This is a genomic window from Pseudocitrobacter faecalis (assembly GCF_965231525.1).
In the GTDB taxonomy this organism is placed as follows: domain Bacteria; phylum Pseudomonadota; class Gammaproteobacteria; order Enterobacterales; family Enterobacteriaceae; genus Pseudocitrobacter; species Pseudocitrobacter faecalis.
Genome location: NZ_CBDDNJ010000002.1, coordinates 4,313,388 through 4,428,730, shown reverse-complemented (window position 1 = coordinate 4,428,730; position 115,343 = coordinate 4,313,388). Strand labels below are relative to the sequence as shown.

Below are 115,343 nucleotides of genomic sequence, written 5' to 3'. Positions count from 1 at the left end.
GGCAAAGAAGACCACTTCCACTACGAAGGCGGCATCAAGGCGTTTGTTGAGTACCTCAACAAAAACAAAACGCCTATTCACCCGAATATCTTCTATTTCTCCACTGAAAAAGACGGTATCGGTGTTGAAGTTGCGCTGCAGTGGAACGATGGCTTCCAGGAAAACATCTACTGCTTTACCAACAACATTCCGCAGCGTGACGGCGGTACGCACCTGGCAGGTTTCCGTGCGGCGATGACTCGTACCCTGAACGCCTACATGGACAAAGAAGGCTACAGCAAAAAAGCCAAAGTCAGCGCGACCGGCGACGATGCGCGCGAAGGCCTGATTGCGGTGGTTTCCGTAAAAGTACCGGATCCGAAATTCTCCTCTCAGACCAAAGACAAACTGGTTTCTTCTGAGGTGAAATCGGCGGTTGAACAGCAGATGAACGAACTGCTGAGCGAATACCTGCTGGAAAACCCGTCTGACGCGAAAATCGTGGTTGGCAAAATTATCGATGCCGCGCGTGCGCGTGAAGCGGCGCGTCGTGCCCGTGAAATGACGCGTCGTAAAGGTGCGCTTGATTTAGCTGGTCTGCCGGGCAAACTGGCCGACTGCCAGGAGCGCGACCCGGCGCACTCCGAACTGTACCTGGTGGAAGGGGACTCCGCGGGCGGCTCTGCAAAACAGGGGCGTAACCGTAAGAATCAGGCGATCCTGCCGCTGAAAGGTAAAATCCTCAACGTTGAGAAGGCGCGCTTCGATAAAATGCTCTCTTCTCAGGAAGTTGCCACGCTTATCACCGCGCTCGGCTGCGGCATTGGTCGTGACGAATACAACCCGGATAAACTGCGCTATCACAGCATCATCATCATGACCGATGCGGATGTCGATGGTTCGCACATCCGTACGCTGCTGCTGACCTTCTTCTACCGTCAGATGCCAGAAATTGTTGAACGTGGCCACGTCTATATCGCGCAGCCGCCGCTCTACAAAGTGAAGAAAGGCAAGCAGGAACAGTACATCAAAGACGATGAAGCGATGGATCAGTATCAGATTTCCATCGCCCTGGACGGCGCGACGCTGCACACCAACGCGCACGCACCGGCACTGGCTGGCGAAGCGCTGGAAAAACTGGTTTCTGAATACAACGCCACGCAGAAAATGATTGGCCGCATGGAGCGTCGTTTCCCGAAAGCGATGTTAAAAGAGCTGGTTTATCAACCGACGCTGAACGAAGGCGATCTCTCTAACGAACAGACTGTGACCCGTTGGGTGAATGCGCTGATTACCGAGCTGAACGAAAACGAACAGCACGGCAGCCTGTGGAAGTTTGATGTGCGCCATAACAGCGAACTGAACCACTTTGAGCCGATTGTCCGCGTTCGCACGCACGGCGTTGATACCGATTATCCGCTGGATCACGAGTTCGTGGTTGGGCCGGAATACCGCCGTATCTGCACGCTGGGTGAGAAACTGCGCGGTCTGGTGGAAGAAGATGCGTTTATTGAACGTGGCGAACGCCGTCAGCCAGTTGCCAGCTTCGAGCAGGCGCTGGAATGGCTGGTGAAAGAGTCTCGTCGAGGACTTGCGATTCAGCGCTATAAAGGTTTGGGCGAGATGAACCCGGAACAGCTGTGGGAAACCACCATGGATCCGGAAAGCCGTCGCATGCTGCGCGTCACCGTGAAAGATGCGATCGCCGCTGACCAGCTGTTCACCACCCTGATGGGTGATGCCGTTGAACCGCGTCGCGCGTTTATCGAAGAGAACGCCCTGAAAGCGGCAAATATCGATATCTAAGCCGTTGGCAATCGCTTGGTGGCGCTGCGCTTACCGGGCCTACAGATAACATTGGTAGGCCGGATAAGGCGATAGCCGCATCCGGCAAACAATGCCGACACGAAACGCCTGAATTTATTCAGGCGTTTTTTTTGCTGCGAAAACCACCCCCTGCTTTTTCATCTGCTGGTGGAGTCCCTCAATCGAAATATCCGCCACCGCGCATTCCGCGTCCACCGCCAGTGAAGCCGCAATACCTGCAGCCTGACCCAGTGCAAAACAGGTCGGCATCACACGCGCGGAAGAGAGTGCGACATGGCTTGCCGATAGCGAACGTCCGGCAACTAACAGACCTTTGATGTTTTGTGGCACCAGACAGCGATAGGGAATGTCGTAACTATCAATCTTTCGCTCATGGCAGGCTTTTTCGCCCAGAGGGCTATGAATATCAATTTCATAATTCGTTTGCGCGATGACATCTTCAAAGCGACGCGCGTTGAGCAGATCGTCTTCTGTGAGCGTGTACCTTCCACAGATACGATGACTTTCGCGAACGCCCGTTTCGGCGGCGATATGCGACAAAATATAGTTTTCAAAGCCATTACGTTGCAAATAGTAGGCAACGGAAAATACCTGCTTTAGCCCCTCAACTTCCGCGTGGCTGCTGTCGGCAATCAACGCGCCGTTGCCTTTTACGCGCGTCATATTGACGATAAGCGTACCGTCAGGCTTTAACTCCCATAACAAGCGACGGCCCTGGGGAAGATCGGCCACGGTTTCATAGTGATAACATCCGTCAGGCAATTCTGCCTGTACCGGGCTACCGGTATTCTGCATCTGGAACATCAGGGTCATCGGCTGTGTTAAACCATCTTCATCGCGGCCGGTTTTATAAGGCGCGCCGGCGGCAATGGCGACTTCCGCATTCCCGGTGCAATCAATCACTACGCGGCCTTTTAGCGTTTTCAAGCCTTCCCGTGTTTTCACCACCACCCCTGTTACCGCACAGCCCACCATTAGCGGGGTGATGAAATCGGTGTGATAAAGCAACTGAATATTTTCCCGCTCGATCATCCTGTTCAAATGGTAGCGTAACAGCAAAGGATTGAACTGAATTTTGAGGTTTTCAGGCTGTGCATTTTGCAGTAAAAAATCGGGACGAATAGCGGCAATAATTTCGCGATAAATTCCGGTCAGATTACCAATCGTCATAAATATACTGACTGTACCGAGGGTCGCCATTCCGCCCGGTTGCCCGGAACGTTCAACCAGAATGACACTCGCGCCGCTACGGGCCGCAGAAATCGCTGCGGCGACGCCTGCGGGGCCGGCGCCGACGACGATAACGTCAGCCTGGGCATAATAAGGTGCCTCAAGCATAATGTGCGTTGTTTCTGACATCTTTTATCCTTACGCCGTCTCAACGACGCTATCAAAGGCATCGCGATACTCGCTTACGCGCATGCCAAAAATAATATGGAATTCATCGGGAGCGGGATGTGTCACGCCCAGCGCATCAGTGATGGTTTTCATTCCGCTCATATCAACCAACAGCGGGTCGTTAATTTTGATACGCAACCGTGAAATACAGTTGTTAATCTCCTTAATATTTACCTTACCGCCCAGTTTTCTCAGAATCTCTTTAGCAACCTCCTCGGTAGACGTATTTTGGCGCAAGAGTGTTGATGCACGAATTTCAAGCTCTTTTATCGCATCGGTATCGTCAGTCCCTTCGCGGCCCGGTGTGGGAATATTGAATTTCTCGATATACCATTTAAAGGTAAAGAGGTAGATAAAGAACAGTGCAATGCCGAGAAGAACAATCGGTATCCAGGTCGATTTGTGTCCCTGTAATATGCCGTTGAAGAGAATTTCGATTAATGTACTGCCGCCAAGATAAGAGGTATGTGTTACATCGAGAATTGCAAAAGAGAGCCCTTGCAAAGTACAGTCGATTAAAAATAATGGCGGTGCGAGAAACATATACATAAACGTAAATGGCTCGACGACGCCCGCAAATATTGCAGCGACGGCAGCGGAAATTGCGACTGTTTTTACGCGCTGGCGATCTTTTGCCGCCAGCCAGATACCGATTAGCGCGCCGGGAATACCAAATACTTTACCCGGTGTATCTCCCTGACCGAGCCATAGCCGGGTTATCTGATGGATATTCTCGTTAAAATCCGCAGTCGCCAGCGCTGCAACGGTGATGGCTTTTGTGCCAACGTACGTCTGTCCACCAATCTCAAGCGTTCCGCCGACCGGCGTGTAGTGCACCAGCGAATACCAGACATGCTGTAACCCGGTTGGCAACAGCAGTTTTTCAATAAAACCGAATACAAATGAACCGACCACTCCGGCTTTCGCCAGTGCTGAAGCCGCGTAATATAAACCATCACCAACCCACGGCCAGACAAAGGGAATAAGTAAACCAATGACTAATCCGCTCAGGCCGGAAAGTATAGGCGGAAGGTGCCGACCCTGATAAAACCCAAAGATTAACGGCAGCTTACGTGTACTGTTGTGATTCGTTATCGCCGCAGACAGCGCGCCGATCATAATACCGCCCAGCACACCGGTATCCACGGTTTGGATGCCCAGTACGACGTTTTGCATTGCCTGGCGCATCGCCATAGTTTGAGAAATTGCCAGCACATTATTTTGTGCATTTACGGCCACATCCGGTTTCAACAGCATTCCGGCTGCATTAAGCATTAATCCGGAAAAAACCAGCATAAAGATGTAGCCAATAAGTGCTGAAAGTGCGGCGGTTTCTTTCTTGCCTTTTTCCGCCATACCAATCGCGATAGAAAGGCAAAATATCAGCGGCATATAAGCAATAATCACCATCCCGGTTTGGGTCAGAAGGTTAGCGATAAATATAATGCCCGATGATTGTAGTAAGGGGAGATCGGCAGCGAAGTGGGGGTTTTTGAGTACCGCGCCTATTGATAATAATAATGCAAAGCAGCTCATTACTGCGACGGCAGGAATAAATGAGCGACCGAGCGCAGAGAAATAGTCCTGTAATTTCGCTCTCATGGGGTGATCCATTATTTGAGTGGTTAATATATGGCTGGCTATCTCATTTCTTATCTAAATAATATTTTTAAAATGGATGTCTTTCGCGTGCTAATATTTATTAGTCAAGAGTATCAACGCTGTCATTTATCGTAAAAGGGAACGTTCCCTTATTTCGTGGACGATCACAAAATTCGCATCAGACCGATTATCGACAATTGCCCGGCACAGTGCGCTCGCTGACCTATACTTCCTTCATCACATATTCACCACTAAAAGGAGTGGAAAATGGGGCTTTTTGATGAAGTCGTCGGCTCGTTTCTTAACGGCGACGCCGGGAAGTATCAGGCTATCCTGAACTGGGTGAACGAGCAGGGCGGAATTCAGGCGCTGCTGCAAAAACTGCAAAACGGTGGGCTGGGAGACATTCTGTCGTCGTGGATCAGCAATCAGCACAGCAACCAGCCGGTGAGTGGTGATCAGCTTGAATCAGCTCTGGGCACGCCAGCGGTTTCCGATCTCGGCCAAAAACTGGGCATCGATACCGGTTCCGCGTCGACTATGCTGGCAGAATATCTGCCGAAAATCATTGATGCGCTCTCGCCGCAGGGGGAAGTTGACCCGAAGGCGCATAACGATTTACTCAGCGCAGGAATGGATCTGCTGAAAAGTGGCAAACTTTTCGGCTAATCTCGCAACAAAAGGGGAGCTCGCCGGGTGCGTTGCATCCCCGTTTTAACCCGTCACGGCTGCTGTTTTTTGAGCGGAATCGCGTTAGCATGAGGAAGGACTCATCTAACCTGGGGTATTCATGGCTATCAAACTTATTGCAATCGACATGGACGGAACCTTGCTGTTGCCGGACCATACCATCTCTCCAGCGGTCAAAAAAGCGATCGCCGACGCCCGTGCGCGTGGCGTTAATGTGGTGCTGACCACGGGCCGTCCATACGCAGGCGTGCACAGCTACCTGAAAGAGCTGCACATGGAACAGCCGGGCGATTACTGCATCACCTACAACGGTGCGCTGGTGCAGAAAGCGGGCGATGGCAGTACTGTCGCGCAAACCGCGCTGGGCTATGATGACTACCGCTACCTGGAGCAACTCGCGCGTGACGTGGGCTCGCATTTCCACGCCCTCGATCGCAATACGCTTTATACTGCCAACCGCGACATCAGCTATTACACGGTGCATGAATCCTACGTTGCCACTATTCCGCTGGTCTTCTGTGAAGCCGAAAAAATGGATCCGGCGACGCAGTTCCTGAAAGTGATGATGATTGATGAGCCTGCCATCCTGGATAAAGCTATTGCTAAAATTCCGGCGGAAGTGAAAGAGAAGTACACCGTGCTGAAAAGTGCGCCGTACTTCCTCGAAATCCTCGATAAACGCGTCAATAAAGGCACTGGCGTGAAATCGCTGGCCGACGCGCTGGGTATCAAACCCGAAGAGATCATGGCGATTGGCGATCAGGAAAACGACATCGCAATGATTGAATTCGCAGGCGTTGGCGTGGCGATGGATAACGCCATTCCGTCAGTGAAGGAAGCAGCGAATTTTGTCACCAAATCTAACCTTGAAGATGGCGTGGCGTATGCCATTGAGAAGTTTGCGCTGAATTAATTTCGTACGCGAATATCGCTGATACGGCTGCGCATAATGGCCTTTCGCAAGCGCGGCTGTGTCAGAATTCTGGCTTTGATGATTTTTCCCAGCAGTTTCAGGCGCAGGCTGAACGTCGCGCGCGTATAGGCGCGGTTGGCGTCTTCACGTTGCCCCTGTAGAACCTGACTGAGCAACTCCGCACTATCCAGCGCATAACTGATCCCCTCCAGCGAACTGGCGCTGATAAATCCCGCCGCTTCGCCAATCAGAAATGCATTCTCGTTGCCGCACACAAAATCTCCCCAGCGCGAGGGAAACAGCACCGTACATTTCTCGCTTTTCACGGGTTCGCCGAAATGAAAGGCAAAATCTGTCATCTTCGCTTTCAGCGCCTCAAAGCGTGCCTGACCGTCTTTCATCGGATAAGCACCGCCAAAGATAAAATAGCCGTCTTTACTGATGCTCCACGAATAGCAATCCGTCACCGTGTTATCAAAAATGCAGGCGTAAAACGGCACGGCGTGCGCTTCAACGAACCACTGCTGGATGGCCACGTATTTGCGGATCTGGTGTTCGGGGTAAAGATGGCGGCGCACCAGAGAATTGGCCCCGTCAGCACCGACCAGATAGCGGGCGGTAATGTGCTGTTCCAGGCCGTCAGCCTGAAACGAAATGTGCCACTCGTCATCTTCGCGCCATACCTTTCGGCACAGTGTGTCGTGATGAACGGTCACCACGTCGGGAATTAACGATTTCATCCATAAATCAAACGCATGGCGATTAATATTGATATAGCTGCGCGGGTAATTGCGGGTGAGTCCGGCGGCCACATCGACGGTTTTAACGCTGAAAATCTGTGGGTTGGCGATCACCTTAACGGGAAGGGTAATACCGTCGCGAATAAACGCCCGTTGTGCATCCGGTGCCAGCAGGCCGCCGCAAGGTTTGGTGAAACCTTCGCTGCCGCACTGACGTTTTTTATCCAGCGCAATCACGCGCATTTTGCCTGCTAACTGGCGCGCCAGCGCCGAACCTGCGGGGCCTAAGCCGATAATCGCCACGTCGAAATGTGCCATTTTGCTGCTCGCCGTTGTTGAGATGGCGTTACGCTAAAGCCTGAAAGTGAAGTCCTTGTGAAGTATGATGACACAAATTGTCTCGTATCAGGACTGCGTAATGAAACAGGTCACCTTTGCCCCGCGACATCATCAACTTACCAACATCAATACCTGGACCCCGGACAGCCAGTGGCTGGTCTTTGATGTTCGCCCTTCCGGCGCGTCGTTTACCGGCGAGACGATTGAGCGCGTAAACATCCGTACCGGCGAGCTCGACGTGATTTACCGCGCCACGCAGGGCGCGCACGTTGGCGTGGTGACTGTTCATCCTCAGCGCGAGAAATATGTGTTTATCCATGGCCCGGAGAACCCGGATGCCGGCTGGCAGTACGATTTTCACCATCGCCGTGGTGTGATCGCTGAAAACGGTACGACCACCAATCTGGATGCAATGGATATCACCGCGCCTTATACGCCTGGCGCGCTGCGTGGCGGGAGTCACGTGCATGTGTTTAGCCCTAACGGTGAGAATGTCAGCTTTACCTATAACGACCACGTGATGCACGAATACAACCCGGCGCATGACCTGCGCAACGTTGGCGTTGCCGTACCATTTGGCCCGGTCAACGTTACTGCTCAGCATCCGCGTGAATACAGCGGTAGCCACTGGTGCGTGCTGGTGAGTAAAACCACGCCTGCGCCAAAGCCGGGGAGTGACGAGATCAATCGCGCCTATGAAGAGGGCTGGGTGGGGAATGAGACGCTGGCGTTTATTGGCGATACGCTGTCGGTGAAGGGCGAGAAAGTGCCTGAGCTGTTTATTGTCGCGCTGCCTAAAACCGCCCAGGGCTGGAAGCTGGCGGGTGATGCGCCGCTGGCTGGAACGGAAACCACGCTACCCGCACCGCCCGCAGGCGTGGTGCAGCGTCGTTTAACCTTCACGCATCAACGGGCGTACCCGGGGCTTGTGAATGTGCCGCGTCACTGGGTGCGCTGCAACCCACAGGGCACGGAAATCGCGGTGCTGATGCGCGATACAAACGGTGTGGTTCAGCTGTGGCTGGTATCGCCAGAAGGCGGAGAGCCGCGCCAGCTTACCCATGTAGAAAGTGACATTCAGTCGGCGTTTAACTGGCATCCGTCGGGAAATGCGCTGGGCTTTGTGCTGGAAAATAGAATCGCGATAGCCGATGCGGCGAGCGGGAGCGTGCGCTTTTTGACAACCGATCACGGTAACCCGCCGTCTGCCGATGCCGTCGTTTTCTCACCCGATGGCCATTACATAGCCTGGATGGAAGAGACGGCGGGCTTCCGTCAGCTGTGGATAACCGAAACCGGCCTCTGAATTACGGCGAAGGCATCGGCGCTGGCGGAATAACCGAGTTCGTCGCCAGCGTCTCCTGCTCGCTCTTTTCAACACGTGAACGCACGGAGTTATCGGTGCGGAACATGTCCCACGGCAGCAGCAGGGTATCCATCACCGCTGTGAATGGCATATCAAGCGCCACCAGCGATTTGGTTCCCCAGTTGTTGTCCTCATCGCCGAGCATGGTCGCGCTTGCTCGCGTGCCCGGATACGTACCCTCTTTGCCACCCGTATGCGACATCACGCTTGAGCAGCCGCCTACTAACATCATCCCACTGAACAGAGCCAGCTTAAGCAGATTATTTTTTATCATGATTTAATCATCGTATCGGAGCCGGGAGGGCTCATCTGTACGGGTTATAGCCACCCGTCGCGAAAATGGATAGTCCTGGCTTCCCGCTCTGTGGCGGCTGTCGCACTTTAACCAATAGTGCTCTACCCCAGTCTATGCCTTCAGCACGAAAGTGCAAAAAAAGTAAGACCCGCGCCCTTGAAAATCGTTCCTCAGAACACATTTTAAGAGTGTAGCCCAATGAGGAGCACGCCTGATGGGTGCTTCGGGTATCACCGCCTGTCCATGATGGAAGGCCGTAAAATTCTCGCTGATTTCAGGAGCTATTGATTATGCGTAACTTTGATTTATCCCCGCTATACCGTTCTGCTATTGGTTTTGACCGTCTGTTCAATCTGTTAGAAAACAATCAAACCCAGAGTAACGGCGGCTACCCTCCGTACAACGTTGAGCTGGTAGACGAAAACCATTACCGCATTGCCATTGCCGTTGCCGGTTTTGCTGAAAGTGAACTGGAAATTACCGCCCAGGACAACATGCTGGTGGTGAAAGGCGCTCATGCGGCCGAGCAGAAAGAGCGTACCTACCTCTATCAGGGGATCGCCGAGCGCAACTTTGAACGCAAGTTCCAGTTAGCGGAAAACATCCACGTGCGTGGCGCAAACCTGGTGAATGGCCTGCTCTATATCGAGCTGGAGCGCGTAATTCCTGAAGCGAATAAACCGCGCCGCATCGAAATCAACTAATTCCATGAGCCGCTACGGCGGCTCTGATTACCCAGGCTTGCCGTCAGGGAGCCTTATGCGAATCTTCATGATCCGCAGGACTTTACTCGCTTCTTAGAAGGAGAATGTATTATGCGTAACTACGATTTATCCCCACTGCTGCGTCAATGGATCGGTTTTGACAAAATGGCTAACGCGTTGCAAAACGCCGGTGAAAGCCAGAGCTTCCCGCCCTATAACATCGAAAAAAGCGACGATAACCACTATCGCATTACCCTTGCGCTGGCCGGTTTCCGTCAGGAAGATCTGGATATTCAACTGGAAGGCACGCGCCTGACCGTGAAAGGCACGCCGCAACCGCAGGAAAAAGAGACCAAATGGCTACACCAGGGGCTGGTCACCCAGGCGTTCAGCCTGAGTTTCACGCTGGCTGAAAATATGGAAGTGGCTGGCGCAACCTTCACTAACGGCTTGTTGCATATCGATTTGACCCGCAACGTGCCGGAAGATGTTGCCCCGCAGCGGATCGCCATCAGCGAGCGCCCGGCGTTGAATAGCTAGCAATGGATTGAATAGGCGTGATTTTGTAGGCCGGATCAGGCGTTCACGCCGCATCCGGCAACCACAACGCGCACGTTGCCCGCAATCTAAAGCCTCGTCTACATGACGGGGCTTTTTTACGTCTGCTAAAAATCCAAAGTAATTGTGCGCAAATCCCCATACAACCCTCTGCATTTCTGCGAGAATCCCCACTACAGGTAATGTTATTCACAGGGAAAATTGTATGAGTGATATAGCAATGACCGTCAGTGTGCTTGCTCTGGTTGCCGTCGTCGGCCTCTGGATAGGCAACGTCAAGATCCGCGGGATTGGCCTCGGTATTGGTGGCGTGCTGTTTGGCGGGATAATCGTAGGACACTTTGTCGAAATGGCAGGCGTCGAGCTTAGCGGCCCGATGCTGCATTTTATTCAGGAATTCGGCCTGATCCTCTTTGTCTACACCATCGGGATTCAGGTGGGGCCGGGCTTCTTTGCTTCATTACGCGTCTCCGGGCTTCGACTTAATCTCTTCGCCATTTTGATTGTGCTGCTGGGCGGCGTGGTCACCACGCTGTTGCATAAAATCTTCGATATCCCGCTGCCTGTCGTATTGGGGATATTCTCCGGCGCGGTCACCAACACGCCAGCGCTGGGCGCAGGTCAGCAAATTTTGCGCGATCTTGGCGTACCCTTTGATGTGGTCGATCAAATGGGTATGAGCTACGCGATGGCTTATCCTTTCGGCATCTGCGGTATTCTCCTTACCATGTGGCTGCTGCGTCTGTTCTTCCGCATTAACGTTGAGAAAGAAGCCCGACGCTTTGATAAACAAGCGGGGAACAGTCACGAAAATCTGCAAACCATCAACATCTGCGTCGAAAACCCAAACCTGCACAGCATGGCGATTCAGGATGTCCCCATTCTCAACAGTGATAAAATTATCTGCTCGCGTCTGAAACGGGGCGACGTCCTGATGGTGCCGTCGCCCGCCACGCTCATTGAGCAGGGTGATTTGCTCCATCTGGTGGGGCGACGGGCCGACCTGCACGATGCACAACTGGTGATCGGTAAAGAGGTTGAAACCTCTCTCTCCACGCGCGGTACGGACATGAAAGTCGAGCGCATCGTGGTCACCAACGAGAAGGTGCTCGGCAAGCGAATCCGCGATTTGCACTACAAACAGCGCTATGACGTGGTTATCTCGCGCCTCAACCGCGCGGGCGTGGAACTGGTCGCCAGCAGCCACGCGACGCTGCAATTTGGTGACATCCTCAATCTGGTGGGGCGTCCGGCGGCGATTGACGCCGTGGCGGCTGAGCTGGGCAACGCGCAGCAAAAACTGCAACAGGTACAGATGCTACCGGTCTTTATCGGTATCGGCCTGGGTGTGTTGTTGGGCTCCGTGCCGCTGTTCATCCCCGGTTTCCCGGTGGCGTTAAAACTGGGCCTGGCCGGCGGGCCGCTGATTATGGCGCTGATCCTCGGACGTATCGGCAGCATCGGGAAGCTCTACTGGTTTATGCCGCCGAGCGCCAACCTGGCGCTGCGTGAACTGGGGATCGTGCTGTTTTTATCGGTGGTTGGCCTGAAATCGGGTGGTGATTTTGTCGATACGCTGGTACACGGCGACGGGCTGAGCTGGATTGGCTACGGCATTTTCATTACCGCAATACCGCTTATTACCGTGGGTATTCTGGCGCGTATCTTTGCGCGCATGAACTACCTGACCCTGTGCGGCATGCTGGCTGGCTCGATGACCGATCCACCCGCGCTGGCTTTCGCCAACAACCTGCACGCCACCAGCGGCGCGGCTGCACTCTCTTACGCTACCGTGTATCCGCTGGTCATGTTCCTGCGCATCATCACCCCGCAGCTACTGGCGGTACTATTCTGGGGAATGGGTTAACGGGCTATTATCGGTGTGGACGCGCCGCAAATGGTAGTCCACCTGATATTCACTGGCATTACGGAACATCACCGAATAATTGAGAAACTCGCCGCTGTCGCTGTAGGAAAGAGAAGTAATACGCAGCAGCGGCGTCTGTTCCGGCACATTCATCGACTGCGCCAGTTGCCTGTCTGCCAGCACGGGTGACAGGCTTTCATAATTCCCACTGATGGTGATGCCGCACTCCTTCTCGATGTAATCAAACTTTGACCCCTCCAGGTGCCCCAGCGAAAGCGTACGAAACAATTTTACCGGCATGTAGCTGTCTTCCAGCATTAACGGTTTTCCATCTACATACCGCACGCGGCGTGAAAAGTAGATCCGCTCATTAATCTGGATGCGCAACTGGCTGGCGATGGCCGGTGGGGCTGGCATCACTTCAAATACCAGTACCTTGCTTATCACCTCTTTCCCCTGCTGGCGCAGCACTTCCGCCAGCCCGGTGAGGTTGGTGGTCTCATGATGAACATCTTTGCGCGCCACATAGGTTCCGCTGCCGTGGCGGCGGATAACCAATCCCCATGCAATCAACATATCCACCGCTTTGCGAATGGTCATTCGCGCAACGCCAAATTCCTGGGCGAGAATCTTCTCAGCCGGAAGCGGGCTTCCCACGTTGTAATCGGAAGAGTTGAGCCGTAAACGCAGTTTGTCAGCGATAGATTTGTAGATCACCAGTAGACCTCTGTTTTAGGGTAAGCGGTTAGAATCGAACCTCTGTTTCTAATTATTAATTCATATATATCAATAAGATAAAGCATATTCTCTCCGTGAATCTCAGCATGAAAATTCATGTTGTCTATTTTTCTATGAAAAAGTAGACAACATCGGCGCAATTAAAACCATGAAAGGGATCACGAATCGAACCGGCGCGGCATGTTGTCTGTCCGGCAAATTCCTATTCTCGAAGCAGGCTGATAGAGAAGATAAATAAAGCCACTCACCCTACAAGTTGTTAAATGAGGATTACCAAATGCTCAGTCAAATACAACGCTTTGGCGGCGCCATGTTTACCCCGGTATTGCTGTTTCCTTTTGCCGGGATCGTGGTGGGTATCGCCATTATGTTACGTAACCCGATGTTTGTCGGCGAAGCACTTACGGCTCCCGATAATTTATTTGCTCAGATTGTTCATATTCTTGAAGAAGGCGGCTGGACCGTATTTCGTAACATGCCGCTTATTTTCGCCGTTGGCTTACCGATTGGCCTGGCAAAACAGGCGCAGGGCCGAGCCTGTCTGGCGGTGCTGGTGAGTTTCCTCACCTGGAACTACTTTATTAACGCGATGGGAATGACCTGGGGCCACTTTTTTGGCGTCGATTTTTCCGTCGATCCTACCGCCGGAAGTGGCCTGACAATGATCGCCGGAATAAAAACGCTCGACACCAGTATTATTGGCGCGATCGTTATTTCCGGTATCGTTACTGCGCTGCATAACCGTTATTTTGATAAACCGCTGCCAGTATTTCTCGGTATTTTCCAGGGATCATCATTTGTTGTCATTGTCGCTTTCCTGGCGATGATCCCCTGCGCCTGGTTAACGCTACTTGGCTGGCCCAAAGTGCAATTAGGCATTGAATCACTGCAGGCATTTTTACGCTCTGCCGGGGCGCTGGGGGTATGGATTTATATTTTCCTGGAACGTATTTTGATTCCGACCGGTTTACATCACTTCGTTTATGGCCCGTTCATCTTTGGCCCGGCGGTGGTGGAAAGCGGCATTCAGGTTTACTGGGCGCAGCATTTACAGGAGTTCAGCCAAAGCACTGAACCGCTGAAAGCGCTGTTCCCGGAAGGGGGGTTCGCCCTGCACGGTAACTCGAAAGTCTTTGGCTCCGTGGGCATTGCGCTGGCTCTCTACTTCACCGCCGCGCCGGAAAACCGCGTCAAAGTCGCCGGTTTGCTGATTCCCGCCACGCTAACAGCGATGCTGGTGGGTATCACTGAACCGCTGGAGTTCACCTTCCTGTTTATCTCGCCGCTGCTGTTCGCCGTACACGCCGTGCTGGCCGCGACGATGGCAACGGTGATGTATATGTGCGGTGTCGTTGGCAACTTCGGCGGTGGCCTTTTGGATCAGTTCCTGCCGCAAAACTGGATACCCATGTTTCACAACCATGCGTCGATGATGTTTATCCAGATTGGCGTTGGTGTGTGCTTTACCGCGCTCTACTTCGTCATCTTCCGTACTCTGATCCTGCGCTTTAACCTGAAAACGCCGGGTCGTGAAGAAAGCGAAATCAAACTCTACAGCAAAGCCGATTACCAGGCCGCACGCGGCAAAACCAGCGCCGCTGGCGCACCGGATACCAAACTGGGCCAGGCTGCCGGATTCCTGCAAGCATTGGGCGGCGCGGCAAACATTGAAAGTATCAATAACTGCGCCACCCGACTGCGCATAGCCCTGAAAGACATGGCGCATACGCAGAGTGACGAGATCTTTAAAGCGCTGGGCGCTCACGGCGTCGTGCGCCGTGGCAACGGAATTCAGGTGATTGTTGGCCTGCATGTTCCTCAGGTTCGCGACCAGCTTGAAACCCTAATGAAAGAATCTTTCCCGACCGAACAATCCACCATGACGGAGGCAGTATCATGAAAAAATTCTCAGTTGTTATCGCAGGCGGCGGCAGCACATTTACTCCCGGTATCGTCCTGATGTTGCTGGCAAACCAGGATCGTTTCCCACTGCGTTCACTGAAATTTTACGACAACGACGGGGCGCGTCAGGAAGTGATCGCTGAGGCCTGCAAAATCGTCCTCAAAGAGCAGGCACCGGATATCGAGTTCAGCTACACCACCGATCCGGAAACGGCTTTTACCGATGTCGATTTTGTGATGGCGCACATCCGTGTCGGTAAATACCCAATGCGTGAAAAAGATGAAAAAATTCCGCTACGCCACGGTGTGCTCGGCCAGGAAACCTGCGGGCCCGGTGGGATTGCCTACGGCATGCGCTCCATCGGCGGTGTGCTGGAACTGGTGGATTACATGGAGAAATACTCGCCGAACGCCTGGATGCTGAACTACTCCAACCCGGCGGCAATTGTAGCGGAAGCGACCCGCCGTTTGCGCCCGAATGCCAAAATCCTCAACATTTGCGATATGCCGATCGGTATTGAAGGGCGCATGGCGCAAATTGTGGGTCTGCAGGATCGCAAACAGATGCGCGTACGTTATTACGGCCTGAACCACTTCGGTTGGTGGACTTCTATCGAGGATCTGCAAGGTAACGATCTGATGCCGAAATTACGCGAATATGTGGCAAAACACGGCTATGTACCGCCTTCTAACGACCCGCATACGGAAGCCAGCTGGAACGATACCTTTGCCAAGGCGAAAGATGTGCAGGCCCTCGACCCGCAAACCCTGCCCAACACGTACCTGAAGTATTACCTGTTTCCGGACTATGTGGTGGCCCACTCCAATCCGGAACGTACGCGCGCCAATGAGGTGATGGATCACCGCGAGAAACACGTCTTCAGCGCCTGCCGGGCGATTATCGAAGCGGGTAACGCCTCTGCGGGCGAACTGGAAATCGATGAACATGCCTCTTACATCGTCGATCTGGCGGCGGCGATTGCCTTCAACACCCAGGAGCGCATGCTATTGATTGTGCCGAACAATGGTGCCATTCCTAACTTTGATGCCGACGCGATGGTCGAAATTCCGTGCCTGGTGGGCCACAACGGGCCAGAGCCGCTGACCGTAGGTGAAATCCCGCACTTCCAGAAAGGGATGATGGGCCAGCAGGTGATGGTCGAAAAACTGGTGGTAGACGCCTGGGAAGAGCGTTCATATCAGAAACTGTGGCAGGCGATTACGCTGTCGAAAACCGTGCCGAGCGCGTCGGTGGCGAAGGCGATTCTCGATGATTTGGTAGAAGCGAATAAAGAGTACTGGCCGGAACTGAATTAACCGTCAGGGTCGGCGTCCTGTGGGCGCTGACCCTGATGTTTTAACACCGCCGATGGCGCGTAGCCAAACTTCTGTTTAAATGCCTTGCTGAAATGAAAGGCATCAAAAAAATTCAGCATATCTGCCACATTGCCCACCGAATTTCCCTCCTGCTTTAACAATGACAGCGCGAGATCTAACCGGGCGTCCAGATAATACTCATTGGGCGTTTTACCGGTGTAACGAAGGAAAAGACGGCGTAGCCAGGCCTCGCTGCAGGGGATAAATTGTGCCATTTCGTAAACTGACCAGCGCTTTTGTGGGCTGGCATGCAAAGCCGTAATTAACTTTTCCACCTGATTTCTCTGCGGATCCTTTTTCTCATTTTGGGAAATAAGATAAATCCATTGATATATGATTTTTGTGAGATACGCAACGGCGAGATTATGTTGCATTACATTATTACTGGTAATTAAATCTGACACCTCATTTAATTCAGCGTTAAAGATTTCTCCGTTATAAATAATGCCTTTTTGTAATATCGGAATTTCCATTACGCTGGTGGGGATAAACTCCATCCAGTACTGTTCCCAGAGTAAACCGTCGCAATGGTAAGACTGGATGTCGGTTGGCTTTAAAAAGATAATGCAGTTACCATTAAGTGTGATCAGGTTATTGTTTTTGAGGACTATTTTACCGCACCCCTGCACCGTGTAGACGGCTACCCATGAGTTCGCGATGAGCGGTTTTTTCTTATCCCGAGGCCAGAATACCTGATAACGCTCATCGGCAAAGGTATGCCAAAGAGAGAGTAAAGAAATTCCGCTGGAGATCACATTTTCGTTAATCAGTAGCGGGATATTAAAAGGGGTTTCGTTTTTTACATGCGCAACGCTCTTTTTTCCATTCATTTTAATCACTCGCCGGGGAATTATGCTCACAACCTGGTGTGAACGTTATCAGAAAACGTTAAGGCCAGGGAAGCGATGTATTTATTTTTAAAAATCTATGCCTGTAGACCAGCGATATTTCGTCACTAATCCGCTGGGGTTAGATTATCATTCAGGGCAAAAAAATGAATATTCAGCAAATTGTGAGTTTTATCGGATTTACACTGCTGGTGGCCGTGATCACATGGTGGAAAGTCCGCAAGACGGACACGGGCTCTCAGCAGGGTTATTTTTTGGCTGGTCGCTCGCTCAAAGCACCGGTGATTGCAGCGTCGCTGATGCTCACCAATCTGTCGACTGAGCAACTGGTTGGGCTTTCCGGCCAGGCCTACAAAAGTGGAATGTCGGTGATGGGGTGGGAAGTCACCTCGGCGGTGACATTAATCTTCCTCGCGCTTATTTTCCTGCCGCGTTATCTGCAACGCGGCATTGCGACGATCCCGGATTTTCTTGAAGAACGTTACGACAAAACGACCCGTATTATTATCGATTTTTGTTTTCTCATTGCGACAGGGATCTGCTTCTTACCCATCATTCTGTACTCGGGAGCATTAGCGTTTAATAGCATGTTCCATGTCAGCGAAACGTTCGGTATTTCACATAGCGCCGCCATCTGGATATTGGTTACGGTACTGGGATTATCCGGCATTTTGTATGCGGTTGTGGGTGGAATGCGCGCGATCGCCGTCGCAGATGTGATTAACGGCATCGGTTTGGTTATCGGCGGCCTGCTGGTTCCCTTTTTTGGTCTGATGGTGATGGGGGAGGGGAGCTTTACTGCGGGTCTTAGTAAACTGACAACCGATCATAGCGAAATGCTTAACTCTGTCGGCAGTAACACGGATCCTCTCCCTATTGGCGCGGCATTCACTGGCCTTATTCTGGTGAATACCTTCTACTGGTGCACGAATCAGGGCATCGTTCAACGCACGCTGGCGTCCAAAAGTTTGGCGGAAGGGCAAAAGGGCGCGCTCCTGACGGCGGTACTGAAAATGCTTGATCCATTGATTCTGGTGCTGCCTGGCGTGATTGCATTTCACCTCTTCCAGGATTTGCCAAAAGCCGATATGGCTTATCCGGCTCTGGTTAACAGGGTTATGCCGCTACCGCTGATTGGCTTCTTTAGTGCGGTGTTATTTGGCGCCATTATCAGCGCGTTTTGTGGCTTTCTGAATAGCGCTTCAACGCTCTTTAGTATGGGGATCTATCGTCGAATTATTAATGAGCACGCGACGCCAGACAGGCTGGTCGTGGTTGGGCGTCGTTTCGGTTTTATTGTGGCCGTGGTCTCTATTTTGGTTGCGCCGTGGATAGCGAATGCACCGCAGGGTCTATACAGCTGGATGAAGCAGCTCAACGGAATTTATAACGTTCCATTAGTCACCATCATCATCATGGGTTTTTTCTTCCCCCGCATCCCTGCGCTGGCAGCGAAGGTCGCGATGGGGTTGGGTATCGTCAGCTATATCACCATCAATTACCTGGTGAAATTCGATTTCCACTTTCTCTATGTGCTGGCCTGCACCTTCTGTATCAACGTTGTCGTCATGCTGATTATTGGCGCCATTAAGCCTCGGGCAACGCCGTTTAAGTTTCACGACGCTTTTGCGGTGGACATGAAACCGTGGAAAAACGCGAAGATTGCCTCGGTGGGGGTTTTGTTCGCGATGATAGGTGTCTATACCGGCCTCGCTCAATTTGGCGGATACCCTACTCGCTGGATTGCCATCATGAGCTATTGCATCACTGCACTGGTCGTTATCTACCTGATTTTTGACAGCTTACGCAGCCGTAAAACGTCCACTTACGCAAAGGACTCCCTATGAAACGCCCCAATTTTCTCTTCATCATGACGGATACCCAGGCCACCAACATGGTGGGCTGCTATAGCGGAAAGGCGCTCAACACCCAGCATATCGACCAGCTTGCCAGCGAAGGGCTACGTTTCAACTCAGCCTATACCTGCTCGCCTGTATGTACGCCGGCGCGTGCCGGGCTGTTTACCGGAATTTATGCGAATCAGTCTGGCCCGTGGACGAACAACGTCGCGCCGGGGAAAAATATCTCCACCATGGGGCGTTATTTTCAGGATGCCGGCTATCACACCTGCTATATCGGCAAGTGGCATCTTGATGGACACGACTATTTCGGTACCGGCGTATGCCCGCCAGAGTGGGATCCGCAATACTGGTATGACGGCGCTAACTACCTTGCGGAACTGACCGATGAGGAAATTGGTCTGTGGCGAAATGGCCTGAATAGCGTTGAAGATTTACAGAATCACCAGATTGACGAAACCTTCACCTGGGCCCATCGCATCAGCAACCGGGCGGTGGATTTTCTGCAACAACCGCAACGGGACGATGAACCGTTTCTGATGGTGGTCTCCTATGATGAACCTCATCACCCTTTCACCTGCCCCGTTGAGTATCTGGAGAAGTATCAGGATTTTTATTACGACCTTGGGCTGAAAGCGCATGATGATCTCGCCAATAAACCTGAACACCATCGCCTGTGGGCGCAGGCCATGCCTTCTCCAGTAGATAACAGCGGGTTGTACCATCATCCGATGTACTTTGCCTGCAATGATTTTGTCGATGATCAGATTGGGCGCGTTATTAACGCATTAACCCCTGAGCAGCGTGAAAATACGTGGATTATCTACACTTCCGATCACGGTGAAATGATGGGCGCACATAAACTGATCAGTAAAGGGGCGGCGATGTACGATGATATCACGCGTATTCCGCTGATTATTCGTGCCCCCCAGGGCCGCGCTGCGCAAGTCGATATGCCGGTCAGCCATATTGACCTGTTGCCCACGATGATGGCGTTGGCAGGCATCGAGAAGCCCGATATTTTGCCGGGAGAAAATATACTTAAGGTCACATCGCCACGCGGCGTGATGGTCGAATTCAACCGCTACGAAATTGAACACGACAGTTTCGGCGGATTTATTCCGGTGCGCTGCTGGGTGACAGAGCGCTTTAAACTGGTGCTTAATCTCTTTACCAGCGACGAATTGTACGATCGCGTGAACGATCCGGATGAGCTTAACAACTTGATCAATCGCGCGGAATTTGCCGATATAAGAGATAAACTTCACGACGACTTGCTGGATTATATGGATAAAATCCGCGATCCGTTCCGTACTTATCAGTGGAGCCTGCGCCCCTGGCGCAACGATGCGACGCCGCGCTGGATGGGGGCATTCCGCCCGCGCCCGGAAGACGGCTATTCACCGGTAGTACGAGATTACGACACCGGGTTGCCTACTCAGGGCGTTAAAGTGGAAGAGAAAAAGCAGAAGTTTTGATGACCGATTAAGCCCAACGACAAGGAGCCGCAATGAAAATTTCCCGCCTCGGAGAAGCCCCGGATTACCGTTTCTCACTGGCGAATGAACGTACTTTTCTGGCGTGGATTCGTACATCGCTGGGCTTTCTGGCGGCAGGCGTCGGCCTTGATCAGTTGGCGCCTGATTTCGCGACGCCTATCATCCGCGAGCTGTTGGCTCTGCTGTTATGTCTTTTCGCCGGTGGGTTGGCGATTTATGGCTACCTGCGTTGGCTGCGTAACGAAAAAGCGATGCGGCTGAAAGAGGATCTGCCTTATACCCCTAGCCTGTTGATCATCAGCGTCATTTTACTCATTGTCGCCGTCATTGTGATGGGGCTGGTTCTGTATGCCGGCTAATCGAAAAGCACGCCGGGAACGTGACCCCGGCCTGCAGCCTGAACGTACCTCGCTCGCCTGGTTCCGCACCCTGTTAGGCTATGCCGCGCTGATGCTGCTGGCGATTAAGCATAACTGGCATCAGGCCGGGAGTTTGTTCTGGATCTCACTTGGCATACTGGCAATAGCGGCGTTAGTTCTTTGGCGATATACTCGAAACCGCATTTTAATGGACGTTGCGCAAAATGATTTTGCGCAACCCCGCGTGGTGCGCGACAAATTTTTCATCGCGCTTGCGGTTCTCTCACTGGCGTTGCTGTTTGCTGCCACGCATCTGCGTCAGGTGGGGTTATTGATAAAGGATTATCTATGACAGGCTGCCAGGTCATGGTCAAACCGGCCAGTTCTCGCTGTAATCTGCGCTGCAGATACTGCTTCTATATTGAAAAACCGCAACAGAGCGTAATGGATGACGAAACGCTTGAGGCGTTTATTCGTCAACATATCGACGCGCAACCGGGTGATGAGGTGCTGTTTGCCTGGCAGGGCGGCGAACCTACGCTCTGTGGTATTGATTACTTTGAACGCGTTGTCGCGCTGCAGCAGCGCTATGGGAATGGCAAGCGAATCGCTAACGCCTTCCAGACCAACGGGATTCTCCTTAACGATGCGTGGTGCCAGTTTTTCCGCGAACATAACTGGCTGGTAGGCATCTCTATCGATGGCCCCGCACCGTTGCATGATGCCTTCCGCGTGAGCAATAGCGGCAAGCCGACCCATCATAAAGTTGTCGATGCTATCCAGCTTTTAACCGCCCATCGCGTTGAGTTCAACCTGCTGGTGGTCGTCAACAGTCTCAACAGCCAGCATCCGCAGGCGCTTTATCACTACTTACGTACACTCGGCACGCCGTTTATCCAGTTCATCCCTCTGGTTGAGCAGGATGAAAACGGTGATTTAAGCGCAGAATCGGTGAGCGCAGAACGCTGGGGCGAGTTTCTGACGCGCGTCTTTTCCGTCTGGGTAAGAGAAGATATTGGCCGCGTTTACGTACAACTCTTTGATTCCACGCTGGGTGTCTGGTGTGGCTATCCCGCACAGATGTGCGCGCAAAGTGAGCGGTGTGGTCACGCCTTCGCGCTGGAGTCTAATGGCGATTTATATCAGTGCGATCACTATGTTTATCCGGCGTATCGGCTGGGAAATATTCACGAGCAACCGCTTAAGGTACTTAACGCACAGCCAGAGGTCGCCGCGTTTGGCGCGAACAAACAGCGTGCGCTTAACGATGCTTGCCGACAATGCCCGGTGCTGCGCCTGTGTCAGGGCGATTGCCCAAAACATCGTCTGCATGCAGGCAAAAGCGCGTTATGCGCAGGCTATCGCCATTTCTTCACGCATACCGCGCCACACATGAAAATTATGCGCGATCTGCTGAAGCACCACCGCTCGCCCGTTGAACTGATGGTGATGCTTCAACATAGCTAAGGTTTAATGCCCTTTCGCCAGATACTGCGCCATCTCTGCTTCCGGCACCATGCCGCCGCCCGTCGCCCATACCAGATGGGTGGCGTGCTTCAGTTGTTCGGCGCTGAAACCGTGCATTTGCTGATACGCGGTGGACGCGCAAACGCGCTGCGGCCCGGCCATGCCCGCCAGCGCCGAGGGCTCCAGGCGGATATTCTCTTCCTGCGCCAGCCAGCCCAGCATGTCGTACATCGTTTGATCGTCGAGCGTATAAAGCCCGTCGAGCAAGCGTTCCATCGCGCGGCCTACGAAACCGGATGCGCGGCCAACCGCCAGCCCGTCTGCCGCCGTCAGGTTATCAATGCCAATGTCCTGAACGGAAATCGCATCGTGCAGGCCGGTGTGCACGCCCAGCAGCATGCACGGCGAGTGCGTGGGCTCAGCAAAGAAGCAGTGCACGTTATCGCCGAAAGCCAGCTTCAGACCAAAGGCCACGCCGCCAGGGCCGCCGCCCACGCCGCAAGGCAGATAGACAAACAGCGGATGCTCGGCATCGACAACGCGCCCCTGCTGAGTAAACTGCGCTTTCAGGCGCTGCCCGGCGACGGCATAGCCGAGGAACAGCGTGCGTGAGTTTTCATCGTCGATAAAGAAGCAGTTCGGGTCTGACTCCGCCGCTTTGCGCCCCTGTTCAACCGCCACGCCATAATCTTCTTCGTACTCGACCACCGTTACGCCATGGCTACGCAGCTTCGCTTTTTTCCAGGCGCGGGCGTCGGCGGACATATGCACGGTAACCTTAAAACCGATGCGGGCGCTCATGATACCGATCGACAACCCCAGATTGCCGGTTGAGCCCACCGCAATGCTGTACTGGCTGAAGAACTGTTTGAACTCCGGTGAGAGTAAAACGCTGTAGTCGTCTTCGGTGCTCAGCAGGCCGGCTTCCAGCGCCAGTTTTTCCGCATGCGTCAGCACTTCATAGATGCCACCACGGGCTTTAATCGAACCAGAAATCGGCAAATGGCTGTCTTTTTTGAGCAGGAGTTCACCGCTCATTTTCTGGCCAAATTGCTGTTCCAGACGCTGTTGCATGGCGGGGATCGCCACCACGTCAGATTCAATAATCCCGCCGGTTGCGGCCGTTTCCGGAAACGCTTTTGCCAGATAGGGTGCGAAACGTGTCAGACGGTCGTGAGCGGCCTTAACGTCTTGTTCCGTCAGGCCAACATAGGGTAAACCTTCCGCAAGAGACGTGGTGCCGGGGTTAAACCAGGTGGTCTCTTTGAGCGCGACCAGGTCGTCCACTAAAGGATATTGAGCGATGAGTTTTTGAATGTTTTCCATAGTACGTCTCTTTGCGCTTAGATGATAAAGGAAAGCAGGAATGTGCATGCCAGTGCAACGACGGAGGCAATAAATGTCGCCGTTGTATAGTATTTGAACGTTTCGTTAAGGGTCGCGCCGCAATACTGTTTCACCAGCCAGAAGAGGGAATCGGTGACGATCGTGCAGCCAATTGCGCCAGAACCAATAGCAATGGCGATGATCTCCGGGCTCACGTTCGGGTAAAGCGGCAGCATCGGGGCGACAATCGCCGTTGCGCCCATCATCGCCACCGTGGCGGAACCGACCGCCGCATGCAGAATCAACGCCACCAGCCACGCCAGCAGAATCGGGTGCATATGCATGTTGGAGAGGATAAGCGCCAGCGTATCGGCCAGGCCGCTGCTTTTGAGGATAGCGTTGAACGCCCCGCCCGCACCGATAATCAGCAGAATGTTGGCGATAGAACCGAAACCGTTCTCCGTGTGGGTCAGCAGGGTGCTCATGCCGATATGTTGACGCAGGCCAAGGATGTAATAGGCTACAAACACGGCGATGAACATGGCGGTAATCGGGTTGCCGATAAATTCCAGCAGCGTGTAAAGCGTACTGCCTTTTTCCATGTTTAACTCAGCGACGGTTTTTACCAGCATCAGGCCAATTGGCAGCAGAACGGTAAACAGCGTTGCGCCAAGTGACGGCAGTGTTTTTTCGTCGCGGACTTCAAGGTCGGAAAACTCGGCCGGTACGGCCTTAAAGGGCAGACGATTACCGAGGAATTTCAGGTACAGCGGGCCGCCGATAAGCGAGGCCATCAGCCCAACCAGCAGGCCGTAGACGATAACTGTACCCAGATCCGCGCCCAATTTATTCGCCACAAACAGCGCAGCCGGGTGCGGCGGCACTACGCAGTGAACGGCCATCAATGCGGTACACAGCGGAATCGCCAGCTTTAACAGCGACGTATTGGTTTTTTTGGCGATGGAAAACGCCAGTGGGATCAGCAGCACGACACCCACTTCCACGAACAGCGTAATCCCGCAAATCAGCCCCACCAGCACCATAATGACGTCAGCAGAGAGCCAGCGGCAGCGCTGAAGCGTCAGCCCAATGCGTTCTGCCGCACCAGAGACTTCCATCATTTTGCCCAGAATGGTGCCCAGGCCGATAACGGCGGCCAGGAAGCCCAGCGTGCCGCCAATCCCGCTTTCCACGGCATTCACCATATCCAGCGGGCCCATGCCCATCATCGCGCCCACGAAGAAGCTGGCTAACAGCAGCGCCAGAAACGGGTGGAATTTAAACTTCACGATGGTCAAAACGATCAACACGATGCTTATCAGCAGCGTGCTCACAACCCATATTTGAGAGTGCATATCTCACCTTGCCCTGTGATTAACCTGCCCCTATTGGACAGAAAATGGACATGGCCTGACAAACGATGTATTTGGCCTTTCACATGAGCCAGATTGAATCAAGGTGGTGATTTATGTCGAATAATGAGGCTAAATTGCGAGATGGTTCACTTTGGTTCACCCTTGCGCTGATTTTTGCAGCCTGTTTTTTTACACTGATAAGCATTGTTTGGGTTTAATGAGGTGGTTATGGATCCCTTGCGCGATGTGCGAAACCGGCTGCTGAACGGCTGGCAGTTATCGAAGCTTTACACTTTTGAGGTTGCGGCGAGGCATCAGTCTTTTGCGCTGGCGGCAGATGAGCTGTCGCTGAGTCCCAGCGCCGTCAGTCACCGCATTAACCAACTGGAAGAGGAACTGGGCATTCAGTTGTTTGTCCGTTCGCACCGTAAGGTTGAATTGACGCATGAAGGTAAACGGGTGTTCTGGGCGCTGAAATCGTCGCTGGATACGCTGAATCAGGAGATTCTGGACATCAAAAACCAGGAGCTCTCCGGCACGCTGACGGTTTATTCGCGTCCGTCCATTGCACAGTGCTGGCTGGTACCTGCGTTGGGGGATTTCACTCGCCGTTATCCATCGATTTCGCTGACTATGCTCACCGGGAATGACAACGTTAATTTACAGCGGGCGGGCATCGACCTGGCGATTTACTTCGATGATGCGCCGTCGACGCAGCTCACGCATCATTTTTTGATGGATGAAGAAATTTTGCCGGTGTGTAGCCCCGACTACGCACGGCGTTTTGATCTGAATGGACGGCTGATAAATCTGCCGCATTGCACATTGCTGCACGACAGGCAGGCGTGGAGCAACGACTCGGGCACCGATGAATGGCACAGCTGGGCGCAGCATTTTGCAGTGAATCTGCCGACATCATCGGGCATTGGCTTCGATCGTTCCGATTTAGCGGTGATTGCTGCCATGAATCATATTGGCGTGGCGATGGGGCGCAAAAGGCTGGTACAAAAACGCCTCGACAGCGGGGAGCTAGTGGCTCCCTTCGGCGACATGACGCTGAAATGTCATCAGCACTATTATGTCACCACGCTGCCTGGCCGTCAGTGGCCGAAAATCGAGGCGTTTATTGGCTGGTTGCAGGAGCAGGCGGCCTACACCGGCTGCTGATGTTGATGAAAGCGTGAAGCCAGCGGTAGCCAACAGAGGAAAATCAGCAGGCCCATCAGCGTCATTAACAGACCGAGGCTGGCCTGACCGGTTTGCGGCATCATCGCGGAAAGCCACGCTAACACGCCGGAACCAATGTTCTGCAAGCCGCCGACCAGCGCACCCGCAGTACCGGCGAGGAACGGGAAGGGCTCCATTGCACCGCTGGTCGCCAGCGGGAAAAGCATCCCCGCGCCGAAGAAGAAGAGAGCGGCAGGCACCAGCAGCGTCCAGACGGTCATTACGCCGAACAGGCCCGGTATCCACATCATCAGCCCCGCGACCAGGCAACTCATCACCGACTGCCACATCAGCGTTGAAAAACGTTTATTCGGACGCCCGGCAAACCAGGCGCCAAAGAATGCCGCCGGGATCGGCAGAATAAACAGAATACTCACCACCATGCTGTTCAGGCCAAGCACCGCGCCCATCAGCACGCCAGAGCAGGCTTCAAACACCGCAATGCCCGCCAGCCCGCCAATCAGCATCAGCAGATAGCAGTTGAACGCGCCGCTGCCAAAAAGCGTTTTATAGTTGCTGATAAGCCGCGTTTTCGGTGCACCAGCAGGGCGCGTTTCTGGCATCCAGCGCGCCATGCTGAAGGTGACAATCACGCACAGGGTCAGCAGGAAGCCGTAGCACGCACGCCAGTTCCAGGCCGTATCAAGCAGCCCGCCAATCAGTGGCGCGAGCAGAGGGCTCACCAGAATCCCCATATTCAACAGGCTGTTAGCGTGGCGAAGCTGGCTGCCTTCGTACAGGTCACGCGGCAGAGTACGCGCCATTACGCCGCCCACGCCGGTGCCCATTCCCTGTAACGCGCTGGCGGCAATCAGCACCGTCAGATCGCTGGTGGACATGGCGACAACCGTCGCCAGCATAAAAATCGACATCCCAACCAGGATCACCGGACGACGCCCGACGCGGTCAGATAGTGGGCCATAGAAGAGCTGCGAAACGCCATAGGTCAGCAGATAGGCTGCCATGACGCTTTGCACCGCGCCCTCGCGAACGTTGAGATCGCGTGCCATATCAGCAATTGCAGGAATATATATGGTTTGCGCCATCTGTCCGACGGCAACCAGCAACACCAGCATCAGTAAGATAGTGACGTTTCTTTGGCTTTTCATTTCTCTGATATTTTATAAAAAAAGAAAATATAAGAATAAGCTGCTGCTTATTACCCTAAATGCGGGTGGAATCTACCATATCAAGATGACAATTTAACCATCATATATGTGAATGATTTGTAGCGGCCAGGCAGGATTTATAGACGCTGACGGCAACTAATCTTGCCAGTCTCTACATGGCTCTGGAGTGTGATCGCGCAGACATTTTTACGCAGATGAATTTTTTTCCGTTGCCAGCATCCAAAACCTGTGTTTGTATAAATTCACTTGATGAATTGATAAACAGGCCCCTAATGACTCCTTCCATGATGACGTCGACCCTACTAAAAACCGCGCTACCAGCCGCGGTGGTCGTCGTGCGTGTGGTGGTGGTCGTCGGCAATGCGCCGTAGGGTCCGGATCAACACACGATTCCAAAACCCCGCCGGCGCAAACCGGGCGGGGTTTTTCGTTTAATGACCCTCCCCGGAAAGTCGGCTCAGAATAAAAGGACTGGAGCATGGCAAGTTCGGGCACAACATCACAGACCAGACGCTTTACCGGCGCAGAACTGATCGTCCATCTGCTGGAACGTCAGGGGATCACCATGGTGACCGGCATTCCCGGCGGCACCGTGCTGCCGCTGTATGATGCATTAAGCCAAAGTAAGCAGATACGCCATATACTCGCGCGTCACGAGCAGGGCGCGGGATTTATTGCGCAGGGCATGGCGCGCACGGCGGGGAAACCGGCGGTGTGCATGGCCTGTAGCGGGCCGGGTGCCACCAACCTGGTGACCGCCATCGCCGACGCGCGTCTCGACTCGATTCCGTTAGTGTGTATCACAGGCCAGGTGGCCTCCTCATTAATCGGCACCGATGCGTTCCAGGAAGTCGATACCTACGGCATTTCTATCCCCATCACCAAACACAACTATTTAGTTCGCAACATCACGGAATTACCGCAGGTTATCGCGGATGCCTTCCGCATTGCGCAGTCTGGCCGCCCAGGCCCGGTGTGGATAGACATTCCTAAGGATGTGCAGACCGCTGAAATCGAACTGAGTGAACTGCCAGAGCCCGGCGACCGTGCGCCAACGCCTGAATTCAGCGCCGAGAGCGTGCGTGAAGCCGCCGCAATGATCAATGCCGCGCAGCGTCCGGTACTGTATCTGGGGGGCGGGGTAATCAATGCGCCTGAACGCGTACGCGAGCTGGCTGAGAAAGCGAATTTGCCGACCACCATGACCCTGATGGCGTTGGGCATGCTGCCAAAAGCGCACCCGCTGTCATTAGGTATGCTGGGGATGCACGGTGCGCGCAGCACCAACTTTATTCTGCAACAGTCTGATTTATTGATTGTTTTAGGTGCACGTTTTGATGACCGGGCAACGGGGAAAGTGGCTGAGTTCTGCCCGAACGCGAAGATTATTCATGTTGATATCGATCGCGCCGAGCTGGGGAAAATCAAGCAAGCCCACGTAGCCATTCAGGCCGATGTTGATGATGTTCTGGCGCAACTGTTACCGCAGATTGACGCACAGCCGCGTAACGAATGGCGCGGGAAAGTCGCTGAACTACAACAGGAATTCCCGTGTGCCATCCCACAAGCGACCGATCCGTTAAGCCATTATGGCCTGATCAACGCCGTTGCCGCCTGCGTGAACGACGACGCGATTATCGCCACCGACGTAGGCCAGCACCAGATGTGGACTGCCCAGGCGTACCCGCTCAATCGCCCGCGTCAGTGGCTGACTTCCGGCGGCCTGGGCACAATGGGCTTCGGCTTGCCTGCGGCGGTTGGTGCAGCGCTGGCGAATCCGGATCGCAAAGTACTGTGCTTTTCTGGCGATGGCAGTTTGATGATGAACATTCAGGAGATGGCGACGGCGGCGGAAAATCAGCTGGATGTGAAAATCATTCTGATGAATAACGAAGCGCTGGGCCTTGTTCATCAACAGCAGAGCCTGTTCTACAAACAGGGCGTGTTCGCGGCGACCTATCCGGGGATGATCAACTTTATGCAAATTGCCGCTGGTTTCGGCCTGGCAACCTGCGACTTAAACAGCGAAACCGATCCGCAGGGCGCGCTGCAGGCAATTATTAACCGACCGGGCCCGGCGCTGATCCACGTGCGTATCGACCCGCAGGAAAAAGTGTATCCAATGGTACCGCCGGGCGCGGCGAATACTGAAATGGTGGGGGAATAAGCCATGCAAAACACAGCACACGATAACGTCATTCTTGAACTCACCGTTCGCAACCACCCGGGCGTCATGACCCACGTCTGCGGCCTGTTTGCCCGTCGCGCGTTTAACGTCGAAGGCATCCTTTGCCTACCGATTCAGGACAGCGATCAAAGCCATATCTGGCTACTGGTCAACGATGACCAGCGGCTTGAGCAGATGATGAGTCAGATAGACAAGCTGGAGGACGTGGTGAAAGTGCAGCGTAACCAGTCTGACCCGACGATGTTTAATAAGATTGCGGTGTTTTTTCAGTAACTCATCTGACAGTCGACAGCGCTGAAATACGCTTTATGATGTCGGGGTTGAACGACATTGTGAGGGCACATGATCTGGATAATGCTGGCGACGCTGGTGGTCGTGTTTGTGGTGGGTTTTCGGGTGATGACATCCGGCCCACGCCGGGCGATTCGTCGTTTGAGTGAACGCATGGGCATTACGCCGATGCCGATAGAATCGATGATCGATCAACTGGGGAAGGTGCCCGGTAACGAGTATCTGCACTATCTTGAGCGCCCGAACGAAGCGCATTTGCAGAATGCCGCGCAGATGCTGCTGATTTGGCAGGTGTTTATTGTCGACAGCAGTGACGAGAGCATGCATCGCTGGCATCGCCTGCTGCAAAAATCGCGTCTGGCGGCGCCGATTACCGATGCACAGGTTCGGCTGGCGTTAGGGTTTATGCGTGAGCTGGAACCCAATGCCGGGGAACTGAACGCGTTTCAGATTCGTTACAACGCGTTATTCCACGATGAAGATGGGGTTCGGTGGCTGCATTGATGCGCCGCGAGAGATGAAATCCGTGCGGTTTTCTCCCTCTCCCTGTGGGAGAGGGCCGGGGTGAGGGCATCAGCGCGCACAATTCCTCACAATCCCCCATACTCCCCCCAAATAGTTGTCAAAACGTTAAATACGTCACACTCAGGATGTTACACTGCGCAACTTTCCCGCACGATAACCAATGCCTGGTGACTTAATGACTGAACCGTACACTTCCTCACAACCGAAAGACGCTGTCGTGCGACCGAACTGGTCGGCGGTTTTTGCGGTGGCTTTTTGCGTGGCCTGCCTGATAACCGTTGAGTTTTTGCCCGTCAGCTTGCTGACGCCCATGGCGCAGGATCTGGGCATCTCTGAGGGCCTGGCGGGGCAGTCGGTCACCATGACCGCGTTTGTGGCGATGTTCTCCAGCCTGTTTATCACTCACATCATTGGTCGCACCGATCGCCGCTACGTGGTGATGATGTTTGCGGTACTGCTGACACTCTCCTGCCTGCTGGTGTCGTTTGCCAATAGTTTTGCTCTGTTGCTGCTGGGGCGCGCCTGCCTGGGTCTGGCGCTGGGCGGTTTCTGGGCGATGTCGGCGTCATTGACGATTCGCCTGGTGCCAATGCGCGTGGTGCCAAAAGCGCTGTCGGTGATTTTTGGCGCAGTGTCGATAGCCCTGGTGATCGCCGCTCCGCTCGGCAGTTTCCTCGGCGGAATAATTGGCTGGCGAAATGTGTTTAACGGCGCGGCGTTAATGGGCGCGCTGTGCATAGTGTGGGTGATTAAAGCGCTGCCCTCGCTGCCTGGCGAAGCGGCGCATCAGCAGCAAAACATGTTCAGCCTGATGAAGCGCCCCGGCGTGCTGGCGGGCATGAGCGCCATTTTTTTGGTGTTCGTCGCCCAGTTCTCTTTCTTCACCTATATACGCCCGGTCTATACCACGCTGGCAGGCTTTAGCGTGGATGGCCTGACGCTGGTGCTGTTGAGCTTTGGCATTGCCAGCTTTGTCGGTACCTCGCTCTCTTCTGCCGTTCTGAAACGCTCGGTAAAAGGCACGCTGGCCTGCGCGCCCTTTGTCCTGATGCTCAGCGCGCTGGCGCTGATTTTCTGGGGGAATTCGCCGGTTGTCGCGTCTGCGGTAGCGATTATTTGGGGCTTCGCCTTCGCGATGGTGCCGGTCGGTTGGTCAACGTGGATCACCCGCTCGCTCTCCGATCAGGCAGAAAAAGCGGGATCTATTCAGGTGGCGGTGATCCAGTTCGCTAACACCTGCGGGGCGGCGCTGGGCGGCGTCGCGCTGGACCATTTCGGCGTGCTGTCACCGCTGGCGATTTCCGCCTGCCTGATGCTGCTGACGGCCACGCTGGTGGCGACGAAGGTGAAAGTGAATTAAGGAGAATGGCCGGAGGGTGGTGCGCGTATCCGGCCTTCATTATCGGGAAATCACTCCGCTTTTGGACACTGTACCTGCTTCACGGCGGCGGCGTAGCGCTCGGCATCATTACGTTCCAGCGCCAGCGTCGCTTCCCGCACGCGCAGACGATTCTCTTCCGTCGCCAGCACCAGATTCGCAAATTGATCGTCCGACACCGCGCCCGCCGGGGCACAGTTCTTCTTCACGTCCTCAATCACTTGCCGCTTTTGCTGCTCAAACTTAAGCCCTTCCATCGGCGAGTCGGCATATGCCGCGCCGGAGGCAGCCAGACAGGCCGCCAGAGAAAATAGCACCGGTATCATTTTCATGCTCATATCCTTATCGGGAATTCATTCCCCTTAACTATATGTGTTGCTGGCGAATAGGGACAATTTAGTGACGCTCAACCGGCGTACTGCGACGGCGAGAATCCAGCGAAATCAGGACAACCGAGGAGAGGATCAGCAACGTGCCCAGCCAGTCCGGCAGGGTGAAGGTGATGCCCAGCAGAAGCAGCGACAGGAATGCGCTACTCAGTGGTTCGGCACAACTCAGAATGCTGGCTCGCGGACCGCCAATCATCTGCGCGCCTTTCAGATAGAGGCTAAAGGTCAGCGAGGTGCCAATCACCACCAGATAGAAGAATGCCAGCACCACGTTGCCGGAAAGCGTAAAGCTCTCGCCCTGGCCTGCGTAGAACGGCAGCAGCACCGCGCCGCCGATGAGCATGCTCCAGCCGACAATCGGTAGCGTGCCATAACGCGCAATCAGCTGTGACGGGTACGTGGTGTAGAACGCCGCCGTAAAGGCAGAGACAATCCCCCAGAACAGCGCGCCGCCGGAGATAGACAGTGATGTCGGGTTTCCGTGGGTGACCAGCAAAAACGTACCGATTAATGAGGTGCCGATAGCGGCAAACACCAGCATGCCGGGGCGGGATTTACGCACCAGCGAGAACCACGCCACGATGATCGTCGGGGCCAGGAATTGCAGCACTGTCGCGGTGGCGGCGTTGGATTTTTCGATGGTCATCAGAAATGACAGTTGCACCGTCAGGGCGCCTACCAGGGTGAAGAACAGCAGGCTAAGCGCGTCTTTACGGTTTTTCATAATGCGGAAGATGCGGTCGCCATGTACGAAAGAGAGTGTCAGCAGAATCAGTCCCGCGAATAGCAGGCGCGTCATAGTTAAAAACTGCGAGGACATCTGGCTTTGTTCCATGATGTACTGCGCGCATACCCCTGAACTGCCCCACAGCACGGCGGCGATAAGGACGTTCATCATCCCTCTTCTGGTGGATCCCATGTTGTTGTTCTCGTCTTTATTTTTATCAGACGAGAATCATAGCATGCGGAAATAGAAGCCCCCAGCGCTGGCCGGGGGCGGGAGGATTAACTGAGGTCGACGTTTTTACTGCCGAACAGCCAGGTGAGCAGGAAGCCGAAGAAGTACGCCACGGCAAGACCCGCCGCATACACCGCCATTCCGGCGTAGATACCGCTGTTGGAGGTCATCAGCGGCAACGCTACCAGCCCCGACGGGCCAAATACGGTGTTCAAACCGACGGGCAGGCCCATCCACGCCACCAGGCCGATGAAGAAGCCGCCGCACGCGCCGCCAAAACAGGCGGTGATGAAGGGCTTCATGCGTGGCAGCGTGACGCCGTAGATCAACGGTTCGCCGACACCCAGCAGACCGGGAATTATCGCCCCTTTAATCTGGGTACGCAGCAGTGCGCCCTGCTTCGCGCGGAAGTAAAGCGCCAGCGCCGCGCCGACCTGACCTGCGCCCGCCATCGACAAAATGGTGAACAACGAGTTGAAGCCCTGGGCATCCATCAGCGCGAAGTACACCGGCACGAAACCCTGATGCACGCCAAACATGACCGCCAGCAGGAACAACCCGGCCAGCACCGCAGAGCCGAACGGGTTGCCGTTGAGATGCAGGAACAGCCAGGACATACCGGTGAACAGGTAACCGCCGAGCGGCATAATCACCACAAAGGTGACCGCGCCCATAATCAGCAGCGTAATCGCGGAGGTGAGGATCATATCAAGGTTGGCGGGCATGATGCTGCGTACCCGCCGTTCCACCCATGCGCCCAGAATCGCCGCGATCAGCACGCCAATAATGTTGCCGCGCGGGTCGATATCGTGACCGAAGAACTGCGTGATGCCGGAATAAAACCCAACTGTCGCTTCCGGGTTATAGCCCAGCACAAACAGCGAGGCGATAATCGCGCCGTTTACGCCCGAACCGCCGAACGCTTTTTGCGTGTTGTAGCCAATGAGGATACTCAGGAAGGTGAACATTCCCTTGCTAAAAATCTTCATATAGCCGATCACTTCCACCAGCGTGGCGTTCGGATGGGCGCTTTTCAACACGAACATCTGTTCCGCCAGCGTGGCAAAGCCAAGCAGCAGGCCCACGGCAATAAACCCAGGGATTAACGGGGTGAAAATGGTGGCGAACTTCGCCAAAAACTTCTGAATTCCGCTGGTTTGCTTCTCTTTTAGCGCTTTTTTCTTTTCGCTGGCAACGTCAGCCAATGACGGTTCCGCCGTGGGCGAATCTTCCAGCAGCGCATTCATCATCTCGGCAGCGGTTTGTGCTCTGCCGGGGCCGAGGATTATCTGGAACTGCTCTTCGCTGACCACTACGCCCAGCACACCGTCCACCAGACGAATGTTGCCAATATCAGCCAGTTCTTCATTGCGTAGCGTTAAGCGCAGTCGGGTCATACAGTTCCCGGCCTGAACGACGTTTCCGGCTCCCCCCACCAGGGAGAGGAGACGGGCTATCATCTCTTTATTTATTTTCGCCATTCAATCTGTTCTCCAGGCCGTTTAGCCTTGCTGTAACGCCTTGCGGATATAGCCGTTGTTATCGGCCAGCAGCGTAGTGGCCTCGTCAGCGCTGAGGTTTGCCAGCACCATCACGATGGCGGTTTTGCAGTGGCGATGGCAGGCGTTTAGCGCATTGACGGCGGTTTCGCGGTCACACTCGGTTGCTTCCATCACGATGGACACCTGGCGCTCAATCAGCTTGGCGTTAGTGGCTTCCACATCGACCATCAGGTTGCTGTAGACCTTGCCGCTGCGAATCATCGCGCCGGTGGTAATCATGTTCAGCACCAGTTTCTGCGCGGTACCTGCTTTCAGGCGGGTTGAGCCGGTCACCACTTCCGGGCCGACAACCGGGGTAATGGCGATATCGGCCAGCTGCGCCATGTCACCGTGCGGGTTGCAGGTAATGGTTGCGACCAGAGCGCCCACGCTTTTGGCGTAGTTCATCGCGCCAATGACGTACGGCGTGCGGCCGCTGGCGGCGATTCCGACCAGCACATCATTGGCCGTAAAGTTCAGTGCTTTCAGATCTTCCGCACCCTGAGCAACGTTATCTTCTGAGTTCTCAACGGCGCTGAGAATCGCTTTATGGCCGCCAGCAATCAGGCCAACGACCTGTTCCGGGCGGGTGCCAAATGTCGGTGGGCATTCGCTGGCATCAAGAATACCGAGACGGCCAGAGGTGCCTGCACCGCTGTAAATCAGGCGACCACCTTTCTGGAAGGCCGCCGCGACGGCGTCAACCAGTTGGGCAATCTGCGGCAGATAAGGTGTGATTGCGTGAGCAACCAGCTGATCTTCGCGGTTGATTACCGCCAGCATCTCTTCGGTGGAGAGGGTGTCAATATTGGTACTGTTGGCGTTGCGGCGCTCGGTCAGCAGTTTGCTCAGGTCGATACTCATAGTGGCCTCGTCTTCGTCAGTGGCGGTCAGTATAAGGAATTTTTTATTCCTTTCGTGTGAAGGGTATCACGATTAAAGCCTGGCGAATAAGAGGGGGTGCAGATGGGTAGTGACTTACTGCGGTAATAAATTTGGAATATTTTATTACCGCAGTGAATTTTACCGGACTTTGCAGAGAGAAAAGAAGAGCGCGATGGCGTAGGAAATTGCCATGGCGAGAGTCATTTTGAGCATGGTTTCGCCACCCAGACCGGCAAGCGGAGCAGCAATGCCGCCGCAGACAAACATCAGCGTGCCCATCAACGCCGAGGCTGTGCCCGATTGTTCGCTGCTGACCGCGCTCATCGCTTCAGAACCGGATACCGTACTGATCCCACTCATAAACGAGACGGTAAAGAACAGGCCAACCAGCGCAGGAATAGCAAGATGCAGCCAGGCCAGTAGCAGCGTAATGCCTGCGCAGGCGACCGCCAGCAGCAATCCACGACGTAACAGCACTTCGGCAGCCACGCGGTGAGAAAGCTTCGAGAAAATCAGCGCGGCGATAATCAGGCCAATGCCGTTCAGGCCGAACAGCAGGCTAAACTGCATGGCGCTCATGCTGTACTCGCTCTGAATCACGAACGATGAGGAGCCGATGTATGAAAACAGCCCGGCCATCATAAAGGCCTGAATCAGGCAGTAGCGCAGGAAGCGGCGGTTTTTCAGCAGCGGCGTGTTGCGCGTTTCCTGGCTGACGGTGGTACTTTTGGCCGGTAACGTTTCGTGCAGTACCCACTGGCTTAACAGCAGCAGAACAACGCCGATGCCGGCCATACACCAGAAGAGAATACGCCAGTTAAATGCGGTGATGATGTAGCCGCCGATCACTGGCGAAATCACCGGCGCAATACCGTTGACGGTCATCAGCAGGGCGAAAAATTGCGTCAGCATCGCACCCTGATAACGGTCACGGGCGATGGAGCGCGACAATACAGAACCGCCCGCTCCGGCGAAGCCTTGCAAGAAGCGCCAGCCAATCAGCAGGTGAATATCTAGGGTCATCGCACACATCGCGGAAGAGAAGATAAACAGCAGCAGTGAGAGTGCCAGTGGCTTTTTGCGGCCAATACGGTCGCTTAACGGGCCGAAGAACAACTGGCCGAGACCGAGACCGATTAGCGCAGCAGTCAGTGAAAGCTGCGTTTGTGTGCCGGTTGCGCGAAGCTGGTCGGTGATTTCCGGCAATGCGGGCAGGTAAAAGTCAGTACAGAGTGGGCCGATGGCGGTCAGCAGGCCCAGCGTCAGCACCCATGAGGGGGCGATGCGCGACATAGAAGCTCCTTTTTATGATTGTGGGGGGCTGTTTACCCCCTCACCCTAACCCTCTCTCTCAGGGAGAGGGGACCGATTGTGCACGGTGTTACTTTTCTCCCTCTCCCTCAGGGAGAGGGCGGGGTGAGGGTGGCCCCACCCCCCAGCGACTGCCACAACGTAATGCGGTTATCCAGCTCGGTCTGTTGCAGCGCAATCAACGACTGCTGCGCCGACCACAATGTACGTTGGGCGGTCAGCACCGTCAGGTAATCGCTGCTTCCCGCCTGGTAACGTTTCATCGCGATATCCAGCGTCTGCTGTTCGGCGGCAACATACTGGCGCTGGGCGTCCAGCTCTTCACTCAACGTCTGGCGACGCGCAAGCACATCGGCGACATCTTTAAACGCGCTCTGAATCGTTTTCTCATAGGTCGCAATTAACCCTTTTTTCTCCGCTTCCGCATAGCGAAGCTGCGCCATGTTGCTGCCGCCGGTAAACAGTGGCAGGGTGATGGACGGCGCAAACGACCACACTTTCATGCCATGACTGAACAGTGAAGAGAGCGAATCGCTGCCTACGCCCGCGCTTGCGGTCAGTGAAATTGTCGGGAAGAAATTCGCCCGCGCCGCACCGATATTGGCATTAGCGCTCAGCAGGTTATGTTCAGCTTCCTGAATATCCGGGCGGTTGAGTAGCAAGGAGGAGGAAACGCCCGCCGGTACCAGCGTAATCGTGTTATCGCCTAAACTCTCCAGCGTGCCCGGCAGCAGGGCATCCGGCACCGTTTGCCCGGCCAGCAGGTTGATGGCATTTTTATCCTGCATCACCAGCGTCTGATAACTGGCAACGCTGGCGCGCGCCTGCTGATACACGCTCATCGCGGAACTGACATCCGTCGCGGCGGCAGTGCCGACGTCCATCTGGCGTTTCACTATCTTCAGCGAATCTGCCGCGCTGTTCATCGTCTGCTGCGCCAGCGCCAGATTACTGTTATCGGCGGCCAGCGTTACCCACGCGGTGGTGAGTTCGGAAATCATGGTAAGACGCGTGTTCTGTGCGGTGTATTCGCTGGCAAGCCAGGTTTCCCGCGCGGCGCGGGAAAGACTCTGGTTGCGACCAAAAAGATCCAGCTCAAAGCTGGATACCGCGCCATCGGCCTGTGTCGAGGTCGCCACGCCGTTCGCCAGCGTACGGCTACGGCTGCCGCTTAATTCCGCATCCACCGTCGGGAACAGCGAGGCGCGGGTTTCGCCATACTGAGCCCGCGCGGCATCGATATCAGCAATCGCTTTTTGTACATCGCGGTTGCTGTTCAGTGCCATGCTCACCACTTTGTTCAGGCGGGCATCTTTCACTACCTGCTGCCAGTTACCGATCACTGCCGTCGCCTGGCCCTGCGTGCCTGGCAGCGTTGCCGGGACGGGCGCGTCGGGGCGTTGATAGTTTGGATCGAGTGACACACAGCCGACGCTCAGGAAGGCAATAAATAAAACAGAGAGACGAAACATAACTTACCCCTGACGGCGTTTACCGGCGAACAGGCGTTTCACCAGCACAAAGAATAATGGAACAAAGAAAATCGCCAGCAGCGTTGCGGTCAACGTACCGCCGATAATCCCGGTGCCGATGGCAATACGGCTGTTCGCGCCAGCCCCGGTGGCAATGGCCAGCGGCGTTACCCCGGCGACGAACGCCAGCGAGGTCATGATGATCGGGCGCAAACGCGTTTGTGCCGCTCGCAGCGCGGCACGCGAAAGGGAATAGCCCTCGTTAACTGCCGCTTCGGCAAACTCGACAATCAAAATGGCGTTCTTCGATGACAGCCCGATAGTGGTCAGCAGTGCCACCTGGAAGTAAACGTCGTTACTTAAGCCGCGCATCCATGCCGCCAGCGCTGCACCCAGCAGGCCGAGTGGGATAACCATGATGACCGAAATCGGCACCGACCAGCTCTCATACAATGCAGCCAGGCACAGGAATACCACCAGAATGGAGATGGCATACAGACTCAGCGCCTGACCACTCGCCAGTTTTTCCTGCAATGACAACCCGCTCCAGGCCCAGGTGGAACCCGCAGGCAGATTGTTGGCCAGCGTTTCCATGGTGGTCATCGCTGTACCGGAACTGGAACCAGTGGCATTTTCGCCCTGAATTTCATAGGCGGCGGCACCGTTGTAACGCACCAGGCTTTCCGGGCCGTATTCCCAGCGTGTGGTGGCGAAAGCGGAGAACGGCGTCATGCTGTCATCGCTGCCGCGCACGAACCATTTACCCAGATCGGATGGCGCCGAGCGGGAATCACTCTCGCCCTGGATATAGACTTTTTTCACGCGACCGCGGTCGATAAAGTCATTCACATACGTGCCGCCCCAGGCGCTGGAAAGCGTCGAGGTGACATCGCTTAAAGACAGGCCCAGCGATACCGCTTTGTTGTTGTCGATATCAACCTGCAACTGTGGCGTTTGTGGCATATCGTTAGCGCGAACGGCGTGCAGCGTAGCGTCCTGATTGGCTTTGCCGATCAGTTCCTCACGCATCTTCAGCAGTTCCGCGCGATCGGTGCCGCCGCTCGCCATCAGTTCGAAGGTAAAACCGTTACTCTGGCCCAGACCATCCACCGACGGCGGTGTCATGGCGAAAAGCGTTGCATCACGTATCGTCCCCAGTTGCTGAGTGGCGCGCAGAGCAATGGCCTGGGCGGTGTTTTCCGCACCCTTACGTTCGGACCAGTTTTTCAGCGAGACGAAGGCCATCCCGGCGTTCTGCCCGCTGCCGCTGAAGCTGAAACCATTAATGGTGAAGATAACGTTGGTGTTGTCTTTCTCGTTATTGAGGAACCAGTCGGAGACCTGCTTACTCACTTCAGCGGTGCGTGAATTGGTTGCGCCCGCAGGCAGCGTGTACTGCACCATGACTTCGCCCTGATCCTCGGTAGGCAGGAAGCTGCCAGGCAGTTTCCACATCGCCAGCGCCATGCCGCCACAAATCACCAGGTACACCACCATCACCCGCCCGGAGCGGCCTAGCGTGTTGAGCACTTTGTGTTTGTATTTGCGTTCGGTCGAACCATAGAAGCGGTTAAATGCCCCGAAGAAGCCTTTTTTATGTGGCGGAGTGTGACGCAAAATCGAGCCGCAAAGCGCAGGCGTTAGGGTCAACGCCACCACCACCGAGAGCATCATCGCCGAAATAATGGTGACCGAGAACTGACGATAAATTACCCCGGTTGAACCGCCAAAGAAGGCCATTGGCAGGAATACCGCCGAGAGCACCAGCGCGATGGCAACCAGCGCCCCGGAGATTTCACCCATCGATTTTTCCGTGGCTTCGCGGGCGGGGAGCCCTTCGTCGCGCATTATTCGCTCGACGTTTTCCACCACCACGATGGCGTCATCCACCAGAAGCCCGATGGCGAGCACCATCGCAAACAGCGTCAGGGTGTTGATGGAGTAACCGAACAGCGCCAGCACGCCAAAGGTACCGAGCAGAACGACGGGCACTGCCAGCGCCGGAATCAGCGTCGCGCGGATGTTTTGCAGGAACAGATACATCACGCAGACCACGAGGATAATGGCTTCGAACAGCGTTTGTACCACGTCCTCGACGGAGATTTTAATAAACTCGGTGCTGTCTTTCGGGTACGCAACGTCATAGCCCTGCGGCATATTGCGCTTGTACTCGTTGATTTTCTCTTTCACCAGCGTGGCGGTACTCAGGGCGTTTGCGCCCGGCGCCAGCATCACCGCCATCCCGGCTGCCGGGTGACCGTTCAGTTTGGCAACGGCGGTGTAGTCCTCACTGCCCATTTCCACGCGCGCCACGTCGCCGATGCGCACCACTGCGCCGTTAGACTGGCTTTTGACGATAATATTTTTGAACTGATCGACCGTTTGCAGGCGCGACTGTGCGCGCACGGTGGCGGTCAGTTGCTGCGTATCCGGTGACGGTAATGCACCGATTTTACCGGCGGAAACCTGCACGTTCTGCGCTTCAATCGCCGTCTGCACATCCGATGGCATCAGGGAGTAGGACGCTAGTTTCGCCGGGTCCATCCAGATGCGCATCGCGTATTCCGCACCGAACACCTGCAGGCTACCCACGCCGTTGAGACGGGCCATCGGGTCCTGCATATTGCTCACCAGCCAGTCGGCGATATCCGAGCTGCTGGCTTTATCGGTTTTATCGTAAACACCCATAATGAGCAGGAAGTTGCTCTGGGATTTCACCACCGTTACGCCCGCCTGCTGAACCTCGCTTGGCAGGCGTGATTCCGCCTGCTGCACTTTGTTCTGTACCTGAACTTGTGCGGTATCCGGGTCGGTTCCCTGCTCGAAAGTCACGTTAATGCTTACCGAGCCATCGGAACTGCTGGTGGAGGTGAAATAAAGCAGGTTATCCAGCCCGGTAAGTTGCTGTTCGATAACCTGGGTCACGCTGTTCTCCAGCGTTTGTGCCGATGCACCGGTATAGGTGGCAGAGATTTTAATCGACGGCGGCGCAACGTCCGGGTACTGCGCGACCGGCAGCGTTTTGATAGCCAGCATCCCCGCCAGCATAATCAGAATAGCGATAACCCAGGCAAAGACCGGGCGACGCACGAAGAAGCTGGAAAACATCAGGCGTTTCCTCCGTTAGTTTTCACTTCAACGGGTTTTACCTGTTGTCCGGACGTCACTTTTGCGGAGCCTTCGACAATCAATTTATCGCCCGCTTTCAGGCCGTCTAGCACCAGCCATTTATCGCCATAGGTGTCGCCGGTTTCCAGCTCACGTTGTTCCACTTTGTTATCCGCGCTGACCACAAGAGCTGTGGCTACGCCCTTCGCATCGCGGGTAACGCCCTGCTGCGGAGCGAGGATCGCATCGTTCATGATGCCTTCATCCACTTTGGCGCGGACAAACATCCCGGGCAGAAGCTGCTGTTTCGGGTTCGGGAATACAGCGCGCAGAGTGACAGAACCGGTCGACTCATCGACTGCCACTTCGGTCAGCGCCAGACGGCCTTTCTCACTGTAGGTTGAGCCATCTTCCAGAATCAGCGCCACATTCATGGTGTCGCTGTTGGTGGCAAGTGATTGTTTGCGCAGGCGCAGAAGATCGACGCTTGAGCGGGTGAGGTCAACGTACATGGTATCGAGGCCGCGAATGGTCGCCAGTGCGGTGGTTTGCTCGGCAGAGACCAGCGCGCCCGGCGTCACGGAAGAAATACCAATACGCCCGGCAATCGGCGCGGTAATGGTGGTCCAGTTCAGATTGATACGTGCACTCTCCAGCGCCGCTTTTTTCGACTCAACGCTGGCTTTGTCCTGCGCGCAGGTTGATGCCGCGTCGTCCGCATCCTGGCGCGACACACCGTTCTCTTTCACCAGTTGCGCATAACGTTGCGCTTTTGAGCAATCCGCGGTCACCAGCGCCTGCGCCTGTTTCAGCGCGGCGGCGGCTTCGTTGTACGCGGCGCGGAAACTGTCGGGCTCAATCTGATACAGCGCCTGCCCGGCTTTAACGTTATCGCCTTCATTAAAAAGCCGTTTCTGGATGATGCCGGTGACCTGCGGACGCACTTCGGCGCTCATTGCAGCGGCAGTACGCCCGGTCAGCTCGCTGACCACGGAAACGGGTTGGCTTTTTAATGTGACGACACCGACTTCCTGCTCCGGACGCTGAGGCGCTGATGTTTGCGCATTATCGCATCCGCTCAGGAGAAATAATGCGGCAAGTGTGGTTGTGATGTATTTCATCTTTTTTCTCAAGGTGAATGACGTCCTCCTCGCAAATAGATTGCGAGGATTTAAGGGTGAACGAATCCGCATCGCCGGTTACCCGGAAATGATAAAAAAGGGGAAGTTAATTTCCCCGCTAATTACAGGATTAAATTACTTAGCAGTGATAAGCATATTTATAATTTCCTGATAGATTTTTTCTAACGGTTTCGGGTCAACTTTTTGTGGCGTTAACCGACGATAAATTGAGCCTTCCATCATCACAGCAATCAATTCAACACAGCAGCGCACACGCTCGGCACTGAGATGAGGATGCTGTTTTTGCAGATTGGCGCAGGCATTGTTGAACATGCGTTCGTCCGCTTCGGCAAGCCAGACGGCGACCTGCGGATTGCGCGTGGCTTCAGCAGACATTTCCAGCATTAACGCATCGTCATCTTCGCTCAGCGTGACGCGGTAGGCGAGCAGATGCGGGATCAGGGTGGTGTGCGTTTTCCCTTCCATCTCGGCAATGCGGTAGTCGATGATGCGGCGGATAAGTTCTTCAATAATGGCGTCTTTATTGGCGAAGTAGCGGTAGATTTGCCCGACACTGAGCTTCGCTTCCGTGGCGATTTGCGACATGCTGGCCGCGTGGAAACCACTGTTGCGAAAGCAGCGGCGTGCGGCGGCAATGATGTCGTCTTGCCGTGCTTTCTGTCGGGCTTCCAGTTTGCTGGTCATGCATTTCTCCACGTTTTGAAACAATGAGAACGATCGTTCTCATTTTGGCTCATTATACGTCGATAATGACCAATGGAAAGTATTTTCTGGCACTGTTTTTTTTCTGTCTGTTTCGTACAAAAAATAATGGAGGAAAAAAGAAGATTTTGTGAATTTAACGGGGGTAAGAATAAAAATAATGGAGGAAATAGGGTTTATGTAATTAAAAAAGTTATTACATAGATAGGGCATCATAAGAATATTAATTGGGTGCGGGAGTTGCCCTCACCCTAACCCTCTCCCACAGGAGAGGGAACCGATCGCATGCGTGTTAATGTTCTGTGCTGGTTTTCTCCCTCTCCCTGTGGGAGAGGGCCGGGATGAGGGCGCACACTACTCATGCCGTGTTTTCAACGGCGCTTCCTTCAGTAACCACGACAGCACAAACGCCAGCACCATAATGCACGCTGCCATAATAAATGCCGCGTGGATGGCCGAGCCAAAGGCATCCAGATAATCCGTGCGCACCGCATCGGGAAGATGATGGATGGTGGCCGGGTTCATATTGCGCGGCACTTCCGCACCTTCCGGCAGCAGACGCGTCAGGTTTGACTGCAATACGGAGGTAAACACCGCGCCAAACAGCGCCACGCCAATGGAGCCGCCAATCGAGCGGAACAGCGTCACGCCGGAAGTGGCTACGCCGTATAGATTCGGCGCGACGGTGTTCTGTACCGCCAGCACCAGCACCTGCATCACCAGCCCTAACCCCATCCCCAGCACGCCGGTAAAAAGATAAAGATGCCAGGTCGGGGAGGTAATGGTAATGCGCGTCAGCAATACCATGCCCAACGTGCCCAGCAGCGTGCCGAGGATCGGGAACAGGCGATACTTCCCGGTGCGGCTGATAATGCGCCCGCTAATGATGGAGGTCAGCAGCAGCCCGCCCATCAGCGGAATCAACTGCAAGCCCGCCTGCGTCGGCGTCGCCTCTTTGACCACCTGTAAATAGAGCGGCAGGAACGTCACCGAGCCAAACAGCGACATGCCGATGATAAAGCCAATCAAGCTGCACAGCAGGAAGCTGCGGTTGCGGAACAGCGAAAGGGGAATAATCGGCTCCCACGCCAGCCGCTCTTCATAGATAAACCCGGCAATGCCCACCAGGCCAAAGGCGAGAATGCACCACAGCTGCGGGTCGCTCCACGGGCGAACTGTGCCGCCTTCGGTGGTGAATAAAATGATGCATACCAGCGCCATGGTCAGATAAATCGCGCCCAGCCAGTCAATCTCATGCTGGTTACGCTTGGTGTTGGCGTGGAAGACCGCGCCGATCACCAAAAGGGCGAACAGCCCCAGCGGGATGTTGATGTAGAAAATCCAGCGCCATGACGCGTGCTGAACGATAAAGCCGCCAATTAGCGGGCCAATAACTGTCGCCAGGCCGAACACGCCGCCAAATAAACCCTGATAACGTCCGCGTTCGGCGGGGGGAATGACATCCGCTACCGCTGCCATGCTGATCACCATCAGCCCGCCGCCGCCAAGCCCCTGAAGGGCGCGCATCAGAACCAGTTGCGTCATATTCTGCGCTAAACCACACAGTGCGGAACCGACCAGAAACAGCACGATAGCAACCTGGAGAACCCGCTTACGGCCAAACAGATCGCCAAATTTTCCGTACAATGGCACCACAATTGTGGAGGTCAGAATGTACGCCGTGACGACCCAGGAGAGTTTATCCAGCCCGCCCAGCTCGCCAACAATGGTTGGCAGCGCGGTCGAGACAATCGTCTGATCGAGCGCGGAGAGCAGCATCACCAGCAGCAATGCGCTGAACAGCAGGCGGATAGAAGGCGCGCCCGCTTGTGATGATGACGTTTGTTGAGTCACGGTATCGGACTCCATAGTGTGCTCATTTGAAATTAATTAACTGTATAATTAATATTTATGGAAGATGCTCCACCGGTCAAGAGATCACCTATTTATGACGGCACAAAAAGACAACGGAAAAAGCCTAAAAGTACGTAAGCCGGGCCGCCCGCGCGGCAGTAAACCGAGCGGCGATAACCGCGAGCATCTGCTTGATATTGCGCTGCGGCTCTTTTCGCAGCAGGGCATCGGCCATACATCATTGAATGCGATCGCCCGCGAGGCTGGCGTGACGCCCGCCATGCTGCATTACTATTTCAATTCGCGAGAACAATTGCTGGATGTGGTGATTGAAGAGCGTTTCTTGCCGCTGTGTAGTGAGATCACGGCGATTTTTGCCGCGCATCCTGATGATCCGGTTACCGCGTTGACTGAAATGGTTAAGACCCTCGCGGAGCTTGCCGCACGCTACGAATGGTTTGCGCCATTGTGGATGCAGGAGGTGATTGGTGAAATGCCGGTGCTGCGCCAGCATCTTAACGCGCGTTTTGGCGAGGAGCGTTATCAGCAGACGCTGGCCTCCGTGAAACGCTGGCAGCAGGAAGGGAAAATAAACCCACATCTGACAGCGGAATTACTGTTTACGTCTTTATTAAGTTTGGTGTTAGTGCCTTTTTCACGCATGCGTAACGATGAACGCCTCGCTCTGCTGACGACGGACATCATCGTGAATAATGCCCTGGCCGTGATGCAGCAAGGGATTGGCCCGGACCGCAAGGGCTGATGTTGCCGCGAATTTTTGTTCTCTGTGGGGCAATTTCTGGCGTTTATGAACAAAAACGCAATAGTCATTTGCCCTAATCACCGTTTATCCCGCTTTCACACCGCCGTATTCTTGTCGCTATCGAGTTGCCGAACGCAACGTTATATGCCGAACACAGGATACCTATTATGAAAACCCTCACTCAGATTGCAGCTGCTTCTCTCCTCTCCGTTATGGCCTTTGGCGCATCCGCACAAAGCGTCACGGCAACCGCTTCGACCCTCGACTCTGCGGAAGCGGCGATTGCGCAGAAAGCGAAAGAGATGAATGCCTCTCAGTACAAAATCACCAGCGCCCACATGGGCAACCGCGTCACCATGAGCGCTGAACTCTACAAATAAGCGTGCGGCAAGACGGTTTTCCAAAAAAACATGAGAACCGCCTGTTTATTACCCTCACCAGGAGATGATGATGTTATTTGAAAACTATGCACTGAATGCCGTCGCGCTGAAAAACCGAATTGTTATGCCACCGATGACCCGCTCACGTGCCGGGGCGGGCGATGTCGCCACTGATATGATGGCGGAATATTACGCTCAGCGCGCCAGCGCCGGGCTGATCATTAGCGAAGGCACGCAGATAAGCCAGCAGGGCCAGGGTTATGCCTGGACGCCGGGAATGTACACTGAATCACAGATTGCAGGCTGGAAAAAAGTCACTGATGCCGTACATCAGGCAGGCGGCAAAATTTTCGCGCAGCTGTGGCACGTTGGCCGTGTGTCGCATACCACGCTTCAGCCGGGCCACGGCGCACCGGTTTCCTCTTCAGCTATTCAGGCGGAAGGCGTGAAGGTGTTTGTGGATGTGAAAGGCGGCGGCCCGGAGAGTGGCGTAGGCGAGATGCTGCAACATACGATGCCGCGTGCTCTGACTCTTGAAGAGATCCCCGCTATCGTCAATGACTATGCACAGGCCGCGCGTAACGCGATTGCCGCAGGTTTTGACGGTATCGAACTGCATGGCGCGAACGGTTATCTTATTAACCAGTTTATTGATTCGCAGGCTAACCTGCGCGATGACGAATACGGCGGTACGCTGCAAAATCGTCTGCGCTTTATGAAAGAGGTGGTCACCGCCGTGTCGAACGCGATTGGTAAAGAGCGCGTCGGTATTCGTCTGGCGCCATTGACCACCCTGATGGGTTCTCGCGACGATACGCCGGAAGCGACCTATCTGGCGGCGGCCAGCGTGCTGAACGATCTCGGCATTGCCTATATTCATATTGCCGAAGCAGACTGGGAAGATGCGCCGGTGATGCCTGCGGCTTTTAAAGAGGCGTTGCGTTTGATTTTCCGCGGTACGCTGATTTACTCCGGTAAATACACCAAAGCGCGTGCGGAAGAGGCGCTGCAAAACGGCTGGGCGGATTTGATCGGCTTTGGTCGTCCGTTTATCGCTAATCCAGACTTGCCGTATCGTTTACAGAACGATCTGCTCCTGAACCAGCCAGTGAAAGAGCAGTTCTTTGGCGGCGGAAAAGCGGGATATATCGATTATCCGCAAGCGAAGTAAAACAGGCTGCCGGGTCTCGCATCATGCGGGCCCGGCACTGCGCGTTACCAGAACTTAACGGCCAGGCTTAGAATAAAGACAAAGCCGACAATGGCAACCGTCCAGCAAAATGCCAACATATGGGCTTCATGTTTTTGTTGTTTTAATACTGCTTCGTTTTCCATTTTCTTTTCCTTGCTCACATCGTGTAGGGGCAGAGGCGCCCCATATTACCGTGGGACGTTCATTCCTCCCGGTACTCCGTGCGTCAGAACCACCTGCCAGAGCTGAATATTTCTGGCCCTGAAAGCACCGGCGCAGGCTTTCAGATAGTAGGTGAACATCCGTTTAAAACGTGCTGAATAGACATCGTCTAATTGGCCCCATGAATCCTGGAATCGCTGTTCCCAGGCCATCAGGGTTTTATCGTAGTCAGAGCCAAAATTGTGCAGGTCTTCAATCACAAAGAAGGGCTCACAGGCGGAAGAAAGTTGTGAAACCGACGGCAGGCAACCGTTCGGGAAGATGTATTTATCGATCCACGGGTCGACGTTCAGGTCGCTTTGATTGGAACCGATGGTGTGGAGCAGGAAGATGCCGTCTTCCGCCAGATTTTTATTGGCCACGGTGAAGTAGGTTTTATAGTTTTTCGGCCCGACGTGCTCAAACATCCCCACCGAGACAATGCGGTCAAATTTGCTGTCGAGGTCGCGATAGTCCTGCAACAGGATCTCCACGTCCAGCCCTTCACAGCGCTGCTGGGCAAGTTTCTGTTGCTCAGCGGAGATGGTGACGCCTGTGACTTTCACGCCGTAGTTTTCCGCCGCATAAGCCGCCAGCCCGCCCCAGCCGCAGCCGATATCCAGCAGGGTCATGCCTTTTTGCAGATTGAGTTTGCGGCAGATAAGCTCCAGCTTGTTTTGCTGTGCTTCAAGCAGATTGCTGGCGTCACGCCAGTAGCCGCAGGAGTATTGCATGTACGGGTCGAGCATCAGGGTGAAGAGGTCGTTGCCGAGGTCGTAATGTTCTTTCCCGACAATCCACGCCCGTTTTTTCGATTGCAGGTTGATGATCTTCGCGCTCACCACGTGCATCAAATCTTTCAGGTTGTGTTTAATCTGCGACTCAATATCAATTTTCAGCAGGCGGGAGATAAACTCATCGAGCTGTTCACACTCCCACCAGCCATCCATATAGCTCTCGCCCAGGCCGAGTGAGCCCTGCTGAAGAACGCGTTTGTAGAAGTGTTTGTTTTTGACCTGAATGTCGAAAGGACGTTTGCCGTTGATTTCAATATCTGCGCGTTGCAGTAAGTCACGGCAGATGCGATACCACTGATTGCCGCCATCGGGCATGATTAGTTTTTTGTTCATCGTTTGTGCGCCTGAGCGAGAATCTATTTGTCATACAAATGTGCTAAGGGCAGGTTATACCCTTGATGAATATTCGTAAAGTGAATCTCGTCAATGGTAGGGATGCGTAAAAGGAATGGGAGGGTGGTGCGCACTGATGCCCTCACCCCGGCCCTCTCCCACAGGGAGAGGGAGAAAACCGCAGACACCTAACCTTTGGCACCATCGGTTCCCTCTCCCTTGAGGGAGAGGGTTAGGGTGAGGGAGGGAGGTGAGCACTGATGCCCTCACCCCGGCCCTCTCCCACAGGGAGAGGGAGAAAAAACGCAGACACCTAACCTTTGGCACCATCGGTTCCCTCTCCCACAGGGAGAGGGAGAAAACCGCAGACACTTAACCTTTGGCACCATCGATTCCCTCTCCCTTGAGGGAGAGGGTTAGGGTGAGGGGGAGAGGTGCGCACTGATGCCTTCACTCCGGCCCTCTCCCACAGGGAGAGGGAGAAAACCGCAGACACTTAACCTTTGGCACCATCGGTTCCCTCTCCCTTGAGGGAGAGGGTTAGGGTGAGGGGGAAAAGTCGGGTAGGCCGGATAAGCGAAGCGCATCCGGCGTAATATCAGAAGTCGTACTGCAACGTCAGACGGTTCTGCCAGAAGTCTTTCTCATACAGCGGAGAAGTCTGCACGCCGACAAAATCGCTCAGGCTCAGACCTTTCAGCGCACCCTGGAAGTTCCAGATGAAGTAAACCAGATACTCGGACTGGCGCAGGCTGCCGGTATTCACCGTCGGCGTCAAATCCATCCACGAATAGCGTGCGCCCAGCGTCAGGTTCTCGTTCGCATTCCAGTTTACGTTAGTGGCATACGCATCGCCGCTGCCCAGATCCTGGGTGCTGGTGAAGTACGGTTGCGCGAAATACGGGCCCGATGAACTGTTATGCGCATACGGCGTTACCAGTGAACCATAGCCGTAGCTGTTGCCGCTGGAGGCGATATGGTCGTAACCCGCCGCCCATGAGAGCGCTGGCGTGAAGTTCAGCGACAGTTGCGCGCCGTAAGAACGGTTATCCACCTCGCCCGCCAGCGCTTTGCCTTCGCTGGTGCCACGAATGTATTGCAGCGCCACATCCGGCGTGAACAGCGCCTGCTGCCACTGGAGATGACCTTCGGTGTAGAAGATGTTGGAGAAATCGGCGTAGCTTTCGTACCACATCTGGCCGGTCAGCTTTTTGTCATCCCACATCATGTGGCGACCCGCGCCAACAGCCCACATGCCATCGGTCTCTTCGGTGACTTCGGTGTACGCGGTGGTGCGTTTGACCTGATCGCTGCCCCAGCCCTTATAACGCCAGATTTTGGTCGCGCGCAGGAAGTCGTCGCCGCTGCCGTACTGCATATCCAGCGCCTGATAAAGAATCGGGGTAATACGCCAGTCATAGTCGCCGACAAACGGCAGATCCAGACGCTGGTTGCCGCCGGTGATGCGGAAATCGCCATAGCGCCAGTTGAGATACGCTTCGCCAATATTGGTCTGGTTTTCACCGATGTCGCTAATCACGCGTTCTTCCGGCGGATGGTTAATGCCGCGCAGGAACAGACCGCTGACCCCCACGTTGAAGCCGTACATTGGCGCGGTTTCGTACTTCAGGAAGCCGCCGTAGCTGATGGTGTCCTGGTTAAAACCTTTGGCGAAATAGGCGTTGTGGGTGGTGTAGTAAAGAGACCGTACGCTGCCGCTAACTTTACCGCAGCTGAATACATCGCTCAGGCTGCTGACGTTACCGTCGGCGTCGAAACACTCGCTGTCGGACTTAAAGGAGAGAGCCGCTTCCGCGCTGGCGGGAAGCGCCAGGGCTGCAAGCGTGACCAGGGCGGTGAGACCACCGGTTAATCGTGATGGTTTAACTGCACCTGCTGCCCGACACATCTTCATGCTAATACCTTGTAAACAGAGATAAAAAAAGAAAAGTGTGCGAGTATCGCCCCCCGTAGTTCGCCACACTCGCGGGTGGAGAGACCCCGGATAGACGTACTAAACGTATGGGCGGTTTCGCACAGGGCTGCGATTATCATCATCGAAAGGGGTGTGATCCAGATCTAAACGCAAACGTTTGCTTTCTTTTTGTGGGCATTAATGCTGAACCAGTGATTCAAGTTGAATTATTTATGATGCTAATTATTAAACGGCAGGTATTTCATCTACATATTGATTTGGTGAATGGTCGATAGTACTTATTTTACCGTTTGGCTTAAACCGCACCGATTGGATAGTTTTCAGGCGCTTCCCGCGCGTAAACGCGCGGGAAGTCGGTCATCAAAAATAATAGCCGATGTTGACGTTGGTGCGGAAATACCATTTTCCACTGCCTTCCGACTGCGTGCTGGTCCAGCCCGTGGCGTTAAGCGCGCCGCCCCACGGGTTAACATTTTTCGCCCAGCTCAGGTCGACCCAGAACATCACCGGTAGCGCGAAGACCTGCACCCCGACGGTGTTCATCTGGGAATCGCGCCAGTCACTTTTGTCTTTCCATAACACGCTGTAATCGTTATAGAACCGTAGTTTCGATACCGCGCCCCATTTGACGTCCACATCGCGTGCCACGTTAAGCGACGCGGTGGTGGCTTTTGCCGGAATTAAATACGACGGTGTCAGGCCGTTGCCCCCCATCAGAATCGTATCATCGCTTACGCCCGCCGGATTTTTCGGATCGTATTGGTAACGGATCACCTGCGAGGAGAGCTGCCAGGGCCCGTTCTGCACAGTTCCGTGCAGGCCTGCAGCCCAGAAAGTGCCATCATCATCGGTCTCGCGATTGTGTAATCGCGCCAGCGCCAGCGAACCCCCCAGCTCATTGTTCCAGTCGCCGCCGTGGAATGTTCGCGCCAGCCGCACGTTCACCTGATCGCGTTTTTCATTACGCTGCTGATGCTGGCTGGGATAATTAGTATTTTTTAAGCGATCATAATCCCCGACATCTGGCGCATAGCGCAGGTTCTCAGGCTCCATCCACGGGAAATAAGCCACATCCAGCGACCAGTTATTATCGTGATATTGGTAATTAACCCCGCTACCCGCATTGACGCCAAAACCTAAATAAAAGGGAATGCCGTATGACCAGCCAAATTGTGGATAGGGCTCCAGGCCAAAAGGCTTGCCGGGAATGCCAAGCTGTACGCTATTATTCTGATCAAATCGATACCCCACATAGGCGCGGTCAACCGCATATTTATGGTGATCCTGGAACCAGAATCCGGCATCAAAGAAATAGTTATTATAAAAACCGCTGCTGTCGATACGGAATGTATCAAAACGCAGATGCGGCGGGTCACGATAATTACTGCCTTTCCAGTCTTCATAGCGATAATTAGCCCGCAACGCCCCGCCAATATCCAGCCCGGCGCTGCTGTCCGCGCTGCGCCAGCCTATATGCGGGAAGGGCTTGCCGCCTTCCGCCCGCGCGGACGCAGCGGTACATGCGCCCAGCAGCAGCGCGAAAAATTGTTTACGCATAGCTCACCTCTCATGTCATATTCAATAAGCAATAGATCGCCGCCGCGGATAAAAATCAGCGAAAATTAATTGATGGCGTTTCGCCAGTGAAACGGAAATTAATATTTATGGTTTTGTTTCAAATATGAAACTCAGTTTATTATTTGATATAAGGAAAATCGCACGCGAAGGGAGGATCGTCAAGGTATAAAACTTGAGCTATAACGCAATATTATTAAATGGTTCGATGAGTATTGAAGTTAGTTAGTATTAATAGGGCGTTTATCTCATATATGAGACAGAATGAGTTATGCAACGAGGTTTTTGTTTTTGGAAATAATAAAGGGGAAATATATCCCCTTTATTTTGTATGAATTATTTACTCGATATCCAGCGGATCTTCAGAAAGGATAATGCCGGTGTTATCAGCATAGAGATGGTCGCCGGAGAAGAACGTCACGCCGCCGAAATTGACGCGCACATCGCTTTCGCCAATGCCTTCGCCAGCGGCGCCAACCGGAATGGCGGCAATGGCCTGAATGCCGATATCCAGCTCTTCAAGGTCATCGACCTGACGCACGGCTCCATAAACCACAATGCCTTCCCATTCGTTCTGGGTGGCGATACGCGCCAGTTCCGCATCGATCAGCGCGCGACGTACAGAGCCGCCGCCGTCAATCAGCAGAATGCGGCCACGGCCATTCTGTTCGAGCAGATCATACAGCAACCCGTTATCCTCGAAACATTTCACGGTGGTGATTTGCCCACCAAACGACAACCGCCCGCCAAAGTTGGAGAACAGGGGTTCCACGACGTTGACATCTTCCTGATAGATGTCGCAAAGCTCGGAAGTATCGTATTTCATAGGATTAACACTCAGTTGCTGCGAGTGTTTTCAGTATATCGCGCTCTGTGCACTGTTGGCAAAATCATCAATTGTTAATTGATATTTGTCAGTTAAGCCAGCGCCTTACTCAGGATAATCCCAACGATAAACAGGACGTTAGTGAGCAGCGCGCCTTTGACCGTACGTTCAAGCATCGGCCGCATCGCGACAGGTTCACGCTGCGTCATCACGTAGCGCGCCTGTTTGAACAGCAACGGCGTGGCGAGAATAAACAGCCAGCCCCACACGCTTTGCAGCGAAATCAGGTTAAACAGCGCCAGGCACACCAGCGTGCCGCCAAGCAGGCAGGCGTGATAGCGACGCGCGCCAACCGGGCCTAAACGTACCGCAAGGGTGTTTTTGCCGTTTTCACGATCGCTGTCGATATCGCGCAGATTATTGATATTCAATACTGCCGTTGCCAGCAGCCCGCACGCCGTAGCAGGAAGGATGAGCGTGATGCTCAGCATATGCGCCTGTAAATACCAACTGCCGATAACGCTCAGCCAGCCGAAGAAAATAAGAACAGAAATATCACCCAAACCGATATATCCGTACGGACGAGTGCCTACGGTATAAGTGATTGCGGCGACAATGGAGAGCAACCCCAGCACCAGAAAACCGATAAAGTCGCCGATGTTTTGGTACGCCGCAAACAGCAGCCCCAGACCAGAAAGACAAATGAGCGCGACGGTAATCATCAGCGCGCGTTTCATTTGCGGCTGGGTGATGGCACCTTTTTGCATGCCGCGCAGCGGCCCAATGCGATCGGGTTTATCGCTGCCCTTCACCGCATCGCCATAGTCGTTCGCGAGGTTGGAGAGGATTTGCAGCAGGCCCGCAGTAACCAGCGACAGCACCGCCACAGTTGCATCGAAGTGCCCTTGCCACCAGGCGAGCGTAATGCCCACAAGAATAGAGGCGAAGGCCAGAGGTAACGTTTTAGGGCGCAGGCTTTCAAGCCAGGCCTGGGTGCGGCTGATTTCAGTCATAGTGATTTTTTGCCAATAAAAATGGGGCTTTTCAGCCCCATCAACAGTGATGAAAATGCATTGAACGCGATTATAGGATAAAACGGCTCAGATCTTCATCTGCAACCAGCGCATCCAGGTGTTTGCTCACGTATTCCGCATCAATTGTGATGCTTTGACCATTTAAATCACTGGCGTCATAGGAAATATCTTCCATTAAACGCTCCAGAACCGTGTGCAGACGACGCGCACCGATGTTCTCGGTGGTTTCGTTGACCTGCCACGCGGCTTCGGCAATTCGCTTAATACCGGATTCGGTAAACTCAATGTTCACGCCTTCGGTCGCCATCAGCGCTTTATACTGAACGGTAACGGACGCATTCGGTTCGGTCAGAATGCGTTCGAAGTCGCTGGTGGTCAGCGCCTGCAGCTCAACGCGAATCGGCAGACGACCCTGCAGTTCCGGGATCAGGTCAGACGGTTTTGCCACCTGGAATGCACCAGAGGCGATAAACAGAATGTGATCGGTTTTCACCATACCGTGCTTGGTGGACACGGTGCAGCCTTCAACCAGCGGCAGCAGGTCACGCTGTACGCCTTCACGGGAAACGTCCGGGCCGGAGGATTCGCCGCGCTTACAGATTTTGTCGATTTCGTCGATGAACACGATACCGTGCTGCTCAACCGCATCAATGGCATCCTGTTTCAGCTCTTCCGGGTTCACCAGTTTTGCCGCTTCTTCTTCAATCAACAGCTTCATCGCATCTTTGATTTTCAGCTTACGCGGTTTCTGCTTCTGCCCGCCCAGGTTCTGGAACATGGACTGCAACTGGCTGGTCATCTCTTCCATTCCCGGAGGCGCCATGATTTCAACGCCCATCGGTGCGGCAGCGAGATCGATCTCAATCTCTTTGTCGTCCAGTTGGCCTTCACGCAGTTTCTTGCGGAATGCCTGACGCGCGGCAGACGGTTCAGCCTGCTGCTCCGCCTGGCCCCAGTTATTTTTGGCCGGTGGGATCAGCACGTCGAGGATACGCTCTTCCGCCATCTCTTCCGCGCGGTAGCGGTTTTTCTCGATGGACTGCACGCGCACCATTTTGATGGCGGAATCGGTCAGATCGCGGATGATGGAATCCACTTCTTTACCGACATAGCCCACTTCGGTGAACTTGGTCGCTTCAACTTTGATGAACGGCGCGTTAGCCAGCTTGGCCAGGCGACGGGCGATTTCGGTTTTACCGACACCGGTCGGGCCGATCATCAGAATGTTTTTTGGGGTCACTTCGTGACGCAGCTCTTCATCAAGCTGCATACGACGCCAGCGGTTACGTAAGGCGATCGCAACGGAGCGTTTGGCCGCGTCCTGACCAATAATGTGTTTGTTCAGTTCGCTGACAATTTCGCGTGGGGTCATTTCAGACATGGTCAATCCTTACGCTTTAGACGGTAATTCTTCAATGGTGTGGAAGTGGTTGGTGTAGATGCAGATATCACCTGCAATATCCAACGCTTTCTCAGCAATGTCGCGCGCGCCCAGTTCGGTGTTTTCCAGTAGGGCACGGGCTGCGGCCTGGGCGTATGGGCCGCCAGAACCGATAGCAATCAGGTCATTTTCCGGCTGAACGACGTCGCCGTTCCCGGTAATGATGAGGGATGCGGTTTCATCCGCGACGGCAAGCAGGGCTTCCAGCTTGCGCAGCATACGGTCGGTACGCCAGTCTTTCGCCAGCTCAACGGCGGCTTTCACCAGGTGGCCCTGGTGCATCTCAAGCTTACGTTCGAACAGCTCGAACAGGGTGAAGGCATCAGCGGTGCCGCCAGCAAAACCGGCAATCACTTTGTCGTTGTACAGGCGACGGACTTTCTTCACGTTGCCTTTCATCACGGTATTGCCAAGCGTAGCCTGTCCATCACCGGCGATTACGACGTGGCCGTTACGGCGAACACTTACTATTGTTGTCACGAGCAGACCCCTTGTTGCAAATACGGAATAGGGGCCCCGCAAGCTTTGCGGGGCAGAATGTCATTATAGATGGGGGGTATTTCGGGGGTTTCAACCCCCGGAAGCGAGTCTTATGCAGTTTCCGTGACCGGCCATTTTCAGGCGGTTGAGGGTGCCGTCGGCATTATCTTTACCTTTGATAGGCCCGATGACGACGCGGTTCCAGCCGTTGTTGGTGGTGATGCGTGAATCAAACCCTTCAAATGCCAGCTGTGCACGCACGGTTTCGGCCTGCTCTGCACCTTTAAACGAACCACACTGTACCATCCAGCGGCGCTCGTCTTTTTTCTCGGTTGCCTTAGGTGGCGTGGTTTCACGCGTTACCGGCGCAGCGGCCTGCTGTTTAGGCGCTGACGTCGTGGTGTGCGCAGGCGTTTGTAGCAGATCCTGATACGGCTGCTGATTAGTGGCGGCCGCTTTCGGCTGCTGCGTCTGACGCGGCGGCTGCTGTGTGGTTTGTGCCTGGCGCGCAGGTTGTTGTGTTTGTTGCTGCGCACGCGGCTGCTGCACAGGCTGCGTTTGTGCCCATTGCTGCTGCTGTTGCGCTTGCTGTGCCTGCTGCGCTAAACGCTGACGTTGTAGCGTTTGTTGACGTTGTTCCGGCGTTTGCTCGTTCCACGGCACTTCCGTCAGTTGCGTCGGCTGCTGGCGCATATCTGCCTGCATTTGCGCAAGCAACTGGCGCTGTTCGTCGGTCAACTGATTCGGATTCATGACTTCCCCGCCTGCAGACGGTTCCGTTGGCGCACGCACGCCTGGCTGGCGGCTTTCCAGTTCTTTAATGTAGCGCCAGCGCTCTTCCGGTTTCGGCGGTAGACCATTCCCTGTCATCTGACGGCTTTGCAGCGTTTCAGAATCTTCTTTTTTATGATGGGTAATAAAGTACAAACCACCGATAAAGGCGACCACCACCGCGGCGGCAATGGCCACCATCGCCGGTGATACCGCCGGGAAGCTACTTTGATTTTTCCGCGAACTCCGTGAGGTGCTCTTTTTGCGCCGCGAAGGAGCCTGTTGGCTGCGGCGTACATAATCTCGTTGTGCCACTATCGTTTCGCTGTATTTATTCGTTCGTGAACCCGACATGTTACTTAAGCGACGAGGCTTTGACCAGACAAGCAAGTCCTAAAGCCCCACACTTTTATGTCATATTTTTTGAGTGCTGCCGCGAATCACCAGTTCACAGTCCAGCAAACGCGAACCGCTGTCGACATATTGTCCACTGAGCTGATTCAGTAACAGCAGCATCGCTTCGCGGCCAATGTCGAAACGTGGCTGAGAAACGGTGGTGAGCGGCGGGTCGCAGAACTCCGCGAGCGAGATATTATCAAAGCCGATAATCGACAGGTCGTCCGGAATTTTCAGACCGTGACGTTTGGCGCAGGAGAGCGCGCCAAGTGCCATAATGTCGCTATGGCAGAAGACCGCGGTCGGCGGTTGCGGCAACGCCAGAAGCTGCTCAAGCGCTTTCGCGCCTGCTTCGTAGGTAAAATTGCCGCGCGTGATATACGCTGGATCGACGGTGATACCGCTGCGGCGCAGTGCCTGTACGTACCCTTGTAAGCGGTAGTGGCACAGCGGCATCTCTTCCGGCCCGGCGATACACGCAATGCGCTTATGCCCCAGTTCGTGCAGGTAGTTTACGGCATCAAACGCGGCGGTGAGGTTGTCAATATGTACCGTCGGCAGCCCCAGCTCCGGGGCGAATTCGTTGGCCATCACCATCGGCGGCAGATTCCGCTGCTCTTCAATGCTGGCATCAAACGGTAACTGTGAACCCAGCAGCAACATTCCGTCGATCTGCTTGGTAATGATTAAATCGATGAAGGTTTTTTCCTGCTGATTCTGATGCGCGCAGTCGCCTATCAGCACCAGATAACCCTGCGAGGCGGCGGTGACTTCGATACCGCGGATCACTTCGCTAAAGAACGGGTCGCAGATATCCGGCACGATGACCAGAATGGTGCGGGATTCATTACGTTTCATGTTACGCCCCTGCACCTGCGGGAGGTAACCGACTTCCAGTGCGGCCTGCTCAACGCGAGCTCTCGTTGCCTGCGAGACCTTCTCGGGATTCATTAATGCGCGTGATACGGTTGCCGTAGAGACTTTCGCCTGTAAAGCAACGTCTTTCATGGTTGCGGCCACAACCGGTTTTTTAGCCTTCACCTGATTTCTCCTCGCTGACTGGCGCAGACACGTCCCCTGTGTCTGACATCAGACACACTTTTATCAGATAGTTAATCCGATCTGTTACAGAATTTTCATAAAAAGTGTGACGATTGTTAGATTCCTCGATCTTGCTCGCAACCTGAGACTTAACCTTCTATCGGGTCAACGTCCAGAACCCACTTCACTTTGCGTGCTTCCGGTAGCGTATTGATGAGGGCCAGCGCGCCGTTGACGATATGTTGCAGGCGTACACGGGAAGGGTGTTGCAGCAAAATTTGCCAGCGATAACGCCCGCCGCGTTTCGGTGCGAGGGCGGGAACCGGGCCGAGAACCCACAGTTTGTCATCCGCCAGCGGGCTGGCCTGCAACAGATTGCGCAGTTGTTGCAGGAAGACCGGCGCCTGCTGGTTATTGTGATCTTCTGCGCGAATCAGCACGTGACTGGTCCACGGTGGAAGCTGCATGGTCTGACGTTCAGCCAGCGCCTGCTCGGCAAAGGCGTCGTAGCCTTTATAGAGCAGCGTTTGCAACAGGGGGTGATCCGGATGGTGCGTTTGTAAAACCACTTCCCCCTGTTTCCCGGCACGGCCAGCTCGCCCGGAAACCTGGGTGTAAAGTTGGGCAAAACGTTCCGCTGAGCGGAAATCTGCCGAGAAAAGCGCGCCATCGACATCAAGCAGGGCAACCAGCGTAACGTCCGGGAAGTGGTGGCCTTTTGCCAGCATCTGGGTGCCAATCAGAATACGCGCGCCGCCGCGATGCACTTCCGCCAGATATTGCTCCAGCGCGCCTTTGCGGCTGGTTGTGTCGCGGTCAATACGGGATAGCGGTACGCCGGGAAAGAGCGGAGCCAGCACCTGCTCCAGTTGCTCTGTTCCCAGCCCGACCGGTACCAGGTGTGTTGAGCCGCAGGAAGGACACTGACGCGGGATCGGACGCTGGCTGTCGCAATGGTGGCAGCGTAAATGATGTTGCGATTGGTGAAGCGTATAGTAGCTGTCGCAGCGCGGACATTCGGCTATCCAGCCGCAGTCGTGGCATAACAATGTAGGCGCAAAACCACGACGGTTGAGGAACAGGATCACCTGATTATCCGCCTGCAAATGCTGACGCATGCGGTTGATGAGCGCCGGAGACAGGCCCGCCTGCAACTGCTGACCTTTTAAATCAAGCACGTGCTGCATAGCTGGCCGCGCATTCCCGGCGCGGCGCGTCAGGCGCAGCATATGATATTTATGCTGGCGCACGTTGAGCAGCGTTTCCAGCGCGGGCGTTGCCGAGCCGAGAATGATCGGGATTTGCTCGCTGTGCGCGCGCCAGACAGCCAGGTCGCGGGCATGATAGCGCCAGCCTTCCTGCTGCTTATAAGAGCTGTCGTGCTCTTCATCGATAACAATCACGCCGAGGTTTTTAAACGGCGTGAACAGTGATGAGCGTGTGCCGATAACGATCGCCGCTTCGCCGCTTTTGGCTTTCAGCCAGGCGTTCAGACGCTCGCTGTCGTTAAGCCCGGAGTGCAGCACTTCTACGGGCGCGTTAAAACGTTCACGAAAGCGGGCGATAGTCTGCGGCGTCAGGCCGATTTCCGGCACCATCACCAGCGCCTGTTTACCCTGCGCCAGCACGTTTTCCAGCACGCTGAGGTACACTTCCGTTTTACCGGAACCCGTCACGCCTGCCAGCAACCATGCTGAAAAACGATCGGATGCGCTATGGATCGCGCCCACGGCGGTAGCCTGTTCGGTATTCAGACGCAGTCGTTCGCCAATGGCGGAGTAGCCTTCGCGCCAGTCGTTCAGCGCGGGCGCTTCGCTCGCCAGCTCACTTAAACCTTTGCTGCGCAGCGACTGCAACGCCGCTTCGGTAAATTCCAGTTCAGTGACCTGATGACGCCAGATTTTTCCCTGACGCAGCGCGGCCAGCGCCTGTTGCTGTTTTGGCGAGCGCTTCAGGCTGTTGATATCCACCGCCTGACCCTGTTCCGTTGCAAACCAGTACCACAGTGGCGCGTGGCTGGCCGGTTTCCCCTGGCGCAGCAGAATCGGCAGCGCATGGAACAACACATCGCCAATCGGGTGATGATAGTAATCCGCTGCCCACAGCAGCAATCGCCATACCGAAGTGGTAAATACCGGTTCGCTGTCGAGCACTTCGACGATCGGCTTCAGTTCATCCAACGGCAGTTCGCTTTTTTCGCTGACCGACACCACCATGCCAACACGCTCCTGTTTGCCGAACGGCACGCGCACGCGACATCCCGCTTTGGCGCTCAGGCCTTCAGGCAGCAGATAGTCAAACGTACGCGGTAGCGGAACGGGCAGGGCGACGTGGGCAACAGGCATTTTTTCTTCCTGGACTTGAAAAGGAGCGGGTTAGTATACACATTGTACTCAGGTGAAGAACGGATCAGTTTGCATACCCTGTTCAGATTCTGTATGATCCGCCGCCTTTGATGCAGAAAAAATGCGTCGAAAGCCGAGAAGTTTACTATCAACATCGCGTGGTGTCTGGCGTTAGGGCTGGAAGAGCGACGCGGCCTTAACTGAGGTTTCCCATGAAAAAAGGTATTCACCCGAATTACGTAGAAATTACTGCAACTTGTTCTTGCGGTAATGTTATCAAGACTCACTCCACTGCGGGTCATGATCTGAACCTGGACGTTTGTGGCGCATGCCACCCGTTCTACACTGGTAAGCAGCGTGACGTTGCTACCGGTGGCCGTGTTGACCGCTTCAACAAGCGTTTCAGCATCCCGGGCAGCAAATAAGTTTTGCTTCTCAGAAAAAGGCGCCGAAAGGTGCCTTTTTTGTGTCTGAAATTCTTTAACGCACCACATTCATTACGCTTCCCACCGTCAATTTTAAAGTCGGTTCAATTTCTTTCCCCGCACTTTGTAATCCTTTTTCTGTCCACTTATTACAGTATTTAAAATCCAATAGCGTCCATTCGTGGCATAAAAGGGAACTGATGAGCAGTGGAACGAGAATTGACGTTAAGAGATTATGGTAAGCCAAGATAAGCAAAAAGAACATTATTAGATCCTTTCGCTTATGATAGTATTGGGTGTTTATATGGCTTTGAATTACGTTTATGACGAATATCAATCACCATCAGTTATTTGATTTTTCCGGCAGACCTATTTCGACTGTTTCAAGAGACCTGAGCATATAGGGGGTAAAATCAATTTCCTTTCCGTTTCCTTCGTCAATCATTGATCCTGAGCCACAGAATGCTGAATAGCTCTCGTTTTGTATCAGGCAGAACGAGAGATTTTTTTTCACCCCTTTCTTTTTTTCCTGTAGGGGAATATTACGGTCGATAACTGCATAACCATGACCATTCACTGACTGAATATTATGCAGAACTATAGGCTGTAATTCGCTCAGGCTTTTAATGCCATAAACCTCCAGAGAACGCAGAGTTTCTTCTCTATTACGATTATATTTTTTCTTCTTCCACAGACCTGATTTTTTATCAAAATAGATCTTTTCAGAAAGCGATCTTCCTGGACCATATCCGTCTCTTATGACGTCAACAGGAAATAGGCAAAGCCATGGCCCTGATGGTGGATATCTTTTATGCTCAGGTGGGTAGAATAATTTTAATGAAATAGTTCCACAGCTAGCCGTGTCCGCCAGATAGTTACCTCGATGTAATGTTAGCTGGTCAAAAGGCTGCTCATTGAGTTTGTCTGGAGTGGCTATCTCCTGCGTTATTTTTCCAATGGAAAAAAACGGGATTGCCACTAACAGTAATAATGTTTTCATCACTCTCTCCTTAGCTGGTCTGATTCGGGTTTTTCGTCGACAGGGATGTTATTGCTATCCGGAAATAACTGCTCGGTGAGGATGGCTATTGCGCTACCGTATACGCAGCAGCGCTCATCAAAACCATTCAGTCCCTGATATTGTTCGTTATCGATCTGACTGGGTAAATTAACGGCGGCGCTGGCCTGCCAGAAAGCCTGGCTACGATAGTAAATCTTTATTCCGCCACCCCGTGTATTGACGCTGCATCGCTCCAGTACATGTTCGTTATCGGCGTAGGGTGACATACCTCTTTCCAACCAGTAAAAACCAGCGCTACTGGCGGCCTCATGACTGTTATTGCTGACATTATTTCTCCACCGGATAATATTTTCAGGGACGTTGTTTTCAATATCAGATAGGTGATTGTCGGTATAACGAATGTGCCGGCGTGAATACAGGCGATTATATTCATTTATCAGGGCGTTCTTGATATTTTCAGGGCAGGTTCGTCCCCTGAAGCTGAAATAATCGAAATAATTTACAGGACTGGTAAGCTGTAACAGGCCGCGCCCGTACCACGGGTAATACCAGATGTTGTAGCGTCGAATGACCTGACGTGTGCGAGGGTCTGTTTCCGTATAACGGTATCCTTCCTCCATCGTTCCGAGCCAGCCCGTTTCCTGAATACCATTCCCCAAGAAACAGGCAATGCGCAGTGGGGTGGTTATCAGGTGTTTCTGCAGTGTCCTATTTATGTGCGTACGGATGTTTTCCGCGACACTGCCGGTGCCGTCCTGGTAGGTGATGGCCTCCCAACGGTAATCATTCCGACCGGCCATTCTTAACGCGTTCTGGGGAACAAGCTGCTTCAGCTCTGACTTGCTGAGCCAGTTGCATTTGCGGAAATGGGTGATGAAGGCCACCGGGTGGAAATGCCATAATCGGCCGATGCCCTGTTCACCTGTGGCAAAACACAGCGCTGACGCATGACTTTTCAGTCGTTCATAGCCCTCTTCAGACATGGCTGGGGCATCATCAGAGCCTGTTTTGAGCCAGGCATAACGCTGGTCAAAGGTAGCAGCATTCCACTCCAGCGTGAAATGACACACCAGACGGCTGCCCAGGTCGTTGAGACTCCCGCTTTTCTTTATCCCGGCGATAAGAGGGGAATTACACTGGCTGTTATTGTCCGTGTCATCGTCCACCATATGCCAGCCCGTCCAGTGCGGGAAGTCGGCATCGCTGAATTTTTTGACGTCTGAAGAAGCCAGGTTGACCATACCCGTTCCGCCAGGGAAGTTGACGGTACGCCACAGCGGGGCATCAGCAGGCGTCAGGGTTTCATGTTCAGAACTAATGACCCGGCCGAAGCGGAGTAGTTCGAGCCCAGCCGACGGATTCTGCGGGTACAGTCGACGGGCGGTCCGAGACAGATTGTATTCATACTTTCCTGATGAATTCCGGTTGTTATCAAGAGGGTTAGCATCAGAATTGATCAGCGGCTCCCCCACCGTGTCGAAAAGTGCTTCCGCGGTGGTATTTTGTCTGCGGGTGACCATCATACAGTCGCCTTTTTCGAAGGTCATGCTGACGAAGAGTGGTTCGGCACTGATATGAACGGCATTCAGAGGGTTCGTGTCCGGTGAGGCCGCGTCAGGCACTGATGCGTAAAAGTGTGTTCCGGGAGGTATATAAAAATGGATATCGCCGTAAAGGGTATCGGTTCTGCCATCATGAGTGATATCTAGTTCGGGGGTAGTGCGTCCGGTCAGTTTCAGCATGTTTTCGTTGTCACAGAACACCTGAAAATGAAAGGCATTAGTTTCGCTAACCATACCACACTGCCCGATGCGGTCCTTGCGCCAGACTCTTGCTCCATCCTTAATTGCCGGGTCCAGCCGGTCCATGAGATGCATGTACAGGGAGTAATACACGACACTGCAGTTTTCACCAATTTCGGTCTGATGCTTCAGCAGCACATACCCGTCATCGGTTTTGCCATCATAATTCAGCGGGAAAGTATCGCGTTTGTCTGTGGAGGATGGAGAACGAAAAGAAACAACTTCCCCATCTGCAATCGCGCGGACATACTCAATGCGGTCGGTGTGGAGAACATGCACCCCTCCGTGCCATGATGCGCGCCGATTGAGCGGGAAATCTCGGTTTATATCCACGGGCATCATTCTGTTGACCCATGACGGGTCATCTTCTCCTGCGTTCCGGGGACGGACAAACGGCGGACTGATTATCATGCTGACTCCCTGTCTGATTTGTAGAATTAATAATAAAAGTGCAGTATTGTTTTCATCATCAATTAGCTTGAAAACAGCGGCCGCTCTTTGGCTACTGTGGTGAGTTGTGGCGCATCGAAAATGGCCTGAGGTGAAACCACCGTTTCCTCAAGCGGAATGTTTTTCCCGTAACGTTCTTTGAGTTTCTCCTGAACTAGCGGGTTATTAAGATCGAACTCTTTCAGTTTTTACTGTTCACCCACGCGCATTCCTGGTGCGTTCTGATAAACCTTCCACACCACTTCAGAGCAGTACTGGCGGTCATCGCTCCAGGAAAAGGCCAGATCGTAAGGTTTACCGAGATACCGCTTTGCGGTTTGTGCCAGATTTTGTTTTTGCTGTGTAGACAGCCTGCCATCCACGCCACGCACGATATATTTCCCGTCTTTTCAGTGCCTTATACTTTTTTGCAGCGGCGTATAGATAACCGGACCAACGGCCTCGAAGACATACGGTTTTGTCTCGCGGATAACAATCATGCCGGTGTGGTTATAGCCAGAATGGGTGGCCAACTGAATGGCTTTACTTGGAGAAGATTGAGACATTTGAAAGATGATGTCGCCGGTTTGCGGCTCCCAGGCATAAGCCGGATAAGCCAGAACCAGGTCTGGTGCCAGTAAACAGAGTTTCATGGCACAACCTCCGTGTTATCACATTAAAAAGCGCGGCTCGTACTCCGTGAGCCGCGCTCCCTGAATCAGTACTCCCACGTCTCCGGGTCAATCCCCAGTTCACGCATGATCACCTTGGCCTCTTCCGGGATTTCATCGCTGCGCTCTTTACGCAGGTCTTCATCGTTAGGCAGCGGCTGCCCGGTGAATGCATGCAGGAACGCTTCACACAGCAGTTCGCTGTTGGTGGCGTGACGCAGGTTGTTCACCTGACGACGCGTGCGTTCATCGGTGAGGATCTTTAACACCTTCAGAGGAATGGAAACCGTAATTTTTTTTACTTGCTCACTCTTCTTACCGTGCTCAGCGTATGGGCTGATATATTCGCCGCTCCATTCAGCCATGAGATACCTTAATCCTCTTCGTCATTAATAAAAGGCCGGACTATAGCCTGACCATAATCGCGCATAGTTTACCGTAGTGACGCGTCCCTGACACGATATGAGCCGTCGCAGTTGTGCGCTAATGCATATAATTTTAACGGCTATTCGTCTTTTGCTCAATCTATACGCAAAGAAGTTTAGATGTCCAGATGTATTGACGTCTATTATAACTATGTTTACTCTGGTGCCTGACATTTCACCGACTAAGTCAGGAACGAATCATAATGACCCGTAAACAAGCCACCATCGCAGTGCGCAGCGGTTTAAATGACGACGAACAGTATGGCTGCGTAGTCCCGCCGATTCATCTTTCCAGTACCTATAATTTCACCGGTTTTAATGAGCCGCGCGCTCATGACTATTCTCGTCGCGGCAACCCAACGCGTGATGTGGTGCAGCGAGCGCTGGCCGAGCTGGAAGGTGGCGCGGGTGCGGTGATGACCAATACGGGCATGTCGGCGATTCATCTGGTGACAACCGTATTCCTGAAGCCGGGCGACCTGCTGGTGGCGCCGCACGATTGCTATGGCGGCAGCTATCGTCTGTTCGACAGCCTGGCAAAACGCGGCTGTTATCGCGTGAAGTTTGTCGATCAGGGCAACGAGCAGGCGCTGCGTGCGGCGCTGGAAGAAAAACCGAAACTGGTGCTGGTCGAAAGTCCGAGTAATCCGCTGTTACGCGTGGTGGATATCGCGAAAATATGTGGCCTGGCGCGCGAAGTCGGCGCGGTCAGCGTGGTGGATAACACCTTCTTAAGCCCGGCGCTGCAAAATCCGCTGGCATTGGGCGCGGATCTGGTGTTGCATTCATGTACTAAATATTTGAACGGCCACTCTGATGTGGTTGCCGGCGTTGTGATTGCGAAAGATCCGGAGACGGTGACGGAGCTGGCATGGTGGGCGAACAATATCGGTGTGACCGGTAGCGCCTTCGACAGCTACTTACTGCTGCGCGGTTTGCGCACGCTGTCGCCGCGCATGGAAGTCGCGCAACGCAATGCGTACGCGATTGTCGATTTCCTGAAAAATCAGCCGCTGGTGAAAAAACTGTATCATCCTTCTTTGCCGGAAAATCAGGGCCACGAAATTGCCGCCCGCCAGCAGAAAGGATTTGGCGCGATGCTCAGCTTTGAACTGGACGGCGACGAGCAAACGCTGCGCCGCTTCCTGAGCGGATTGTCGTTGTTTACGCTGGCGGAATCGCTGGGCGGGGTTGAGAGTTTAATCTCCCACGCCGCTACGATGACCCACGCGGGCATGGCGCCGGAAGCGCGCGCCGCCGCCGGGATTTCTGAGACGCTGTTGCGTATCTCAACCGGTATTGAAGATAGTGAAGACTTAATTGCCGATCTGGAAAATGGCTTCCGGGTTGCAGCCGAGGGATAAAAATGAGTGTGATTGCGCAGGCAGGGACGAACGAACGTCAACTGCATAAATTTGGTGGGAGTAGTCTGGCGGATGTGAAGTGTTACCTGCGTGTTGCCGGGATTATGGCGGAGTATTCTCAGCCAGGCGATATGATGGTCGTTTCCGCAGCCGGTAGCACCACTAACCAGTTGATTAGCTGGCTGAAGCTCAGCCAGAGCGATCGTCTTTCTGCGCATCAGGTTCAACAGACGCTGCGTCGTTATCAGTCAGAGTTGATTAGCGGCCTGCTGCCCGCTGAGATTGCCGACGGCTTGATTAGCGCATTCATTCATGACCTCGAACGTTTAGCCGTATTGCTGGATAGCGGCGTCACCGATGCTGTGTATGCGGAAGTCGTGGGCCACGGTGAAGTGTGGTCTGCTCGACTGATGGCGGCCGTGCTGCAACAGCAGGGGCTGGATGCGGCGTGGCTCGACGCGCGTGAATTCCTGCGTGCTGAGCGTTCCGCCCAACCGCAGGTTGATGAAGGCCTTTCTTATCCGTTACTGCAACAGCTCATGGCGCAGCATCCGGGAAAACGCCTGGTCGTCACCGGGTTTATCAGCCGCAACAACGCGGGGGAAACCGTGCTGTTGGGGCGTAACGGTTCTGACTACTCTGCGACGCAAATCGGTGCGCTGGCGGGCGTGTCTCGCGTGACCATCTGGAGCGACGTTGCCGGGGTATACAGCGCCGACCCGCGTAAAGTGAAAGATGCCTGCCTGCTGCCGTTGCTGCGCCTCGATGAAGCCAGCGAACTGGCGCGTCTTGCCGCGCCGGTGCTGCACGCGCGTACCTTACAGCCGGTTTCCGGCAGCGATATCGACCTGCAACTGCGCTGTAGCTATACGCCAGATCAGGGCTCTACGCGTATTGAACGTGTGCTGGCCTCCGGGACGGGCGCGCGTATTGTCACCAGCCATGATGACGTCTGCCTGATTGAATTCCGCGTGCCAGCCAGCCAGGACTTTAAGCTGGCGCATAAAGATATTGACCAGTTACTGAAACGTGCGGGTATTCGTCCACTGGCTGTCGGCGTTCATAACGACCGTCAGTTACTGCAATTCTGCTACACCTCCGAGGTGGCGGATAGTGCATTAAAAATTCTAGATGAAGCCGGATTACCGGGCGAGCTGCGTTTACGCCAGGGCTTGGCGCTGGTGGCGATTGTGGGCGCGGGCGTCACCCGTAACCCGCTGCACTGCCACCGTTTCTGGCAACAACTGAAAGGTCAGCCAGTCGAGTTTACCTGGCAATCGGAAGAGGGCATTAGCCTGGTCGCCGTGCTGCGTACCGGCCCCACTGAAAGCCTGATTCAGGGCCTGCATCAGTCCGTCTTCCGCGCAGAAAAACGCATCGGCCTGGTGCTGTTCGGCAAAGGTAATATTGGTTCCCGCTGGCTGGAACTGTTTGCCCGCGAGCAAAGTACGCTCTCGGCGCGAACCGGGTTTGAATTCACGCTGGCAGGCGTCGTGGATAGCCGCCGCAGCCTGCTGAGTTATGAAGGGCTGGACGCCAGCCGCGCGCTGGCATTCTTCGAGGATGAAGCGGTCGAACAGGATGAAGAGTCACTGTTCCTGTGGATGCGCGCGCACCCGTATGATGATTTGGTGGTGCTGGATGTCACTGCCAGCCCGCAGCTGGCTGACCAGTATCTCGATTTCGCCAGCCACGGTTTTCACGTTATCAGCGCCAACAAACTGGCCGGAGCAAGCAGCAGCCACAACTATCGCCAGATCCACGACGCGTTCGAAAAAACCGGGCGTCACTGGTTGTATAACGCCACTGTTGGTGCCGGCCTGCCGGTCAATCATACCGTGCGCGACCTGATCGACAGCGGCGACAGCATCCTGTCTATCAGCGGGATTTTCTCCGGCACGCTTTCGTGGCTGTTCCTGCAGTTCGACGGTACCGTGCCGTTCACCGAACTGGTGGATCAGGCCTGGCAGCAGGGCTTAACGGAACCCGACCCGCGTGACGACCTTTCCGGGAAAGATGTAATGCGTAAGCTGGTGATTCTGGCACGCGAGGCAGGCTACGACATCGAACCGGATCAGGTTCGCGTGGAGTCATTGGTGCCGCCGCACTGTGAAGATGGCTCGATCGACCACTTCTTTGAAAACGGTGATGAGCTCAACGATCAGATGCTGCAACGTTTCGAGGCCGCGCAGGAGATGGGCCTGGTGCTGCGCTATGTGGCGCGTTTCGACGCCAACGGCAAAGCGCGCGTCGGCGTGGAAGCAGTGCGCCCGGAACACCCACTGGCGGCACTGTTGCCGTGCGATAACGTCTTTGCCATTGAAAGCCGCTGGTATCGCGATAACCCGCTGGTGATTCGTGGGCCAGGCGCAGGGCGCGATGTCACCGCCGGGGCGATTCAGTCGGACATCAACCGGCTGGCGCAGTTATTGTAGGCATTGCCATTCGGCGTTATTGCTGAGCGGCAAAGACCTCTTTTGCCGCAAACAAGCCGTTCAGCGCCGCCGGGAAACCGGCGTAAACCGCCATCTGCATGATCACTTCAGTAATTTCTTCCTGCGTTAACCCAACATGAAGCGCCGCCGCAATATGCACTTTCAACTGTGGCGATGCGTTTCCTAATGCGGTCAATGCTGCAACGGTGGCAATTTCGCGACTGCGTAAATCCAGACCGGGGCGGGAATAGATATCACCGAAAGGAAATTCAATCAGGTAACGGGCAAAGTCTGGAGCAATATCTTGCAGACTTTCGACCACTGCATTGCCTCCTTTGCCATCCACTTTCTGCAGCATGTCCTGGCCGGTAATAAAGCGTTCTGAATGCATGGGTAAATCCTCGTTTATCTAAGATATGATGCGAGAATAGGCCGCCGAAAGCGGTTTGGATAATACCGTTTCAGTGATACCTTTTCGGTATGACCAACGCACAAATCCACACTCTCGATATTCGCCTGCTACGCTACTTTGCCGTGGTGGCGGAAGAGAACAACATGAGCCGGGCCGCGCAGCGGCTTTTTATGTCCCAGCCGCCGCTCAGCCGTCATATTCGCCAGCTTGAAGAACGCCTGGGAGTGACGCTATTTGTGCGTCATACCCGTGGGCTGACGTTGACGAATGATGGTGCGCGTGTACTGGAGATCGTGCGTCCGCTACTGGCGTTACAGGAAAAAACCTACAGTTCCCTTGCGAAACTCGGCAAGGCAGACGGGCAGCGGTTGCGCATCGGGCTAACCACGGCGTTTGAACAGGGCGTTTTTACGACGTTAGAAACCCGGCTACGTGCGCAGGCGACGACGCTACGTATCGCGCGGCACAGTTCTCTTGAGCTGGTGCGTCAGGTGCGAAGAGGGAAACTGGATGCAGCACTGGTGGCATTGCCGCTTGAGTGTGGCGAATTATCCGTTACGCCGCTTTCCTGGCACGATCCGCTGATTGCCGCCCTACCCGCCATATGGCCTGAGGCAGAATCGGCTTCGCTCACGCTATGTTCTTTAAATTCCCGGCCTTTATTCTGGTTTAAGCGAGATCGTAACCCGGCCTTTTTTGATTACACCCGGCAGCGGTTTCAAAAAGAAGGCTATGCTCCTTTTTGTATCGAAGAGCCTCTCGAACATGATGTATTGCTTGCCCGAATCGCAAATGGAGACGGCCTGAGCCTGCTTCCGGCATCTTTCGCCGCCATTCAGCGGCAGGGCGTCGTTTTTCGTTCATTATCAGGTGAGCATCTGTTTGTTAAAGCTGGTGTGGTTGTGCTGCCAGAGAATCAGCCCAAATTTGAGTGGTTGCTTACGCTTGTGAGAAATGACTTTATCGTCACGGAGTAAGATGAATTTTTTTCATCTTCTCTGAATATTCCTCACCGTTTGCGCGGATCTTTCTATTGACCTTCCCCAACTTTTCCTTCATCTTTACATCTAGACGTCTAAACGTATAGCAGTTCACAACACAACAAATAATGACATGCGATTGATGAGGTAAGGTATGAGCTTTTTTCACGCCAACCAGCGGGAAGCCCTGAATCAGAGTCTGGCCGAAGTCCAGGGGCACATTCATGTATCGTTCGAATTTTTCCCGCCGCGCACCAGTGAAATGGAGCAAACCTTGTGGAACTCTATCGATCGCCTGAGTAGTCTCAAACCGAAGTTCGTTTCCGTGACCTATGGCGCGAACTCTGGTGAGCGTGACCGCACGCACAGCATCATTAAAGGCATTAAAGATCGTACCGGCCTTGAAGCCGCGCCGCATCTCACCTGCATTGACGCCAGCCGCGATGAACTGCGTGCCATCGCCCAGGATTACTGGAACAACGGTATTCGCCATATCGTCGCCCTGCGTGGCGACCTGCCGCCGGGCAGCGGTAAGCCAGATATGTATGCGGCAGACCTGGTCGGCTTGCTGAAGGAAGTGGGCGATTTTGATATCTCTGTCGCTGCTTACCCGGAAGTGCACCCGGAAGCGAAAAGCGCGCAGGCGGATCTGCTCAACCTGAAACGTAAAGTCGATGCGGGTGCCAACCGCGCGATTACCCAATTCTTCTTCGACGTGGAAAGCTACCTGCGTTTTCGTGACCGCTGCGTTTCTGCGGGTATCGATGTCGAAATTATTCCCGGTATCCTGCCTGTTTCGAACTTCAAACAGGCGAAGAAATTTGCTGACATGACCAATGTGCGCATCCCGCACTGGATGTCGACGATGTTTGAAGGACTGGATGACGACGCGGAGACGCGTAAACTGGTTGGCGCATCCATCGCCATGGATATGGTCAAGATTTTAAGCCGGGAAGGGGTAAAAGATTTTCATTTTTATACACTTAACCGCGCAGAGATGAGCTACGCCATTTGCCATACGCTGGGTGTCAGACCCGCGCTATAGTCGAAAAAGCCCTCGCATGAGGGCTTTTTTGCGTCTACTTTGATCTACATCCCCGTAACCAAAAATATAAAAGTTTCCAACTATCGAATCTGTGGATTATTTCAATTATAACTTAACACTGATGCTGTATATCGTAACGGTAACATTGTAGAGGGAGCATATTGATGAGTACGTCAGACGATATCGAGAACAAAACGTCCGCGGGTAAGTGTCCTTTCCATCAGGGCGGTCATGATCAGAGCGCAGGTGCAGGGACGACCAGCCAGGATTGGTGGCCAAAACAGCTTCGCGTGGATCTTCTGAATCAACATTCCAACCGTTCTAACCCACTTGGGGAAGACTTCGACTACCGTAAAGAATTCAGCAAACTGGATTACTTTGCCCTGAAAGGCGATCTACGTGCGCTGCTGAGCGAATCTCAGCCGTGGTGGCCTGCCGACTGGGGTAGCTATACCGGTTTGTTTATCCGTATGGCGTGGCACGGCGCAGGTACTTATCGCTCCGTTGACGGACGTGGTGGTGCGGGCCGCGGTCAGCAACGTTTTGCACCGCTGAACTCCTGGCCGGATAACGTGAGCCTGGACAAAGCGCGTCGCCTGCTGTGGCCAATCAAGCAGAAATATGGCCAGAAAATTTCCTGGGCTGACCTGTTCATCCTTGCGGGTAACGTGGCGCTGGAAAACTCCGGCTTCCGTACCTTTGGCTTTGGTGCCGGTCGTGAAGACGTCTGGGAACCGGATCTCGACGTAAACTGGGGTGATGAGAAAGCCTGGCTGGCTCACCGTGACCCGGAAGAGCTGGCGAAACGTCCGTTAGCGGCTACCGAAATGGGGCTGATCTACGTGAACCCGGAAGGCCCGAACGCCAGCGGTGAACCGCTTTCTGCGGCCGCGGCGATTCGTGCGACCTTCGGCAATATGGGCATGAACGACGAAGAGACTGTGGCGTTGATCGCCGGTGGTCACACCCTCGGTAAAACCCACGGCGCAGGCCCGGCAACTCACGTTGGCCCGGACCCGGAAGCCGCACCGATTGAAAACCAGGGCCTCGGCTGGAAGAGCGACTTTGGTACTGGCGTTGGTAAAGATGCGATCACCTCCGGTCTGGAAGTGGTGTGGACGCAGACTCCTACTCAGTGGAGCAATTACTTCTTCGAGAACCTGTTCAAATACGAGTGGGTACAGACTCGCAGCCCGGCTGGTGCAATCCAGTTTGAAGCGGTAGATGCGCCGGAAATTATTCCGGATCCGTTTGACCCGTCGAAAAAACGTAAGCCGACCATGCTGGTTACCGACCTGACGCTGCGTTTTGATCCGGACTTCGAAAAAATCTGCCGTCGTTTCCTGAACGACCCGCAGGCGTTTAATGAAGCGTTCGCACGTGCCTGGTACAAACTGACCCACCGTGATATGGGGCCGAAAGCACGTTACATCGGGCCGGAAGTGCCGAAGGAAGATCTGATTTGGCAGGATCCGCTGCCACAGCCGACCTATCACCCGACGGAAGAAGACATTCTGAGCCTGAAAGCAGAAATCGCTGACTCCGGGCTGACCGTGAGCGAGCTGGTTTCTGTTGCGTGGGCGTCTGCCTCCACTTTCCGTGGTGGTGACAAACGCGGCGGGGCGAACGGTGCGCGTCTGGCGCTGAACCCGCAACGCGACTGGGCGGTGAACGCTACAGCAGCACGCGTGTTGCCAGCGCTGGAGAAAATCCAGCAGGCATCCGGAAAAGCGTCACTGGCCGATATTATCGTACTGGCGGGCGTTGTAGGGGTTGAGAAAGCCGCGAGCGCCGCGGGCGTCAGCATTCATGTTCCGTTCACGCCGGGCCGCGTAGACGCGCGCCAGGATCAGACCGACATCGAGATGTTCGAGCTGCTCAAACCGATCGCCGATGGTTTCCGTAACTATCGCGGCGAACCGGGCGCGGCAACCACCGAATCTCTGCTGATCGACAAAGCTCAGCAACTGACCCTGACCGCGCCGGAACTGACGGTGCTGGTGGGCGGTATGCGCGTTCTGGGCGCAAACTTCGACGGCAGCAAGCATGGCGTCTTTACCGACCGTCCGGGCGTGCTCAGCAATGATTTCTTCGCGAATCTGCTGGATATGCGTACCGAATGGAAAGCGACCGACGACACCAGCGAACTGTTCGAAGGCCGCGATCGCCTGAGTGGCGAAGTGAAATACACCGCCACCCGCGCGGATCTGGTATTCGGCTCTCACGCAGTACTGCGTGCGCTGGCCGAAGTGTACGCCAGCAGCGATGCGCACGTGAAGTTTGTGAAAGACTTCGTGGCGGCATGGGTGAAAGTGATGGAACTCGACCGTTTCGACCTGCAGTAATGTGAATCGCTACTGAAACAAAAATCCCCGCACATGCGGGGATTTTTATAGGTATTTAGCCGTTATTCCCACTCATGCAAAAAACGCTGACCGTACTGGTCGGCAACCAGCAGCGCGGCGTAAACGCGATCCGGGTCAGCACCGCCAGGCATGTTATGAATAGTTTCACCTTCCGCACAGGAGGCTTCAGCCACTTTGCGCATTTTTGCCGGGATATCTTCTTTAATATCCAGTTGCGCGAGGGTAATCGGCAGGCCAACGGAATGGCACAGGGCGGCGACAGTTTCGATCTCTTCCACTGAGGCGTTTTCCAGCACCAGCTGCGTGAGTGTTCCGAACGCCACTTTTTCACCGTGGTAGTAGTGATGCGCATCCGGAATTGCTGTCAGACCGTTGTGAATAGCGTGCGCAGCCGCCAGGCCGCCACTTTCAAAACCGACGCCGCTCAGGTAGGTGTTGGCTTCAATCACGCGTTCCAGCGCTGGGGTGACGACGTGTTGCTCTGCCGCCAGCATCGCTTTTTCGCCTTCTTCAATCAACGTGTTGTAGCACAGTTCAGCCAGCGCCAGCGCGGCCTGCGTGCATTTACCACCTGCCATGGTGGTAGCGCCGCTGCGTGAACAGGCGCGGGCTTCAAACCAGGTCGCCAGCGCATCGCCGATCCCGGCGGCCAGCAGACGAGCCGGTGCGCCCGCCACGATTTTGGTATCGACAATGACCACGTTCGGGTTGTGCGGCAGCATCAGGTAACGGTCGAATTCGCCGTCATCGGTGTAGATGACAGATAGCGCGCTGCATGGCGCATCGGTCGAGGCGATGGTCGGCGCAATAGCGACCGGAAGCGACATAAAGTGCGCCAGCGCTTTGGCGGTATCGAGCGTTTTACCGCCGCCGATGCCCAGCACAGCGCCACATTGCGCTTTTTCGGCTACGCCGCGTAAGCGGTTGATTTCGTTTTGGGAACATTCGCCGCCAAACGGGGCGATTTCCAGCGCCAGGCCCGCCTCTTGGAAGCTTTTTTCCAGCGCAGCCTGGGCGAAGCCTAAGACAAATTTGTCACCGACAACCAGCCAGCGTTCCGCCATCGGTTTCAGGTAGTCGCCCAGACGGGTAATGACATCGGCGCCCTGGATGTATTTACCAGGTGATTGAATAATGCGATCCATACTCTATTTCCCTCACAGGTTGATATGACCAAATGCGTTATTCCAGTCCTGCTCAAACTTCTCTATTGCCGACTCTACCGCAGGGGTGTTGATCATTTGTTGCGCTACATCTAAAGGAAGGGTGATTGCTTCACATCCTGCCAGTAAACAGTCCAGCGCCTGACGCGGGGTTTTAAAGCTTGCCGCCAACACTTTGCTGTTGGGGGCGTGCAGTTCCAGCAGCGTTTGCAGTTCCTGCACCATGCGAATTCCGTCGCCGCCCTGGGCATCGACGCGATTCACATAGGGTGCAACATATTTCGCGCCGGCCAGCGCCGCCATTAACCCCTGCGAGGCGCTGTAGACGGCGGTGCCGAGTGTAGGAATGCCTTCTTTCTTCAGCAACTTGATAGCCGCGAGTCCTTCAGCGGTGACCGGGATTTTGACCACAATGCCGGGAACGGCGTTGCTCAGGCGTTTCGCTTCCGCCACCATACCCGCCGCATCACGGCTCATGGTCTGGGCGAATAAAATGCCTTCCGGGCCGACCGCCTTTTGCAGGCGCGGCAGCACATCCCAGATGGATTCCTTGCTGGCCGCGACAATGCTCGGGTTGGTGGTGACACCCGCCAGCGGGAAAATACGCGCCAGACGTTCAACTTCCGCGACATTTGCGGTATCCAGATACAGTTCCATTATTCGTCCTCTTACAGTTCCAGTTCGTGTTGCAGCAGGCTGGCGATGGCATCGGCAGATGCCGCGTTCACCAGCGCGTTACGGAATTCTTCATGCATAATGCGGCGCGCCAGGCGGGAGAAAATCCGCATATGCTGGTCGCCTGCGGCGTGTTTGTTGAGCGTCAGCATAATGATGAATTGCGCTTCGTCGTCTCCCCAGCGTACCGGCGCAGGGAGTCGCGCAACGCTGATGGTTGATTGCTCAATATGTTCTGATTTGCTGTGCGGAATGGCGAAGCTGAAGCCCAGCCCGGTCGAAAACACCGCTTCCCGCGCCCAGAGATCGGCTTCCAGCTTGCGCGGGTAACGACAACGCCCAGCCAGCAGCAGGTTGTCGGTCATCCCTTTGATCACTTCTTCTTTGCTCTGCCAGTCGTTATCCAGCGAGATACAGGAGGTGGCGATCAGCGGCGCGTCCTGCTGGCTCATGCGGAATTGCGCCAGCAAATGCTCCACTTCCAGCGAAGTGCGGCAGGCCATCGCCTGATTGAGCAACTGGCGGCAGGCGCGGCTGTCGAGCTGCGCCAGACGCGCTTTGGTCGCCGGAATCGACGGCGCGCTCATGCTCAGTTCATCCAGCCCCAGGCCAACCAGCAGCGGTAAAACAGAGCCTTTCGCGCCCAGTTCGCCGCACAGGCCAATCCATTTCCCCTGGCGATGCACCGCCTGCACGGCGTAATCCAGAGCACGCAGGAAGGCCGGGTTCAGGCTGTTGTAATGACGGGTGACTTTGGCGTTATCGCGGTCTACTGCCAGCAGATACTGGGTTAAGTCGTTGCTGCCGATGCTGAAGAAATCGATCTCTTCGCAGCACTGATCGATGATGAACATTACCGATGGCACTTCCAGCATGATGCCCAGCGGAATACGCTCATCAAACGGAATATGTTCATTGCGCAGTTGCTGTTTGGCTTCCGCGAGCTTCTCTTTGACCCATAAGATCTCTTCCATCGAGGAGATCATCGGGATCATGATTTTCAGCTTGCCGTGCGCCGAGGCGCGCAGGATCGAACGCAACTGGGTGGTGAACAGCGCCGCATACTCTTCATAAATACGCACCGCGCGATAGCCGAGGAACGGGTTGTTTTCAGCCGGAATATTGAGGTAATCCACCGGCTTATCGCCGCCAATATCCATGGTGCGCACGATTATACTGCGGCCATTGGCAGAACTGAGTGCCTGGCAGAAAATGTTATACAGCTCGTCTTCGCCCGGTGCGCTGGCACGATCCATATAGAGCATTTCGGTGCGGAACAGGCCAACGCCTTCCGCACCGTTGCCGAAGGCGGCCTGCGCTTCTACCGAATGGGCGATGTTAGCGGCAACTTCAATGCGTAAGCCGTCGGCGGTGCGCGCTTCCTGGCTCAGCCAGACGCTTTGTTGCTGGCGCAGTTGTTCCTGTAGCCACGCTTCCTGCTGGTAGTAGCGCGTCACGGCGGAATCTGGCGCAACGACTACCGCACCCGCGTTGCCGTCCAGGTAAATCTGTTGCCCCTGCCAGGCATTGAGCGCGTCAATATCCACACCGACCAGCGTCGGAATATTAAAAGAACGTGCCAGAATCACCGTGTGTGAGGTGGTGCCGCCACTTTGTAGCAGCAGACCTTTGAGCAGGGTTTTATCCAGTTCGAGGAACTGGCTGGGGGTGAGTTCTTCCGCCATGCAGATGGTCGGCTGAGTCAGCTTGCCCGGTGCCGGGAAACGTTGTTCGCCATATATTTGCTGTAACAGTTGATAGCCGACGTCACGCACGTCCAGCGCACGCTCTTGTAAATAGCTGCTGCTGGAGCGGGCGAATTCATCACAAAAATGGTTGGCGCTGCGAACAATCGCGTCGGCGCAGCTCAGTCCATCGTTTACGCCAGCCAGCAGATGCTGGCGCAGGGAGGTATCGGTGGCGAGCGAACGATGGGCTTCCAGAATCGCGCTGGCGGTGGTGTCGCTGTCCAGCAGGTGCAGTTCGAGCATTTTGGTCAGCCGCGCCAGGCCGCTGTCCAGCGCCTGCTGCTCCTCTTCCACGCTGCGCGCAGTGGGTAACTCCCCCAAACGATTTAAATCGAGCGAGGCCAGACGCGTTAAAACGCCGCCTGCACTACCGCTACAGACGGGCTGCGCGCGAAACAGCGTCGGGTTGAGATGGGTGAGCGATTCCGGCAGCGGAGCCTGTTCAATCGTGGCCGCCTGCACCAGCGGCGCATCGCACAGGGGAAATTCTTCACGGATCCAGCGGGAGAGATGCTGCCAGGCGGCCTGTTCATCCTCGCCGGTAATCAGCAACTGGCAGGCGTCGTTCACCAGGGTGTCGGTGCCAATCAGCGCCAGCGCGCTTTTGGCGTTGCCTTTGCGGTCGGTGCGCAGGTTGTGCCATTCAATGGTACTGGTGAAGGCGTTGCACTGCGTTTCAACATGGCTGGCAGGGCGCGCATGGACGCCGTTCGGTAATTCACAGACAAACTCTATAACCTGAGCCATCACTTTATCTCCCAAATCATTCAATATGGGGAACAGGATGGAGACTTGGACGCGGCACGGCTATCTGACAAATCTGCCAAAAACTGGATAAATGTAATATCCAGCGTAAAGTGAGAGTTCCTTCACAAGTTCCCATCTGGTGGGCAGTAGCTATGCGCCGTGAACTTTTGAGTCCGATCGCATTTTTCTGATGCGATCACAATTGTCCAGTAAATGCCCCTTTTATCCACTGTCTGTCACTTCGTCAATTACCTATCGTTTCCACAACCTCGTTATGGATATGGGCGCGTAACGCCCGGGAGCAACTGATGAAAGAGTTGGTGCAGATTCTCAAAAACACCCGTCAGCATTTAATGACCGGGGTGTCGCACATGATCCCGTTTGTTGTGGCAGGCGGGATCCTGCTGGCGGTTTCCGTGATGTTATACGGCAAGGGCGCGGTGCCGGATGCCGCCACCGATCCGAATCTCAAAAAGTTGTTTGATATTGGCGTGGCCGGTCTGACGTTGATGGTGCCGTTTCTGGCGGCGTACATCGGTTATTCCATTGCTGAACGCTCCGCGCTGGCACCCTGCGCAATTGGCGCCTGGGTAGGCAACAGTTTTGGCGCGGGCTTCTTCGGTGCGCTGATTGCCGGGATTATCGGTGGGATCGTGGTCTATTACCTGAAAAAGATCCCCGTACATAAGGTACTGCGCTCGGTGATGCCGATCTTCGTGATCCCGATTATTGGTACGTTGATCACCGCAGGCGTGATGATGTGGGGCCTGGGCGAGCCGGTCGGCGCGCTCACGGTGGGCCTGACGCACTGGTTACAAGGTATGCAGCAGGGCAGCATTGTGGTGCTGGCGGTGATTATGGGCCTGATGCTGGCATTTGATATGGGCGGCCCGGTGAATAAGGTGGCCTATGCGTTCATGCTGATCTGCGTCTCGCAGGGCGTGTATACGGTGGTGGCGATTGCCGCCGTCGGGATATGCGTGCCGCCGCTGGGGCTGGGCCTCGCAACGCTGATTAATCGTAAAAACTACAGTAGCGAAGAGCGCGAAGCAGGGAAAGCGGCGCTGGTGATGGGCTGTGTGGGCGTGACGGAAGGGGCGATTCCCTTTGCGGCGGCTGACCCGCTGCGCGTGATCCCGTCCATTATGGTGGGCTCCGTTTGCGGTGCGGTGACGGCAGCGCTGATGGGCGCTCAGTGCTACGCCGGGTGGGGCGGGCTGATTGTTCTGCCGGTGGTGGAAGGCAAGCTCGGCTACATTGCGGCGATTGTCGTCGGCGCGGTGGTGACGGCGGTGTGCGTGAATATCCTGAAAAGCCTGGCGCGCAAGAATGCAAAACCGGTCGCGGAGAAAGAAGACGACCTGGATCTGGATTTCGAAATTAACTGATTGAAGAGGTAACTATTATGACCATGATTATCGCGGTAACCGCTTGTCCGTCTGGCGTCGCACATACTTACATGGCGGCGGAAGCGCTGGAAAGCGCGGCGAAAGCCAAAGGCTGGGACGTGAAGGTTGAAACGCAGGGTTCCATTGGCCTCGAAAATGAACTGACGGCAAGCGACGTTGCCGCCGCAGATATCGTGATTCTGACCAAAGATATCGGCATCAAGTTTGAAGAGCGTTTTGCCGGGAAGACCATCGTGCGGGTTAATATTAGCGATGCGGTAAAACGTGCCGATGCGATTATGGGCAAAATTGAAGCGCATCTTGCACAAACGGTGTAAGCGCGAATACCGGGCTGGCGGGGAGACTCGCCAGCGTGCATGAAACCCGAAGCAGGAGAAGACGATGACGGTATCCCACGCAAGACGATTAGTCGCAGTCACCGCCTGCGTGAGCGGCGTGGCGCATACTTATATGGCCGCCGAGCGGCTGGAAAAGTTGTGCCAGCAGGAAAAATGGAGCATCAAGATTGAAACCCAGGGCGCGCTGGGAATTGAAAATGCACTTACCGCAGAGGATATTGAGCACGCTGACGCGGTGCTGCTCATCACCGATATCGAGCTGAGCGGGGCAGAGCGTTTTACCCACTGTCGCTATGTGCAGTCGGGTATTTATGCGTTTCTGCGCGAACCGCAGAAAGTGATGAGCGCGGTGCGTAAACTGCTCTGTGCACCGCAGCACACGCATATTATTCTGGAGTAGTTTTCTTTTCCGTGAGCTGACTGTGGTACTGGCGACGGTACTCTGACGGCGAGCGTTCGGTATTTTTGCGAAATAAGCGGCAGAAGTAGTTACTGTCGACAAAGCCGCAGGCGTGCGCAATCTCTTTCACCTTCAGGTCGTAACCCTTCAGCAGCATTCTGGCGTGCTCCAGCCGCGTATGATTCAGATATTCGTTAAATCCCACCGCACCGGTTTTCTGAAACAGATGTGAGAGATAGTTGGGCGAGATATAAAACGCCTGTGCGACCGATTCGCGGGTGAGCGGAGAAGCGTAATGTTCGTCGATATAGTCGCGAATGGCGTCGAAAAGTGCCTGACTGCGCGAAGCCGTTTGAATTTGGCTGCCCAGCAAATCACAGCAGTGGCTCAACAGGCTGGCGACAATCAACCGTGCGGTATGTTGTTCCTGCGGCTGCATCTGCATTTCATGCAGCGTTTGCAGGAGAAACGAACCGATGCGCGGCCCACGCCGGGCGACGTGCTGGCGATGGAGACTGTGCGAATGGCTGCCGTCCCAGTGCACCAGGCTAAAGCCGAGCTGTTGCTTGCCAAACAGAATGCTGAGGGTGGTCACCGGCGTTTGCCATTGCGGGAAGTTCCAGCCACCGGCGGGCACAAACAGGACATCATGACGCTGCATGCGCGTGGACGCGCCAGCGTCGCTAAACTCGCCCTCCAGCACAATTTCCAGACGCGGGAAATCGACCTGATACGCCAGTTCAGGTGCCGGGCTGGTGCTGCTGGCAAAGTGAATTTTTTGCAGTTCAGCCGGATTATTGATTAGCCGGGTGAGCAGTTGCGTGATGTCGTGATGCATAGGATCCCTTCTCTGTTGCATTGCTCGCAACATTAACGGGATGCGAAAAAAAAGGCCACTCCTGAATGGAGCGGCCTCAAAGATTGCAGACAACGTGCGCTTTGTTTTGCCGGATGCGGCCTACATTCAATATCTTGCAGAAAACCTGTAGGCCTGATAAGCGGAGCGCATCAGGCAATTCTCACTGATTACCCTGGAGCTCTCCGTAAGGCAGTGAATCGTAATCTTTTAAGCCGTTTTTCTTGTACGGGTTGCCAATCCAGCGCGTCATTGGTGTGAACTGCGGGCTGGTGATGGAACGCGTCGCGTCATAGCCGTCATAACTCAGCCCGGCTAAGTCGGACCAGGTATGAATCAACTCTGAACTGCTGTACTTGCGGTTAACATCCTGTGAGAAATCACGCGGATGCGCCGCTTGCCATTTATCAGACGTCCACAGCATAAACGGTACGGTATACATGTGACGCGTCGGCGCTAGCTCATTACGCCCCTGAATGTTATGTGGTGGCGTGTCATACACTTCTTCACCGTGATCGGAGAAGTAGAGCAGGAATCCGTTCGGGTTCGTCGCTTTATACTCGTTGATCAGGCTGGCGACTACGTGGTCGTTGTACAGGTTCGCGTTATCGTAAGCGTTGTATTCGTCCTGCTGTTCCTGCGATAAGCCGGCTGGCAGGTGGTCGGTTTTGCCGTCAAACTTGCCCCATTTCTCCGGGTAGCGATACTCATATTTGATATGCGTACCCAGCAGGTGAACGATGATCAATTTCTTCGGTGCCGGGTCAGCCATCACTTCTTTAAAGGGGGCCAGCACGTTGGTGTCGTATTCGCGTGCGCTCTGCGTACGCTGCTGGTTCATATAGAACTGTTTGTCCGTTTGCTTCGAGAACACCGTCAGCATGGTGTTACGTTCAGTCATCGTCTGCTGGTTAGTTATCCAGAACGTTTTGTACCCCGCCTGCTTCATCATGTTCATTAATGACGGTTTAGTCAGGTAGAGGTCCGGGTTTTTCTCGTTCGCAAAGGTCAGCGCCTGTTGCAGGATTTCGATGGTGTAAGGGCGAGACGTGACGACGTCGTTGAAGACGGTCAGATTCTTGTCGTTCTTATGCAGGGCATCGAGTTCCGGCGTGGTTTCACGCGGGTAGCCATACAGGCTCATACGGCCACGTTGGGTCGATTCACCAATCACCAGCACCAGCGTGCGCGGCGCATCGCCGGAGCTGTCTTTCAAATTCGCCAGCGGCGGTAATGCGTTATTCGCGTTTAACAGTTTGTTCAGGCTGTTTAATTGCTGGCGATATTGATAGTAGCCAGTAATAAACTGCCACGGCGCGGCGGGCTCCATGCGGGAAGCCATACCGTTCAGCGTTTTTTCCAGCGGTTTATCACCGACAACGCTTCCAGCCACAATAGGATTAAGAATTAACCCATACAGCAGCGCAAAAGAAATCAGCCAGCGGCTCAGGTGTGGGATATAAACAGGCTTCAGTCTCGACCACAGGAAAATCGCCACCGCGGTATACGCCACCGCCGTCAGAACAATCTTCAGACTGAAATACTGGCTCATGTATTCGCTGGCTTCATTGGCGTTCGATTCGAACATAATGAACAGCACGCTTTGCGAGAATTCCTGCCCGTAGATGACGAAGTAGCACAGCGTCGCCAGCGAGGCTGCCCACAGCACTATCCCAATAACGGCGGCAATAATGCGTGTTTTACCTGGGAACAGAAAAATAGGGATCAGCCACAGCGAGCTGAATAAGAGAGAGTCACGAAATCCGTTCGTACCGCTATAGCCGGTTAAAAGAATAATGGCCTGCAGCAGGGTGGAGAAAAACCAAAAGTAGAGCAGCGCCCAACCAAGGGCCTTCCAGCTAAACTTAGTTTCAGCCGGGGTAGTTGTGGAGAGCATAAATTAAGCCTGTCAGAATTCGTGGCGCCAACCGTAACAATATTTTATTAAGTGAACCTTAAGGTGCACTCCAGCAGTTATTGTTGCGGCAGTAAAAAATCACGTTTAGCAAATGGGTAGACAGGGCGAAGATGAAAAGGTTTTGCGGTGAAACTAAAAAATAAATGCGCTTAACTCGGTGTGAGCCAGCGCACTTATTCCATTGAGACTTAACTTAAATTGATTAGCCGGTGTTACGCATACCTGCTGCAACGCCTGCGATAGTCACCATCAGCGCCTGCTCAACGTTAGGATCCGGCTCTTTGCCTTCTTCTTCCGCCAGACGTGAACGGTGCAGCAGCTCGGCCTGGAGTACGTTTAGCGGGTCGGTATAGATGTTACGCAGCTGAATAGACTCGGCGATCCACGGCAGGTCGGCCATCAAATGCGCGTCGTTGGCAATCGCCAGCACCACTTTGATATCGGCTTCCAGCAAGGTGCGGAGTTCTTCACCGAGACCCCACAGCTCCTTTTTCACCAGACGCTGATCGTAGTATTCCGCCAGCCAGAGATCCGCTTTTGCGAACACCATTTCCAGCATACCCAGACGGGTGGAGAAGAACGGCCAGTCGCGACACATGGCTTCAAGCTGGCTCTGTTTGCCATCTTCCACCACTTTTTGCAGCGCCGCACCCGCGCCCAGCCAGGCGGGCAGCATCAGACGGTTCTGCGTCCAAGCGAAGATCCACGGAATGGCACGCAGGGATTCTACTCCGCCGGTTGGGCGACGTTTTGCCGGACGTGAACCGAGCGGCAGTTTGCCCAGCTCCTGTTCCGGCGTCGCGGAGCGGAAGTAAGGCACGAAATCTTTGTTTTCACGCACGTAGCCGCGGTACATCTCGCAGGAGATATCGGACAGCTCGTCCATGATGCCGCGCCACTCCTCTTTCGGCTCCGGCGGCGGTAACAGGTTCGCTTCCAGAATCGCACTGGTATACAGCGACAGGCTGCTGACGGTGACTTCCGGCAGGCCGTATTTGAAGCGAATCATCTCGCCTTGTTCGGTCACGCGCAGGCCGCCTTTTAAGCTTCCCGGCGGTTGAGAGAGCAGTGCCGCATGGGCTGGCGCGCCGCCACGGCCAATCGAGCCGCCGCGACCGTGGAACAGGGTGAGTTCGATACCGGCTTTTTCGCAGGTTTTGATCAGCGCGTCCTGTGCCTGGTACTGCGCCCAGGAGGCGGCCATGACGCCCGCGTCTTTCGCGGAGTCGGAATAGCCAATCATCACCATCTGTTTGCCCTGAATAAAGCCGCGATACCAGTCGATATTCAGCAACTGGGTCATGACATCGTTCGAGTTGTTCAGATCATCAAGGGTTTCAAACAGCGGCGCCACCGGCAGCGCGAAGGTAATACCCGCTTCTTTGAGCAGAAGATGCACGGCCAGCACGTCGGAAGGCGTTTTCGCCATTGAGATGACATAGGCGGCGACCGAGCCAACCGGCGCATCGACAATCGCTTTACAGGTATTGAGGACTTCGCGCGTTTCGTTGCTCGGCTCCCAGCTACGCGGCAGCAGCGGGCGCTTGGAATTCAGTTCACGGATCAGGAACGCCTGTTTGTCGGCTTCTGACCAGCTTTCATAGTCGCCGATACCGAGATAACGAGTCAGCTCGCCGAGCGCTTCAGTGTGGCGAGTGCTCTCCTGACGGACGTCAATACGTACCAGTGGTACGCCGAAACACTTCACGCGGCGCAGGGTGTCGAGCAGTTCGCCGTTAGCGATAATGCCCATTCCACAGGCTTGCAGGGATTTATAGCAGGCGTAAAGCGGATCCCACAGTTGTTCGTTCTGGCTGATTAAACCCGCCGGTTTCGGCAGACGCTGGCCTTTCAGGCGCGCTTCCAGCCAGGATTGGGTGGCCATTAACTGGCTGCGAATGTTTTTCAGCAGATAGCGGTACGGCTCCTGAGCGCCTTCTTCGCCTACCAGGGCGCGCAGCTCATCGGTGCACTCGACCATCGACAGTTCGGAGATCAGCAACTGAATATCTTTCAGGAACAGGTCGGTCGCTTTCCAGCGGCTCAGCAGCAGGACGTGACGGGTAATTTCAGCGGTAACGTTCGGGTTGCCGTCACGGTCGCCGCCCATCCAGGAGGTAAAGCGAACGGGCACGAAGTCGACTGGCAGGCGGTAGTTCAGATTCTCTTCAAGCTGTTCGTTAAGCTCGCGGAGGTAATTGGGCACGCCTTCCCACAGGCTGTTTTCCACCACGGCGAAGCCCCATTTGGCTTCATCCACCGGGCTTGGGCGGTGCTTACGGATTTCATCCGTGTGCCAGGACTGAGCAATCAGCTGGCGCAGGCGGCGCATCAACTGGTTACGCTCGTAGTCGGCGATATCTTTGTTATCCAGTTGCTTCAGGCAGCCGTTGATTTCGCCCATTTTGTGGATCAGCGTGCGGCGCGTGATTTCGGTCGGGTGAGCGGTCAGAACCAGCTCCAGCGACAGCGATTCGACGGCTTTTTTAATGGTGGCTTCGGTGAGATTGGGTTGGTCTTTGAGTTTACGCAGCGTACGCGCAATCACTTCCGGGTTGCTCGCGGCTTCACCTTTCGGCGAGATGCTGTGATATTGCTCGGCGGTATTCGCCAGGTTCAGAAACTGGCTGAAGGCTCGTGCCACCGGCAGCAGTTCATCATTGGAGAGGTTTTGCAGCGTTGTCAGCAGTTCCTGACGGTCGGCTTCGTTGCCAGCACGCGAGGATTTCGACAATTTACGGATAGTTTCTACACGGTCAAGAATGTTCTCACCAAGCGCATCCCTGATGGTATCGCCTAGCACTTTACCGAGCATACTGACATTACTACGCAACGCGGAATATTGTTCGTTCATGTTAACCCAGACACCCCATCTCATTTTATTTTGTTATACCCCAGGCTTCGGAACGCAAAGCCAGGATAAGCAACCTCCTTTATAAAGCCACGTAAAAACCCCCACGTCAATTGCTGCGAAATCGCTTCAGCAATCGAGTAAATCACGGCAATTTACGAAATTTAATTCGCATCGTGTCAGATAAGAAATGCTTATGGAAATAGGGGGCGCAGGTGCCCTCACCCCGCCCCTCTCCCACAGGGAGAGGGAGAAAATCGGGTCTCTCTCCCTTGAGAGAGGGTTAGGGTGAGGGGACATATCAATGCCAGCAGAAGTGATGCACAACCTGGGTAATCAATTCGCGCGTCGGCTTAATAAAGCGCGTTTCCAGATATTCATCCGGCTGGTGGGCCTGATTGATAGAGCCGGGTCCGAGTACCAGCGTCGGGCACAACGTTTGTATGAACGGCGCTTCGGTACAGTAGTTCACCACCTCGGTTTGTGCACCGAGCAGTTTTTCGACGACCTGAACTAACTGGTGGTCTGGCGGGCATTCGTAACCCGGGATCGGCGGATGCAGTTCTGAGACGGTCAATCGACCAGGCCACTGAGCGCTCACCGGTTCCAGCGCTTCATCCAGCAACCCATTGAGATCGTTCAGCGTCATACCCGGCAATGGGCGAATATCCATATGCAGTTCACAGCAGGCGCAGATACGGTTCGATGCATCGCCGCCGTGAATGGCACCGAGGTTGAGCGTCGGGTAAGGCACGGTAAACGCCTCGTAGTGATAGCGCTCTTTCAATGCGTCCCGCAGTTGCATCACGCGGCCAATCGCGTCATGCATGATTTCAATGGCGTTGACGCCGCGCGCCGGGTCGCTGGAGTGGCCTGACTGCCCCATTACGCGAATGGCGCTGGAGATGTGGCCTTTATGCGCGCGCACAGGCTGTAATGATGTTGGTTCGCCGATGATGGCACAGTCCGGGCGCAGAGCAGTGGTTTCGGCAAAGTAGCGCGCGCCAGCCATACTGGTCTCTTCATCGGCGGTCGCCAGAATGTAGAGCGGCTTTTTCAGCGTTGATACGTCCACATCGCGCAGAGCATCGAGGATGAAGGCGAAGAAGCCTTTCATGTCAGCGGTGCCCAGGCCGTAGAGTTTGTTTTCATGCTCGGTCAGGGTGAAGGGATCGCGCGTCCAGCGGCCATCGTCGAACGGCACGGTATCCGTGTGACCGGCAAGCAGCAGGCCGCCTGCGCCGTTTCCGGTGCTGGCCAGCATATTGAATTTATTGCGCGTGCCAGGAACCGGTTGGATCTCAACGTTAAAGCCTAACGAGGCAAACCAGTCGCCGAGCAGAGTGATTAAAGACGCATTACTTTGATCAAGCGCTTCTTCGGTCGCGCTGATGGAAGGTGTGGCGATCAATGCACGGTAAATCTCGATAAATGGCGGTAAATTGTTTTTCATTGTTGACACACCTCAGGTCGTGATAGTATCAATATTCATGCAATATTTATGAATAAAAATACAATATCGTTGAGCATTAGAAAACCCTTAAACCATAAGGTAAAAGGCAAAAGACGCTCAACAGGGTGAGGAAGATAAGCATTCTTCCCAGGCATATGACGTAAGAAGGTGAACAGCCCCGATGTTGAATACGCTGATTGTAGGTGCCAGTGGGTATGCTGGCGCAGAGCTTGTGACCTATGTAAATCGCCATCCGCATATGAACATAACCGCTTTGACGGTCTCAGCGCAAAGCAATGATGCAGGAAAGTTAATCTCTGACCTGCATCCTCAGCTGAAGGGCATTGTGGATTTGCCATTGCAGCCGATGTCGGATATCAGTGAATTCAGCGCCGGTGTGGATGTGGTTTTCCTCGCCACTGCGCACGAAGTCAGCCACGACCTGGCACCGCAGTTTCTGGACGCTGGTTGCGTGGTGTTTGACCTCTCCGGAGCGTTTCGCGTCAACAACGCGCCTTTCTACGAAAAATATTACGGCTTCACCCATCAGCATCCTGAATTACTTGAGCAGGCGGTGTATGGCCTTGCCGAATGGTGCGGGGACGCGCTGAAAGAGACCAACCTGATCGCCGTGCCGGGTTGCTACCCGACGGCAGCGCAGCTTTCGCTTAAACCGCTGATTGATGCCGATCTGCTGGATCTCACTCAATGGCCAGTGATCGACGCCACCAGTGGCGTGAGCGGTGCCGGGCGTAAAGCGGCGCTCTCTAACAGTTTCTGTGAGGTGAGCCTGCAACCGTATGGCGTGTTTAACCATCGCCATCATCCGGAAATTTCAACCCACCTGGGGGCGCGGGTGATTTTTACCCCGCACCTGGGTAACTTTAAACGCGGCATCCTTGAAACCATCACCTGCCGCCTGAAACCGGGCGTGAATGCCGAACAGGTGGCGGCGACCTACCAGCAGGCGTATGCCCACAAACCGCTGGTGCGTCTGTATGACAAAGGCGTTCCGGCGCTGAAAAACGTGGTCGGTTTACCGTTCTGCGATATCGGTTTTGCCGTGCAGGACCAGCACCTGATTGTGGTGGCCGCGGAAGATAACCTGTTAAAAGGCGCCGCGGCGCAAGCCATCCAGTGCGCCAATATCCGTTTCGGCTTCGCCGAGACGCAGTCTCTTCTTTAAGGTGTGATGACGATGAATCCATTAATTATCAAATTAGGCGGCGTGTTGCTGGATAGCGAAGAAGCGCTGGAGCGTCTGTTTACTGCGCTGGTGAATTATCGTGAGTCACATCAGCGCCCGTTAGTGATTGTGCATGGCGGTGGCTGCGTGGTGGATGAGCTGATGAAGCAGCTTAACCTGCCGGTGAAAAAGAAAAATGGCCTGCGCGTGACGCCTGCTGACCAGATAGACATCATCACCGGCGCGCTGGCGGGTACGGCCAACAAAACGCTACTGGCGTGGGCAAAGAAACATGATATCGCCTCTGTAGGCCTGTTCCTGGGCGATGGCGATAGCGTCAACGTGACCAAACTCGATGAAGAACTGGGCCACGTTGGCCTGGCGATGCCGGGTTCGCCAAAACTCATTAACCTGCTGCTGGACGGCGGCTTCCTGCCGGTTGTCAGTTCAATTGGCGTGACGGCTGAAGGTGAGCTGATGAACGTCAATGCCGACCAGGCCGCTACAGCGCTGGCGTCGACGCTGGGCGCGGATCTGATTCTGCTTTCTGACGTGAGCGGCATTCTTGACGGTAAAGGTCAGCGTATCGCCGAGATGACGGCGGAAAAAGCAGAGCAACTGATCGAACAGGGCATTATTACCGATGGCATGATTGTGAAAGTGAATGCGGCGCTGGATGCCGCGCGTACGCTGGGTCGCCCGGTGGATATCGCATCATGGCGTCATGCGGAGCAACTGTCGGCGCTGTTCAACGGCACGCCGATTGGCACGCGGATTCTGGCTTAATATTTTCCCTCACCCTAACCCTCTCCCACAGGGAGAGGGGATTGTTCGGTGCGTGAGGGTAGCTTTCAGGCAACATTAAACGAATTTTAAGGAAACGAGTTATGGCACTTTGGGGCGGGCGTTTTACTCAGGCAGCGGATCAACGGTTCAAACAGTTCAACGACTCTTTGCGCTTCGACTATCGCCTGGCGGAACAGGATATTACTGGCTCTGTCGCCTGGTCTAAAGCGCTGGTTACGGTCGGCGTGTTGACTGCTGAAGAGCAGCAGCAACTGGAAGAGGCGCTGAACGTGCTGCTGGAAGAGGTCCGTGCGAACCCGCAGCAAATTCTGCAAAGCGATGCCGAAGACATCCATAGCTGGGTGGAAGGTAAGCTCATCGATAAAGTCGGGCAACTGGGCAAAAAACTGCATACCGGGCGCAGCCGTAACGATCAGGTGGCGACCGATCTGAAACTGTGGTGCAAAGATACCGTTGCGGAGTTGCTGTCGGCTAACCGTCAGTTGCAGAGCGCGCTGGTGGAAACCGCGCAGCAGAATCAGGATGCCGTGATGCCGGGTTACACGCACTTACAGCGTGCGCAGCCGGTGACTTTTGCTCACTGGTGTCTGGCCTATGTTGAAATGCTGGCGCGTGATGAAAGCCGTCTGCAGGATGCAGTAAAACGCCTCGATGTCAGCCCGCTGGGTAGCGGTGCGCTGGCGGGTACGGCTTACGAAATCGATCGTGAACAACTGGCTGGCTGGTTAGGTTTTGCCTCTGCAACGCGCAACAGTCTGGACAGCGTTTCTGACCGCGACCACGTGCTGGAACTGCTGTCCAATGCCTCAATCGGCATGGTGCATTTATCGCGCTTTGCTGAAGATTTGATCTTCTTTAACTCCGGCGAAGCGAATTTCGTCGAACTGTCTGACCGTGTGACCTCGGGGTCTTCCCTGATGCCGCAGAAGAAAAATCCGGATGCGCTGGAGCTGATTCGCGGTAAGTGTGGCCGCGTGCAGGGCGCGTTGACCGGCATGATGATGACGCTGAAAGGTCTGCCGCTGGCGTATAACAAAGATATGCAGGAAGACAAAGAGGGCCTGTTCGACGCGCTCGACACCTGGCTGGACTGCCTGCATATGGCGGCGCTGGTGCTGGACGGTATTCAGGTGAAACGCCCGCGTTGCCAGGAAGCGGCGCAGCAGGGTTACGCCAACGCGACAGAACTGGCGGATTATCTGGTTGCTAAAGGCGTGCCGTTCCGTGAAGCGCACCATATCGTCGGTGAAGCGGTGGTCGAAGCGATTAAACAGGGCAAACCGCTGGAAGCGCTGGCGCTGGCGGATCTGCATAAATTCAGCAGCGTGATCGGCGTTGATGTATATCCGATCTTGTCCCTGCAATCGTGCCTGGATAAACGTGCGGCGAAAGGCGGGGTGTCACCGAAGCAGGTGGCGCAGGCGATTAGCGATGCGAAACAGCGTTTGATTTAACGAGAATCCTCCCTCACCCCAGCCCCTCTCCCATCGGGAGAGGGGCTAGTCCGTGTAACCTTTTGCTCGATCGGTTCCCTCTCCCTGTGGGAGAGGGCTAGGGTGAGGGGTTACGCCCAAAAAAAATGCGGACCTGAGGGTCCGCAAACGTTCACGTTGGCTTTAGTTATTTCGAGTTTGAGAGAAACTCTGCGAAACATCACGGTGACTTCAAGGGTTAAGGAGGTACCGTTCCGTTTCTGTGTTGCATTATTGAACAGAAAGCTTGATAGGGATAATCGTTCGTTGCTATTCTATCTATCGCCGCGAACTATCGTGGCAATGGAGGATGAATAATGAATATTCGTGATCTTGAATACCTGGTCGCGTTAGCCGAACACCGGCATTTCCGTCGGGCGGCAGACTCGTGCCATGTCAGTCAGCCAACGCTGAGTGGGCAGATCCGCAAGCTGGAAGATGAGCTGGGCGTGATGTTGCTGGAACGCACCAGCCGTAAAGTGCTTTTCACCCAGGCAGGCTTGCTGCTGGTGGATCAGGCGCGCACGGTGCTGCGTGAGGTCAAAGTGCTCAAGGAAATGGCAAGCCAGCAGGGAGAGACCATGTCCGGTCCGCTGCATATCGGTTTGATTCCGACGGTTGGGCCGTACCTGCTGCCGCACATTATCCCAATGCTTCACCAGACTTTCCCAAAACTCGAAATGTACCTGCATGAAGCGCAAACGCATCAACTGCTGGCACAGCTCGACAGCGGTAAGCTGGATTGCGCCATTCTGGCGCTGGTGAAAGAGAGCGAGGCGTTTATCGAAGTGCCTCTGTTTGATGAGCCAATGATGCTGGCGATCTATGAAGATCACCCGTGGGCCGAACGCGATCGCGTGCCGATGTCCGATCTGGCGGGGGAAAAACTGCTGATGCTGGAAGATGGTCACTGTCTGCGTGACCAGGCGCTCGGGTTCTGTTTTGAAGCGGGCGCTGATGAAGATACGCATTTCCGGGCAACCAGCCTCGAAACGCTGCGTAATATGGTGGCGGCAGGCAGCGGTATTACGCTGTTACCGGCACTGGCTGTGCCGCAGGAACGTCGCCGTGATGGCGTGATCTATCTGCCGTGCATTAAGCCAGAACCTCGCCGCACCGTGGGCCTTGTTTATCGTCCGGGATCACCCCTGCGCAGTCGCTATGAGCAACTGGCAGAGGCTATTCGTGGCACGATGGAAGGTCACTTCGACGAGAAAGCGTTACCAAAGGCGGTTTAAACCATTAAGCGCCGCTACCCGATAGGCTTCGGCCATGGTCGGGTAGTTAAAGGTGGTGTTAACAAAGTACTCGATAGTGTTACCGCCGCCTTTTTGCTCCATGATTGCCTGGCCGATGTGAATAATCTCCGCCGCGCGTTCGCCAAAGCAGTGAATACCCAGAATCTCTTTCGTCTCCCGGTGGAACAGAATTTTCAGCGTTCCCACGTTCATGCCGACTATCTGCGCGCGCGCCAGGTGTTTAAACTGTGCCCGACCCACTTCATACGGTACTTTCATCGCCGTCAGTTGCTGTTCGGTTTTGCCCACAGAACTGATTTCCGGAATGGTGTAAATCCCGGTTGGAATGTCTTCAACCAGGTGCGCCGTCGCTTCGCCTTTTACCATCGCGTGCGCGGCAATGCGACCCTGATCGTAAGCAGCAGACGCCAGGCTCGGATAACCAATCACGTCGCCCACCGCGTAAATGTGCGGCAGGGCCGTCTGGTACATGCTGTTCACTTTTAACTGACCGCGGCTGTCACACTGCAGGCCGATGTTCTCCAGCGCCAGCGAATCAGTATTCCCGGTGCGTCCATTGGCATACAGCAGGCAGTCAGCTTTCAATTTCTTGCCGGATTTCAGGTGCATGATGACACCGTCGTCCAGACCTTCAATTTTCTCGTACTCTTCGTTGTGGCGAATGACCACACCGCTGTTCCAGAAATGATAAGAGAGCGAGTCCGACATCTCCTGGTCGAGGAACGCCAGCAGACGGTCACGGGTGTTGATCAAATCAACTTTGACGTCCATTCCACGGAAAATGGAGGCATACTCACAGCCAATTACCCCCGCGCCGTAGATAATGACGTGGCGAGGTTCGTGATGCAGGCTGAGGATTGAGTCGCTGTCGTAAATGCGCGGATGGCTGAAGTCGACGTCGGCGGGGCGGTAGGGGCGCGAGCCGCAGGCGATAACGAATTTTTCCGCCGTCAGCGTTTCGACCGAGCCGTCCGGGCACTCCAGCGCCAGCGTATGTTCGTCAACGAAATGCGCGTTGCCCTGCAAAATTTCGCAGTGATTACGCTCATAAAAGCCCTGACGCATGCGAGTCTGCTGATTAATCACGCTGTCAGCATGGTTCAGAATGTCGGCGAAAGAGGAGCGGAGAAGTCGGGTGTGGTCGCTGTAAAGGGGGTTCTGGTTGAATTCAATAATGCGGCTAACGGCATGACGAAGTGCTTTTGAGGGGATGGTGCCCCAGTGGGTACATCCGCCGCCGACATTATGATAACGCTCAATAACGGCGACACGCGCTCCCTGTTTCACCAGACCCATCGCAGCGCCTTCGCCGCCGGGGCCGGAACCAATTACTATTGCATCATAATCGTAGGAATTTGGCATGGTAAGGCTTACCTGTTCTTATACATAAAAGCAACAGAATCATAACATCTTCACTGTGATAACCCAATTATCATTGTGCTTTTTTCATGCAAAAGAGCATAAATCGCCCGTAAACAATCATTCACAAAGCAGTGTAAGTCGATTAGTTTTAATCTCTGGTATAGTGCCAACAAGGCATTTGGAAGGATTCAATCATCGTGATGGGCGTTAGAGCGCAACAAAAAGAAAAAACCAGGCGTTCGCTGGTGGAAGCAGCATTTAGTCAACTGAGTGCTGAGCGAAGCTTTGCCAGCCTGAGTCTGCGTGAAGTGGCTCGCGAAGCGGGCATTGCGCCAACCTCTTTTTACCGACATTTTCGTGACGTCGATGAATTGGGGCTGACGATGGTGGACGAAAGCGGCCTGATGCTGCGTCAGTTGATGCGTCAGGCGCGTCAGCGTATCGCCAAAGGCGGCAGCGTGATCCGTACTTCCGTGTCGACATTTATGGAGTTCATTGGGAATAACCCTAACGCTTTTCGCCTGCTTTTGCGCGAACGTTCCGGTACGTCTGCGGCGTTTCGTGCTGCGGTCGCGCGTGAAATTCAGCACTTCATCGCGGAACTTGCCGACTATCTGGAAATCGAAAACCATATGCCACGCGCCTTTACCGAGGCACAGGCAGAAGCGATGGTGACGATTGTCTTTAGCGCAGGCGCAGAAGCGTTAGATGTCACGCCGGAACAGCGCCGCCAGCTGGAAGAACGACTGGTGCTGCAATTGCGCATGATCTCGAAAGGCGCGTATTACTGGTATCGTCGCGAACAGGAAAAAACGACACATCATTCCGAATAAGGTGGAAGACGAGCAATGAAACAGTCAGGACAAGATAAAGGAACGCTGTTGCTGGCGCTGATCGCTGGCTTATCAATTAACGGAACTTTTGCGGCGCTGTTTAGCTCCATTGTGCCGTTCTCTGTATTCCCAATTATTGCGCTGGTGCTGACGGTGTACTGTCTGCATCAGCGGTATCAGAATCGCACGATGCCGGTGGGGTTGCCTGGCCTGGCTGCGGCCTGCTTTATTTTGGGCGTGCTGTTATACAGCACCGTGGTGCGCGCGGAATATCCGGATATCGGCTCTAACTTCCTGCCAGCGGTGCTGTCGGTGATTCTGGTTTTCTGGATTGGCGTGAAAATGCGAAATCGGAAACACGAGGTTGCTGAATAACATGTGTTGTTTGCCGGATAAAGCGCTTACGCCGCCTCCGGCAAGACAAGGGTATTATTTCTTCGTTAGCAGAACGCCGCACTCCATATGGTGCGTATACGGGAACTGATCAAACAGCGCCAGACGTTCTACATTGTGCGTCTGGCCTAACGTTTCCAGGTTCTGACAGAGGGTTTCCGGGTTGCAGGAGATGTACAGAATACGCGGATACGCCTGCACCATTTTCTCGGTTTCGCTGTCCAGCCCGCTGCGCGGCGGATCGACGAAAATCGTTTCACACTGATAACTTTTTAAATCAATGCCCTGCAAACGGTTAAATTCCCGCACGCCGTTCATCGCCTGGGTAAACTCTTCCGCCGACATGCGAATAATCTGCACGTTATCAATGTGGTTTGCCGCAATGTTGTATTGCGCGGCGGCGACGGACGGCTTGGCAATTTCGGTGGCCAGCACCCGGTCAAAGTTGCGCGCCAGCGCCAGCGAGAAGTTACCGTTCCCGCAGTAGAGCTCCAGCAAATCACCCGTAGAATTTTTCGTGGCGTTGAGCGCCCACTCCAGCATTTGCACGTTCATTGCCGCGTTCGGCTGGGTAAAGCTGTTTTCCACCTGACGGTAGATCATCTCTTTCCCGGCTACCGGCAGGCGTTCGTCGATATAGTCTTGATCCAGCGCGATTTTCGTTTTCGTCGCGCGGCCGATGATATGGACGTTCAGGTTCTGCGCGCGCAGGGCGTCGCGCAGCGCTTGCGCCTCGGCACGCCACGCGTCGTCGAGCTTTTTATGGTACAGCAGAGAAACGATCGCCTGATTGCTTTGCGTAGACAGGTAATCAATCTGGAACAGCTTGTGGCGCAGCGTGTGGTTATTACGCACGCCGTCCAGCATGGCGGTCATCAGCGTATTGATGAGCTCACTGGCCGCCGGGAAAGAATCCACGCGGATGCGGCTTTTGGTCTGCTGATCAAAAATGATGTGGTACAGGTCGTCACCCTCATGCCAGATACGAAATTCCGCACGCATGCGGTAATGACTGACTGGCGAGCGAAACACCTCCGGAACCGGCGCATTGAACGGGGCCATCATCGTTTGCAGACGGACCACTTTCTCGGCCAGCTGCGCTTCGTATTGCTCGGTAGGAAGGTGTTCGGGGGTCATGATGCATCCTGAATAATAAAAGTACGCGGGGATTGTAGGGCCTGCTCAGGGGATGTCCAGCGATTGATGTTCTTCGAAATCGTAATAGCAGTCTGGACATCTATATGTAACTAAATGTAGCATCCGGGTTCCGGTCCTGTGAGTTAAAAGGGAATCCAGTGAAAATCTGGGGCTGACGCGCAGCGGTAAGGAGTGGTGGGATGAACGCATTTTGCAGACACTGCCTGAAAAGGTGGGAAGTCCTCATCCGGTAAACGCCCCCAAGCCCGAAGACCTGCCGGGTGACGTCGCACTGGGTTTTCATCATCGCGGGCTATTGATGAAACCGGCGGCATCCTTATTCTATTGTGGATGCTTTAACAATGATTAAAAAAACTTCGCTGATGACGGCGTTATCCGTCTCGGCTTTTTCCGTTTGGGCGCAGGACAGCACTACAGACACGCTCGTCGTAACAGCCAGTCGTTTCCAGCAGCCGGTCAATACCGTTCTCGCGCCGATGGATGTCGTCACCCGAGATGACATCGACCGCTGGCAGGCCAAAAATCTTAATGATGTGATGCGTCGTCTGCCGGGCGTCGATATCGCACAATATGGCGGGATGGGGCAGAGTTCTTCGCTCTTTATCCGCGGCACTGAAACCAGGCAGGTTTTGGTGCTGGTCGATGGCATTCCGATGACCCGCCCTGGTATCTCTAATAACCCCGACCTTAACCAGATTCCGCTTTCGTTAGTTCAGCGCGTAGAGTACATCCGTGGGCCGCGCTCGGCGATTTATGGTTCCGGTGCGATGGGGGGGGTTATCAACATCATTACCCACTCTGACGAGGAACAATCGAAAATTTCCGCCAGCATGGGCTCTAAAGGCTACCAACAATATGATGGCACATTGCGTCAGCGCTTTGGCGATACGGTAGCGACGGTGGCGGGCTCTTATGAAACCACCAAAGGATTTGATGTGCAGCCGGGCTCGACCTGGAACCACGATAACGATCGCGATGGCTTCCGCAATAAAACCTTCTGGGGAAGCCTGGAGCATAAATTCAACGATAGCTTCGATGGCTTCTTCCGTGGCCACAGCTATACCAATAATGTGGATTACGACCTGGGAAGCCCACCGTACTCACCAGCATACAGTGCGGATGAAGAGCAACTGTATAACCAGACCTGGGATACCGGCCTGCGATTCCATTCCGGAATCTACTCTTCGGAGCTTATCGCCAGCTATCAGAAGGTGAAGGACTATAACTACAGTAGTATTTATGGTCGTTATAAAGACGGCACAGCGCTTGACCGCATGACCCAACGTAACCTCCAGTGGGGGAACAACCTGATTGTCGGACATGGCTCGGTAAGTGCCGGGGTGGACTGGCAGCAACAGCGTTTGACTTCGTCGGATACGGCGATATCTGATACCTATAAGCGCGACAATACCGGGCTTTATCTCACCGGGCAGCAGCAGTTTGGTGACGTGACGCTGGAAGCATCGGGCCGTGAAGATCACGATGAGCAGTTTGGCTGGCACGGTACCTGGCAAACGGCGGCGGGCTGGCAGTTCGTCGAGAACTATAAAGTGACGTTATCGTACGGTACTGGTTTCCTGGCGCCATCGTTAGGTCAGCAGTTTGGTTCGACACGCTTTGGTATTAGTTCGAATCCGGACCTGAAACCGGAAGAATCGAAACAGTGGGAAGCGGGGCTGGAAGGTTTGACCGGGCCGCTGGACTGGCGTTTGTCAGCGTATCACTACAAGATTTCTAATCTGATTACCTACTATTCCGATCCGGTTACCTATGACGGAGAGTACGCTAACATTAACTCGGCGACCATTAAGGGTGTGGAGTGGACCGGTAGTTTTGATACGGGGATCGTTAATCATCGTGTGACGCTGCAATATATGGATCCGCGTAACGACGAGAATGATGAAGTGCTGGCGCGCCGCTCTAAGCGTCAGGCGAAATATCAGCTTGACTGGACAATGTTTGATGTGGCTATGGATGTGTCGTGGCAGTACTACGGTCGCCGCTACGATAACAACACGTCGCAATACAATCCGAAACAGCAGGTTTTACCGAGCTACAGCACGGTTGATGTTTCCGCGTCATATCCAGTCACCTCACAGCTCACAGTTCGTGGTAAAATAGCCAACCTGTTCGATAAAGATTACGAGACAGTTTATGGCTACCAAACTGCAGGACGGGAATACACCTTGTCTGGCAGCTACACCTTCTGAACCACGGCCTACCGTACTGGTGTTTGACTCCGGTGTCGGTGGGTTGTCGGTCTATGATGAGGTCCGTCAACTTTTGCCGGACCTTCATTACATCTACACCTTCGATAACGTTGCCTTTCCTTATGGGGAAAAAAGCGAAGCGTTCATTGTTGAGCGCGTGGTTGAGATTGTGACCGCCGTTCAGCAACGTTATCCGCTCTCCCTGGCGATTATCGCCTGCAACACTGCAAGCACCGTTTCATTGCCGGCCCTGCGTGAGAAGTTTGCCTTCCCGGTGGTCGGTGTGGTGCCGGCCATTAAGCCGGCGGCGCGTTTATCGGCGAACCGTATTGTCGGCTTGCTGGCAACGCGTGGCACGGTGAAGCGTTCTTATACGCATGAACTCATCGCTCGTTTTGCCAATGAATGCAAAATCGAAATGCTGGGTTCGGCAGAGCTGGTGGAGCTGGCGGAAGCGAAACTGCATGGCGATCCGGTTTCACTGGATGAGCTGCGTCGTATTCTGCGCCCGTGGCTGCGGATGCAGGAGCCGCCGGATACGGTTGTGCTCGGTTGTACGCATTTCCCGCTGCTGCGTGATGAACTGCTGCAGGTGCTCCCGGAAGGCACGCGGATGATCGATTCCGGCGCGGCGATTGCGCGTCGCACGGCCTGGCTGCTGGAGCATGAAGCGCCAGATGCGAAATCGACGGAAGAGAATAAAGCGTTTTGTATGGCACTGACCGACGAAACTGTACGACTTTTACCCGTCTTACAGCGTTACGGCTTCGAAACGCTTGAAAAACTGCCAGTTTAAACCGGTTTTGCTCAAAAAAGAGACGGTTGAAAAGTTTTTTTTAAACAGGGGTTGTCAACGTCTCAGAACTCCCTATAATGCGCCTCCACTGACACGGAACAACGGCACGCAAGCCGCCGGGTCAGCGAGGTTCTTAAGAGAACTTCAGCAGAGAAAAGTGAAATAAAACTTGACTCTGTAGCGGGATGGCTTAATATGCACACCCCGCGCCGCTGAGAAAAAGCGAAGCGGCACTGCTCTTTAACAATTTATCAGACAATCTGTGTGGGCACTCAATGATACGGATTCTTAACGTCGCAAGACGATAAATGAATACCAAGTCTCTGAGTGAACACGTAATTCATTACGAAGTTTAATTCACGAGCATCAAACTTAAATTGAAGAGTTTGATCATGGCTCAGATTGAACGCTGGCGGCAGGCCTAACACATGCAAGTCGAACGGTAACAGGAAGCAGCTTGCTGCTTTGCTGACGAGTGGCGGACGGGTGAGTAATGTCTGGGAAACTGCCTGATGGAGGGGATAACTACTGGAAACGGTAGCTAATACCGCATAACGTCGCAAGACCAAAGAGGGGGACCTTCGGGCCTCTTGCCATCGGATGTGCCCAGATGGGATTAGCTAGTAGGTGGGGTAATGGCTCACCTAGGCGACGATCCCTAGCTGGTCTGAGAGGATGACCAGCCACACTGGAACTGAGACACGGTCCAGACTCCTACGGGAGGCAGCAGTGGGGAATATTGCACAATGGGCGCAAGCCTGATGCAGCCATGCCGCGTGTATGAAGAAGGCCTTCGGGTTGTAAAGTACTTTCAGCGAGGAGGAAGGTGTTGTGGTTAATAACCGCAGCAATTGACGTTACTCGCAGAAGAAGCACCGGCTAACTCCGTGCCAGCAGCCGCGGTAATACGGAGGGTGCAAGCGTTAATCGGAATTACTGGGCGTAAAGCGCACGCAGGCGGTTTGTTAAGTCAGATGTGAAATCCCCGGGCTCAACCTGGGAACTGCATTTGAAACTGGCAAGCTTGAGTCTCGTAGAGGGGGGTAGAATTCCAGGTGTAGCGGTGAAATGCGTAGAGATCTGGAGGAATACCGGTGGCGAAGGCGGCCCCCTGGACGAAGACTGACGCTCAGGTGCGAAAGCGTGGGGAGCAAACAGGATTAGATACCCTGGTAGTCCACGCTGTAAACGATGTCGACTTGGAGGTTGTGCCCTTGAGGCGTGGCTTCCGGAGCTAACGCGTTAAGTCGACCGCCTGGGGAGTACGGCCGCAAGGTTAAAACTCAAATGAATTGACGGGGGCCCGCACAAGCGGTGGAGCATGTGGTTTAATTCGATGCAACGCGAAGAACCTTACCTGGTCTTGACATCCACAGAACTTAGCAGAGATGCTTTGGTGCCTTCGGGAACTGTGAGACAGGTGCTGCATGGCTGTCGTCAGCTCGTGTTGTGAAATGTTGGGTTAAGTCCCGCAACGAGCGCAACCCTTATCCTTTGTTGCCAGCGATTCGGTCGGGAACTCAAAGGAGACTGCCAGTGATAAACTGGAGGAAGGTGGGGATGACGTCAAGTCATCATGGCCCTTACGACCAGGGCTACACACGTGCTACAATGGCATATACAAAGAGAAGCGACCTCGCGAGAGCAAGCGGACCTCATAAAGTATGTCGTAGTCCGGATTGAGTCTGCAACTCGACTCCATGAAGTCGGAATCGCTAGTAATCGTAGATCAGAATGCTACGGTGAATACGTTCCCGGGCCTTGTACACACCGCCCGTCACACCATGGGAGTGGGTTGCAAAAGAAGTAGGTAGCTTAACCTTCGGGAGGGCGCTTACCACTTTGTGATTCATGACTGGGGTGAAGTCGTAACAAGGTAACCGTAGGGGAACCTGCGGTTGGATCACCTCCTTACCTTAAAGAACCGTTCCTTGAAGTGCTCACACAGATTGTCTGATGAAAATTAGCAGTAAAAAATCTCTGCAGGCTTGTAGCTCAGGTGGTTAGAGCGCACCCCTGATAAGGGTGAGGTCGGTGGTTCAAGTCCACTCAGGCCTACCAAATTCGTTCTGATACTGCGTTGCGGAATGACTCGCATACTTCAGTATGCTTCGCCATCCCACGCCTTGTCTCAAAACGAATTCCGGTTACAGAGATTGACCTACGATGGGGCTATAGCTCAGCTGGGAGAGCGCCTGCTTTGCACGCAGGAGGTCTGCGGTTCGATCCCGCATAGCTCCACCATCTTTACTGCAAAAACCAAGAAAACTTCAGAGTGTACCTGAAAAGGTTCACTGCGAAGTTTTGCTCTTTAAAAATCTGGATCAAGCTGAAAATTGAAACGACACACTGTTAAGTGTGTTCGAGTCTCTCAAATTTTCGCAACACGGTGGTGTTTTACGAAACATCTTCGGGTTGTGAGGTTAAGCGACTAAGCGTACACGGTGGATGCCCTGGCAGTCAGAGGCGATGAAGGACGTGCTAATCTGCGATAAGCGTCGGTAAGGTGATATGAACCGTTATAACCGGCGATTTCCGAATGGGGAAACCCAGTGTGTTTCGACACACTATCATTACGTGAATACATAGCGTAATGAAGCGAACCGGGGGAACTGAAACATCTAAGTACCCCGAGGAAAAGAAATCAACCGAGATTCCCCCAGTAGCGGCGAGCGAACGGGGAGCAGCCCAGAGTCTGAATCAGCATGTGTGTTAGTGGAACGGTCTGGAAAGTCCGACGGTACAGGGTGATAGTCCCGTACACCAAAATGCATATGCTGTGAACTCGAAGAGTAGGGCGGGACACGTGGTATCCTGTCTGAATATGGGGGGACCATCCTCCAAGGCTAAATACTCCTGACTGACCGATAGTGAACCAGTACCGTGAGGGAAAGGCGAAAAGAACCCCGGCGAGGGGAGTGAAAAAGAACCTGAAACCGTGTACGTACAAGCAGTGGGAGCCTACTTGTTAGGTGACTGCGTACCTTTTGTATAATGGGTCAGCGACTTATATTCTGTAGCAAGGTTAACCGAATAGGGGAGCCGAAGGGAAACCGAGTCTTAACTGGGCGTTAAGTTGCAGGGTATAGACCCGAAACCCGGTGATCTAGCCATGGGCAGGTTGAAGGTTGGGTAACACTAACTGGAGGACCGAACCGACTAATGTTGAAAAATTAGCGGATGACTTGTGGCTGGGGGTGAAAGGCCAATCAAACCGGGAGATAGCTGGTTCTCCCCGAAAGCTATTTAGGTAGCGCCTCGTGAACTCATCTTCGGGGGTAGAGCACTGTTTCGGCTAGGGGGTCATCCCGACTTACCAACCCGATGCAAACTGCGAATACCGAAGAATGTTATCACGGGAGACACACGGCGGGTGCTAACGTCCGTCGTGAAGAGGGAAACAACCCAGACCGCCAGCTAAGGTCCCAAAGTCACAGTTAAGTGGGAAACGATGTGGGAAGGCTCAGACAGCCAGGATGTTGGCTTAGAAGCAGCCATCATTTAAAGAAAGCGTAATAGCTCACTGGTCGAGTCGGCCTGCGCGGAAGATGTAACGGGGCTAAACTGTGCACCGAAGCTGCGGCAGCGACACTAAGTGTTGTTGGGTAGGGGAGCGTTCTGTAAGCCGTTGAAGGTGTGTCGTGAGGCATGCTGGAGGTATCAGAAGTGCGAATGCTGACATAAGTAACGATAATGCGGGTGAAAAACCCGCACGCCGGAAGACCAAGGGTTCCTGTCCAACGTTAATCGGGGCAGGGTGAGTCGACCCCTAAGGCGAGGCCGAAAGGCGTAGTCGATGGGAAACAGGTTAATATTCCTGTACTTGGTGTTACTGCGAAGGGGGGACGGAGAAGGCTATGTTGGCCGGGCGACGGTTGTCCCGGTTTAAGCGTGTAGGTTTGCAGACCAGGTAAATCCGGTCTGCTTCAAGACTGAGACGTGATGACGAGGCACTACGGTGCTGAAGTGACAAATGCCCTGCTTCCAGGAAAAGCCTCTAAGCATCAGGTAACATCGAATCGTACCCCAAACCGACACAGGTGGTCAGGTAGAGAATACCAAGGCGCTTGAGAGAACTCGGGTGAAGGAACTAGGCAAAATGGTGCCGTAACTTCGGGAGAAGGCACGCTGATATGTAGGTGAAGTGATTTACTCATGGAGCTGAAATCAGTCGAAGATACCAGCTGGCTGCAACTGTTTATTAAAAACACAGCACTGTGCAAACACGAAAGTGGACGTATACGGTGTGACGCCTGCCCGGTGCCGGAAGGTTAATTGATGGGGTTAGCTGTAAGGCGAAGCTCTTGATCGAAGCCCCGGTAAACGGCGGCCGTAACTATAACGGTCCTAAGGTAGCGAAATTCCTTGTCGGGTAAGTTCCGACCTGCACGAATGGCGTAATGATGGCCAGGCTGTCTCCACCCGAGACTCAGTGAAATTGAACTCGCTGTGAAGATGCAGTGTACCCGCGGCAAGACGGAAAGACCCCGTGAACCTTTACTATAGCTTGACACTGAACATTGAGCCTTGATGTGTAGGATAGGTGGGAGGCTTTGAAGTGTGGACGCCAGTCTGCATGGAGCCAACCTTGAAATACCACCCTTTAATGTTTGATGTTCTAACGTAGACCCGTAATCCGGGTTGCGGACAGTGTCTGGTGGGTAGTTTGACTGGGGCGGTCTCCTCCCAAAGAGTAACGGAGGAGCACGAAGGTTAGCTAATCCTGGTCGGACATCAGGAGGTTAGTGCAATGGCATAAGCTAGCTTGACTGCGAGCGTGACGGCGCAAGCAGGTGCGAAAGCAGGTCATAGTGATCCGGTGGTTCTGAATGGAAGGGCCATCGCTCAACGGATAAAAGGTACTCCGGGGATAACAGGCTGATACCGCCCAAGAGTTCATATCGACGGCGGTGTTTGGCACCTCGATGTCGGCTCATCACATCCTGGGGCTGAAGTAGGTCCCAAGGGTATGGCTGTTCGCCATTTAAAGTGGTACGCGAGCTGGGTTTAGAACGTCGTGAGACAGTTCGGTCCCTATCTGCCGTGGGCGCTGGAGAATTGAGGGGGCTGCTCCTAGTACGAGAGGACCGGAGTGGACGCATCACTGGTGTTCGGGTTGTCATGCCAATGGCATTGCCCGGTAGCTACATGCGGAAGAGATAAGTGCTGAAAGCATCTAAGCACGAAACTTGCCCCGAGATGAGTTCTCCCTGAGACTTTAAGTCTCCTGAAGGAACGTTGAAGACGACGACGTTGATAGGCTGGGTGTGTAAGTGCAGCGATGCATTGAGCTAACCAGTACTAATGAACCGTGAGGCTTAACCTTACAACGCCGAAGGTGTTTTGGCGAAGAGACATCGAGAAGTAAGCCTGATAACAGATTAGATTAACCGGCAATAAGCGGGTTAATACAACAGAATTTGCCTGGCGGCAGTAGCGCGGTGGTCCCACCTGACCCCATGCCGAACTCAGAAGTGAAACGCCGTAGCGCCGATGGTAGTGTGGGGTCTCCCCATGCGAGAGTAGGGAACTGCCAGGCATCAAATTAAGAAGTATGGCACTGACCTTTGAGGCAGTTCGCTACTCGATAAGAGAGTAGGACAAAAGCGAAAGCTTTTGAACGTTGCGAAGCAACGGCCCAAAGGGTGAATCACAAAGTGATTCATAAACTGCCAGGCATCAAATTGCAGTAAACCGGGATGAAAATCCGGGTAGTGACAAAGAAATTCGGTGGAGCGGTAGTTCAGTCGGTTAGAATACCTGCCTGTCACGCAGGGGGTCGCGGGTTCGAGTCCCGTCCGTTCCGCCACTTATTAAAAAATTAAGCCTGCTTCATTAGCAGGCTTAATGATAAGAAACTTTAGGGGCGTAGCTCAGTTGGTAGAGCACCGGTCTCCAAAACCGGGTGTCGCGAGTTCGAGTCTCTCCGCCCCTGCCATATATAATCCTTTGCTGATGCAAAGGATTTTTTTTTGCCTGAAACTCAGCGAAGTGACATCTCGCGATCCCACTCCTTTCTTTAAAACATACCTAAATCAAAACGTTATTTTTCAGAATATCGCGTATTTGCGCTTGTTTATCGCTGTTCTGTAACCAAATGGCGTATAACGGGCGAGAAAGCGTCGCGCTATCCGCAACCGTATGTAGCCCACCTTTCTCTTTTGCCCACGCGGTAGGTAACCAGGTGCAACCTTTCAGCGGCTCCAGTTGCTGTCTTGCCAAATCAGCTGAACTGGTGGTCAATAGCGGAACGTCATCGTGCGCGATCAGGCCAGCTTCATGTTGCTGAAAATCCGGGCCCCATTCCAAACGCAAATAGTTGAGCTCTGCTTTCTCACTGAAGGGCGATGCACAGAAAAGCGCGAGTGTGAAGTTTCCCAATAGCTGGCTACTAAATTCATCCATCTTGGGGGCTTCTGTCGTGATGAGCAGATCAAGTTGCCGCTCATGAAGTTGTTTTACCAGCGACTGACGCTGGGCAATGCGTGCCTCAAATTGAAGATTATCAAACGATTGATAGAGTCTCCCGAGCCAGCTATTTAGCATGCATTCCCACAGAGACGCGCTGGCACCTATTGAGAATTCATTGTGCCGCGAGGTATGGGCGACCTCTTTTCGCGCCGCCTGCCAGGTATTCATCAGCGTTTCTGCATAGGGCAGAAGTTTTTCGCCTGCGGCGGTCAGACGAATATTGTTGCGATGTCGGGTGAAGAGATTGACGCCCAACTGATTTTCCAACTGACGGATGCGAAAACTAACCGCAGATTGCGTCAAATAGAGGGCTTCCGCAGCGCGCCCGAAGTGACGAGTTCTGCTCACTTCGAGGAAAGTTTTTAGCAATTCCGTATCCACAGCTTTCTCCGCAAAATTATTTGTCGTAATGATTTAAATCTTTTGTTTTACACTCTGTCAAGCGTAACTAATACTCCGCGCCATAAATAGCTCGGCCAAAGAATTAGGAGCGTGTAGGATGGCGGAAAGCTTTACGACGACTAATCGTTTTTTCGACAATAAAAATTATCCACGCGGGTTCTCTCGTCATGGTGATTTCACCATCAAAGAGGCTCAACTGCTTGAACGTTGTGGCTATGCCTTTAACGAACTCGATCTCGGTAAACGTGAACCGGCTACCGATGAAGAGAAGCAGTTTGTTGCGGTGTGCCGTGGCGAGCGTGAGCCAGCGACCGAAGCTGAACGCGTATGGAACAAATATGTGACGCGTATTAAACGTCCTAAACGTTTTCACACGCTGTCTGGTGGGAAGCCGCAGGTGGAAGGCGCTGAAGACTACACTGAAAGCGACGACTAACAGGAAAGGGGCTTCGGCCCCTTTTTTAATGCAGCAGCTTTTGCAGATGAATCAACACCCGATCAATACCCCGATAACTCAGCGCTTCCTGTAAATGATGACGCGCAATCGTGTCTACCCCTTCAAGATCGGCAATCGTTCGCGATACTTTCAATAAGCGCTGCCAGGCGCGTATTGATAACCCCAGCGTGGTGAGCGTTTGCTCCAGCCATAGCGCATCTTCATCACACAGCGCACAGAAACGACGAATATCACTACTACCAAGCCTGGCGTTAAGCTGTCCCTGCCGATGATACTGACGCGCCTGGGCTTCGATTACACGCGCCTGCACGTAATGGCTGTTTTCTTCCTCATGACGCGCCTGACTCAATATTCCTGGTGGAGGCAACGGTATCTCAAGGGAAAGATCAAAACGGTCCAGAAACGGACCCGATAGACGCCCCAGATAACGCAGCGTCTGCTCTGGCGTACAGCGATTGTGATTTCCCTGATAATGCCCGGTAGGGCTTGGATTCATAGCTGCAATCAATTGAAAGCGCGCCGGATAGGTAATTTTCGCCCTTGTTCGCGAAATATGAATCTGCCCCGACTCAATAGGTTCGCGCAGGGCATCCAGTACCCGCCGTTCAAACTCCGGAAGCTCATCGAGAAACAGAACACCGTTATGCGCCAGTGAGATCTCGCCTGGCCCCGGAATAGATCCGCCACCCACCATGGCGGTTAACGATGCGCTGTGATGTGGAGCCCGAAAAGGGCGTTGACGCCACTGCTTCTGTACGTTGCTGGCATTCTCCAGACTAATAATTGCCGCCGTTTCCAGCGCCTCCTGATCGTTAAGCGGAGGCAGCAGACCGCGCAGTCGAGAGGCGAGCATCGTTTTACCGGTTCCCGGTGGGCCAATGAGCAAAAGATTGTGGCCACCCGCAGCGGTAACCTCCAGCGCACGTTTTCCCTGGTGTTGGCCGATGACGTCACTTAAGTCCTCGCAGAGCAGAGGCATTGGCGTTGTATCAGGTTGCGCCGTGCGTAGTTCGTGTTTTCCTTCAAGAAAGGCGCACACCTCCTGCAAATGGCTGGCGATATAGCATTCACTGCCACCCAGTAAGCCAACCTGCGCAGCATCATCTTCGGCTACCACAATCTGCCGACCGGCTTTATCCGCCTCAATTGCTGCTGAAATCGCGCCGGGAATGCCGCGTAGTGCACCTGTAAGCGCAAGTTCGCCCACAAACTCGTATTGACCCAGCTTCTGTGGATTGAGCTGCTCAGAGGCCGCCAGAAGCGCGAGAGCGATAGGTAAATCATATCGCCCCCCTTCCTTCGGCAGATCGGCCGGTGCCAGGTTAACCGTGATTTTCTTAGCCGGATACTCATAACCGCTGTTGATAATTGCGCTACGAACGCGGTCGCGCGCTTCTTTTACGGTCGTTTCCGGCAGGCCCACCATGGTGAGGCCTGGCAACCCCTGACTAATGTGAACTTCAACGGTAATGAGCGGGGCGGTGACGCCAAGCGCCGCGCGCGTGTAGACAACGGATAGTGACATAATGCCTCCTGATGTGCGGCATTATGCGCGCCCTTTTTATATGAATAACTAGCGAGTTTTTACTTTTACGGCGACGATTCAAACATATCGCCACTGTTTCAAGAGATTTCAATAAAATCAGAATGCGTCTCGCATTTCCCGCAGCCCGACCATTCCCGCAGGCGCAAGAGGATTGAAAATGCTCAACAGGTGAAAAAAATTCAATTCATATTTTTTTTCATATAAAACAATTATCTTGCACAAGATCTGCAGCATGATGCATATCACAGTAATAAAAAAAACTTGTGCTGTTCTAAACGTCTGTGGTAACTCTGTAGGCATTCCTTCGAACAAGATGCAAGAATAGACAACAATGAAAGCCCTTCTACGAGTGATTAGCCTGGTCGTGATTAGCGTGGTGGTGATTATTATCCCACCGTGCGGGGCTGCACTTGGACGAGGAAAGGCTTAGAAATCAAGCCTTAACGAACTAAGACCCCCGCACCGAAAGGTCCGGGGGTTTTTTTATGACTTAAAAACAATAGCGAGGAGCAGATTATGAGTTGTAGCACAAAATCCTGTTTCTCCCGATCTACGGCGGGGAACTAACTATGAATGGGGCACAATGGGTAGTACATGCGTTGCGGGCACAAGGAGTCGAGACAGTTTTCGGTTATCCAGGTGGCGCAATTATGCCGGTTTACGATGCATTGTATGACGGCGGCGTGGAGCACCTTTTGTGTCGACACGAGCAGGGTGCGGCGATGGCGGCAATTGGTTATGCACGTGCCACCGGTAAAACCGGCGTCTGCATCGCGACATCGGGCCCTGGTGCCACCAACCTGATAACTGGCCTCGCTGATGCCCTGCTGGATTCTGTTCCGGTTGTGGCGATCACCGGCCAGGTGGCTTCTCCGTTCATCGGAACGGATGCGTTTCAGGAAGTGGACGTTCTCGGTTTATCACTTTCCTGCACCAAACATAGTTTCCTGGTGCAGTCGCTGGAAGAGTTGCCGCGCGTGATGGCAGAAGCATTCCAGGTGGCAAACTCAGGCCGTCCGGGCCCCGTTCTGGTTGATATTCCGAAAGATATTCAGGTGGCGCAGGGCGATCTGGAACCGCACTTTTCCACCGTCGCCAGCGAAGACGCCTTCCCACACGCCGACGCTGATGTCGCTCGCCAGATGCTGGCGCAGGCGCACAAGCCGATGCTGTATGTGGGCGGCGGCGTTGGGATGGCACAGGCGGTTCCTGCGTTACGCGAATTTATCGCCGTTACCCAGATGCCAGCGACTTGCACGTTGAAAGGCCTCGGCGCGGTTGATGCCGATTATCCGTATTACCTCGGTATGTTGGGGATGCACGGCACCAAAGCCGCGAACCTGGCGGTGCAGGAGTGTGACCTGCTGATCGCCGTTGGCGCGCGCTTTGATGATCGCGTGACTGGCAAGCTGAACACCTTCGCACCGCACGCCAAAGTGATTCACATGGATATCGACCCGGCGGAAATGAACAAACTGCGTCAGGCACACGTTGCCCTGCAGGGTGACCTCAATGCCTTACTGCCCGCGTTGCAACAATCTCTGTCGATTGATGGGTGGCGTCAGCACATTGCAGAACTGCGTGCCGAGCACGCCTGGCGTTACGATCACCCTGGCGAGGCTATCTATGCGCCGTTGCTGCTCAAACAACTTTCTGACCGCAAGCCTGCCGATAGCGTTGTCACTACCGATGTGGGTCAGCACCAGATGTGGTCTGCACAACACATGACCTACACCCGCCCGGAAAACTTTATCACTTCCAGCGGCTTAGGCACCATGGGCTTCGGCCTGCCGGCTGCGGTTGGCGCGCAGGTTGCCCGTCCGAACGACACGGTTATCTGTATCTCTGGCGATGGTTCTTTCATGATGAACGTTCAAGAGTTGGGCACCGTGAAGCGTAAGCAGCTGCCGCTGAAAATTGTTCTGCTGGATAACCAGCGTTTAGGCATGGTTCGCCAGTGGCAGCAGTTGTTCTTTCAGGAACGCTACAGCGAAACCACGCTTACCGATAACCCTGATTTTCTTACGCTGGCCAGTGCCTTTGGCATCCCTGGCCAGCACATCACCCGTAAAGACCAGGTTGAAGCGGCACTCGACACCCTGCTGGCAAGCGAAGGCCCGTACCTGCTTCATGTCTCAATAGACGAACTTGAGAACGTCTGGCCATTGGTACCGCCCGGTGCCAGTAATGCAGAAATGCTGGAGAAATTATCATGATGCAACATCAGCTCGCCGTGCAGGCTCGCTTCAATCCGGAAACGCTGGAACGTGTGTTACGTGTGGTTCGCCATCGTGGTTTTCAAATTTGCGCCATGAATATGGAAGCGGCCACCGATGCACAGAATATAAATATCGAATTGACCGTTGCCAGTCCCCGCCCGGTCGAATTACTGTTTAGCCAGTTAAGTAAACTGGTGGACGTTGCTTCTGTCGCCGTCCATCAGTGCCAGACAACATCACAACAAATTAGCGCCTGAGCGCAAAAGGAAGAAAAATGACGACGAAAAAAGCTGATTACATTTGGTTCAATGGTGAGATGGTTCCATGGGGTGAGGCGAAAGTTCACGTGATGTCCCATGCGTTGCACTACGGTACTTCCGTCTTCGAAGGTATCCGTTGCTACGACTCTCACAAAGGGCCAGTGGTGTTCCGCCATCGCGAACACATGCAGCGTCTGCATGACTCAGCCAAAATTTATCGCTTCCCGGTCTCTCAGAGCGTTGATGAATTAATGGAAGCCTGCCGCGCGGTGATCCGCAAAAACAATCTGACCAGCGCTTATATTCGTCCGCTGGTCTTTGTTGGCGACGTCGGTATGGGTGTGAACCCGCCGGATGGCTACAAAACTGACGTGATTATTGCCGCGTTCCCGTGGGGCGCATATCTGGGCGCAGAAGCGTTGGACCAGGGTATTGATGCGATGGTCTCTTCCTGGAACCGCGTTGCGCCGAACACCATCCCGACCGCTGCGAAAGCGGGTGGCAACTATCTCTCTTCCCTGTTGGTGGGGAGCGAAGCGCGTCGCCACGGTTATCAGGAAGGCATCGCGCTGGACGTAAATGGCTATATCTCTGAGGGCGCGGGCGAAAACCTGTTTGAAGTGAAGGATGGCATCCTGTTCACGCCGCCGTTCACCTCTTCCGCGCTGCCGGGTATCACCCGTGATGCCATTATCAAGCTGGCGAAAGATCTCGATATCGACGTTCGCGAGCAGGTGCTGTCGCGCGAATCTCTGTACCTGGCGGATGAAGTATTCATGTCTGGTACAGCAGCGGAAATCACGCCTGTACGCAGCGTCGACGGTATCCAGGTAGGCGCAGGCCGCTGTGGCCCGGTTACCAAACGTATTCAGCAAGCATTCTTTGGCCTCTTCACCGGTGAAACCGAGGATAAATGGGGCTGGTTGGATCAGGTTAATAACTAACAAAGAAAGGGGACGGCACGCACCGTCCCTTTTATTAGACAGACACTGGGAGTAAATAAAGCATGCCTAAGTATCGTTCCGCTACCACCACCCATGGCCGTAATATGGCGGGTGCCCGCGCACTGTGGCGCGCCACCGGGATGACAGACGCCGATTTCGGTAAGCCGATTATTGCGGTTGTAAACTCGTTTACCCAGTTCGTGCCGGGCCACGTACACCTGCGCGATCTCGGTAAACTGGTTGCTGAACAGATTGAAGCGGCAGGCGGCGTCGCCAAAGAGTTCAACACCATTGCGGTGGATGACGGTATCGCCATGGGCCACGGGGGCATGCTTTATTCACTGCCGTCTCGCGAGCTGATCGCTGACTCCGTTGAATATATGGTGAACGCCCACTGCGCCGATGCGATGGTCTGTATCTCCAACTGCGACAAAATCACCCCAGGGATGCTGATGGCTTCCCTGCGCCTGAACATCCCGGTCATCTTTGTTTCCGGCGGCCCGATGGAAGCAGGGAAAACCAAGCTTTCCGATCAGATAATTAAACTCGATCTGGTTGATGCGATGATTCAGGGGGCAGATCCGAAAGTTTCTGATTCCCAAAGCGATCAGGTTGAACGTTCCGCCTGCCCAACCTGCGGCTCCTGTTCCGGGATGTTCACCGCCAACTCCATGAACTGCCTGACCGAAGCGCTGGGCCTGTCTCAGCCGGGCAACGGCTCACTGCTGGCAACCCACGCCGATCGTAAGCAGCTGTTTCTCAATGCCGGTAAACGCATTGTTGAACTGACTAAACGCTATTACGAGCAGGAAGATGCATCCGCACTGCCGCGCAATATTGCCAGTAAAGCAGCGTTTGAAAACGCCATGACGCTGGACATCGCGATGGGTGGCTCAACTAACACCGTTCTCCACCTGCTGGCGGCAGCACAGGAAGCGGAAATCGACTTCACCATGAGTGATATCGATAAACTTTCCCGCAAGGTACCGCAGCTGTGTAAAGTCGCGCCGAGTACCCAGAAATACCATATGGAAGATGTGCACCGGGCAGGTGGCGTTCTGGGGATTCTGGGTGAGCTCGATCGCGCTAACTTATTGAATCGCGATGTGAAAAACGTGCTGGGCCTGACGTTGCCGCAAACCCTTGAGCAGTATGACATTGTTGTTACCCAGGATGACGCGGTAAAAAATATGTTCCGCGCCGGCCCTGCAGGCATTCGTACCACTCAGGCATTCTCGCAGGATTGCCGCTGGGATACGCTGGACGACGATCGCGCAAACGGCTGTATCCGCTCGCTGGAACACGCCTACAGCAAAGACGGTGGCCTTGCGGTGCTTTACGGTAACTTCGCGGAAAACGGCTGCATCGTGAAAACGGCGGGCGTGGATGACAGCATCCTCAAATTCACCGGCCCGGCGAAAGTGTACGAAAGCCAGGACGACGCGGTAGAAGCGATTCTTGGTGGTAAAGTTGTCGCAGGGGATGTTGTAGTGATCCGCTATGAAGGCCCGAAAGGCGGCCCTGGGATGCAGGAAATGCTCTATCCAACCAGCTTCCTGAAATCGATGGGCCTCGGCAAAGCCTGTGCGCTGATCACCGATGGACGCTTCTCCGGCGGCACCTCTGGCCTTTCCATCGGTCACGTCTCACCGGAAGCGGCCAGCGGCGGCAGCATTGGCCTGATTGAAGACGGCGACCTGATTGCCATCGACATTCCGAACCGAGGTATTCAGTTGCAGGTAAGCGATGCCGAACTGGCGGCGCGTCGTGAAGCGCAGGAAGCTCGCGGCGATAAAGCCTGGACGCCGAAAAACCGTGAACGTCAGGTCTCCTTTGCGCTGCGCGCTTACGCCAGCCTGGCGACCAGCGCCGATAAAGGCGCGGTGCGCGATAAATCGAAACTGGGGGGTTAATGATGGCAGACTCACAACCCCTGTCCGGCGCCCCGGAAGGCGCCGAATATTTAAGAGCGGTGCTACGCGCGCCGGTTTACGAAGCGGCGCAGGTTACGCCGCTACAGAAAATGGAAAAGCTGTCGTCGCGCCTTAATAACGTCATTCTGGTGAAGCGCGAAGACCGCCAGCCGGTGCACAGCTTCAAGCTGCGCGGTGCATACGCGATGATGGCGGGGCTGACGGAAGAACAAAAAGCGCACGGCGTGATCACCGCCTCTGCGGGTAATCATGCGCAGGGCGTCGCGTTTTCCTCCGCGCGGCTAGGCGTGAAGGCGCTCATCGTCATGCCAACCGCCACCGCTGATATTAAAGTGGATGCGGTACGCGGCTTCGGCGGTGAAGTGCTGCTCCATGGCGCGAACTTCGATGAAGCGAAAGCCAAAGCGATTGAATTGTCTCAGCAGCAGGGCTTCACCTGGGTGCCGCCGTTCGATCATCCAATGGTGATCGCCGGGCAGGGCACGCTGGCGCTGGAATTGCTCCAGCAGGACGCCCATCTCGACCGCGTATTTGTGCCGGTCGGCGGCGGTGGTCTGGCGGCGGGTGTCGCGGTGCTGATCAAACAACTGATGCCGCAAATAAAAGTGATCGCGGTCGAAGCGGAAGACTCCGCTTGCCTGAAAGCGGCGTTGGATGCTGGGCATCCCGTAGACCTGCCTCGCGTGGGGCTGTTCGCTGAAGGTGTCGCGGTAAAACGTATCGGCGATGAGACCTTCCGTCTGTGTCAGGAGTATCTCGACGACATCATCACCGTTGATAGCGATGCCATCTGCGCGGCGATGAAAGACCTGTTCGAAGATGTGCGTGCAGTGGCGGAACCCTCCGGTGCGCTGGCGCTGGCGGGAATGAAAAAATATATCGCCCAGCACAACATTCATGGCGAACGGCTGGCGCATATTCTTTCCGGTGCTAACGTGAACTTCCACGGCCTGCGTTATGTCTCGGAACGCTGCGAACTGGGCGAACAGCGTGAAGCATTGCTGGCGGTGACCATCCCGGAAGAGAAGGGTAGCTTCCTCAAATTCTGCCAGTTGCTTGGCGGGCGTTCAGTCACCGAGTTCAACTACCGCTTTGCCGATGCGAAAAACGCCTGCATCTTTGTCGGCGTGCGTTTAAGTCGCGGCCTCGAAGAGCGCAAAGAGATTTTGCAGATGCTCAACGATGGTGGCTACAGCGTGGTCGATCTTTCCGACGACGAAATGGCGAAGCTACACGTGCGCTATATGGTCGGCGGACGTCCATCGCATCCGTTGCAGGAGCGCCTCTACAGCTTCGAATTCCCGGAATCACCGGGTGCGCTGCTGCGCTTCCTCAACACGCTGGGTACGCACTGGAATATCTCATTGTTCCACTATCGCAGTCATGGCACCGACTACGGGCGTGTACTGGCAGCGTTCGAGCTTGGCGATCATGAACCGGATTTCGAAACCCGGCTGAATGAGCTGGGCTACGATTGCCATGACGAAACCAATAACCCGGCGTTCAGGTTCTTTTTGGCGGGTTAATTGAGTTGGTGGCCGGAAGTCAGGTCCGTTTCCGGTCATTTTTCAAATTCGCATAGACGTCTTATTGGTTGGTGCAATAATTCTCAGGCTGTCATGGAGAGGCTAAAGCTGGTGAACCCGGCATAAATGTCAAATGCTCAAAGTGTTATTAATCAGGGAAGTTGAGATGAAATTTGCATCAGTTATTTTTATGCTAACTTTTTTGCTTAGCGGTTGCGGTAGTATTATCTCGAGGGTGGCGGGGGAGCGTTACACTTATTATCATGGCACACAGTTCGATGCAGAGAGTGTTAATTTCGATAAGCCTCTTTCGCTTACTTTATTGCTGGATTTACCATTTTCTCTTGTCGCTGACACCCTGCTTGTTCCGGTTGATTTAATTTATTCACCATACTGCGGTATGCTTGCCGCCCACGATCCCGCTTATCCAAAACCGGGATGTGGGCAATAATAAACTCGCGGAAGAATCATTTGACTAAACTACGGGCATAGTTATCCAGCTTCTCCGACTCATAAAAGCTCATACACTGCTCCATTATGTTATTCGCATCCTTT

The 115,343-nt window shown here is 54.3% G+C and carries 93 protein-coding genes, 4 tRNA genes, 3 rRNA genes, 2 pseudogenes, 1 riboswitch and 1 other annotated feature (2 of these 104 cut by a window edge); of the genes and pseudogenes, 55 read left to right on the top strand and 47 right to left on the bottom strand.

The window, feature by feature from the left end:
• Positions 1-1,785, top strand: partial view of a DNA topoisomerase (ATP-hydrolyzing) subunit B gene (gene gyrB, locus ACOXYR_RS21390; protein WP_108476263.1) — the 3' portion only. The gene continues 630 nt to the left of window position 1, outside the view; only the last 1,785 of its 2,415 coding nucleotides appear in the window; its start codon lies off the left edge, out of view; it ends in the stop codon at positions 1,783-1,785.
• 114 nt (positions 1,786-1,899) lie between these two features.
• Here gyrB and ACOXYR_RS21385 read toward each other — a convergent pair whose 3' ends face one another.
• Both ACOXYR_RS21385 and ACOXYR_RS21380 read right to left on the bottom strand, forming a co-directional pair.
• Positions 1,900-3,165 carry an FAD-dependent oxidoreductase gene (locus tag ACOXYR_RS21385; protein WP_421356058.1) on the bottom strand — a complete coding sequence of 422 codons (1,266 nt, stop codon included), beginning with the start codon at positions 3,163-3,165 and terminating at the stop codon, positions 1,900-1,902.
• Positions 3,166-3,174: 9 nt separating this feature from the next.
• Complete coding sequence (locus ACOXYR_RS21380; protein WP_421356059.1) at positions 3,175-4,806, bottom strand: PTS transporter subunit EIIC; 1,632 nt, start codon at positions 4,804-4,806, stop codon at positions 3,175-3,177.
• A gap of 267 nt (positions 4,807-5,073) precedes the next feature.
• Here ACOXYR_RS21380 and ACOXYR_RS21375 point away from each other — a divergent pair, with 267 nt between their 5' ends.
• Entirely contained in the window at positions 5,074-5,475 is a 402-nt protein-coding gene (locus tag ACOXYR_RS21375; protein WP_189624454.1) for a YidB family protein, read from the top strand.
• Between the two features lie 121 nt (positions 5,476-5,596).
• Entirely contained in the window at positions 5,597-6,409 is an 813-nt protein-coding gene (gene yidA, locus ACOXYR_RS21370) for a sugar-phosphatase (protein WP_189624453.1), read from the top strand.
• Here the strand turns inward: yidA and ACOXYR_RS21365 are convergent.
• Positions 6,406-7,467 carry an FAD-binding protein gene (locus ACOXYR_RS21365; RefSeq protein WP_421356060.1) on the bottom strand — a complete coding sequence of 354 codons (1,062 nt, stop codon included), beginning with the start codon at positions 7,465-7,467 and terminating at the stop codon, positions 6,406-6,408. The genes yidA and ACOXYR_RS21365 overlap by 4 nt on opposite strands.
• 100 nt (positions 7,468-7,567) lie before the next feature.
• On the opposite strand from ACOXYR_RS21365, the gene ACOXYR_RS21360 reads away from it, so the two are divergent.
• Positions 7,568-8,794: a YidR family protein gene (locus tag ACOXYR_RS21360; RefSeq protein ID WP_421356061.1), complete on the top strand. Its 1,227-nt coding sequence runs from the start codon at positions 7,568-7,570 to the stop codon at positions 8,792-8,794.
• Between the two features lies 1 nt (position 8,795).
• On the opposite strand, the gene ACOXYR_RS21355 is transcribed toward ACOXYR_RS21360, so the two are convergent.
• A complete protein-coding gene (locus ACOXYR_RS21355; protein WP_108476268.1) occupies positions 8,796-9,128 on the bottom strand; it encodes a YceK/YidQ family lipoprotein in 333 nt (110 codons plus the stop codon).
• 244 nt (positions 9,129-9,372) lie between these two features.
• Positions 9,373-9,446, top strand: a sequence feature (ROSE (Repression Of Heat Shock gene Expression) occurs in the 5'-region of heat shock genes and acts as an RNA thermometer to modulate expression.).
• On the opposite strand from ACOXYR_RS21355, the gene ibpA reads away from it, so the two are divergent.
• The 3 genes from ibpA to ACOXYR_RS21340 all read left to right on the top strand — a co-directional run bounded on the left by ibpA (position 9,440) and on the right by ACOXYR_RS21340 (position 12,278).
• A complete protein-coding gene (ibpA, locus tag ACOXYR_RS21350) occupies positions 9,440-9,853 on the top strand; it encodes a small heat shock chaperone IbpA (protein WP_015343937.1) in 414 nt (137 codons plus the stop codon). It overlaps the preceding feature by 7 nt.
• A 111-nt stretch (positions 9,854-9,964) precedes the next feature.
• Positions 9,965-10,393 (top strand): small heat shock chaperone IbpB, encoded by a 429-nt coding sequence (gene ibpB, locus ACOXYR_RS21345; protein ID WP_421356062.1) that lies wholly within the window; start codon positions 9,965-9,967, stop codon positions 10,391-10,393.
• Positions 10,394-10,616: 223 nt separating this feature from the next.
• Positions 10,617-12,278, top strand: coding sequence for a putative transporter (locus tag ACOXYR_RS21340; protein WP_113859103.1), 1,662 nt, complete (start codon positions 10,617-10,619; stop codon positions 12,276-12,278).
• Here ACOXYR_RS21340 and ACOXYR_RS21335 read toward each other — a convergent pair.
• Positions 12,258-12,995 (bottom strand): GntR family transcriptional regulator, encoded by a 738-nt coding sequence (locus tag ACOXYR_RS21335; RefSeq protein ID WP_108476271.1) that lies wholly within the window; start codon positions 12,993-12,995, stop codon positions 12,258-12,260. The two genes, ACOXYR_RS21340 and ACOXYR_RS21335, sit on opposite strands and share 21 nt — an antisense overlap.
• A 298-nt stretch (positions 12,996-13,293) precedes the next feature.
• On the opposite strand from ACOXYR_RS21335, the gene ACOXYR_RS21330 reads away from it, so the two are divergent.
• Both ACOXYR_RS21330 and ACOXYR_RS21325 read left to right on the top strand, forming a co-directional pair.
• A complete protein-coding gene (locus ACOXYR_RS21330) occupies positions 13,294-14,916 on the top strand; it encodes an alpha-glucoside-specific PTS transporter subunit IIBC (RefSeq protein WP_421356063.1) in 1,623 nt (540 codons plus the stop codon).
• Entirely contained in the window at positions 14,913-16,235 is a 1,323-nt protein-coding gene (locus ACOXYR_RS21325; RefSeq protein WP_108476273.1) for a 6-phospho-alpha-glucosidase, read from the top strand. The genes ACOXYR_RS21330 and ACOXYR_RS21325 overlap by 4 nt, the downstream gene beginning before the upstream one ends.
• Here ACOXYR_RS21325 and ACOXYR_RS21320 read toward each other — a convergent pair.
• On the bottom strand, positions 16,232-17,125 hold the full coding sequence (locus ACOXYR_RS21320; protein ID WP_108476274.1) for a helix-turn-helix transcriptional regulator: 894 nt from the start codon (positions 17,123-17,125) through the stop codon (positions 16,232-16,234). The genes ACOXYR_RS21325 and ACOXYR_RS21320 overlap by 4 nt on opposite strands.
• A gap of 164 nt (positions 17,126-17,289) precedes the next feature.
• Here ACOXYR_RS21320 and ACOXYR_RS21315 point away from each other — a divergent pair, with 164 nt between their 5' ends.
• From ACOXYR_RS21315 to ACOXYR_RS21295, 5 genes are read left to right on the top strand one after another with little or no spacing between them, the layout of a single operon-like run.
• Entirely contained in the window at positions 17,290-18,990 is a 1,701-nt protein-coding gene (locus ACOXYR_RS21315) for a solute:sodium symporter family transporter (RefSeq protein WP_108476275.1), read from the top strand.
• Positions 18,987-20,480: a sulfatase-like hydrolase/transferase gene (locus ACOXYR_RS21310; RefSeq protein WP_108476276.1), complete on the top strand. Its 1,494-nt coding sequence runs from the start codon at positions 18,987-18,989 to the stop codon at positions 20,478-20,480. Before ACOXYR_RS21315 ends, ACOXYR_RS21310 begins: the two co-directional genes overlap by 4 nt.
• A 32-nt stretch (positions 20,481-20,512) precedes the next feature.
• Positions 20,513-20,860, top strand: coding sequence for a YidH family protein (locus tag ACOXYR_RS21305; protein WP_421356064.1), 348 nt, complete (start codon positions 20,513-20,515; stop codon positions 20,858-20,860).
• Entirely contained in the window at positions 20,850-21,212 is a 363-nt protein-coding gene (locus tag ACOXYR_RS21300; RefSeq protein ID WP_350436271.1) for a DUF202 domain-containing protein, read from the top strand. The genes ACOXYR_RS21305 and ACOXYR_RS21300 overlap by 11 nt, the downstream gene beginning before the upstream one ends.
• Complete coding sequence (locus ACOXYR_RS21295) at positions 21,209-22,327, top strand: anaerobic sulfatase maturase (protein ID WP_421356065.1); 1,119 nt, start codon at positions 21,209-21,211, stop codon at positions 22,325-22,327. Before ACOXYR_RS21300 ends, ACOXYR_RS21295 begins: the two co-directional genes overlap by 4 nt.
• 3 nt (positions 22,328-22,330) lie before the next feature.
• Here ACOXYR_RS21295 and dsdA read toward each other — a convergent pair whose 3' ends face one another.
• Positions 22,331-23,653, bottom strand: coding sequence for a D-serine ammonia-lyase (gene dsdA / locus ACOXYR_RS21290; RefSeq protein ID WP_421356066.1), 1,323 nt, complete (start codon positions 23,651-23,653; stop codon positions 22,331-22,333).
• A 17-nt stretch (positions 23,654-23,670) separates the two neighbouring features.
• The gene (gene dsdX / locus ACOXYR_RS21285; protein WP_421356067.1) at positions 23,671-25,008 is read right to left on the bottom strand and encodes a D-serine transporter DsdX; all 1,338 of its coding nucleotides are present in this window, start codon (positions 25,006-25,008) and stop codon (positions 23,671-23,673) included.
• Between the two features lie 228 nt (positions 25,009-25,236).
• Here dsdX and dsdC point away from each other — a divergent pair, with 228 nt between their 5' ends.
• Entirely contained in the window at positions 25,237-26,175 is a 939-nt protein-coding gene (dsdC, locus tag ACOXYR_RS21280) for a DNA-binding transcriptional regulator DsdC (protein WP_421356068.1), read from the top strand.
• Here dsdC and emrD read toward each other — a convergent pair.
• Positions 26,160-27,344: a multidrug efflux MFS transporter EmrD gene (gene emrD / locus ACOXYR_RS21275; protein ID WP_108476281.1), complete on the bottom strand. Its 1,185-nt coding sequence runs from the start codon at positions 27,342-27,344 to the stop codon at positions 26,160-26,162. The two genes, dsdC and emrD, sit on opposite strands and share 16 nt — an antisense overlap.
• Positions 27,345-27,637: 293 nt before the next feature.
• On the opposite strand from emrD, the gene ivbL reads away from it, so the two are divergent.
• The 5 genes from ivbL (at position 27,638) to nepI (ending at position 31,729) form a co-directional block, all read left to right on the top strand.
• A complete protein-coding gene (gene ivbL / locus ACOXYR_RS21270; RefSeq protein WP_072277096.1) occupies positions 27,638-27,736 on the top strand; it encodes an ilvB operon leader peptide IvbL in 99 nt (32 codons plus the stop codon).
• A gap of 107 nt (positions 27,737-27,843) precedes the next feature.
• Positions 27,844-29,532, top strand: a complete 1,689-nt coding sequence (gene ilvB / locus ACOXYR_RS21265) for an acetolactate synthase large subunit (RefSeq protein ID WP_421356069.1) — start codon at positions 27,844-27,846, stop codon at positions 29,530-29,532.
• A gap of 3 nt (positions 29,533-29,535) precedes the next feature.
• The gene (gene ilvN / locus ACOXYR_RS21260; RefSeq protein WP_015343952.1) at positions 29,536-29,826 is read left to right on the top strand and encodes an acetolactate synthase small subunit; all 291 of its coding nucleotides are present in this window, start codon (positions 29,536-29,538) and stop codon (positions 29,824-29,826) included.
• A 69-nt stretch (positions 29,827-29,895) separates the two neighbouring features.
• Positions 29,896-30,348, top strand: coding sequence for a DUF1198 family protein (locus tag ACOXYR_RS21255; protein ID WP_108476288.1), 453 nt, complete (start codon positions 29,896-29,898; stop codon positions 30,346-30,348).
• 196 nt (positions 30,349-30,544) lie between these two features.
• The gene (nepI, locus tag ACOXYR_RS21250) at positions 30,545-31,729 is read left to right on the top strand and encodes a purine ribonucleoside efflux pump NepI (protein ID WP_407731826.1); all 1,185 of its coding nucleotides are present in this window, start codon (positions 30,545-30,547) and stop codon (positions 31,727-31,729) included.
• Between the two features lie 50 nt (positions 31,730-31,779).
• On the opposite strand, the gene ACOXYR_RS21245 is transcribed toward nepI, so the two are convergent.
• From ACOXYR_RS21245 to ACOXYR_RS21200, 10 genes are all read right to left on the bottom strand, one after another.
• Entirely contained in the window at positions 31,780-32,079 is a 300-nt protein-coding gene (locus tag ACOXYR_RS21245; RefSeq protein WP_108476290.1) for a YicS family protein, read from the bottom strand.
• 64 nt (positions 32,080-32,143) lie between these two features.
• Positions 32,144-33,055 carry a carboxylate/amino acid/amine transporter gene (locus ACOXYR_RS21240; RefSeq protein WP_421356070.1) on the bottom strand — a complete coding sequence of 304 codons (912 nt, stop codon included), beginning with the start codon at positions 33,053-33,055 and terminating at the stop codon, positions 32,144-32,146.
• Between the two features lie 86 nt (positions 33,056-33,141).
• Positions 33,142-34,575, bottom strand: a complete 1,434-nt coding sequence (gene murP / locus ACOXYR_RS21235; protein ID WP_189624437.1) for a PTS N-acetylmuramic acid transporter subunit IIBC — start codon at positions 34,573-34,575, stop codon at positions 33,142-33,144.
• A gap of 21 nt (positions 34,576-34,596) precedes the next feature.
• Complete coding sequence (gene murQ, locus ACOXYR_RS21230; RefSeq protein WP_108476292.1) at positions 34,597-35,499, bottom strand: N-acetylmuramic acid 6-phosphate etherase; 903 nt, start codon at positions 35,497-35,499, stop codon at positions 34,597-34,599.
• Between the two features lie 159 nt (positions 35,500-35,658).
• Positions 35,659-36,813, bottom strand: a complete 1,155-nt coding sequence (locus tag ACOXYR_RS21225; protein WP_421356071.1) for a multidrug effflux MFS transporter — start codon at positions 36,811-36,813, stop codon at positions 35,659-35,661.
• Between the two features lie 107 nt (positions 36,814-36,920).
• On the bottom strand, positions 36,921-38,303 hold the full coding sequence (locus ACOXYR_RS21220) for an efflux transporter outer membrane subunit (protein WP_421356072.1): 1,383 nt from the start codon (positions 38,301-38,303) through the stop codon (positions 36,921-36,923).
• A gap of 3 nt (positions 38,304-38,306) precedes the next feature.
• Positions 38,307-41,411, bottom strand: coding sequence for an efflux RND transporter permease subunit (locus ACOXYR_RS21215; protein ID WP_113859091.1), 3,105 nt, complete (start codon positions 41,409-41,411; stop codon positions 38,307-38,309).
• The gene (locus tag ACOXYR_RS21210) at positions 41,411-42,532 is read right to left on the bottom strand and encodes an efflux RND transporter periplasmic adaptor subunit (protein ID WP_415728728.1); all 1,122 of its coding nucleotides are present in this window, start codon (positions 42,530-42,532) and stop codon (positions 41,411-41,413) included. The genes ACOXYR_RS21215 and ACOXYR_RS21210 overlap by 1 nt, the downstream gene beginning before the upstream one ends.
• A 135-nt stretch (positions 42,533-42,667) precedes the next feature.
• Complete coding sequence (locus ACOXYR_RS21205; RefSeq protein WP_108476297.1) at positions 42,668-43,237, bottom strand: TetR/AcrR family transcriptional regulator; 570 nt, start codon at positions 43,235-43,237, stop codon at positions 42,668-42,670.
• Positions 43,238-43,609: 372 nt separating this feature from the next.
• Complete coding sequence (locus ACOXYR_RS21200) at positions 43,610-45,124, bottom strand: MDR family MFS transporter (protein WP_113859089.1); 1,515 nt, start codon at positions 45,122-45,124, stop codon at positions 43,610-43,612.
• A gap of 79 nt (positions 45,125-45,203) precedes the next feature.
• On the opposite strand from ACOXYR_RS21200, the gene ACOXYR_RS21195 reads away from it, so the two are divergent.
• The 3 genes from ACOXYR_RS21195 to ACOXYR_RS21185 all read left to right on the top strand — a co-directional run bounded on the left by ACOXYR_RS21195 (position 45,204) and on the right by ACOXYR_RS21185 (position 47,423).
• Entirely contained in the window at positions 45,204-45,872 is a 669-nt protein-coding gene (locus tag ACOXYR_RS21195; protein ID WP_421356073.1) for a TetR/AcrR family transcriptional regulator, read from the top strand.
• 167 nt (positions 45,873-46,039) lie between these two features.
• Positions 46,040-46,252 carry a YdgH/BhsA/McbA family protein gene (locus ACOXYR_RS21190; protein WP_113859088.1) on the top strand — a complete coding sequence of 71 codons (213 nt, stop codon included), beginning with the start codon at positions 46,040-46,042 and terminating at the stop codon, positions 46,250-46,252.
• A gap of 70 nt (positions 46,253-46,322) precedes the next feature.
• Positions 46,323-47,423, top strand: coding sequence for an alkene reductase (locus ACOXYR_RS21185; protein WP_421356086.1), 1,101 nt, complete (start codon positions 46,323-46,325; stop codon positions 47,421-47,423).
• Positions 47,424-47,632: 209 nt separating this feature from the next.
• Here ACOXYR_RS21185 and cfa read toward each other — a convergent pair whose 3' ends face one another.
• From cfa to priA, 10 genes are all read right to left on the bottom strand, one after another.
• Positions 47,633-48,775, bottom strand: coding sequence for a cyclopropane fatty acyl phospholipid synthase (gene cfa, locus ACOXYR_RS21180; protein ID WP_108476302.1), 1,143 nt, complete (start codon positions 48,773-48,775; stop codon positions 47,633-47,635).
• Positions 48,776-49,373: 598 nt separating this feature from the next.
• Positions 49,374-50,690, bottom strand: a complete 1,317-nt coding sequence (locus ACOXYR_RS21175; protein ID WP_015343978.1) for an OprD family outer membrane porin — start codon at positions 50,688-50,690, stop codon at positions 49,374-49,376.
• Between the two features lie 381 nt (positions 50,691-51,071).
• Positions 51,072-52,268 (bottom strand): hypothetical protein, encoded by a 1,197-nt coding sequence (locus ACOXYR_RS21170; RefSeq protein ID WP_421356074.1) that lies wholly within the window; start codon positions 52,266-52,268, stop codon positions 51,072-51,074.
• A 358-nt stretch (positions 52,269-52,626) separates the two neighbouring features.
• Positions 52,627-53,112: a ribonuclease E activity regulator RraA gene (rraA, locus tag ACOXYR_RS21165; protein WP_108476305.1), complete on the bottom strand. Its 486-nt coding sequence runs from the start codon at positions 53,110-53,112 to the stop codon at positions 52,627-52,629.
• 92 nt (positions 53,113-53,204) lie between these two features.
• Positions 53,205-54,125, bottom strand: coding sequence for a 1,4-dihydroxy-2-naphthoate polyprenyltransferase (gene menA / locus ACOXYR_RS21160; protein WP_108476306.1), 921 nt, complete (start codon positions 54,123-54,125; stop codon positions 53,205-53,207).
• A 70-nt stretch (positions 54,126-54,195) separates the two neighbouring features.
• Positions 54,196-55,527: an HslU--HslV peptidase ATPase subunit gene (gene hslU, locus ACOXYR_RS21155; RefSeq protein WP_108476307.1), complete on the bottom strand. Its 1,332-nt coding sequence runs from the start codon at positions 55,525-55,527 to the stop codon at positions 54,196-54,198.
• Positions 55,528-55,536: 9 nt separating this feature from the next.
• Positions 55,537-56,067, bottom strand: a complete 531-nt coding sequence (hslV, locus tag ACOXYR_RS21150) for an ATP-dependent protease subunit HslV (RefSeq protein WP_015966504.1) — start codon at positions 56,065-56,067, stop codon at positions 55,537-55,539.
• 90 nt (positions 56,068-56,157) lie between these two features.
• Positions 56,158-57,153, bottom strand: a complete 996-nt coding sequence (ftsN, locus tag ACOXYR_RS21145; RefSeq protein WP_421356075.1) for a cell division protein FtsN — start codon at positions 57,151-57,153, stop codon at positions 56,158-56,160.
• Between the two features lie 99 nt (positions 57,154-57,252).
• Positions 57,253-58,275: a DNA-binding transcriptional regulator CytR gene (gene cytR, locus ACOXYR_RS21140; RefSeq protein WP_108476309.1), complete on the bottom strand. Its 1,023-nt coding sequence runs from the start codon at positions 58,273-58,275 to the stop codon at positions 57,253-57,255.
• A 149-nt stretch (positions 58,276-58,424) separates the two neighbouring features.
• Positions 58,425-60,620: a primosomal protein N' gene (priA, locus tag ACOXYR_RS21135; RefSeq protein WP_421356076.1), complete on the bottom strand. Its 2,196-nt coding sequence runs from the start codon at positions 60,618-60,620 to the stop codon at positions 58,425-58,427.
• Between the two features lie 212 nt (positions 60,621-60,832).
• Here priA and rpmE point away from each other — a divergent pair, with 212 nt between their 5' ends.
• A complete protein-coding gene (gene rpmE / locus ACOXYR_RS21130; RefSeq protein WP_015966500.1) occupies positions 60,833-61,045 on the top strand; it encodes a 50S ribosomal protein L31 in 213 nt (70 codons plus the stop codon).
• Between the two features lie 55 nt (positions 61,046-61,100).
• Here the strand turns inward: rpmE and ACOXYR_RS21125 are convergent.
• From ACOXYR_RS21125 to metJ, 5 genes and pseudogenes are all read right to left on the bottom strand, one after another.
• A pseudogene (locus ACOXYR_RS21125) lies at positions 61,101-61,237 on the bottom strand (DUF2459 domain-containing protein); the annotation flags it as partial.
• 151 nt (positions 61,238-61,388) lie between these two features.
• Complete coding sequence (locus ACOXYR_RS21120) at positions 61,389-62,045, bottom strand: hypothetical protein (RefSeq protein WP_421356077.1); 657 nt, start codon at positions 62,043-62,045, stop codon at positions 61,389-61,391.
• Positions 62,045-64,279, bottom strand: coding sequence for a M23 family metallopeptidase (locus tag ACOXYR_RS21115; protein WP_350436782.1), 2,235 nt, complete (start codon positions 64,277-64,279; stop codon positions 62,045-62,047). Before ACOXYR_RS21115 ends, ACOXYR_RS21120 begins: the two co-directional genes overlap by 1 nt.
• 62 nt (positions 64,280-64,341) lie before the next feature.
• Positions 64,342-64,950, bottom strand: a pseudogene (locus ACOXYR_RS21110) (YiiX family permuted papain-like enzyme).
• A gap of 65 nt (positions 64,951-65,015) precedes the next feature.
• Positions 65,016-65,333 carry a met regulon transcriptional regulator MetJ gene (gene metJ / locus ACOXYR_RS21105; RefSeq protein WP_015966498.1) on the bottom strand — a complete coding sequence of 106 codons (318 nt, stop codon included), beginning with the start codon at positions 65,331-65,333 and terminating at the stop codon, positions 65,016-65,018.
• A 263-nt stretch (positions 65,334-65,596) separates the two neighbouring features.
• Here metJ and metB point away from each other — a divergent pair, with 263 nt between their 5' ends.
• Together metB and ACOXYR_RS21095 are read left to right on the top strand one after the other, a co-directional pair.
• Positions 65,597-66,757 carry a cystathionine gamma-synthase gene (gene metB, locus ACOXYR_RS21100; protein ID WP_113859221.1) on the top strand — a complete coding sequence of 387 codons (1,161 nt, stop codon included), beginning with the start codon at positions 65,597-65,599 and terminating at the stop codon, positions 66,755-66,757.
• Between the two features lie 2 nt (positions 66,758-66,759).
• Positions 66,760-69,192, top strand: coding sequence for a bifunctional aspartate kinase/homoserine dehydrogenase II (locus ACOXYR_RS21095; RefSeq protein ID WP_407731832.1), 2,433 nt, complete (start codon positions 66,760-66,762; stop codon positions 69,190-69,192).
• 16 nt (positions 69,193-69,208) lie between these two features.
• On the opposite strand, the gene ACOXYR_RS21090 is transcribed toward ACOXYR_RS21095, so the two are convergent.
• Complete coding sequence (locus ACOXYR_RS21090) at positions 69,209-69,583, bottom strand: carboxymuconolactone decarboxylase family protein (RefSeq protein ID WP_108476313.1); 375 nt, start codon at positions 69,581-69,583, stop codon at positions 69,209-69,211.
• 89 nt (positions 69,584-69,672) lie between these two features.
• Here ACOXYR_RS21090 and ACOXYR_RS21085 point away from each other — a divergent pair, with 89 nt between their 5' ends.
• The 3 genes from ACOXYR_RS21085 (at position 69,673) to katG (ending at position 73,974) form a co-directional block, all read left to right on the top strand.
• Positions 69,673-70,581 (top strand): LysR family transcriptional regulator, encoded by a 909-nt coding sequence (locus ACOXYR_RS21085; RefSeq protein ID WP_108476314.1) that lies wholly within the window; start codon positions 69,673-69,675, stop codon positions 70,579-70,581.
• Positions 70,582-70,738: 157 nt separating this feature from the next.
• A complete protein-coding gene (gene metF / locus ACOXYR_RS21080) occupies positions 70,739-71,629 on the top strand; it encodes a methylenetetrahydrofolate reductase (protein ID WP_421356078.1) in 891 nt (296 codons plus the stop codon).
• A gap of 164 nt (positions 71,630-71,793) precedes the next feature.
• Positions 71,794-73,974 carry a catalase/peroxidase HPI gene (katG, locus tag ACOXYR_RS21075; protein WP_108476317.1) on the top strand — a complete coding sequence of 727 codons (2,181 nt, stop codon included), beginning with the start codon at positions 71,794-71,796 and terminating at the stop codon, positions 73,972-73,974.
• A gap of 62 nt (positions 73,975-74,036) precedes the next feature.
• On the opposite strand, the gene gldA is transcribed toward katG, so the two are convergent.
• The 3 genes from gldA to ptsP are packed head-to-tail and all read right to left on the bottom strand — an operon-like array spanning position 74,037 to position 78,328.
• Positions 74,037-75,140: a bifunctional L-1,2-propanediol dehydrogenase/glycerol dehydrogenase gene (gene gldA / locus ACOXYR_RS21070; protein ID WP_421356079.1), complete on the bottom strand. Its 1,104-nt coding sequence runs from the start codon at positions 75,138-75,140 to the stop codon at positions 74,037-74,039.
• Between the two features lie 12 nt (positions 75,141-75,152).
• Entirely contained in the window at positions 75,153-75,815 is a 663-nt protein-coding gene (gene fsa / locus ACOXYR_RS21065) for a fructose-6-phosphate aldolase (RefSeq protein ID WP_108476319.1), read from the bottom strand.
• A gap of 11 nt (positions 75,816-75,826) precedes the next feature.
• A complete protein-coding gene (gene ptsP, locus ACOXYR_RS21060; RefSeq protein WP_421356080.1) occupies positions 75,827-78,328 on the bottom strand; it encodes a phosphoenolpyruvate--protein phosphotransferase in 2,502 nt (833 codons plus the stop codon).
• 308 nt (positions 78,329-78,636) lie between these two features.
• Between ptsP and ACOXYR_RS21055 the strand changes: the two genes are divergently transcribed.
• The 3 genes from ACOXYR_RS21055 (at position 78,637) to ACOXYR_RS21045 (ending at position 80,475) form a co-directional block, all read left to right on the top strand.
• A complete protein-coding gene (locus tag ACOXYR_RS21055; RefSeq protein WP_108476321.1) occupies positions 78,637-79,716 on the top strand; it encodes a PTS fructose transporter subunit EIIC in 1,080 nt (359 codons plus the stop codon).
• A gap of 17 nt (positions 79,717-79,733) precedes the next feature.
• Entirely contained in the window at positions 79,734-80,054 is a 321-nt protein-coding gene (locus ACOXYR_RS21050) for a PTS fructose-like transporter subunit IIB (RefSeq protein ID WP_015966487.1), read from the top strand.
• 64 nt (positions 80,055-80,118) lie between these two features.
• Complete coding sequence (locus tag ACOXYR_RS21045) at positions 80,119-80,475, top strand: PTS fructose-like transporter subunit IIB (RefSeq protein ID WP_113859215.1); 357 nt, start codon at positions 80,119-80,121, stop codon at positions 80,473-80,475.
• Here ACOXYR_RS21045 and ACOXYR_RS21040 read toward each other — a convergent pair.
• The 4 genes from ACOXYR_RS21040 to argE form a co-directional block, all read right to left on the bottom strand.
• Positions 80,462-81,313 (bottom strand): helix-turn-helix transcriptional regulator, encoded by an 852-nt coding sequence (locus tag ACOXYR_RS21040; protein WP_189624510.1) that lies wholly within the window; start codon positions 81,311-81,313, stop codon positions 80,462-80,464. The genes ACOXYR_RS21045 and ACOXYR_RS21040 overlap by 14 nt on opposite strands.
• A 181-nt stretch (positions 81,314-81,494) precedes the next feature.
• Entirely contained in the window at positions 81,495-83,228 is a 1,734-nt protein-coding gene (locus ACOXYR_RS21035) for a phosphoethanolamine transferase CptA (protein WP_108476324.1), read from the bottom strand.
• A 223-nt stretch (positions 83,229-83,451) separates the two neighbouring features.
• Positions 83,452-86,103, bottom strand: a complete 2,652-nt coding sequence (gene ppc / locus ACOXYR_RS21030) for a phosphoenolpyruvate carboxylase (RefSeq protein ID WP_108476325.1) — start codon at positions 86,101-86,103, stop codon at positions 83,452-83,454.
• 298 nt (positions 86,104-86,401) lie between these two features.
• A complete protein-coding gene (gene argE / locus ACOXYR_RS21025; protein WP_113859213.1) occupies positions 86,402-87,553 on the bottom strand; it encodes an acetylornithine deacetylase in 1,152 nt (383 codons plus the stop codon).
• 181 nt (positions 87,554-87,734) lie between these two features.
• Between argE and argC the strand changes: the two genes are divergently transcribed.
• The 4 genes from argC to oxyR all read left to right on the top strand — a co-directional run bounded on the left by argC (position 87,735) and on the right by oxyR (position 92,256).
• Positions 87,735-88,739 (top strand): N-acetyl-gamma-glutamyl-phosphate reductase, encoded by a 1,005-nt coding sequence (gene argC / locus ACOXYR_RS21020; RefSeq protein WP_421356081.1) that lies wholly within the window; start codon positions 87,735-87,737, stop codon positions 88,737-88,739.
• A gap of 12 nt (positions 88,740-88,751) precedes the next feature.
• Positions 88,752-89,525, top strand: a complete 774-nt coding sequence (gene argB, locus ACOXYR_RS21015) for an acetylglutamate kinase (RefSeq protein WP_421356082.1) — start codon at positions 88,752-88,754, stop codon at positions 89,523-89,525.
• A gap of 101 nt (positions 89,526-89,626) precedes the next feature.
• On the top strand, positions 89,627-91,000 hold the full coding sequence (argH, locus tag ACOXYR_RS21010; RefSeq protein WP_421356083.1) for an argininosuccinate lyase: 1,374 nt from the start codon (positions 89,627-89,629) through the stop codon (positions 90,998-91,000).
• A gap of 335 nt (positions 91,001-91,335) precedes the next feature.
• On the top strand, positions 91,336-92,256 hold the full coding sequence (gene oxyR / locus ACOXYR_RS21005) for a DNA-binding transcriptional regulator OxyR (RefSeq protein ID WP_108476330.1): 921 nt from the start codon (positions 91,336-91,338) through the stop codon (positions 92,254-92,256).
• Here the strand turns inward: oxyR and sthA are convergent.
• Positions 92,239-93,639 carry a Si-specific NAD(P)(+) transhydrogenase gene (sthA, locus tag ACOXYR_RS21000; protein ID WP_015966477.1) on the bottom strand — a complete coding sequence of 467 codons (1,401 nt, stop codon included), beginning with the start codon at positions 93,637-93,639 and terminating at the stop codon, positions 92,239-92,241. The two genes, oxyR and sthA, sit on opposite strands and share 18 nt — an antisense overlap.
• Positions 93,640-93,836: 197 nt before the next feature.
• Here sthA and fabR point away from each other — a divergent pair, with 197 nt between their 5' ends.
• The gene (gene fabR, locus ACOXYR_RS20995) at positions 93,837-94,472 is read left to right on the top strand and encodes an HTH-type transcriptional repressor FabR (protein WP_015966476.1); all 636 of its coding nucleotides are present in this window, start codon (positions 93,837-93,839) and stop codon (positions 94,470-94,472) included.
• 15 nt (positions 94,473-94,487) lie between these two features.
• The gene (locus ACOXYR_RS20990) at positions 94,488-94,847 is read left to right on the top strand and encodes a YijD family membrane protein (RefSeq protein ID WP_108476331.1); all 360 of its coding nucleotides are present in this window, start codon (positions 94,488-94,490) and stop codon (positions 94,845-94,847) included.
• Positions 94,848-94,901: 54 nt separating this feature from the next.
• Here ACOXYR_RS20990 and trmA read toward each other — a convergent pair whose 3' ends face one another.
• Positions 94,902-96,002, bottom strand: a complete 1,101-nt coding sequence (gene trmA / locus ACOXYR_RS20985; protein WP_108476332.1) for a tRNA (uridine(54)-C5)-methyltransferase TrmA — start codon at positions 96,000-96,002, stop codon at positions 94,902-94,904.
• A 114-nt stretch (positions 96,003-96,116) separates the two neighbouring features.
• Positions 96,117-96,298: riboswitch (cobalamin riboswitch) on the top strand.
• Positions 96,299-96,364: 66 nt separating this feature from the next.
• Between trmA and btuB the strand changes: the two genes are divergently transcribed.
• From btuB to ACOXYR_RS20940, 9 genes are all read left to right on the top strand, one after another.
• On the top strand, positions 96,365-98,233 hold the full coding sequence (btuB, locus tag ACOXYR_RS20980) for a TonB-dependent vitamin B12 receptor BtuB (protein ID WP_421356084.1): 1,869 nt from the start codon (positions 96,365-96,367) through the stop codon (positions 98,231-98,233).
• Entirely contained in the window at positions 98,178-99,029 is an 852-nt protein-coding gene (gene murI / locus ACOXYR_RS20975; protein ID WP_421356085.1) for a glutamate racemase, read from the top strand. Before btuB ends, murI begins: the two co-directional genes overlap by 56 nt.
• 374 nt (positions 99,030-99,403) lie before the next feature.
• Positions 99,404-100,943: ribosomal RNA gene (locus ACOXYR_RS20970) — 16S ribosomal RNA — on the top strand.
• A gap of 70 nt (positions 100,944-101,013) precedes the next feature.
• A tRNA-Ile gene (locus ACOXYR_RS20965) sits at positions 101,014-101,090 on the top strand.
• Positions 101,091-101,197: 107 nt separating this feature from the next.
• Positions 101,198-101,273: transfer RNA gene (locus tag ACOXYR_RS20960), tRNA-Ala, on the top strand.
• A gap of 177 nt (positions 101,274-101,450) precedes the next feature.
• Positions 101,451-104,355 (top strand): 23S ribosomal RNA (locus ACOXYR_RS20955).
• Positions 104,356-104,452: 97 nt separating this feature from the next.
• Positions 104,453-104,568 (top strand): 5S ribosomal RNA (gene rrf / locus ACOXYR_RS20950).
• Together the 16S, 23S and 5S rRNA genes with 4 tRNA genes alongside form the textbook arrangement of a ribosomal RNA operon.
• Positions 104,569-104,761: 193 nt before the next feature.
• A tRNA-Asp gene (locus ACOXYR_RS20945) sits at positions 104,762-104,838 on the top strand.
• Between the two features lie 53 nt (positions 104,839-104,891).
• Positions 104,892-104,967, top strand: a tRNA-Trp gene (locus tag ACOXYR_RS20940).
• A gap of 92 nt (positions 104,968-105,059) precedes the next feature.
• On the opposite strand, the gene hdfR is transcribed toward ACOXYR_RS20940, so the two are convergent.
• Positions 105,060-105,911, bottom strand: a complete 852-nt coding sequence (gene hdfR / locus ACOXYR_RS20935) for an HTH-type transcriptional regulator HdfR (protein WP_373300421.1) — start codon at positions 105,909-105,911, stop codon at positions 105,060-105,062.
• Between the two features lie 88 nt (positions 105,912-105,999).
• On the opposite strand from hdfR, the gene ACOXYR_RS20930 reads away from it, so the two are divergent.
• A complete protein-coding gene (locus ACOXYR_RS20930) occupies positions 106,000-106,338 on the top strand; it encodes a MaoP family protein (protein ID WP_108476939.1) in 339 nt (112 codons plus the stop codon).
• Between the two features lie 25 nt (positions 106,339-106,363).
• Here ACOXYR_RS20930 and ACOXYR_RS20925 read toward each other — a convergent pair whose 3' ends face one another.
• Entirely contained in the window at positions 106,364-107,884 is a 1,521-nt protein-coding gene (locus tag ACOXYR_RS20925; protein WP_421356205.1) for a YifB family Mg chelatase-like AAA ATPase, read from the bottom strand.
• A gap of 352 nt (positions 107,885-108,236) precedes the next feature.
• Between ACOXYR_RS20925 and ilvL the strand changes: the two genes are divergently transcribed.
• The 7 genes from ilvL to ACOXYR_RS20890 all read left to right on the top strand — a co-directional run bounded on the left by ilvL (position 108,237) and on the right by ACOXYR_RS20890 (position 115,239).
• Positions 108,237-108,335, top strand: coding sequence for an ilv operon leader peptide (gene ilvL / locus ACOXYR_RS20920; RefSeq protein WP_015966468.1), 99 nt, complete (start codon positions 108,237-108,239; stop codon positions 108,333-108,335).
• 139 nt (positions 108,336-108,474) lie between these two features.
• Positions 108,475-110,121: an acetolactate synthase 2 catalytic subunit gene (gene ilvG, locus ACOXYR_RS20915; protein WP_113859169.1), complete on the top strand. Its 1,647-nt coding sequence runs from the start codon at positions 108,475-108,477 to the stop codon at positions 110,119-110,121.
• Positions 110,118-110,381, top strand: coding sequence for an acetolactate synthase 2 small subunit (gene ilvM, locus ACOXYR_RS20910; RefSeq protein WP_108476936.1), 264 nt, complete (start codon positions 110,118-110,120; stop codon positions 110,379-110,381). Before ilvG ends, ilvM begins: the two co-directional genes overlap by 4 nt.
• Positions 110,382-110,398: 17 nt before the next feature.
• A complete protein-coding gene (locus tag ACOXYR_RS20905) occupies positions 110,399-111,328 on the top strand; it encodes a branched-chain amino acid transaminase (protein ID WP_113859168.1) in 930 nt (309 codons plus the stop codon).
• 62 nt (positions 111,329-111,390) lie between these two features.
• Positions 111,391-113,241 carry a dihydroxy-acid dehydratase gene (ilvD, locus tag ACOXYR_RS20900; RefSeq protein ID WP_421356206.1) on the top strand — a complete coding sequence of 617 codons (1,851 nt, stop codon included), beginning with the start codon at positions 111,391-111,393 and terminating at the stop codon, positions 113,239-113,241.
• 2 nt (positions 113,242-113,243) lie between these two features.
• Positions 113,244-114,788 (top strand): threonine ammonia-lyase, biosynthetic, encoded by a 1,545-nt coding sequence (gene ilvA / locus ACOXYR_RS20895; protein ID WP_350435820.1) that lies wholly within the window; start codon positions 113,244-113,246, stop codon positions 114,786-114,788.
• Between the two features lie 166 nt (positions 114,789-114,954).
• Positions 114,955-115,239 carry a YceK/YidQ family lipoprotein gene (locus tag ACOXYR_RS20890; RefSeq protein ID WP_108476943.1) on the top strand — a complete coding sequence of 95 codons (285 nt, stop codon included), beginning with the start codon at positions 114,955-114,957 and terminating at the stop codon, positions 115,237-115,239.
• Between the two features lie 16 nt (positions 115,240-115,255).
• Here the strand turns inward: ACOXYR_RS20890 and ACOXYR_RS20885 are convergent, their stop codons facing one another.
• Positions 115,256-115,343: the end of a hypothetical protein gene (locus ACOXYR_RS20885; RefSeq protein WP_421356207.1), read on the bottom strand. Its footprint extends 299 nt past the window's final position; the window shows 88 of its 387 coding nt (coding positions 300-387); the start codon falls outside the window, past its right edge — the gene reads right to left on this strand; its stop codon occupies positions 115,256-115,258.

Excerpts from the sequence above, each read along its gene's own strand:
- ACOXYR_RS21385 (WP_421356058.1), bottom strand. The coding sequence starts at position 3,165 with ATGTCAGAAACAACGCACATTATGCTTGAGGCACCTTATTATGCCCAG.
- ACOXYR_RS21380 (WP_421356059.1), bottom strand. The coding sequence starts at position 4,806 with ATGAGAGCGAAATTACAGGACTATTTCTCTGCGCTCGGTCGCTCATTT.
- ACOXYR_RS21375 (WP_189624454.1), top strand. The coding sequence starts at position 5,074 with ATGGGGCTTTTTGATGAAGTCGTCGGCTCGTTTCTTAACGGCGACGCC.
- yidA (WP_189624453.1), top strand. The coding sequence starts at position 5,597 with ATGGCTATCAAACTTATTGCAATCGACATGGACGGAACCTTGCTGTTG.
- ACOXYR_RS21365 (WP_421356060.1), bottom strand. The coding sequence starts at position 7,467 with ATGGCACATTTCGACGTGGCGATTATCGGCTTAGGCCCCGCAGGTTCG.
- ACOXYR_RS21360 (WP_421356061.1), top strand. The coding sequence starts at position 7,568 with ATGAAACAGGTCACCTTTGCCCCGCGACATCATCAACTTACCAACATC.
- ACOXYR_RS21355 (WP_108476268.1), bottom strand. The coding sequence starts at position 9,128 with ATGATAAAAAATAATCTGCTTAAGCTGGCTCTGTTCAGTGGGATGATG.
- ibpA (WP_015343937.1), top strand. The coding sequence starts at position 9,440 with ATGCGTAACTTTGATTTATCCCCGCTATACCGTTCTGCTATTGGTTTT.
- ibpB (WP_421356062.1), top strand. The coding sequence starts at position 9,965 with ATGCGTAACTACGATTTATCCCCACTGCTGCGTCAATGGATCGGTTTT.
- ACOXYR_RS21340 (WP_113859103.1), top strand. The coding sequence starts at position 10,617 with ATGAGTGATATAGCAATGACCGTCAGTGTGCTTGCTCTGGTTGCCGTC.
- ACOXYR_RS21330 (WP_421356063.1), top strand. The coding sequence starts at position 13,294 with ATGCTCAGTCAAATACAACGCTTTGGCGGCGCCATGTTTACCCCGGTA.
- ACOXYR_RS21325 (WP_108476273.1), top strand. The coding sequence starts at position 14,913 with ATGAAAAAATTCTCAGTTGTTATCGCAGGCGGCGGCAGCACATTTACT.
- ACOXYR_RS21320 (WP_108476274.1), bottom strand. The coding sequence starts at position 17,125 with ATGAATGGAAAAAAGAGCGTTGCGCATGTAAAAAACGAAACCCCTTTT.
- ACOXYR_RS21315 (WP_108476275.1), top strand. The coding sequence starts at position 17,290 with ATGAATATTCAGCAAATTGTGAGTTTTATCGGATTTACACTGCTGGTG.
- ACOXYR_RS21310 (WP_108476276.1), top strand. The coding sequence starts at position 18,987 with ATGAAACGCCCCAATTTTCTCTTCATCATGACGGATACCCAGGCCACC.
- ACOXYR_RS21305 (WP_421356064.1), top strand. The coding sequence starts at position 20,513 with ATGAAAATTTCCCGCCTCGGAGAAGCCCCGGATTACCGTTTCTCACTG.
- ACOXYR_RS21300 (WP_350436271.1), top strand. The coding sequence starts at position 20,850 with ATGCCGGCTAATCGAAAAGCACGCCGGGAACGTGACCCCGGCCTGCAG.
- ACOXYR_RS21295 (WP_421356065.1), top strand. The coding sequence starts at position 21,209 with ATGACAGGCTGCCAGGTCATGGTCAAACCGGCCAGTTCTCGCTGTAAT.
- dsdA (WP_421356066.1), bottom strand. The coding sequence starts at position 23,653 with ATGGAAAACATTCAAAAACTCATCGCTCAATATCCTTTAGTGGACGAC.
- dsdX (WP_421356067.1), bottom strand. The coding sequence starts at position 25,008 with ATGCACTCTCAAATATGGGTTGTGAGCACGCTGCTGATAAGCATCGTG.
- dsdC (WP_421356068.1), top strand. The coding sequence starts at position 25,237 with ATGGATCCCTTGCGCGATGTGCGAAACCGGCTGCTGAACGGCTGGCAG.
- emrD (WP_108476281.1), bottom strand. The coding sequence starts at position 27,344 with ATGAAAAGCCAAAGAAACGTCACTATCTTACTGATGCTGGTGTTGCTG.
- ivbL (WP_072277096.1), top strand. The coding sequence starts at position 27,638 with ATGACTCCTTCCATGATGACGTCGACCCTACTAAAAACCGCGCTACCA.
- ilvB (WP_421356069.1), top strand. The coding sequence starts at position 27,844 with ATGGCAAGTTCGGGCACAACATCACAGACCAGACGCTTTACCGGCGCA.
- ilvN (WP_015343952.1), top strand. The coding sequence starts at position 29,536 with ATGCAAAACACAGCACACGATAACGTCATTCTTGAACTCACCGTTCGC.
- ACOXYR_RS21255 (WP_108476288.1), top strand. The coding sequence starts at position 29,896 with ATGATCTGGATAATGCTGGCGACGCTGGTGGTCGTGTTTGTGGTGGGT.
- nepI (WP_407731826.1), top strand. The coding sequence starts at position 30,545 with ATGACTGAACCGTACACTTCCTCACAACCGAAAGACGCTGTCGTGCGA.
- ACOXYR_RS21245 (WP_108476290.1), bottom strand. The coding sequence starts at position 32,079 with ATGAAAATGATACCGGTGCTATTTTCTCTGGCGGCCTGTCTGGCTGCC.
- ACOXYR_RS21240 (WP_421356070.1), bottom strand. The coding sequence starts at position 33,055 with ATGGGATCCACCAGAAGAGGGATGATGAACGTCCTTATCGCCGCCGTG.
- murP (WP_189624437.1), bottom strand. The coding sequence starts at position 34,575 with ATGGCGAAAATAAATAAAGAGATGATAGCCCGTCTCCTCTCCCTGGTG.
- murQ (WP_108476292.1), bottom strand. The coding sequence starts at position 35,499 with ATGAGTATCGACCTGAGCAAACTGCTGACCGAGCGCCGCAACGCCAAC.
- ACOXYR_RS21225 (WP_421356071.1), bottom strand. The coding sequence starts at position 36,813 with ATGTCGCGCATCGCCCCCTCATGGGTGCTGACGCTGGGCCTGCTGACC.
- ACOXYR_RS21220 (WP_421356072.1), bottom strand. The coding sequence starts at position 38,303 with ATGTTTCGTCTCTCTGTTTTATTTATTGCCTTCCTGAGCGTCGGCTGT.
- ACOXYR_RS21215 (WP_113859091.1), bottom strand. The coding sequence starts at position 41,411 with ATGTTTTCCAGCTTCTTCGTGCGTCGCCCGGTCTTTGCCTGGGTTATC.
- ACOXYR_RS21210 (WP_415728728.1), bottom strand. The coding sequence starts at position 42,532 with ATGAAATACATCACAACCACACTTGCCGCATTATTTCTCCTGAGCGGA.
- ACOXYR_RS21205 (WP_108476297.1), bottom strand. The coding sequence starts at position 43,237 with ATGACCAGCAAACTGGAAGCCCGACAGAAAGCACGGCAAGACGACATC.
- ACOXYR_RS21200 (WP_113859089.1), bottom strand. The coding sequence starts at position 45,124 with ATGGAGTCCGATACCGTGACTCAACAAACGTCATCATCACAAGCGGGC.
- ACOXYR_RS21195 (WP_421356073.1), top strand. The coding sequence starts at position 45,204 with ATGACGGCACAAAAAGACAACGGAAAAAGCCTAAAAGTACGTAAGCCG.
- ACOXYR_RS21190 (WP_113859088.1), top strand. The coding sequence starts at position 46,040 with ATGAAAACCCTCACTCAGATTGCAGCTGCTTCTCTCCTCTCCGTTATG.
- ACOXYR_RS21185 (WP_421356086.1), top strand. The coding sequence starts at position 46,323 with ATGTTATTTGAAAACTATGCACTGAATGCCGTCGCGCTGAAAAACCGA.
- cfa (WP_108476302.1), bottom strand. The coding sequence starts at position 48,775 with ATGAACAAAAAACTAATCATGCCCGATGGCGGCAATCAGTGGTATCGC.
- ACOXYR_RS21175 (WP_015343978.1), bottom strand. The coding sequence starts at position 50,690 with ATGAAGATGTGTCGGGCAGCAGGTGCAGTTAAACCATCACGATTAACC.
- ACOXYR_RS21170 (WP_421356074.1), bottom strand. The coding sequence starts at position 52,268 with ATGCGTAAACAATTTTTCGCGCTGCTGCTGGGCGCATGTACCGCTGCG.
- rraA (WP_108476305.1), bottom strand. The coding sequence starts at position 53,112 with ATGAAATACGATACTTCCGAGCTTTGCGACATCTATCAGGAAGATGTC.
- menA (WP_108476306.1), bottom strand. The coding sequence starts at position 54,125 with ATGACTGAAATCAGCCGCACCCAGGCCTGGCTTGAAAGCCTGCGCCCT.
- hslU (WP_108476307.1), bottom strand. The coding sequence starts at position 55,527 with ATGTCTGAAATGACCCCACGCGAAATTGTCAGCGAACTGAACAAACAC.
- priA (WP_421356076.1), bottom strand. The coding sequence starts at position 60,620 with ATGCCTGTTGCCCACGTCGCCCTGCCCGTTCCGCTACCGCGTACGTTT.
- rpmE (WP_015966500.1), top strand. The coding sequence starts at position 60,833 with ATGAAAAAAGGTATTCACCCGAATTACGTAGAAATTACTGCAACTTGT.
- ACOXYR_RS21120 (WP_421356077.1), bottom strand. The coding sequence starts at position 62,045 with ATGAAAACATTATTACTGTTAGTGGCAATCCCGTTTTTTTCCATTGGA.
- ACOXYR_RS21115 (WP_350436782.1), bottom strand. The coding sequence starts at position 64,279 with ATGATAATCAGTCCGCCGTTTGTCCGTCCCCGGAACGCAGGAGAAGAT.
- metJ (WP_015966498.1), bottom strand. The coding sequence starts at position 65,333 with ATGGCTGAATGGAGCGGCGAATATATCAGCCCATACGCTGAGCACGGT.
- metB (WP_113859221.1), top strand. The coding sequence starts at position 65,597 with ATGACCCGTAAACAAGCCACCATCGCAGTGCGCAGCGGTTTAAATGAC.
- ACOXYR_RS21095 (WP_407731832.1), top strand. The coding sequence starts at position 66,760 with ATGAGTGTGATTGCGCAGGCAGGGACGAACGAACGTCAACTGCATAAA.
- ACOXYR_RS21090 (WP_108476313.1), bottom strand. The coding sequence starts at position 69,583 with ATGCATTCAGAACGCTTTATTACCGGCCAGGACATGCTGCAGAAAGTG.
- ACOXYR_RS21085 (WP_108476314.1), top strand. The coding sequence starts at position 69,673 with ATGACCAACGCACAAATCCACACTCTCGATATTCGCCTGCTACGCTAC.
- metF (WP_421356078.1), top strand. The coding sequence starts at position 70,739 with ATGAGCTTTTTTCACGCCAACCAGCGGGAAGCCCTGAATCAGAGTCTG.
- katG (WP_108476317.1), top strand. The coding sequence starts at position 71,794 with ATGAGTACGTCAGACGATATCGAGAACAAAACGTCCGCGGGTAAGTGT.
- gldA (WP_421356079.1), bottom strand. The coding sequence starts at position 75,140 with ATGGATCGCATTATTCAATCACCTGGTAAATACATCCAGGGCGCCGAT.
- fsa (WP_108476319.1), bottom strand. The coding sequence starts at position 75,815 with ATGGAACTGTATCTGGATACCGCAAATGTCGCGGAAGTTGAACGTCTG.
- ptsP (WP_421356080.1), bottom strand. The coding sequence starts at position 78,328 with ATGGCTCAGGTTATAGAGTTTGTCTGTGAATTACCGAACGGCGTCCAT.
- ACOXYR_RS21055 (WP_108476321.1), top strand. The coding sequence starts at position 78,637 with ATGAAAGAGTTGGTGCAGATTCTCAAAAACACCCGTCAGCATTTAATG.
- ACOXYR_RS21050 (WP_015966487.1), top strand. The coding sequence starts at position 79,734 with ATGACCATGATTATCGCGGTAACCGCTTGTCCGTCTGGCGTCGCACAT.
- ACOXYR_RS21045 (WP_113859215.1), top strand. The coding sequence starts at position 80,119 with ATGACGGTATCCCACGCAAGACGATTAGTCGCAGTCACCGCCTGCGTG.
- ACOXYR_RS21040 (WP_189624510.1), bottom strand. The coding sequence starts at position 81,313 with ATGCATCACGACATCACGCAACTGCTCACCCGGCTAATCAATAATCCG.
- ACOXYR_RS21035 (WP_108476324.1), bottom strand. The coding sequence starts at position 83,228 with ATGCTCTCCACAACTACCCCGGCTGAAACTAAGTTTAGCTGGAAGGCC.
- ppc (WP_108476325.1), bottom strand. The coding sequence starts at position 86,103 with ATGAACGAACAATATTCCGCGTTGCGTAGTAATGTCAGTATGCTCGGT.
- argE (WP_113859213.1), bottom strand. The coding sequence starts at position 87,553 with ATGAAAAACAATTTACCGCCATTTATCGAGATTTACCGTGCATTGATC.
- argC (WP_421356081.1), top strand. The coding sequence starts at position 87,735 with ATGTTGAATACGCTGATTGTAGGTGCCAGTGGGTATGCTGGCGCAGAG.
- argB (WP_421356082.1), top strand. The coding sequence starts at position 88,752 with ATGAATCCATTAATTATCAAATTAGGCGGCGTGTTGCTGGATAGCGAA.
- argH (WP_421356083.1), top strand. The coding sequence starts at position 89,627 with ATGGCACTTTGGGGCGGGCGTTTTACTCAGGCAGCGGATCAACGGTTC.
- oxyR (WP_108476330.1), top strand. The coding sequence starts at position 91,336 with ATGAATATTCGTGATCTTGAATACCTGGTCGCGTTAGCCGAACACCGG.
- sthA (WP_015966477.1), bottom strand. The coding sequence starts at position 93,639 with ATGCCAAATTCCTACGATTATGATGCAATAGTAATTGGTTCCGGCCCC.
- ACOXYR_RS20990 (WP_108476331.1), top strand. The coding sequence starts at position 94,488 with ATGAAACAGTCAGGACAAGATAAAGGAACGCTGTTGCTGGCGCTGATC.
- trmA (WP_108476332.1), bottom strand. The coding sequence starts at position 96,002 with ATGACCCCCGAACACCTTCCTACCGAGCAATACGAAGCGCAGCTGGCC.
- btuB (WP_421356084.1), top strand. The coding sequence starts at position 96,365 with ATGATTAAAAAAACTTCGCTGATGACGGCGTTATCCGTCTCGGCTTTT.
- murI (WP_421356085.1), top strand. The coding sequence starts at position 98,178 with ATGGCTACCAAACTGCAGGACGGGAATACACCTTGTCTGGCAGCTACA.
- ACOXYR_RS20930 (WP_108476939.1), top strand. The coding sequence starts at position 106,000 with ATGGCGGAAAGCTTTACGACGACTAATCGTTTTTTCGACAATAAAAAT.
- ACOXYR_RS20925 (WP_421356205.1), bottom strand. The coding sequence starts at position 107,884 with ATGTCACTATCCGTTGTCTACACGCGCGCGGCGCTTGGCGTCACCGCC.
- ilvL (WP_015966468.1), top strand. The coding sequence starts at position 108,237 with ATGAAAGCCCTTCTACGAGTGATTAGCCTGGTCGTGATTAGCGTGGTG.
- ilvG (WP_113859169.1), top strand. The coding sequence starts at position 108,475 with ATGAATGGGGCACAATGGGTAGTACATGCGTTGCGGGCACAAGGAGTC.
- ilvM (WP_108476936.1), top strand. The coding sequence starts at position 110,118 with ATGATGCAACATCAGCTCGCCGTGCAGGCTCGCTTCAATCCGGAAACG.
- ACOXYR_RS20905 (WP_113859168.1), top strand. The coding sequence starts at position 110,399 with ATGACGACGAAAAAAGCTGATTACATTTGGTTCAATGGTGAGATGGTT.
- ilvD (WP_421356206.1), top strand. The coding sequence starts at position 111,391 with ATGCCTAAGTATCGTTCCGCTACCACCACCCATGGCCGTAATATGGCG.
- ilvA (WP_350435820.1), top strand. The coding sequence starts at position 113,244 with ATGGCAGACTCACAACCCCTGTCCGGCGCCCCGGAAGGCGCCGAATAT.
- ACOXYR_RS20890 (WP_108476943.1), top strand. The coding sequence starts at position 114,955 with ATGAAATTTGCATCAGTTATTTTTATGCTAACTTTTTTGCTTAGCGGT.